Origin of the sequence: Pseudomonas rhodesiae, from assembly GCF_013285305.1 — a bacterium.
In the GTDB taxonomy this organism is placed as follows: domain Bacteria; phylum Pseudomonadota; class Gammaproteobacteria; order Pseudomonadales; family Pseudomonadaceae; genus Aquipseudomonas; species Aquipseudomonas rhodesiae.
In genome coordinates, this window is record NZ_CP054205.1 from 2,972,760 (window position 1) to 3,088,102 (window position 115,343).

Sequence of the window (115,343 nt, forward strand, 5' to 3'; positions counted from 1 at the left end):
GGCAACCGGTGGTCCGCGAGTTCTACGCCGACCGCGAATACGACCTCAGCGGCTCCATCGTCTTCACCCGCAACGTGCGAGCTTACGACCCGGCCTTCGTCGCCGAGCGAGTGCTGCGTGCTTGCCAACAAGGCGTGGTGCGTACCGTCGAGGGCGAGGACCTGGCGATTGAGTTCGACTCCATCTGTTTGCACAGCGACACGCCGGGTGCCCTGGCGTTGGTCGAAGCCACGCGTCGTGCACTTGATGGCGCGGGCATAAAGGTCCGAGCACCGCGCTGAGACCGAACGAAAACACCTGGCACACAGACGCCAGGGTTGACTCACCGATTTACTTTTTGCCTGCCTTTCTACAACTATTCCAAGAGGAACAGACATGGCCGAACACACTGTAATCACCCCGTTGCCGGGGACCTTCTACCGCAAAGCTACCCCGGAATCGGCGAACTTCGTCGAGGTCGGCGCGCAGGTCAGCGCCGACACGGTGATTGGCCTGATCGAGGTCATGAAGCAGTTCTCCGAACTGACCGCCGGGACGGCCGGTCGCCTCAATGCCTTTTTGGTAGAAGACGGTGATCCGGTGGAACCGGGTCAAGTCGTCGCAACACTCGATGGCGAGTGAGGGCACGATCATGACTCACGCCATTCATAAATTGCTGATTGCCAACCGTGGCGAGATCGCCGTGCGGATCATCCGCGCGGCCAAGGAACTGGGCATTCCTACCGTTGCCGCGTGCAGCGAGGCGGACGTCGACTCCCAGGCTGCGCGCATGGCCGATGAGGTGCATATTCTCGGCCCGGCCCGTGCCGACAAAAGTTACCTGAATGTCAAGGCCTTGCTCGGCGCCTTGAAAGCCACGGGCGCCAACGCGGTGCATCCCGGTTACGGCTTCCTATCGGAGAACGCCGATTTCGCCGAAGCAGTGGTGGCTGCCGGCGCCATTTTTGTCGGCCCGAGCGCGGAGACGATCCGGCGCATGGGCGATAAAGCCGAGGCGCGGCGCACGGCGCAAGCCGCCAGCGTGCCGGTAGTGCCGGGTTCGCCGGATGAACTGTTCGACGTTGAATCGGCGCTCAAGGCTGCCGAATCCGTTGGCTTCCCGCTGTTGATCAAAGCTTCGGCCGGTGGCGGCGGGCGCGGTATTCGGCTGGCGGAAAACGCCGAGCAGCTGAGCGAAGAATTCCCTCGTTCCCAGCGCGAAGCCCAAGCGGCGTTTGGCAATGGTGCGGTGTACTTGGAGCGGTTTATCAGCCGGGCCCGGCATATTGAAGTGCAAGTGCTGGGCGACGGTCAGCACGCCGTGCATTTGTTTGAGCGCGAGTGTTCGCTGCAACGGCGGCGGCAGAAAATCTTCGAAGAAGCGCCATCGCCAGTCCTCAGCCAGCAGCAACGGGAAACGCTGTGCGCCAGCGCGGTACGCCTGACTGAATCCCTGGGTTACAAGGGCGCCGGCACCCTGGAATACCTGTATGACGATACTACCGGTGAGTTTTTCTTTATCGAGATGAACACGCGGATTCAGGTGGAGCACCCGGTCAGCGAACTGATCACGGGCATCGACTTGGTCCAGGCCATGTTGCGCATCGCTGGCGGCGAGCCGCTGGGCTTCAAGCAAAGCGACATTCGACTCAACGGCGCGGCCCTGCAAATGCGCCTGAATGCTGAAGACCCGGCACGGAACTTCTTCCCGAGTCCAGGCCTGGTCGAGCAACTGATCTGGCCACAAGGGGAGGGCGTTCGTGTCGATACGCATCTGTTTCAATGCTACCGGGTGCCGCCGTACTATGACTCGCTGCTGGCCAAACTGATTATTCACGGTGCGGATCGCGCCGAAGCTCTGGCCCGAGCGCGAATGGCGGTGGCGAACACCACGCTCACCGGTATGGCCAACACCTTGGCGTTGCACGGTGAATTGTTGGAACAACCGTGGTTGCACAGCGCCGACTTTCACACCGGCACCCTGGAAACCTGGCTCGCCGAGCGCCGCAGCGGAGGTGAAGCATGAGTACGCCCATCCGCTACAGCTTTGGCGCCGATGAGCATTTATTTGCCGAAGTCAGCGACAGCATGTCCCTGGACGCGTTTTTCAAAGGACTGGCCGTCACCCGCGCCGTGGAACGGCTGGCGCTGGATGGCGTGCTCGATATCTGCCTGGCCAACGCGTCGTTCCAGATTCGTTTCGACCCGGATCGCATCGCCCCGCACACCTTGCTTGAAGCGGTAAAAACCGCCGAGGCCGGAGCCGTCGCCGAGCGCACCTTACAGACGCGAATTATCGAGATTCCAGTGCTCTACAACGATCCCTGGACTCACGAAACCCTGATGCGTTTTCGCGACCGCCACCAAGACCCGAGCGCCACGGACTTGGAATACGCCGCACGCATCAATGGTTTGGCCGACGTCGATGCGTTCATCGCGGCCCACAGTGGCGCGCCGTGGTTTGTCTCGATGGTCGGCTTCGTTGCGGGGTTGCCGTTCATGTTCCAGATGGTTGAGCGCGAGCGTCAGTTGCAGGTGCCCAAGTACCTGCGCCCACGCACCGACACGCCGAAATTGACCTTGGGCCATGGCGGTTGCTTTGGTTGCATTTACTCGGTGCGCGGCGCCGGCGGTTATCAGATGTTTGGCGTGACCCCCGCGCCGATCTACGACCCGCAACAGAACCTCGCGTACCTGAAAGAACACATGGTGTTTTTCCGTCCAGGCGACATCGTGCAGTTCAAACCGATGGACCGTGAGGCTTACGACCACGCGGTGGCCGAAGTGGACGCCGGTTGCTTTGATCTGCGGATTCGGCCGGTGGAGTTTTCGCTGGACGCGTTCCTCGCCGATCCCGTTGGCTATCCCAAGTCGCTGCAGGAGGTGTTGGCATGATTAAAGTCCTCAAACCCGGCCTCGCCACTTCGGTACAAGACCTGGGCCGCGAAGGCTATTACCACTTGGGCATTCCACCGTCCGGCGCACTCGATCAATACGCCTTGAGCGCGGCCAATCAATTGGTCGGCAACCCGGCAGGTTTGGCGGGGTTGGAATGCACGCTGCTCGGGCCTGAGTTGGAGTTTCAGCAGGATGCATTGGTGGCGGTCAGCGGCGCGCACATGACGCCTCGGGTCGATGGCGTGGAAATGCACCACGACACCGCGTTCACCGTGAAGGCCGGGCAAGTGTTGCGCTTTGATTTTCCCAAGGCTGGTGCCCGCGCTTATGTGGCGGTGGCCGGCGGCATTGATGTGCCGGTGGTGCTCAACAGTCGTTCCACCTATGCGCTCGGCGCGCTCGGCGGTTTTCAGGGGCGACGCCTGATTGCAGGCGACGAGTTGCCGGTGGGCATCGCCAGTGGCAAGAGCCGCGCCGGAGCCAGTTTGCCCATGACGTTACGGCAATCATTGGGTGGCGAAATCACCCTGCGAGTGGTGCCCGGTTTGTACTACCACCGCCTGACCGAATCGGCGGCGAAAAGCTTTTTCGCCGAGCCGTGGACGGTCGGTTCGGAAGCCGATCGCATCGGCTATCGCTTCAAGGGCGGCAGCGCGCTGAGCTTTCAGCCCCGAGAGCAGCCGTTCGGCGCCGGTTCCGATCCGTCGAATATCGTCGACAGTTGCTACCCGATCGGCTCGATCCAGGTGCCCGCCGGGCTCGAACCCATCGTGCTGCACCGAGATGCGGTGTCCGGTGGCGGCTACGCGATGATTGGCACGGTGATCAGCGCCGACCTCGATTTGATCGGCCAGATGCAACCCAACCAGAAGGCCCGCTTTGTTGCGGTAACCCTCGAAGAGGCGCTGGAAGCGCGACGTACCTATAAGAAAAAACTTAGCTGCCTGAGCAAGCTGTTCCCTTCCTGATTCTGCCCGCCGTTTAGCGCGGGCCATGCCAAACGGTACGCCAACGCCGCACTTCGGTGCGGTGACGGCTGCCCGCGCTTCAACCATTGACTGGTTTTGGAGTTCACGCATATGGCTGCTTTATCGCAATCGAGTCAAACCGGGCAAGACCCGGCGCATTATCCTGTTCCCACCGAAGCGCGCATGGGGCGACTGTCTCTGACCATGGCGTGGTGGGCGGTGTGCAGTGCGATGTTTTACATCGTAGTGGGTGCTTCATTGGCATTGTCGTTCGGTGCGCGCAATGCGCTGATCGGCATGGTCCTGTCGGTGATCAGTTATGGACTGGTCAACAGCGTTCTCAGCCGCTTTGCGATTCGCAGCGGTTTGTCGGTGGCGTTGTTTTCACGACTGTTGTTCGGCAGCACTGGGGCCTGCCTGGCGACGCTGATTTTCTTCTCGACCGCGATCTATTACGCGGTGTTCGAAGGTTCGGTGATCGCCGTCGCGCTCAATCACCTGTACCCGGAACTGGTCTATCCGCTGGCGGCATTGGCGGTGGTGCTCTACAGCGTGCCGATGATCCTGGGCAGCGTGCAGCACTGGCTGGACAAGCTCAACGGTGTGTTGTTGCCGGTGTATCTCGGTGGTTTGCTGGTGGCCGTGGGACTATCGATCAGCCGTTATGGCTACCAGCCGCAATGGCTGGATTTCGGCCCGGCAACGCCTAGCGCATTCGGCTGGTGGGATTGTTTTGTCGCCTACATGGGCGTCTGGGTATTGATGCTGTTCACCTTCGACTATGCGCGTTTCGGCAAGCCTGAAGACGCCGAGTACCACGGTCGCTGGAACTTCGGCATGCCGTTCTACGCAGTGACGTTTCTACTCAACGGCGCGGCGGGCATTTACCTGGTCAGCAGCATTCCCCACGAAGGTGCCCTGAACGAAGTCTCGGTAGTGATGGCGATTTTGCAGTTGATGGGCCTGTGGGGATTGCTGTTTGTCTGGGCCACGCAAACCCGGATCAACACCGCCAACTATTACTTGGCGACCCTGAACATGCAGGCGTTTTTTGCACGGTTTGGCCTGCGTGGTTCGTACCTGGTATGGGCATTGGTGGTCGGGGTGATCGTATATGGCCTGATGCTCGCCGATGTGTTCGCGTATCTACTCAAAGCCTTGGCTTACCAGGGGATTTTCGTGGTGGCCTGGGTGGGTGTGGCGTTGGCGCAGATTGTCTACGGACGCAGCGACATGGCACAGCTCGAACGGGTGGTCGCATTTAACCCTGTGGGCTTGACGGCCTGGTTTGGCGCCACCGCATTGGGCCTTGCGTTGATGTTCTCCCGCGGCGGCCTGAGCAGCTTTTCCGCGCCATCTACCGTGATAGTTGCATTTGCCTTGCAAGCAGGCTTATCCCATCGAAGCTGGTTGCGGTTACGGATGGCGGAGTAGAGTTTTGCGGTCACTGATCCCGTACCAGCCTGCTCTAAAGGAGCCGGCTATGGGAAGCTCATTACACATTCGCTGATGGGCTTTCAGTGACCGCTTCTGGCCGATGCCGTTGAAAAAGCCTGCTCGCCCAAACGCGCGAATAGTGAAGGTGAAAACATCTTGTTTGCACGCTACTACGTGAAAGACACCTGAACCTTCTGCGCAAAATCCAGACTTCAATCTCAGGCGCGTACTTTTTTGCTGTGCAAGTCGAAGCCGACTTTCCAACATAATCGGCCAGAAGCGGATGTGGGCAAGCGGCAACTACCTGCCAAAAAAGCGGACGCTATCACTTTGCCAGGGAGGGATCACCAAACCAAGGGACATCAATCTAAGGCGCCCTGCTTTACTGAGCATAGGAGGGCGTCATCCCTGCTAACAGGCGCTGGCTGCCGGATTACGTGCCGTGACGATCCACGCCGCGCCGTCGATCATCACCGACCGCTCGCCGGGGAGGCCGGCGAAAGCGGCGCGAACCGCCGCTGAAGCTTGGGTGCGGATGTCATCGTTTTGCTGCGCGAGCACAAGCGACAGCGGGCCGCCCTCGAATGCCATCCTTACCGCGTCGTCGATAGCCGCATCCCGAGTCTCGCCTTCACCGAACGGGATGGAAACACCGAACGGCGCAAAAGTGACATCGGTAAAGCCAGCGGCCGTCAGGATACGTGTCACCCGTCCCCGGTCAGCGAACGAGAATGGTCCGGGTGCTTCAGGATCAGGCGGTGCGGTCAGCGGAACGATGCCCTGGATCGCGCCCATCGGAAGGCGCACCCAATCGTTCTCGGCCACGCCGCGCCAGCAGATGAAAACGACCCGACCGCCCGGCCGGAGCGCGCGTCGCATATGGGTGAACGCCCCTGCCGGATCGTCGAAGAACATCACCCCGAAACGCGAGAAAAGCATGTCAAACGCGCCCTCGGGCAGCTCGGCGTGACTGGCGTCGGCCACCTGGAACAGCACCGGCGTATCCTGCGGCGCAAGCTCGCGCGCTCGTCCAATCAGCGGTTCGGATATGTCCACACCCAGCACATGTCCGCCCGCGCCGACGCGGGCAGCCAAAGCCAGACTGGACGCGCCTGCGCCGCAACCGACGTCAAGCACGCGCTCACCCGTGGCGGGCGCTGCGGCTTCTATCGCGGCCTGGCCAAATACCGCAAACATGGCGTCAAGCCGGGCCTGGTTGGCGACCCAGTACTCTCCGCTTTGGCCATTCCAGTCGGCGCCCTGATAGGTTTTTTGCTCTGTCATGACATCTTCTCGTTTTGATTAGTGTTTAACCAGCTAGCCTTTGATCGAGGCAAGGAGGGGAGGGCGTTACTTGGCCCACGCCGTGATCCGTTCCGCGATCGCCCCAGGGGCCTCAATGTGCAGGAAATGACCCACACCGGGGATGACCTCCATCGCGTGCGGGGCGGCGAACCGATGTCGGTCGTCGACCTGCGCGGGGAGGAGGATGCAGCGGTCGATCAGCGCGAGCACATCGCTGGTATATTTCCGGAATCAGGCGGTGCAGAAGCCGGGGACGGCGACCTTCTGGAACAGGTGCGGGGTGGCAACGACGGATGACGGATAGGCCGATACCTTCGCGACGAATTCGGGGCGGGCGAAGGCATCGCGGAGCGTCTCGGTGGACTCCCACACCACATAGTTCAGGAAGGTCGGGCTATCACCGATCGCTCGGTGCAGTTGGGTGGAGATGAAGCCCGGCTGCTTCTTCAGGGTTTCGCCTGCAGCCTTGAAGGCGTCCAGGAAGCCCGCTTCGTCGGTGGAACCGACCGTAAGATTGGCGCAGTCGAGATGCCGAGTTGGCGCTCAAACGGGAATTTATCGTCTAGCGGCTTGAATTTTTTTAGGACTTCCATGGTGGCGCTCGCGTCTATTGAAATTGAAGTTAGTGTGCTCGGGGCTGCTTGATCTCAAACCAGCATCGACTGCTGGGCGAAGATGCCCGCCATCACGCCTTGCCATGAAGCCGTGCTGACAGACGCCATGAGAGGGTTGGCAAGGTCGCCGGCAGCGTAGACGCCGGGCACAGTGGTTTCGCGGCGCTCGTCGACCTTGAGCGCGGTACCCAGGGGCGTATCGACGGTGGCGAGGCCCAGTGATTCATGCAGACGTGCGGAGGGCTTGTTGCGCGGATGCGCGAATAGGATGTCGACCGCAACAGAGGGGCCGGCGTCGAGCCTGACGGTGGTGTTGTGGCTCTCGTTATGCTCGATTTCGGCGATTCGGCTATCAACGACAGGGTTGCCGCGGCGCGCCAGATCGGCGCGGATGTCGGGTGGAATGTCGTGACCATTGGCAAAGACCGTCAATGTGTCGGTCCAGTCATGGTATAGCTTGACGTAGTTGTGCGACGGCGGACCGGACCAGACGAGGCCCCAATGCCGGCCCGCAACTTCAAAGCCGTCGCAATAGGGGCAGGGTACGATGGAGGTTCCCCAGCCTTCGGCAAAGCCGGGAAGTTCAGGCATCTGGTCGACGACGCCATAACTCAGGATCAGCCGGCGCGCCCTGTGACTTTCGCCATCGCCAGTGAGGATGGAGAAATCGTCAATGGTTCCAGAGATATTCTCGGCCCGGGCAGTGACAAGACTGACCGAAGGGTAGCGCGCAAGCTGTTGCCGCGCTTCGGCCAGAATCTCTTGCGGTGGCTTGTGATCGTGGCCAAGCAAACCATGCGAGTGCTTGGCGAAGCGATTACGCGGAAGGCCCGTATCGAGAACGGTGACTTTTCGGCGCGCACGACCAAGCTGTAGAGCGGCGGCAAGACCCGCAAAACTGCCGCCGATAATGATGACGTCATTCATGGTGATAGGCTCCGCGTTGTGGCTGAAGGGACTTGAATTTTACTTTTCTGGTACTTGCGAGTACCATAATTCCATAGTTAAGATACTGTCAAGTACTGGAATTCTCATGACCGAAATTTGCCAGACACGGCGCGGCCGGCCAGCCAACGAGGCGCTCAGCCAAACGATTGTCGACGCCGCCGGCGAACTTTTTATGGAGTTGGGGTTTCAAGCGACAACGATGGACAAGGTCGCCCAGCGGGCAAAAATATCCAAGCTAAGCATCTACCGGCACTTCGAGAACAAGGAGGCGCTGTTCAGCGCGGCCATCGCGGCCCACTGCCATCAGTTTGCACCGCAGGCCATTGTCGAAGGTGTCGACGGCTCGGCTGCAGATCAGCTCATGGCGGTGGGGACATTCCTGCTGCGCACACTGTTGAGTCCGGAAGTGCGCAATGTTGAGGCCATGATCATGGTCGACAAGGCGAAGCAAAAGTCGTTGAGCAAGCTCCATTACGAAGCCGGTCCCGCCTATGTCATTGCCCAGATCGAGGCCCTGTTGCGGCACTTACACGCGGAGGCGATGCTAAATGTGCCCGACCCTTTGGAGTCTGCCCGTTTGTTTGCCGCGCTTATCAAAGGGTCCGATCTTCTGATGATCGCCCGCTTCGATGAGGCGAAGGCAAAGGACGACAATGAAGTCGAATCCTATTGCCGGTCGGCCGTCGCCATGTTCATCGCAGCGCACGGTGTTTAGCGGTTGATTTGAACGCCTGATGTCGGTCGTTAACTGGACACCACTGGTCTCTGTTCCATGAAGCGCCAGGGCGGGGGGCACTTATCGGCTTCATCCTGGGAGCCTTGGGCATGCTTTCCACTGCATTGCTTTAACTCACCCTCCTGGCCCAGCATTTAATTGCTGGGCCAATTCGCGGGATCTTAAGCTTAAGTCTGCGCACTCTGTTCGGCGAACGGCTTTATCGTCTGGCCCTGCCGCCAAGACCATCTCGGCTACGTAGGCGAAGGTGCGCTGTTCATTGAGCCGCGGAACCTCTTGGAATTGGACGGGCGTCCATGGAGTCAAGATGCTGTAAGCTGATGTTTTATAAGCTTTTATGGAGCATAGTAGAACTCTGTTACAAACTCTCGGGGTCGCCTAGCAACAGCGGGACTCCCCAACCGCAAGGGTGGGTGTCCCTTGGGATGACGGAAGGTTAAGGTAGGAAGCGGCCAATGCGCCGTTGGCGCACCGCAGTCTTGAAGGCTTTGACCGCCTGGGACGTTGTCGGCGACGCCAGCGAACATGGGGGCAGCGTGATCGGGCGAGGGGCAGTTGGCGTCAGTTAAACCGCATCAGGAACGTGCCGGTTTTGTGGCTGTCAGTACTCATCCAGCAGGAACACCGCAGTAAGGCCCCGGTCTGCTTCGGTGAAGATGCAGAGGTCCAGTCCATCACAGATGGTGTAGGACGACAGCAGGTAGCCGCCGAGTTCCATAGCCGCGTCGTTGTAGCGTCGATGCTCTGCGCGCACATCGCCCCAGTCGCCGCAGATGTGCCGGCGCACATAGGGTAGAGGATCGAGCAGATCCTGTCGGATCAGGGCGTCCACACGGCTGGAAAAGGTCAGGCCGCCGAAGGGGAATCGTGGCTGGAGGGTGACGAAGGCGGGCATGGGGCTACGCAGATCCTCCATCGTGAAAGGACTTCGTACTCTAGCAGGGCAAAATATTTCGGCGACGAGGTCGCGGTCACAATCACGCTCGCAATGGAGATGCTTGTGGGGGCGGCAGACATGCCTCGGCTGGGTAGGAAAACTCCATCGGCCAGGCGGTGTCGGCGGGTTCCCGGCAACGTGTCCAAACCTCGCAGGTACTTCATCGTTCGCTGACAGGTGACTGCGTCACTTTTCATTGGCGAGGGCGTTCGGGCCGGCTGGTTTCCTTGACCGCAAACATCAGACAGCGCACCGCTTCACGGTCTTGTTCTGACAATAAGCGGTAGTAGCGGATCAGTTGCTCTTCCTTTCGATTGAGTTGGCGGGGCCGTAGGGATGTACCGACGTCGGTACCCAGTGAGGAGATAAACGAAGTATTTAGCATGATTCTAGCCTTTCATGAGGTGAATGGAGGCATGGGCTGCTTGCCCAGAACATCTAAATAAATAACGTTTATCGGAGAGATGGGCTCGTCATTTTTCGTGACTGTTAGGTTTTTCGGAATGGGCCGTCGGAAGTGCTTGGTAGAGGTGTAGGAGTGGTCTTTCAAGGTCGACTGAATCGAGGCACGATTGAGTGGGGAGCCCGCCCACAGGCATCAACCGTCGGGTTGCCGGTGGGAGGGCGTAAGCCTGTCAAAAACGGGACACATCCTTGAAGGCGCAGGTCAAATAGCACATGGCCACGCGGTCGGTTTCTGACAGCGTGCGGAAGTGTTCAATCAAACGTGCCTCTTCATCCGTGAGGGCGCGCAGCCGCCGTTTCGGCCAGAACACAAATATAAGCTGTGAAACACCCTTGGTTGATGGCATGACCCTTGTCCTCTCTTGCGGGAAAAGCAACTGACTTGGGGTGTGGTGCGATCCTGCCTGAGCATTCTGAGGAAGCAATCAAGGCATTTATGGTGAGTGTAGAAAGTTGTTTTGGACCGTGTGAAATATTTTTTTACAGGTGGAATTTGCTGTCAAAAAGCACGTTTGCGCATGCGAATACGTATTTGCTGGGTCAGACGCTCGATGATCAGGTTGTCGCTGGCGTCGTACTGGTAGTCCTTCTGCAGCAGCGGCAATACTTCGCGGGCAACCTGCTGGTAGTGCAGGGCTTTCTGGCTGAGACGGCCATTGCGGTCGTAGCGGGTGCGGGTGTGCAGGGCGCCCTGGGTGCGCAGTACTTCGTCGTGCAGTGCGTCGCGCTCGAAATCGCTGATCACACGGCCATTGAGGTTGAGCTGATGCAGGTGGCCGCTGCCGTAGTACAGGTGGTTGAGTTCGCGCTGATCGGGCAGCGTCAGGGTTTCCAGGTTGCCCAGCTCGTCGTAACGGTAGGTCAACTCCCCGGCGCTGTTGGTCTCGCTGAGCAGTTGGCCGAGGGCGTCGTAGCTGTAATCGAGCCGCTGCTGGTCACCCTGGTTGTCGGTGAAACTGATCGCCAGCAGGTTATCGGCGTTGTCGTAGGCATACTCGGTGACGCCATCGTCGGTGCGCTTGCGGACCAGCCGCCCGAGGGCGTCGCGCTCGAAATGATGCTCTAGCGGCGTGTGGGGCTCGGCCGTGTCCTTGCCGTCCAGATCAGGCTCGGCCAGCGGCGCCGGAACATGGCAGATGCCAGTGACATCGCCCAGCGGGTCGTACTGGTAAATACGCCCGCTGCCATCCAGATCCTGCTGGGCCAACAGGCGATCCAGCGCATCCCACTCGAAGCGGTAGTGTTCGTGGTTTTCATTGCTCAGGTGCAGCAGGCGGCCATAGGCGTCGTAGCTAAACGCGACGCTGTGGCCGAGGGCATCGACACGCTGGATCAGCCGGCCACTGCGGTCATAACGCAGGCGGGTGATGCGCTGGGCCGGGTCGGTGTAGGCGGTCAGCTGGCCGGCGGCGTCGATGTCGTAGCGGTCGATTCGGCCGTCCGGGCGTTCGCTTTCGATCAGATAGCCGCGGGCGTCATACCGATAATGAGTGTGCTCGCCACGGGCGTTGACGGTTTCGCTGAGCAGTCCGCGCCGATCATAGCGGCAGTGGGTCTCGGCGTTGGAGCAGTCGCGGTAGCTGAGCAATTGCCCGTGAGCGTTCCAACGCAGGTATTTGTGCTTGTCCAACGGGTCGGTGATGCAATCGACCTGGCCCTGGGCGTTATACCGGTAGTGGGTCTTTCGACCGAGGGGGTCTTGCTCCCAAAGTAGATTGCCCTGGCGGTCGTAGCCGAAGCGTTGGGTACGTCCAGCGCCATCGGTGATGCTCAGTGGCAACGCCCAGTGTCGGGTGTAGCGGATTCGTTCGCAGCGGCCCAGTGGGTCGCGGGTCTCGATCAGGCGGCCGAGTTCGTCGTAGCCGTATTGCCATTCGCCGCCTTGCGGGTCGATGCTCTTGAGCAGTTGGCCACTGAGTACATCTTCCTGCCAGCAGTGACCCATGGGGTCGATGTGTTTGTAGATCTCATAGAAGGGCCCCCAGTAGTAATGGTCTTGGCGACCGAGGCTGTCGGTGACTCGGGTTTCGCCTTTTTCCAGGTCGTACTCTGACGGATAGTCAATCTTCCTCCCGGATAGTCATATCCAGAATGTCCGTGGTGTGGCTCTAATCACTGCTCAAGCTGTGCGAGAAACTCTTCGAAAGAACTAGATAAAAGAACTAGATCTCTTTCATCTGCCAGCCATAGATAGATAAGCCCAAAATCTCTATTTCTGGCGGATAGAACGAAAATGTTGCCGCAATCGTCATAGGCGAATGGGACTAGGTTTATTAACTCGGGCTCTCCTTTGATTAGTTGCTTGTATGTATCTTCAATTGTGGTTTCACCATTTTTTATGGAGAGAAAGCTGTTTAGTAAAAACGCATTGCTTTCTGCGGTTGAATCATCAAGTGTTCCGCCATTATTCGTTATATAGAAATTTCTAAAATATTCTGATGGCGCGCGGCCAATAGTTTTAGTGAACTCATCGTATTCAAGAGTGCTAATTGGGGCTTCGCAATTCTGTAGGGTTATGGGCATCTGGTGGGTCCTTTGGTCTTGGTTGGTCTCGCAGGATGAGTATATTTTCTCCCGGTTGCTACTGAGTACTGGCTGACGCCTCCGGCATGTTTTATTCCCAAGTGTGCTTTTTGTTTTACGAGCTGCATCGTTCCGGTGTTTGACTTTGGGTCGTAATCATTCACATGGTGCCAAACGTAGCCCTTCGGTGCGGACTTTTGATTTAGTCCGGCTTCCCTGTTTGCAGCTTGTGTGTCTAGGGCGTAGTCGCCAGTGTATTTTATCGGTACGACTGGATTAATATTTGGTTTGTTATACAGGGCGTTGCTGTTTCTGTAATCAAGACCCCCGCCTGGAGTTTGCCTTACCCCTTCAAAACCTAGCTCATTTAATGCGGCAATTGGATCATAGGTTAAACCAAGAGGATCAATAAAAGTGATCGGGTTCGAAGCATACTGATAAAGGTTCAGCCCTCCCGCCAGCCCAATCGGATCCGGCTGGGTAAACCGTCCCACATCCGGATCATAAAGCCTGAAGGTGTTGTAGTGCAGCCCCGTTTCGCGGTCAAGGTACTGCCCCTGAAAACGCAGGTTCTGCTCATTTCCAACCTGCTGATCATGCCACTCGTCCCGCGCCTTACCCCAGGCCAGGTACTCGCTGTGCCACACCGTCTTGCCGCCAGCGTCGGTGAGCTGTTCCGGTAGCCCGGCCAGGTTGGTGTGGAAGTAGAAGATCGCCTCGCTACCCGGCTTGCCATCGATGCGCGCCAAGGGGTCGTAGCTGCCCGGATCGGCATACACGTACAGGCTGGGCCTGCCGTCCTGCACTTCTTCCAGCAGTCGCAAACCTTGCCAATGAAACAGCGTGCGATGGCTCGGTTCGTTGGCGTCGTCGTGATACACCTGCTTGCTGATGCGCCGGCCCAGCGGGTCGTAGCCGAACACGATGCGCTGGGCCATTGATCCCTGCTGCTGGCGGATACAGACCAGCCGGTGCTCGGCGTCGTACTCGAAACGCTGGATGCGGTTGCTGCCAATGCGTTTTTCGCTCAGTCGCCCAAATCGGTCATAGCGATAACGCTTGTCCTGATACACATGCACGCGGTTGTGCTTGATCAGGCCGTTGACCCGGTAGCCGTCGAACAGGTTGCCGGCCGCGTCGTAGTTGAGGCTCTCGATAGACGGACCCCGATGCACGCTTTGGATCTGCTCGACCGGGTTGTAGCCATATTGGGCACTGCCTTGATAGGACTTGCCGGTAGATGCTTGGTTGTGAAATCGCCCGATCAGACTGTCGTCATTGGCCGCCATGCTTGGGCGGTTAGCGCCTGGACGCTGGGTCTGGGTGAGTATCTCGGCCACCAGATTGTCGCTGGCGTCATACTGATAGTCCTTCTGCAACAACGGCAGCACCTCGCGGGCAACCTGCTGGTAGTGCAGCGCCTTCTGGCTGAGCCGGCCATTGCGGTCGTAGCGGGTGCGGGTGTGCAGGGCGCCCTGGGTGCGCAGCACTTCCTCGTGCAGTGCGTCGCGCTCGAAATCGCTGATCACCCGGCCACCCAGGTTGAGCTGATGCAGGTGGCCGCTGCCGTAGTACAGGTGGTTCAGTTGACGCTGGTCGGGCAGGGTCAGGGTTTCCAGGTTACCCAGCGCGTTATAAACGTATTTCAGTTCTCCGGCGCTGTTGGTCTCGCTGAGCAGTTGGCCGAGGGCGTCGTAACTGTAGTCGAGCCGCTGCTGGTCACCTTGGTTATCGGTAAAACTGATCGCCAGCAGGTTGTCGGCCTTGCCGTAGGCATACTCGGTGACGCCATCGTCGGTGCGTTTACGGACCAAGCGGCCGACGGCGTCTCGCTCGAAATGATGCTCCAGCGGCGTGTGCGGTTCGGCGCTGTCCTTGCCTTCCAGATCAGGCTCGGCGAGCGGCGCGGGGATATGGCGGATGCCGGTGACATCACCCAGCGGGTTGTACTGGTAGATGCGCCCGCTGCCGTCCAGATCCTGCTGGGCCAGCAGGCGGTCCAGCGCATCCCACTCGAAGCGGTAGCGTTCGTGGTTTTCATTGCTCAGGTGCAGCAGGCGGCCATAGGCGTCGTAGCCAAACTCGACGCTGTGGCCGAGGGCGTCTTCCAGTTGAAAGAACGCCAACCCATCGAGCACTCGCGATCGAGGTTGTCGACGACGCGGGTTTCGCCATTGGCTAGGTCGTATGCGAAGTGATACTCCTCGCCTTCGTTGGCCCGGTGGCAGGTGATCCGCTATTCGTGGTCGGGCTGTGGTCGTTGTTCGGGGGCGACAAAGGACGGCCAGGCTTCGTGTCGAGCAGATGCAGTAAGTGCCCCCGGTGACGGTATTACGGTTACGGTCGCCCAGGTGCACTAGCCGCGAATGCTGCGAGTTGCGAGATCAGTTTGTCGCAGTTCTTCCGGCGTTAGTGCGGACGGTTAGTGAATCATGACAAAAGCTCTTGCCAGAACTCACCGTTCTCTGCATTTACGGCAGATACTACTTCTGAAGGGTCGCCTTGTTTCAGAAAAATAGTTCCGACCCCTCTTGCAAACATCTCAAAATTACAAGCGATAGTCTTCCAGTCAGACATGTTTGATTCGCTGGTAATAGCAAAAATTTTTCCATTTTCTGTATTTAACAATATGGTGTAAGGGTCGGAGGTAGCTATGGCGATAGTATTGGCCGGCCTTGATTTTCCTGTCCACCAGCGACAAAATTCGTTGTCTGTATTAATTTCTATAAGTTGCTCAATGTAGTCTTCGCTTGTGCCGAATGATATTGGTCCAAGAGTAAAGTTGTTCATGTTGTACTTTTCGATGAAGAGCCTAAATTCGTTCGGGATTTTTGTATTGATCGATTTTTCCAACATGTTTATATTTATAGGGGGCGATGTGCGACGTTTAAGAATGAGATCATTCATGTCGCTGCCGAATGGCTTGAATTTTGTTTTGAGTTGAGACTCAATTTGTTCTATGGTGAGTAGCATTTTTAATCCTCACTTTGCATGCCAAGGGCCGCCGCTGCCAACATGGGTTTTTGATGGTACAGGTATAGCGTATTGTCCAAAGTTAACATGGTGGTGGACTAGATTGTCCCCTTTATATTTTGCATGTTCAGGAAAAGTCTTTATCCAGGTGTTATCTATTTTAGGGGCGATGCCAAGCTCATTTATTCGGTATTGATTGCTTTTGCTTAAAGATTCTGGTTGGAGGCTTTTCCATTGCTGCCAAAACTCCCTGTTATTTCTGATGCCGCCATTTGAAGTTTTCGTCCCGCTAGTGAATGTTCGCGTGTCTATTGAGAATTTTGGATCCGGTCGTCCCGGTGTCCTAGGGTCAAACCTAGTCTGATATGGGTTATCGCCTCTTGATGGCTTTTTGTTTGCCCCGGGGCACCCGCTTAGTCCTAGAGGGTCAAGCCAGCTAGTAGGGTTGGGGGAATATTGATAGAGATTCAGCCCGCCCGCCAACCCAATCGGATCCGGCTGGGTAAACCGCCCCACATCCGGGTCAAAAAACCTGAAGGTGTTGTAGTGCAGCCCGGTTTCGCGGTCAAGGTACTGCCCTTGAAAACGCAGGTTCTGCTCACTTCCTGCCTGCCGATCATGCCACTCGTCCCGCGTCCTGCCCCACGCCTGATACTCGCTGTGCCACACCGTGTGGCCGGCGGTGTCGGTCAGCTGTTCCGGCAGCCCAGCCAGGTTGGTGTGGAAGTAGAAGATCACCTCGCTCCCCGGCTTACCATCAAGGCGGGCGAGCGGTTCATAGCTGCCCGGATCGGCATACACGTACAGGCTGGGCCTACCGTCCTGCACCTCTTCCAACAGCCGCAAGCCTTGCCAATGAAACAGGGTACGGTTGTTCGGTTCGCTGGCGTCGCCGTTGTACACCTGCTTGCTGATGCGCCGCCCCAGCGGGTCGTAGTTGAACACGATGCGCTGAGCCATTGATCCCTGCTGCTGGCGGATACAGATCAGCCTGTGCTCGGCGTCGTATTCGAAGTGCTGGATGCGGCTGCTGCCAATGCGTTTTTCGCTCAGTCGCCCAAAGCGGTCATAGCGATAGCGCTTGTCCTGATACACATGCACGCGGTTGTGCTTGATCAGGCCGTTGACCCGGTAGCCGTCGAACAGGTTGCCGGCCGCGTCGTAGTTGAGGCTTTCCACATGCTGGCCCTGCATCATGGGGCTGCTGCGGTGCATGCTCTGGATTTGCTCGACGGGGTTGTAGCCGTAGCTGGCACTGCCTTGATAGGACTTGCCGGTCGAGGAGTGGCCGTGGAATCGCCCGATCAGGCTGTCGTCATTGGCCGCTGCGGTCGGGCGACTAGCGCTTGGACGCTGGGTCTGGGTCAGCATTTCAGCCACTAAATTGTCGCTGGCATCGTACTGATAGTCCTTCTGCAGCAGCGGCAGCACCTCGCGGGCAACCTGCTGGTAGTGCAGCGCCTTCTGGCAGAGGCGGCCATTGCGGTCGTAGCGGGTGCGGGTCAGCAGGCTGCCTTGGGTGCGCAGCACTTCCTCGTGCAGTGCGTCGCGCTCGAAATCGCTGATCACCCGGCCACCCAGGTTGAGCTGATGCAGGTGGCCGCTGCCGTAATACAGGTGGTTGAGCTGGCGCTGGTCGGGCAGGGTCAGGGTTTCCAGGTTGCCCAGCTCGTCGTAACGGTAGGTCAACTCCCCTGCGCTGTTGGTCTCGCTGAGCAGTTGGCCGAGGGCGTCGTAGCTGTAATCGAGCCGCTGCTGGTCGCCCTGATTGTCGGTGAAACTGATCGCCAGCAGGTTGTCGGCCTTGTCGTAGGTGTACTCGGTGACGCCATCGTCGGTGCGTTTGCGGATCAGGCGCCCGAGGGCGTCGCGCTCGAAATGATGCTCCAGCGGCGTGTGGGGCTCGGCCGTGTCCTTGCCGTCCAGATCAGGCTCGGCTAGCGGCGCAGGAATATGGCGAATGCCACTGACATCACCCAGCGGGTTGTACTGGTAAATACGCCCGCTGCCATCCAGATCCTGCTGGGCCAACAGGCGATCCAGCGCATCCCACTCGAAGCGGTAGTGTTCGTGGTTTTCATTGCTCAGGTGCAGCAGGCGGCCATAGGCGTCGTAGCTAAACGCGACGCTGTGGCCGAGGGCATCGACACGCTGGATCAGCCGGCCACTGCGGTCATAACGCAGGCGAGTGATGCGTTGGGCCGGGTCGGTGTAGGCGGTCAGCTGGCCGGCGGCGTCGATGTCGTAGCGGTCGATTCGGCCGTCCGGGCGTTCGCTTTCGATCAGATAGCCGCGGGCGTCATACCGATAATGAGTGTGCTCGCCACGGGCGTTGACGGTTTCGCTGAGCAGTCCGCGCCGATCATAGCGGCAGTGGGTCTCGGCGTTGGAGCAGTCGCGGTAGCTGAGCAATTGCCCGTGAGCGTTCCAACGCAGGTATTTGTGCTTGTCCAACGGGTCGGTGATGCAATCGACCTGGCCCTGGGCGTTATACCGGTAGTGGGTCTTTCGGCCGAGGGGGTCTTGTTCCCAAAGCAGATTGCCCTGGCGGTCGTAACCGAAGCGTTCGGTACGCCCGGCGCCATCGGTGATGCTCAATGGCAACGCCCAGTGACGGGTGTAGCGGATTCGTTCGCAGCGGCCAAGCGGGTCGCGGGTTTCGATCAAGCGCCCGAGTTCGTCGTAGCCGTATTGCCATTCGCCGCCTTGCGGGTTGATGCTCCTGAGCAACTGGCCGCTGAGTACGTCTTCCTGCCAGCAGTGGCCCATCGGGTCTATGTGTTTGTAGATCTCATAGAAGGGCCCCCAGTAGTAATGGTCTTGGCGACCGAGGCTGTCGGTGACTCGGGTTTCGCCTTTTTCCAGGTCGTACTCGAAGCGATAGTCCTCGCCATCGCTGCCCCAATGGCGGATGACGCGCCACTCATGATCGGGTTGAGGTTCGAGCAGGGGCGGAAATTTGCAGAGGCTGCCGTCTGCGCGCACCGATTGCGGGCGTTGTGCGGGAACTTCGAAGCGTTGCCATTGATACTGCCGAGTCGCCCCGCTGGGGAGGGTTTGGCTGTCGAGGTAGCCTTGCGCCGTATAGGTGAAGCTACGCAGGACCTGGCCGGTGGCATTGAGCACGTCTTGCAGCTGGCCGCTTAGGGTGTAGCGATAGCTGGCAAGGACTTCGGTGTGTTCGATCTGCGGATTATCGCCAAGCTTGATGTAGAGCCGTTCCACTTGGCTGACCCGCTTCGGGTGCTGGGTGTCATAACTCAGCCGAACGGTGGTTTGGCTCAAATCGTCGCACACGTAGTGCAGCCGGCCTGTTTGATCGTAGAGAAGCCCCAGTGTATTCAGGTTGCGATCACCGAGCCTGGTCAGGCGTGAGCGTTTCGCATTGTGCGGGTCGGTCTGGAAGACCTGGTAGAGACCGGTGTAGATGTCCTCGACCACGGTCTGCCCGTCTTCCAACTGAAAGAACGCCAGCCCGTCCAGCACGCTGACGAAGGCATCACCTGCCTTTAGCCGACCCAGTTCCAGACGGGTGCCTTCTTCGTCGACATAGATCCACAATTCGCCACCCTCGGGATGAGGCACGCGCAGGATCTCCACTTCATAGGGCACACTCCAGCCCATGCCGAACAGGCCGTCGCGGCGCAGGTCGTTGCTGTCGTAACCCCTGGCCCATTCGATGGGAAGCAGGCCCGGCAAGGTGAAGTCGAGGTCTTCGGGGCCTCCAAGAATTTTGCCGCCGGTTGAGACAAACACAGGGTTGCCCTTGCATCCCCCAATGCGCCACCACGGTTTGGGGCTACCTTTCGGTCGCGGCCGAAGCTTGATTTTGCGCGAGATCAACATACCGGCCACCATGCCGGTGAACTGCGCAATCTTGCTTTTGCCATTGCGGATATCCCGCACGGTCAGTGGCTCGCCACCTATGCGAACGTTGGGGGAAACATTGGCATCGTTGTCGATGGCAGCATCGCACGTGGTCTTGTCGCCGGCTCGGGCGGCAGGCTGCCCGTTGATGAAAACCTTGCTGGATCCTTGCGCGATGTAGGCATCGGGCATGGGAGGATGGCGTTCGCAGGTGACCTTATCCTGTTCCGCCGGCTCCGTTCCTGGGGCTGCTGGTGTTGTGACCGGCGGATTGAAGATGTCGTAGATCGCCATGCCCAGGCCGAGCACAGGAAGGAGCATGGGCGCGGCGGCCATCGCCATTGCGCCGATATTCTCCAGAAATGACGGTTCTGCCTCCTCTTCGGAAGCGTCCGCGTCGCCACCTCCTGAGCTGCGCCCTGCGGCCCGGGCAGCGGCCTTTCCGTTGATGTGGGTATTTTGCGAGCCGCTTTCAATCTTGCCAAAAGGCTCTGCCGGGAACACGCTGTTGGCGAGAGAATCACACCCGTCGGTGATGGCTTCACCGATGCTCTTTTCGCCTACGGGAATCATGCTGGCACCACCTACCAGGGCTCCGGCAATCACAGGGACAAGCACTGCCGCCGCACCGCCCGTGCCCACAACCGCGACAACGGTGCCGGCGATAGCCGCCGCAACCAGAGCGGTAGCGGCGGCGTAGACAACCGCTTCGGCCAATGCACTCATCAGCTCGGCAGCCAGTGGTGGATGAAGGATCGCGTCTCCTTCCCTGGCGGCATGTACGTTCTGCGCCATTGCTGTGTGCTCCTTGCTGAACTGGCGTGTATGCAGATGGGTTGGGTGACCTGATCAGGCAAAGTGCAGGCTGTCTTTGATCGCGCGCCAATGGCTGATATCTGCCTCGGTAAGCGCGCTGTGTTTGCTGTAGTTCAGGACCAGCAGGCGTTGTTGCCCAGGCAGTTGGCAGGCCAACTGAAGCTGGTACATGGGCTGATTTGCGTGCGTGAACTGGAGGGCTGCTTCACGGCCTTCGACTTGTTTGTCTTTTCCAATAAAAACGGTCACGGCATCAGTGCAGGTCAACGCATTAAGCCGTTTGTGCAGCAGGTCCAGTTGAAACGCGTAGGCCTCATCTAACGTCTGCTGGGCAGGCAATGCGCTGCGGGCAATAACCAAGGTGGTTTGCCGCTCGCGAAATTGCAGCATGTTCAATGTCGTGTCTTCAGGCATTTCCTCGCCGAGGTCGACGGTGAGGTCCTGGGTCAGGTATTCGGCCATTCAGGTGTTCCTTGTTTGGAGAAATACAGGTCAGTTATCAACGGTCTCATTCCTGCTGAAAGTGGCTATTGGCTTCGTCCAGGAGCGCACTGGCATCTCGCCCGTCAGCGGCAACGGCAGCGGTGCCGCCTTCCACGTTGAGATCCAACATGCCGTCGGGGGTGTTGATTTGGCCGGACTTCAACCCGGTGATATTGAAGTTCTCGCAGGTGATGTTCAGCGTGCCGTTGGCCTGCAACTCGATCACCGTCTTGCCGCATTTCAGGCGTAAAGCGTTGCCCACTTCGACGGTGTATTCGTTAGCGACGGCGTCACTTTTGTTGCCACCTACTTTCAGCGTGTCATTGGCCTTCACCACCCGCATGCGGGTGCGGCCAACGGTGATGGTCTCGTCCTGACCCACCTGGCTGCTTCGGTCTGCACCAATCGATTGGGTCTGGTTGTTCTTGACCACCGTGTTCTGATCTTTCTGGGCATGGATAAACACTTCCTCCTGGCCCAGCTCATCCTCAAAACGCAGCTCATTGAAACCTTCACCCTTATGGGTTCGGCTCTTGATGGTCATCCGCGTCTTGTGTTTTGGAAGTTGATACGGCGGCAAATTGGTCTGTCTGTACGCGGTCCCCGTGGCGATCGGCTGGTCGGGATCACCGTCTAAATAGCTGATCACCAGCTCTTGACCCACACGCGGGATGGCCATGGAGCCCCAGGTCGCCCCGGCCCAGCCCTGGGTGACGCGGATCCAGCACGAGCTGTGGTCGTTGTTCTTGTCCGAGCGATCCCACGGGAACTGCACCTTGACCCGCCCCCATTCGTCGCAATAGATCTCCTCACCGGGAGGGCCGACTACCGTGGCGATCTGCGGGCCGTCGATGCAGGGTTTGTCGCGCAATGGGGCTTTCCACTCGGAGGTCCAGCGGATGGCACTGGCTTTCAACCTGTAAGACGTGCCCAGGCCGCTACCAAACGATTCCTCTTGCAAGCTGGTGTGTTGTTTACCCTCGTGCTTGATGGCGATGGTGCGCCAGCGGTCATTGAAGTCTTCACGGGGATGATCGTTGAGGTCGAAGGCCAACCCCGGTTGCAGGCGTTCATCATCGCCTTCCAGATGGGCCAGTTTGGCGTCATTGCGCAGGGCGGCCAGACGCGTCTTGGTGAAGGGCTTACCGGCGATATCACGCTTGTAACGACCGGGGTAGTCGTAGCGTTCGTAATCCTTGTGCTGGTTGTTCAGGTCCTGGTCGCCATTGGCGGTGTGCTGCTGGTTGTAGCGTGGGTGGGTGAAGGTGTAGTCGCGCTGCACCTGGCGCGCAGTACGCACTTGTTCGGTGTAGTGGAAGCGGTTCAATGCCGGTTCCGTGGAATCACCGCCACTCATGGGTTGATAGATCACCGGGCAATTGGTGTGGGTGCCGATGGTACCCAGGCCGCCAACGCGGTCGGTGAGGACCAGGGTGTGTCCGTCGGCGCGGTGTTCGAAGGTGTAGAGCAGGCCTTCTTCGGCGGCGAGGCGAGCGATAAAGTCGAGGTCGGTTTCGCCGGCCTGCACGCAGTATTCGCGGGGTTGGTGGTCGAAGCAGATTTCGCTGCGGATGTCGGTCAGTTTCTGCTCGGCCAGCACGCTGGTGATGATGTCGGGCACGGTTTGGCCCTGGAATATGCGCCAGTTGGAACGCAGGTTGAAACGCGCCAGGGTCGGTTCGACCACGGCGGTGTAGCGGGTGCGGCGAAAGCCGGTGTCGCCCTGTTGGAACAGGCTGACCAGGCCGTGGACGTAGCGCACCGGGGTGTCGTCGCGCCAAATGGTGAACACCGCGGCCAGGTCGAGCATGCGGTAGAAGTCGATGGCCGGGTGGTGACTGACCAGTTCCAGTTCAAGTTTGAACGGCTGGGACAGGCCTTCTTCAAGGGTGAACGAAACCACTTCGAAGGGATCGCCCCGTAGCGGTTCGAAGGTGTAGCGCAAGTCGCTTTGGCGGGGCATGAAACCTCCTTGTGGTGAGTCCGGATCAGTTGATCAACCAACTGGCATCGCCGTTTTCCAGGATGCCTTCGTGGTCGGTGCTATCACCGACACGGGCTACGGCTTTGCCGTTGATGACCATTGAGGGCGAGCCGCTGATGATCACGGCACCGCAGCCCAGGGTGTCGCCGACACGGGCGATGGCGCGGCCGTTGACGGTGACGTTGCGCGTACCGCTTTTGACGGTGGTGGGGCCACACATAGGGCAATCATGGTCGTGACCGACCAGAACGACAGCAGGCATAGAGCCTCCTGATAAATGTCGCGTCAGTGAGTATTCCGCCGCCTGTGCGGCGGAACGTGCCGGTGGTGGTTAAGCCGGTTTACGCCAGTCATCCGAAGCTTCGGTACCCGCTACCACATGGCTCCAGCTGACCTTGCGATAGGCCAGGCTGGTCTTGATCAGTTGGGTGTAGTTTTCGTTATCGCTGTTTTGCGCGTGGGGCAGTACGGTATGAATGTCGACGACGGTGGCGTCCTCCAGCTTGGTGGTAAAGAAGTGCTCCTGCTTGCCGTCGCCCGAGGTGCGGAACCACTTGACCTCGACCGTGGGCAGCATTTCGCCGGTGGCCAGGGCCTGGTAGAGCATGGGCGAGGCTTTGCTCAGGGCGCTGGTAAAGATCAGCGGTTTATGCACGCGCTGGCCGACGGGCTGACCGCTTTGCGGGTCAGTCGGCGCGGAGATCTGGTGGTCGATTTCCTGAGCAAGGATTTCATCCTCGTGGCCTTCCACATAACCGTTGCCCACCGAATCGGCGGTGAAGGCGCCTTTGGTGATATGGCCCTGGTTTTTGCCGTGGATACTGATGTACGCAGGTGTTGGCATGACAAGCTCCTTGTCGCGATCAAATGAACGACCCGATGAGGTCGCAGGTTCTGGCCCAAAGGCCATGGCTTTGCAGGCGCTCGGATGAGCACGCTGAAAATCGGTTACAGGTTGAGAATCTGTTCCAGGGAGGCGAGCACTTCCTGGGTGATGCTGTTCAAGCGCATCGAGTAGATTGTGTAGGCGACCGTCAGCACGACGGCTGCCAGCGCCCACGGCGTCCACAACGGCCAGGCACGTTTGATCCGGTAGTTGCGCGGCGCGACGTTTTTCAGCGGGTCGGTCAGACGTTTGGGCGTCTCGCCGCGCAGGGGACGCAACAGGCCGTGCAGTTGGTCGATGATCTTTTGAATTTCGTCATCGCCCTTGATGTGAGCGCCGTATTTGCCTTTGAGGCCGGAGATCAGGCACTGGTACATGAACTCCAGCACATGTTGGTACCGGGCCGCTTCGGGGATCATGTTGTTCATGACGGTGAAGAACCTTTCACCACCTCGGGTTTCTTCATGAAACTGGCTGAGCAGGGAGCGGGCGCTCCAACTGGAGAGCCTGCCCCAGGTGGTGCTCATGACCACCTCGTCCAGCAGCAGGCACAGGCTGTAGGAGTAGGCTTTGAGCGTGCCGGCGTCGTAGTCGAGCCGGCTGACTTCTTCCATGATCGTGGTGATCTGGTTGCTGACGCTCTGGTACAGCGCGGGCACGTCATCGTGCTGGTCCAAACGACGCAGGCGGATGACCAACCCGATCAGGGGCGTGGCGGCATCGCACAGCGGGTTCCAGGCCAGGCCGCGCATGTCGAACTCGGGGTCTGCGAGCAGCGGTTCGGGTTTGGGCTTGGCCGGTTCCTCTGCGGCGCCGGATTCCGTACTGCTGGTGGCCTGTTGCAAATAGCTGAAAATCCGGTTGCTGTCGTCCGTTGGCGGGTTGGTTTCGGTGGGCATGGTCTCACTCATCTTTCTCACTCCTGATCGCCCAGAACTGCAACTCCAGCTCCGGGAATTCGCCGGCGATGTGGAAACCGAACCCGCTGCCGTTGCTCAGGCTCTCCCAGGTGGGGTGATGGCGCTCGAGTTCGAAGTAACTGAAGCCGGCATGGAACGGCAGATGACGTGGCGCCACGGGCAGTGGGATCAACGGAATGCCCGGCAGTTGCAGACTGACCAGTTGTTCCAAACCTTCGGCAGAGCTGATCTTGATCTGCCGGGGCAGTTGCTGGCGCAGAGCCTCCGCGGGTAAGTCGGCGCGCACGGCGAGGATGAATTCGGCGTTGTCCAGCAGGCGCTTGTCATTCAAGGCAGCGGTGCGTACGCCGTATTGCTGCACCACGATCGGCAGCGACACTGCACGCGGTTGCAGCACGGTGCCCAGGGCACGGCGCAGGGTGTGTTCCAAAAGCTGGAAAGACTCGCGCAGGTTGTCGTGCTGGTAGGCCGGGTATTCCTGGGGCAGGTGGCCTTCATCGGTAAAGGTCACCAGTTCGCCGCAGGCCTGGGCCAGTGCGAGGTACAGCCGTTCCGGATGGACCTGGCGTTGACGAGTTAAATGCTGGAACAGCGGAAACAAGCGGTTGAGGGTTTGCAGCAGGTTGAAGTCGGTCACATCGGCCACCCCCGACTGCCCCGGCGAGCCGATGCGCTGGGCCAGGTTCTTGGCCCGCTCGCGCATCAAACCGGCCACTTCACCCAGGTAGCGGTGCAAGGCCGGCACGGCCTGCAAGGACAGGCTGGTGGGGTAGAAGTGCTCGTCCATCACCAGGCTGCCGTCCGGGCGCTTGTCCTTGATCCTGCCCAGGGCGATGCCGGTAAAGGCGCTGCGGTCGCTGCGTTCGAGCATCAGTTGCAGGTTGGGCACGGCCAGGTCCATGCCCACCTGGTCGCCGTCATCGCTGTGGGTATCGCGGATCTCTTCGCGGCGGGCGATATAGCGGCTATTGCCGTATTGGTCGGGCCAACGCACTTCGAGGGCGCCGTTGGAACGCAGCGGCAGCACCAGGTAGACGATCTGGTTGACGGCACTGCTGTCGGCGATTTCCAAAGGTGCGGGCGGTGCCAAATCATGGGGAATGTCGAAGACACTGCCGTCGGGCATGATCCCGCGGGCCTGGGTAATGGCGACCTTGCCGAAGCTCAAATACTCGGTGTTCAACACCAGTTCGCTGAAGCCGTAGAGGGCGTCATTCAGGCTGTGTACGCGCTGATGCACGGCGGCTTCGGCGGCGCGGGCCTGTTGCTGGAAGTGCTGGGGTTTGACGAATAAACCTTCATGCCAGATGACGGGGTTGCGTGAACTCATCGGTAATTACTCTGGGCAAAAGCGGCTGAAAAGGGCGTCATCGGGTTTCCCCTTTGAGGCTGACCTGGGTGGCGTCCAACTGCACCAGCACGGCGTATTGCCGGCCCTTGGGCTCGACGCGCAGATGCTGTTTCCACTGGCCGACATCGGCGCTGTGGTAGTTGGCGATCACTGCGATAAAACGGGTGTCCTCATCCAGGGGGCGCAGCTCGACAAACTTGAATTGGCCCGGCTGGAGCAGGTAGTCATCGGCGCGGATGTAGGTGCTGCCCAGGGTTTTTTTCAGATCCTCGGCCAAGGCCTGCGGGCTGGCGTTGACCAGCAGCGAATCATCGGTCAACTGCAACACCTTGAAGGCGATCGGCGTGGCGACGTGCTGCAGCGCCGGGTTGCCCCAGGGCGTGCTCAGGCTGACGCCTTGGGCGTCGTAGTCGCCCAGCAGCGTGTCTTCGAGGGGCGACATCGGCACCACAGGTTCGGGTTCCAAGATCAGCGGCGACTGGGCCGGTACGCTCTCGTAAAGGTGGTTGAGCAGGGTTTGCACTTTGTCGGTCAGTGCCTGCGGGCTGCTCGCCTGAACGTTGAGGGTGTAGGGCGAGCGGTTCGCGTCGTCATCGGGTGCGGTACCGGTGCTGATCAGGCGCGGATTGACGTGGTCGCTGGCGTGCAGGCTCAGGGAGTAACGGCTGGGCTGATCGTCGGGGCCGCCGACCGGAATCGACGGGGTCCAGATCACTTGGCCGACTTTGCCGAGCAGGGTGCAGCCGCCGAGGGTGAGGCAGGCCAGCAACAAGGTGCCCAAGCGCAGGTTGCTGAGCAGGCTGACGGGCTTCTTGGGTGCAGCCGCGCAAATGTCGGCCGGCGGTTTTGGTGGCTCCGCCGCATTCATCGCTCGCAGCGGATCCCCTTGTTCCACCCAATCAACGGGCTGGCAAAGGCGTTCGAACTCCGGGCAAGCAGCAGGTCGCGGATCGGGCAGGGGCAGTCCCGGTAAATCCTCCACGTGCCAGGCTTGCATACCTTCCGGCTGGCCCGAGAACAGCTCATCGAGCGAACGCTGACCTGGGCCGTGCTCACCGAGCTGTACCGCGACCCGGTACGCACCAATCTGCAACAGGTCGCCATCGTTCAGGCTCACCGCAACGTTGCGCCCTAGCGGCAAATCATGGCCATTGGCATAGGTGCTGCCACTGCGGTCGATCACGCAGAAGCGCCCTTCGACAACCCGGATTTCGCAGTGGTTGGGCTGTACGCTGTTGTGGCGATCCTCCAGGCACCAGTCCGCCGCGGCACTGCCGATGCTGCCGCCCTGTGGACCAAAGCGATGCGTGGGCAGATAGCCGTGCAGCAACTGCGCAGGATTACGGATAACCAAGGTCAGTTTCATGCGCGCCCCCGAATCCGCACCACGGCGGGATGACGTTGGTGCAGATGTTCGATAAAGCTGGTCCAGCCCAGGTGGGTGCCGTTGGCGCGTTGCAGGTTGAACGGCGGTACGTCCTCTTCGCGCAGCCCCAGTTCCAGGTCGTAGGCGGTGACGTCGCGCAGCAAAAAATCCATCAACTGGCGCAACCGCCCGAACTGTTCACCACTGGGCAAGAACTGCCGAAAACGTGCCTGGGTCAGGTTGGGAATCACCAAGGTGAACTTACTGGCGCGGGTCTTGCTGCGGTCACCCACCACAAAGTCGCTGCCCAGGGTGCCGTTGGCTTTGCCCAACACCGTGCGCTGACGCTGCGGCAAGGTCACCGAACGCGCCTCGAATTCACGGATGTACACGCCGTGCAGGTCGAAGCAGTGTTCAACGATGCCGGACACCACCGAAGGCGAGCGGCTGCGGCTGGCGATCAGGCCGGCAAAGCTCAACAACCGGCCCCAGGGCAGCGGCGTCGCGCCACGCAGATCGTTGTCGTTCAACCCGATCAGGGAAAACACATAACGCGAAAAGCGGTCGCTGGCCTCGGCCTGAAAGCGGATGTAGTAGCGGTACTTGCGCCAACTGTGGTGCAGCAGGGTCAGCAGGCGATGATTGAAAAAGTCCATGAACGCCGGGCGAATCCCACGTTCCTGGGCCTGCTCGTAGGCCAGGCGATCCAGGTAGTAGCCGGGCAGGGGCGAGTCGGTGCCGTGCAGGCCAAAGAAACTGGTCTGCAAGCGATAGCGCACTTCGTCGTGGCCGTCTTCCAGGCGTGCGGCCACGACCACGTCGGAGGCCGGAAAGCCCAATCCCGCATGGCTTTGCAGGCGCACACGGCGGCGCGCCGCCGCACTCAAGGGCTGCGCTTCCAGGTCATCGTCATGCAGGGCGTGCAGATGCTCCAGCAGACGGTGAAACGAGTAGTTCCGCGCATCGGCCAGCAGCACGTCGGCTAGATCACGGGTTGTCTGCCGGTCAACAGGGGCCATTCGTAGCACTCGTTGTTGGTGGTATTGATCACTTCCAGGCGATGGAAGGAGTTGATGCTTGCGTACAGGGCGAAGAAGTGCGAAAGCACGCTGCCGAACAGGTACAGCTCGCCCTCGCAGAGGAAGGCGTTCTGGTCCAGTTGCAAACGGGTCTGCAAGCCGCGCACCGGCTGGCCCTTCATTAACCAGTCGATGGGGGTGGTCACGGCCTCGCGGACGCCATTGAGGCGCTTGCGGGTGGCGCGGGCCTGTTGCAGGTCGTGCAAGGCGGCGAAGTCATAGGCGCGGATCACCGCCTTGAGCGGCTCGGCCGACAGCAACGACAGGTAGTTCAGCGACAGGTTGGAAATCAGCGTCCAGTGCAGGCTGCTGTCCAGCACCGGTCGGTAGCTGCGCGTCGGAGCAATCAGGTTGGTGTAGGTGGCAAACGACGGCGTGACTTCGGTGGACAGCGACACATCCCCTGCGCCCAGCATCTGCGGCAGGTCGCGATTGCTGCAGGTCAACTCGATGGACGCTGCTTCATGTTCGCCGATGTACAGGCTTTCATCGCCGCGCACGAAGGCGATGCGATGGCGCAAGCCCTCACGCCCGTGGGATTCCTCGATATGCGTGCGGAAATACAGCGCCGTGCGGCCCCGCGCGTGTTCGATCTCATGCTGGAACGACTCAAACGGAGTAAAGCGCCGCAACGGATCGCCCTTGCGCTCCTTGTCGGCGGCATCCCAACCGGCCACCTGGTCGACACTGAAAATCTCGTAAGCCTCAGGCTGACTGCCACTGGGGCTGATACGCCGTTCCAGGCTGCGCCCGTCCAGTGCGATAGGGTTGGCATCGTGGCGGAACAGGTTGACCGCCGGCGCGCAGTACAGGTGCAGGTCGCTGGTACGCAGGCGAATATCAGGCGGCATGGGCCGGCTGAACTGAAACTCGAAACGCAGGGTGCTGGCGCTGACATCGGGCCAAACATGAGCCAGCCGGGTCAGGCTGAAAAAGTGGAACCGCTGCGGGAATACAAAGTACTCCTGCAGGATGCGGTAGCCATCGAACACATTGCGCGGGTAGGGCAGCAACGCCTCTTCGGGGGTGAAGCCGGGAAAACCGATGTCCTTGGCCGACAGGCGATAGCGTTGCTTATTGATGTGCAGCGTCACGCTGTCCAGGTAATGGGCAAGCCACAGGTACAAGGTCAGCGCGGTGGCGTTATCGCCACCTAGATGAAAATCCAGCTGGTCGCAGGCCATGCTGGTCAGCGGTTGCTCCGTCAGCACCTTGAGGTCGATGCGCATCACCGAGGCCTCACGACTGTGGGCGTCGCTGACTTCCTGCAAGGCCAGCGGGTACAGGTTGACGTCGGTGCAGGTGCGAAACTGGCAGGAGATACCGTTCACCGGTTTGGCGAACAACGGCGTGCCCTTGGGAATCACCTGGCGCTGGCTGATCGCATTGGGCAGTGGTGTAAAGCGAATGATGGTCGCGCTGGGCAGAGGGCGCAGGTAGTTGGGCCAGAGCATCTGCAACAGCGGATGGGTCAGCTCTGGCAAGTCGTCGTCGATCTTCATCCCCAGCTTGGCGGTGAGGAAGGCAAAACCCTCCAGCAGCCGTTCCACGTCCGGGTCGCCGGCCTGATCGCCGAGAAATTGCGCCAGTTGCGGGTTGTCCTCGGCAAACTCGCGGCCGAGTTCACGCAGGTAGCGCAACTCCTCGGCAAAGCGTTGTTTCAAGTCCATCGCGTCCTCATCTCACGCGGGTGTAGCCGTCGCGGCCATGCATGGCCACCTCGATCTGCACCTGTTCTTCCTTGTGGTTGACCCGCACCTGACAATCCAGGCGAAAGTTCAGCTCCAGCGGCAGGTCCGGGTCGGGCTGATAGCGCACGCCCGTCACCGTGATACGCGGTTCAAACGCCTCCACCGAACGCCGGATATCGGCGCTGATGGCGACCACCAAATCACTGCTGGCCTGGGTGACGCCGTTGAAGTCGCGCAGGCCCAGTTCAGGGCTGCTTTGTGAGCAGCCCTGGCGTGAGTTGAGCACCTGTTCCAGGTGGCGTTTGATCGCCTCGACGCGCTGGCGCGCCTGCTCATCCGCGCTGCCTGGGCGGTAGCGCGGTGCGTCGGGTTCCAGGCGCTCGAACAGGCTGCCGCCCACTTATTGGGTGTCCAGCCGACCGACCAGCGAGATCTCGAAGTTGGCGCCCATGTACTTGAAGTGCGGGCGCACCGACAGCGACACCTGATACCAACCCGGATTGCCGGCCACGTCCTGAACCTCGATCTTTGCCGCGCGCAGGGGGCGTCGGCTGCGCACGTCGGTCGACGGGTTTTCCTGGTCGGCGATGTACTGCTTGAGCCAGGTGTTCAGTTCGCGCTCCAGGTCCTGGCGTTCCTTCCAACTGCCGATCTGTTCGCGCTGCAGCACCTTGATGTAGTGAGCCAGGCGATTGACGATAAACAGGTACGGCAACTGGGTGCCGAGCTTGTAGTTGGTCTGGGCTTCCTGGCCTTCGCGGGTCTTGGGGAAGTTCTTGGGTTTTTGCACCGAGTTGGCCGAGAAGAACGCCGCGTTGTCGCTGTCCTTACGCATGGTCAGCGGGATGAAACCGGCCTCGGCCAGCTCGAATTCCTTGCGGTCGGAGATCAGCACCTCGGTGGGGATCTTCGCCTGCAATTGGCCGAGGGATTCGTACAGGTGCACCGGCAGATCGTCCACCGCGCCGCCGGATTGCGGGCCGATGATATTCGGGCACCAGCGGTAGCGGGCGAAGCTGTCGGTGATGCGCGAGGCCATCAGGAACGCGGTGTTGCCCCACAGGTAGTTGTCGTGGTTGCCGTCGACGGTTTCGTTGTAGCCGAAGCTGCGGATCGGGTTTTCCAGCCCATCGTAAGGCGAGCGCAGCAGAAAGCGCGGCAGCGTCGCGGCAATGTATTTGGAGTCTTCCATTTCACGTAGGCTGCGCCACTTGGTATGGCTTGGCCCTTCAAAAATGTCGCTGACTTCCTTGACCGACGGCAGGTCCTGATAGCTCTTGAGGTTGAAGAACTCAGGACCGGCAGCCATCACGAAAGGGGCATGGGCCATGGCGCCCACGGAGGCGACGTAGCTCAGCAGCTTCATGTCCGGGGACGACGGGCCGAAGGTGTAGTTGCCGATCATCGCCGCGATCGGCTCGCCACCGAACTGACCGTAGCCGGACGTGTAGGCGTGCTTGTACAGGCCGCTGCGGGTGATGTCGCCAGCGTTGTCGAAGTCGTCCAGCAGTTCCTCTTTGGTGACATGCAGCACTTCCAGCTTGATGTTCTCGCGAAAATCCGTGCGATCCACCAGCAGCTTCAGCCCACGCCACGACGACTCCAGTTGCTGGAATTGCGGCTGATGTAGGATCACATCCATCTGCTTGCTCAATGCGCGGTCGATTTCGGCAATCATCTGGTCGACCCGGTGCTTGTTCACCGGCTGCTGGTGATCGCCGCTTTGCAGGATCTCGCTGATGAACGCAGCCACGCCTTGACGGGCAACGGCATAGCCCTCCTGGGACGGGCGGATGGTGGTGTTGGCCAGCAGTTGGTCGAGCAACGACGGCGGTTCGTCAGCCACCAATACTTGGGCGGCGGCGCTTTCCATAGGCATGCGGAGTACTCCGTTGAGAAGGGCGTTCAATTCAGTTGTTTGGCGTGTCGAGCACCAGGTTCAGTTCACTGGCCAGGCGTTGGCGGGCGGTTTCATCGGTCAGCAGGCTTTGCAGGTGTTTGCGAAAGGCCGGGACATTACCCATAGGGCCTTTGAGCGCAACTAAGGCTTCGCGCAGTTCCAGCAACTTATTCAACTCAGGTACTTGGCGGGCGACTGCGTCCGGGCTGAAGTCATTGATGCTTTTGAATTGAAGCTGAACGCTCAAGTCAGTGTCGAAGTCGTTGTTAAGAACGGACGGAACAGTCATGCATAGAGCAACTTCTGCTTTGCTCAGTACTTCATTGAATGTGTCTTTATCTATTCGAATGGATTGCCTGTCTTCAAGGGCGCTTAGTTCACCATGGCCTTTGAAATCGCCCGTAATCAAAAGCTTCAGGGGCAGCTCAACTTCAGCTTGTTGATCACCGGTGGCCGGGACGTACTTGATGTTGACGCGTTCTTTGGGCGCGACGGAACCGTGAGTTTTCGACATGAGAAAAATCCATTTCGTAAGGTCGGCATATTAAAAACAGCTGTTTAAAGATTTGTCATGTAGGACGGTGCGGATGCGATTTGTGGGCGGTGGATGTAAGAAAAAAACGTTGAGACTATTGCTGTAAGTTTTCTTACGCATTTGGCAGGTGTATCTGAGAGATGCTTCTTTTTGTTCGCGTTTAGCAGAAAGTAATGGGTCTTTTAGTTGCCTGTTTAATCGAACTTGGGCGACGCTTTTAAAGTTAATCAAAAGAACTTTGAGGGGAGGCGCTCATGTGCAACGGATGGCGAGGATGGAAGTGGGGGCTTTGCCTGACGGTCGTGGCCGTAATGGACGTGCAAGCAGCGACTCAAGATTGCCCTTCCATCGTCTCGCCCTTGAAGCGTCTGGAGTGTTTTGATCTGGCCGCTGGTACGCCCATCCATCACGCACCAGCGGCGCCACGTGCCCTTGGCCGGGTACTGCCGATTGTTGACCTAGTCCAGCGCAATGAGGCCAAGCGTCCGCCCGAGGATCAGCGTTTTCTATTGTCGTCATTCCCAGAGCCGGACAACGACCAGCAACACCGTCTGGTGATTTCAGCCCCAGCCTTGGGCGCGTTGCCGCCTCGGCCTTACTTGGCCATCAGCTGCGAATCGAAAATTTCCCGCCTGCAACTGGTGTTGGATGAACCGGCCAAGCCCAACAAGATACGCATACAGCTGTTCAAGGATGAGCGCCCGGTGTCCGAGGCCTACCAGTGGCAGGTCTTGGACGACGCTGGTCTGGTGGTGGATGCCGGGCGCGGGCTGCAGGCCATTGCCTTGTTGCGCAATATGGGCGGCGGCCAGCGCCTGCAACTGGAGAGTGACTATCCCCGGTTGCACGGCTTGGTATTCGACGCTGAAGGGCTGGGCGAACTGATCGAGCAGGAGCGCCAGGTATGTCGCTGGTGATCGACGTGCCGGTAGACACCGTCAAGCTGTTGCTGACTCCCATCGACCCGGAGCAACCCGCCGGGCATTTCGATATCGAGGACGAAACCTACCAGGCCATCGACCAGGAAATGGTCAAGCTCGGCGGCCTGCGCGAAGGCGACATCGACTGGCCGTATATCGACGAGGCGTCCCGTGAATACCTGGCGACCCAGTGCAAGCACTGGCGCATCCTCGGCCATCTGCAAGTGGCATGGCTGCGCACCCGACAGTGGGCGCGCTGGGCCGACTCCCTGGGCTTGATAGCCGGCATGGTCGAGCTGTATTGGGACAGTGCCTACCCCAAGCCTGGCCCGACCGGCTACCTCAACAAACGCAAGCAGGTGCAGCGCCTGTTGGGCGACTTGGGGCAGGTGTTGCCGACCCTGGAGCGCAGCAGTTTTGAGCCGGCCTATCAGGCGGCGGCCCAATTGGCCCTGGCCAACCTGCAACGGTGTGCCGAAAGCGCCAAGCTCGACCCGGCCCCGCTGGACGCGTTGCAACGCCAACTGGACAAATACAGCGAGCCGGTCGCTGCCACCGAGCCCGCCCGTGCGGCCACCTCCGGCGGTTTGCTGGAGTCAGCCTTTTTCAACAGCCCCAAACCGCAGGCGCCGAGCAATGAGCGTGAACAACGCCGCGCTGTGTTGAATATGGCCGAGCAGATCAATCAGCAAGACCCCTACGACCCCACCGGCTACCAATTGCGACGCTTCGGCCTGTGGTCGCATTTGCGCACCGCGCCGCTCATCACCCGTGACCGTCGTACCGAATTGACCGCTGTGCCCAAGGACATTGTCGATGGCTATCAGGACGCGCTGAACCACAACGCCCTGGACCCGAACCTGCTGCTGCGTATCGAAAAAAGCGTCTGCGCCTCGCCGTACTGGTTGCGCGGCAGCTACCTGGCCGCCCAGGTCGCCTCGCGCCTGGCGATGGATGAAGTAGCCGCAGGCATCCGTCAGACCTGCGAGCGGTTTGTCTGCCGCCTGCCAGCCCTGTTGGAACTGTGTTTCAGCGACGGCACACCGTTCGTTGATGCACAAACCCAGGCTTGGATCACCGGCGCCGATCAGGTGCAAACCACCGGTAGCCCGGTGCAGGAATACGCCGGCCTGCGCGACGAACTGACCACCCAGCTCAACAGTGAAGGCGTCGAAGTGGTGCTGCTGCGCCTGCAGGACCTGCACGCCAGCCATGACGCCCCGCGCCAGCGCAGCTACGCCACGGTGATTGCCGCCGACCTGCTGGCCTCGCGTGGCCTGTCATGGCTGGCGGATGATCTGTACGCCAGCGTTGCGCGACTGATGCGCGATACCACGGCGCAGGGCTGGGAGCCGGAGCTGTACCGGAAAGTGGCGCAACCCATCGACGACAGTCATTTGATTAAAGCGGTTAAGGAGTAGGAGCGATTTATGGGGATGGTCTGGGGTTACCTCAAACGCTGGGGCCTGCCGGTACTGCGCCAATTCAACCAGGCGGTGCCCGTACTGGTGCTGCTGGGCGTGGTGTTTTTATTGATTGCCATTTGGTGGCTGGGCCCACAGTGGACTTGGCGCGAGCACCAGCCGCTGAGTGAATTGGCGATGCGCGTCTCGGCCAGCGTTGTGGTGTTGGTGGTGCCGTTGTTGATCTGGGCATGGCGGGTGCGTAATCGCTACCACCGGCTGCAGCTTGAACGCCAACATGAGGCCGCCGTACAGGCCGACCCCTGCCTGCCTTATATCGAGGCGCAGGAACGGGCGCTGGACCGCAGCCTGGGCAATCTGCTGAACAACATGGAGCGCCGCCGTTCGCTCTATCAACTGCCGTGGTACCTGGTGCTGGGCGAGGAAAATGCCGGCAAGACCAGCCTGATTACCCGCTCCAACCAGAGCTTTGCCTTGTCCCATGTCACCAAGGCTGGAGTTCGGGTGCACCAGGAAGAGCAACTGGCTTATCCCGTGGACTGGTGGATCGGTGACGAGGCGGTATTGATCGACCCGCCGGGTGAGTTTCTCAGCCACCCGGAGCCAACGGCTGACAGCGTTGCGTCGCAGGGCAAAGTCAAACCGGTATTGCCGGCCGGCACCCACCCGCGCCTGTGGCGGCACCTGCTCGACTGGTTGGCGCGCAACCGCAGCCGACGGGCACTCAACGGGGTGGTGTTGGTAATAGATGTGCAGGCCTTGTTGGCGCAACGTCCCGAACAACGCAAGGCCCACGCCAACCTGCTGCGTACCCGGCTGTTTGAGCTGACCCGGCAACTGGGCACGCGCTTGCCGGTGTACGTGACGCTGAGCAAGTTCGACCTGCTGGAAGGCTTCGAAGAGTTCTTCGCCCGGTTGTCGCGCAGTGGGCGTGAAGACCTGCTGGGCTTCACCTTCAGCCTCGACGCGGTGGATGATTTCGATGCCTGGCTGGCGGAGCTGACGCGCCAATACCAAGCCTTTGTCGCCTGCCTGAGCGAACAGATTTTCGACGGCGTCAGGACCTCATCTGGGCTCACCGAACGCGATCGTTTACAGGCGCTGGTGCATCAGATGGCGGGCCTACGCCCGGCGCTGTTTGGCTTCCTGAGCGAAATGCTCGGCAGTGATCGTTTCACCACTCCGGCGTTGGTGCGCGGGCTGTATTTTTCCTCGGTCTTGCAGCAAGGCACCCTGAGCAACGTCTTCGTCAAAGAAGCCGGGCAGGCGTATCAACTGCCGCCCCCGCCCCCCGAGGTCAAACCGGCCGGTGGCACGGCGATCTACTTTGCCCAGCAACTGTTCCAGCGGGTGATCTACCCCGAAGCGGGCCTGGCCGGCGACAACATCAAGGTGGCTCGCAACAAGCGGCGGCTGCTGATCGCCGGGTTCAGTGTCGCGTCTTTGGGCGTTCTGGTGGTCATCGGAACCTGGCAGTTTTACTTCAATATCAACCGCGACAAGGCGGCCAGGGTATTGGCCAAAAGCCAGGAATTCAGCGGTCGCGATATCGATGCCAAAGTCGATAGCACCGGTCGCAACCTGTTGGCACCGCTGGACCAGATCCGCGACGCGGTGCTGGTGTACGGCGATTACCGCGAGGCCTGGCCGTTGCTGTCGGATATGGGCCTGTATCAGGGCCGGGCGATAGGCCCGACGGTGGATGAGGCTTATCTGAATCTGCTGTCCAAGCGCTTCCTGCCGGCGATTGCCAGCGGTGTGCTGGACGCCATCAATGCCGCGCCCGCCGGCAGCAATCAGCAACTGGCGGCCCTGCGTGTGTACCGCATGCTCGAAGAACGCCAAAATCGCCGCCCGGCCATCGTCGAAGAATGGGTCGCCAAGCAGTGGCAGCGCGCCTATCCGGGCCAAGGCCAACTGCAGGCCGACTTGATGGGGCACCTGGGCTACGCATTGAAATACGCCGACGCCGATCTGCCGCACTACCGGGAACGCATTGCCCAGGTGCAACAGCAATTGCGCCAGTTGCCCATGGCCGAACGGGTCTACATGAGCCTGAAACAGGACGCCCTGGAGCGATTGCACCGTCCGCTGGACCTGCGCAACGAAGTCGGCCCGGCGTTCGATATCGTCTACCGCCCGCTGAACACCGATCAAGAGGGCAGCGGCCTGCAGTTGCCGCCGCTACTCACCGCCAAGGGCTTCAAGGACTACTTCGAGCCCGGCACCGAGGGCATCATCGAACTGGCCATGATCGACCAGTGGGTGCTCGGCGAACGACAACGCCTGGACTACTCCGACGAAGACCGCAAAGTGCTGACCCAGCGGATTCGTGCGCTGTACAGCGCCGACTACGTGGACAGCTGGCGACGCGCACTGAATCAGTTTGCGGTCACCGACTTCGACGACCTCAGCCATGGCGTGGCGGTGCTGGAACAAGTCACCGGCCCGGCCACCCCCCTGCGGCGTCTGCTGGAAACCCTGCGCGACAACAGCGTGATCTACCCGGCGGTGCCCGTGGCCGAAGGCCAGGTGCCGCTCACGCTGGACAAGGTATCGGACGGCCAGCAACAAGCCGCCGGCATCCGCCGCGCGTTCTCCAACCTGGCTGAGCTGATCACCGCGCGAGGCGAGCAGCCGTCCTATTACGAAGAAACCCTGCGCTCGGTCAGTGCTGTCTACGACTACGCCAAAGCCGTGCACGACAATCCCGACCCCGGCAAGGCGGCGCTGAAAACCGTGCTCAACCGCTTCTCCCTGGGTGGTGCCGACCCGATTGCCAACCTGCAACGTGTCGCCGTGGGCCTGCCCGAGCCACTGAACCAACAGGTCAAAAAACTCGCCGATCAGACCTCACAGGTACTGGTGATTGCCGCCTTGCGCGAACTGGAAAAACGCTGGGACAGTGAAATCTACAGCTTCTACCGCGACCGCCTGGCAGGCCGCTATCCGTTCAAGGCCAGCGGCGAGGACGCCTCGCTGGAAGACTTCGAAGCCTTCTTCGGCCCGCAAGGTCGCCTACAGCAGTTCCACGATCAATACCTGAACGTGTTCCTCAAAGACAACCTCGACGCCCTGTACTCCGACAGCCTCGGCGGCTACCTGGTGCGCAGCGACGTACTGGAACAGCTCAAGAAGGTCGAGCGCATCCGCGACACCTTCTTCAACCACCGCGGCCACTTGGCCGTGCAACTCACCATCGAACCCCTGGCCCTGAGCGCCACCCGCCTGAGCAGCATGCTCAGCGTCGACGGCCAATTGATCCCCTACCAGCACGGCGCGCCGCAACGCACCGGGTTGGTGTGGCCCAACAGCCTGGGCAATAGCCAGGGCAGTCAATTGACGCTGGTGCACAGCACCGGCAACACGGCGAGCCTGAGCTATCGCGGGCCATGGTCGCTGTTTCGGCTGCTTAGCCGCGGGCACCTCAATGGGCGTACCGATACCCGCGTGGACCTGACCTTCGCCGTCGCCGAGGGGTTGATGCGTTATCGGATTTGGGCGGAGAAGGCCAATAACCCGATCACTCAGCGCAGTTTTGAAGGGTTTGTGTTGCCCAGGACGTTGTTGGAGGTGCGTCGATCAAAGAACACCATCAACAAGGTCGGGGATGTCGCTGCAACAGCGTTCAGCGAAGAGGGCAACTAAATAAGCGAATGCTGCATACAAGTAATCACAAGTGAAACAGGACGATTAGATGGCAATCAAGCTACAAATATTGACTGACGATCCAAAAGAAATTGAATTGATTAAGCGTTACTGGGCAGTCGATGAGTCAGGGCAATATCTCGAAAAGGTGAGTGCTCTAGGGGGCATTATTGAAATGGCTCAGGGTGTCACACTTGCCAGCTTCATACGGCAACGTTGCAATGCGTTCGATGAAAATCAGGTCTGTACTAGTTGCGCAAAATTGATCGAAATCAAAAATCGCTCCGAGGCCAAAAAGGTCCCTGCGCGATCCACTAAACTTTGTACCCCCTGTCAGAACGACCAGGACGCGATTGCGTTTGAAGCTGAAAAGGCGAAAGCCGCAGAGCTTGAACGGCAGTTGATCGAATATGCCCGTAAGCAGTCAAGCCGTACGGTGGACTATTCAGAGATACCGGATAATCAGGTGCTCCTTCTGTTGGCGTTAAACAGGGCCATTACGCCGAGATTGACTAACGGCGGCTTCACACTAGGTGACTGCCGCGGACTGGCACCTAGGTATGTCGGCGACTTTGTTATGCAATTGCGTGAGGCTGGACTGATTCTTGATGATCCCAGTAAAGCCAGGCCGGGCACTTATTATTGGGAGGGCGATGAGATTTGGATGTTGAGGGACCAGGTGGTCTACCGTTTGGTTCCAGATGCCGCATCAAGGAGTGCGGATGAGGTCATTCGTAGCCTGTTGGATAGGGTGTACACAAATGCTGAAGGGCTTTTTAACCTGTGGCTTGATTACTCAGTCGCTGATGTCATGCGCTATCTGGCTAACCAGTGCGACCTTTACCATCATGATCTGTCGGGACAAGAGCTGGAGGAAATAAAAAGTACGATGCGCTCAGCATTGGAAACCTACAGCGTTTCACAACTTTGGTCGGTGGTCTGGAAGGTCGTCAGAGACGCCGCAAGTTTAGCCAATCGCGAGTACTACAACCGTCCCAAAGCGGCTGCGACCATTCCTGGAAAGATTCGGCGTAACTTGGAGAAGGTGCAGCGCGAGTCTATTGAACTCAAGGCATGGAGTCGCCCGGACCAGCATCCCGTAGGCACATTGGGGATGGTGCTGGGTGAAATTCTGGGTGTTGACGAAAATAGCTCAGGGCACATGGTCTCTTCCCTTGTTAACTGGCTCACCGGGCAAGGGTGTTCACCTAGTGCCGGAGCAGAGCTTGACGAACCGATACGGGAATTGATGACCATAGCGTTGGCCCTCGATGTCAGCTCCTCAGTGATGCTGCGGTTTGCGGAGTTGATTCGTGCCGGCCATGACGTTGGTTCTGCCATTGAGGAAATTGGTGAGACGCTTCGGTCGTAAAGGCAGCGGGGAAATTTCAGAGGAAGAAGATGCGGGTAGCAAGCCTGTCCATCACGGCGTCTGGGTGGGGTGGGAGAGACGCTGCTGCTGAAGGCTGTCGCTATCATTTTGTGCGTTCTATGATCCGCAATGTTATCGTGCTATCACGTATGACTGCTTCGTCAGGGACTGAAAGGGGACAAGATGACCGATTTTGAGCAGCAACCTTTTGCGGACGCCGAGTTTGCAGAGAATCCGGAGCAACGATGCCCCTGCATACTGCTGTTGGACACGTCGTCGTCCATGAATGGCGCGCCAATCCGCCAATTGAACGATGCGCTGCAATTCTTCAAAGAAGAGTTGTATGCCGATGCAATGGCAGCGAAGCGGGTAGAGTTGGCAGTGGTGACCTTTGGACCGGTTAACGTTCAAACCGAGTTCACGACCGTTGATGGTTATTTCCCTGAAATGTTAGAAGCCAGTGGTGTTACGCCAATGGGAGAAGCCGTTGAGCGTGCGTTGGATCTGTTGCGTGAACGCAAAGAGCGTTACCGAGCCAACGGCGTCAAGTATTACCGGCCTTGGGTTTTCCTGATTACAGACGGTGCACCTACGGATAATTGGCAGGAAGCGCGCCGACGTGTTCATGAGGGCGAAGAGCGAAAGGAGTTCATGTTCTACTCCGTCGGTGTTGAGGGGGCGGAGATGTCGACTCTCACTCAGTTGGGAACACGTCAACCTCTCAAGCTGAAAGGTCTGGCGTTTCGAGAGCTCTTCGCTTGGTTATCGAGCTCGCTGAGCGCCGTATCGCAATCGAGTCCGGGGGATGCGGTTCCTCTCGCCAATCCGACAGGGCCAACGGGGTGGGCAGTTGCAGAATAGACTGCATTGGCGCTGGGCTGCGGCATCGTGTATTGGCACGTCGCATCTACGAATGGGTACGCGCAAGCAGGATGCGTTTAGCGTCATGCGCGTCCACCCAGATGCAATGTGTGCAATCGTTTCTGATGGTGCGGGCAGCGCCAGCCACGGTAGGCAGGGGGCAGCGTTAGTCTGTCGCACTCTGCTGGTCGATTTTCGTAACTGGTTTAAACAGCATGAGGTTTTACCAGGCGACGAAACGATCATGTGCTGGATTGACCACCTCCGCGATCATCTTTCTATGGTCGCGCAGAAGCGAGGCGTAACTCGGCGACAATTTGCTGCCACACTGGTCATGCTCGTGGTGTTCAAAGATCAGGTTTTGGCCTTACAGATCGGCGATAGTGCACTCGTGGCGCGCAAGGCGGGTGTGTGGGAGGCCATTTGCTGGCCGGAGAATGGTGAGTTTGCTTCGACGACCTATTTCGTTACCGATGATCCTGAAGTTCGTCTGCACACCTATCGCTTCGATCGGGAGCACGACGCGTTCGCGCTTTTTTCAGATGGGCTTGAGTCCGTTGCGCTGGAGCAGGCTACGCGACAACCTTTTGCTCGCTTCTTCGACCCGATGATCAAACCGGTGGATCAAGCACGGGCGGATGGGCGCCTTGCTGAGTTATCAGACGCACTCGCGCGTTATTTGCAAAGCCCTTCGCTATGTGAACGCACGGATGATGACAAGACGCTCATTTTGGTGTCGTATCGATGAGTTATACGCAGGTCAAGATCGGCGGTAAAACCGAGCGACTCGACAAGCAACTGGGCAAAGGCGGCGAAGGCGATGTGTACGCGCTGGTAGGGCGCGGAGATTGCGCGGTCAAGATCTACAAGTCCGAGTTGCGAGGTTCCCGCGAGAACAAAGTTCGAGCGATGATTGACGGGCGATTGGCTGGTGCAACAACCCTCGTGGCTTTTCCGGCCGAAGTGGTGACTGATGGCTCTGGCAACTTTCTCGGTTTTACCATGCGGCTGGTGGCGGGATACCGAGCGCTGCATGAGCTATACAGTCCAAAATCCCGCAAGATGCACTTTCCAAAGGCTGATTATCGCTTTCTGGTCCGCGTGGCTCAGAATGTCGCACGTGCTGTCGCCACAGTGCATCAGGCCGGGTGTATCATCGGTGACCTCAATCACTCTGGGGTTCTGGTAGGTCCCGATGCGACGGTCGCATTGATTGATGCCGACAGTTTTCAGTTTAGTTTGAAAGGCCACGCTTATCCTTGTGTGGTGGGCACCGAAGACTTCACACCACCGGAGCTTCATGGAGGTAGTCTTGCAAATGTCGTCCGCACTCAGGCTCACGACAATTTCGGCCTTGCGGTTGCTATTTTCCAGTTGATTGCGATGGGTAAGCACCCCTATGCCGGCCGTTATAGCGGCCCGGATCTATCTTTAGGCCAATCGATCGCACAGAATCGCTTTGCATTTTCAATGGTTCGACGGAACGATACACGTACCACGCCGCCGCCCGGCTCTGTGCTGCTCGCGGATTATCCTGGATCAATAGCGACGGCAATGGAAAGCGCGTTTGGTCTCTCACCATCGTCACGTCCGGACCCCGCTACTTGGGTCAGTTTGCTCCAAGGACTCGAGAGGGGATTGCGCCGCTGCGCAGACGTATCAACCCACTATTTTCCAGGCTCGGCAACTTCTTGTTTGTGGTGTCGGCTGGCGAGTCAGTCTGGGGTCGAAATGTTTCCCCAAGGTCTGGCTGTTGGTACTGTGCCGTTGGCAGGGCCTTTCGATTTAGAACGCGTGTGGGCGGCTATTCGAGCAATGCATCTCCCTGTTCCAGAGGAGGTTCTGCCGGTTTGGAATGGCACCATCGCTGCCCCCAGCGTTGCTGTGACGCAAGCAAAGGGTAAGCGTCATGATCCAGCGATCATGGGAGGCGTCGCTTTACTAATTGCAATTATTGGTTGTGTTTTCGCTCCAAGAGCAGCCTTGCTGTGGGGCGGTCTCGGCCTTTTCAGTTTAATTCGGGTCTTTGCTACCAATAAAGTGGACTCAACGCCTTTCCGCAAAGCCTATCAAGATGCTGACAGTAATGTGCGCTTGGCGTCTCAAGCTTATCTTCAAAAAATTGGTCTGCGAGAGATGCATATCTTGCATGCTGATTTGGAAGATACAGTCATTCGATATCGGCAGGTCGAAACGGGTCTTGCTCAGGCGCTCAGCCAACTGAAGTTGACACGCGAGGAGCGCCAGCGCGTAGTTTTCCTGGATCGATTTTTGATCCGACGGGCGTCCATACCTGGCATCGGAGCGGGGAAGACTGCCACGCTTGCTTCTTTTGGTATTGAGACGGCTGCGGACATCACAGCTTCAGCAGTTCGAGCGGTGCCAGGTTTCGGAGAGGCGCTGACAGCAAAGATGTTGGCTTGGCGTCAGGGACATGAGAGCAAATTCCGCTATAACGCCACACCCGATCCGTCCGATCTACAAGCAGAGCAGTCCACTCGTGCGGCGTTCGCAACTAAACAAATAGAGTTCCAAAGAAAAATTCAGTCGGGATTGGCTGCTTTGCAAGCTGCTATACCACGCTGCCTTTCTGCCAAAAACGCACCAGATCAGGCGCTCTCGCATGCACTCCAAGCGCGTGCAATCGCCCAACATGATTGTGCTGCGTTGGGGATTAGTGTGCCTGCGCCAGCTGCAATCTCCATCGATGTTCCCAAAAGAACGCAGATACAGCCGAGCAGAGCCCAGCCAGCGCCGGTGACCTCTCGTTCGTCGGTGTCGACTACCACGCGTTCATCTGCAACAAACGCTTGCCCGAGTTGCGGCGCTTCCATGGTTCGTCGTACGGCACGTAAGGGGAAGCATGCGGGGCGTCAGTTCTGGGGGTGTTCCAAGTTTCCCGCATGTAAAGGCACGAGAAGCTAAGGCTTCACTAGCCGGTCAACTGCGCTTTGCCGCGTCTCCCGAAGGTCAGAACGGCCAATGCAGTAAGCCGCGCGATTCACAGGCTTGCCATGCCCAAAGAAGTAGTCAATAATCCGGTCCATAGAAAGCGTTGTGATCTTAAAACTTCAACGATTTCATAGGGATAGATGGCTAGTAAGCGTCTCGTTTCCCGCTCCACTATCTGATTTTTATTCTCATCGTCAATCTGTTGTCACTCGCGCGGCGTTCTGTCTTTACAGGTCCAAATAGTCAGCCCATTGTTGAGCCGCTTCCCGGCGCTGCGCTAGCAGTTGCGCGCGTGCATACACAGCCCCCAGCGCACGTGGCATCCGGTGGGACAGCGACAATTCAAGCACGATGGGATCAATTCCCAGGTGCTCGTGGGCAATAGTCCTGTAGGTGGCACGAAAGCCGTGGGCAGTGATGCCGTACTCCGGCCAGATATGCTGAAACGACTTGAGCATTGAAGTGGGGTTGATCGGGCGGCCTGGATAGACCGGCGAGACGAACACCCAACCTTGACCTTTGTCGTCCACCACGCGCGTTTGTCTGAGCTTACGCAACAGGATGAGTGCTTGTTCAGGTAAGGGCACGATGTGTTTGCTTTTGTCCAGATGTCTGGTCTTGCTCACTACGTAGCGCCAATCGGCGCCGACCAGGTCGACATCTTCCCAGCGCATCCGCACGAGTTCGCCAGGGCGTACGGGCAACATGACCAACAGGCGCATCGCGTTGGCCACACTGCCGTCATCGCACTCATCCAGGCGTAAAAGGAACCTGCCCAGATCGGCTGGCCTTTCAATCGCCGGATTGCTGGTAACGACGTGGCGAATCCTCAACTCCTCGACATTGCTGAGCGCCACGTTGCGCTCCACCCAGCCGCGGCCTTCAGCGAAGCCGAGGATGGAACGGATGATTGTGCGTACACGGCGGGCCATAGCCATGAGACGTTGCTGGCGCAGTGCCGTGATGATGGCGGTGACGTGTTCAAGCTTGATCTCGCTGACCGGTTTACTGCCGACTGCGGGCAAAATGTGGTTTCTCAAGGCTCCGCGAAAACCCGCGATGGATTTGCTCACCAGATGGGCAGACTTGAAAGTCATCCACTGCTCAGCTACGAAGGCGAAGGTGCGCTGTTCACTGAGCCGCTGTGCCTCGATCTTGGCGGTTTTAGCCTTGAGCGGCGCGATGCCGTTCGCCACGTCGCGGCGTGCTCTGCGGGCAATCTCTCGCGCCTCCTTCAGGCCGATATCCGGGTACGAACCAATCGAAAACCGGTTTTCCTTGCCATGCAGGCGATATTTCAAGCGCCAGAACTTGGAAGGAGGGTTTCCGATTTTGCGTGACGCGCTCACCTCCAAGTAAAGACCGGGGACTTCGCCATCGGCATGTTTGCCAGGGGTAGTCAGTGCGCGTACGAAAGCGTCGGTCAGTTTACGCTTGAACAGAGCGCCTTCTCGGGCGTGCATAAGTGGGGGCATCATTTTTTAAAAAATGAAAATATGCCCCCAATTATGCCCCCAAAAGCGTCAGAACCCCTTGGTATTGGACGGACGTCCATGGATTACAGATGCTGTAAGCAGATGTTTTATAAGCCTTTATAGAACATAGTAGAACTCTGTTACAAACTCTCGGGGTCGCCAAAGAACATCTGAATACGCGACCGCAACCAGCGCTCTCCCGGATCGTTATCCTGTGAACCGCGCCACGCCATGTGCAGTTCAAAACTGCGCACCGGCAGCGGCGGGTCTTCTGCGCGCAAGCCGCCGGCCGAGGTCAGGGCTTCGGCCGCGTAGTCCGGTACGGTGGCGAGGATGTCGGTGCCGGCCAGCAAGGTGCCCAGGCCATTGAATTGCGGCACGGCGAGTACGACGTGGCGCTTGCGCCCGAGTTTTTCCAGCTCTTCATCGATAAAACCGCTCAGGTCGCCGGCGAACGACACCAGGGCATGGGGGCGGGCGCAGAAGTCGTCCAGGCTCAGGGAGCCGGGCACGCTGTCGGCGCGCAGCAGTTTAGGCAGGCTGCGGCGCAGCACTTTGCGCTTGGCGTTGGCCGGCAGGTCGGCGGTGTAGCTGACGCCGATGGAGATTTCGCCGGAGGCTAGCAGGCTCGGCATCAGGATGTAGTTGACGCGGCGCACCACCAGCACGATGCCGGGGGCTTCGGCGCGCAGGCGCTTGAGCAACTGGGGTAGCAGGGCGAATTCAACATCGTCGGACAGGCCGATGCGGAATACCGCATTGCTGGTCGCCGGGTCGAATTCGGCGGCGCGGCTGACCGCAGTGGAGATCGAGTCCAGGGCCGGCGAGAGCAGGGCAAAGATTTCTACTGCGCGGGCCGAAGGTTCCATGCTGCGCCCGGTGCGCACGAACAGCGGGTCGTCGAACAAACCGCGCAGGCGCGACAACGCGGCGCTGATGGCCGGCTGGCCGAGGAACAATTTCTCGGCGGCGCGGGTCACACTGCGCTCGTGCATCAAGGTTTCGAATACGATCAAGAGGTTCAGGTCGACACGACGCAGGTCGTTACGGTTCATCTTGTGTCCTGGAAGAGTCAGCAAACTTGACGAGAGCAGTCACAGGGAGCCGTTGGGTTCCCTCTTGCAGCATGACCGGCATGAATCTTACGGGGAAAGACTGGTACTCTGCACCGGCTAATTGAGTTTTCCTACGATACTTAAGGTCTATTCATCAGACGCGGAATCAATGACAGGCATGTCGACTATTAATGGTGACCGATGGTCTTGCCAGGAAAGCCCAGATAAAGTTCATGGCATTAGAGGTTAATTTGGCGAGGTTTGCGATGTCCCGCACGATCCGTTTTCACAAGTTTGGTCCGGCCGAGGTGCTCAAATGCGAAGAGCATGCAGCCGCGCTGCCCGCACCGGGCGAAGTGCAGGTGCGTGTCGAAGCGATTGGCATCAGTTGGTATGACATTTTGTGGCGCCAGAACTTGGCGTCTTCCCACGCACGTCTTCCTTCGGGCCTGGGCCATGAGATGGCAGGGGTGGTCGTCGCCTTGGGCGATGGCGTGGAGGATTTGGCCGTGGGCGATAAAGTGGCCAGTTTTCCGGCCGAAAGCCCCAATGACTATCCGGTGTATGGCGAGCAGATCGTCCTGCCCCGTTCGGCCCTGACGCGCTATCCGGACGTGTTGACCCCCATCGAAGCGAGCGTGCATTACACGCCGCTGTTGATTGCCTATTTTGCTTACGTGGATCTGGCACGGGTCAAACCGGGGCAGTTTGCATTGGTCACGGATGCCAGCCACTGTGCGGGCCCGTCTTTTGTGCAGTTGGGCAAGGCCTTGGGTGTACGGGTGATCGCCGCGACCAAGGACAGCGCAGAGCGCGAGTATCTGCTGTCGCTTGGGGCCGAGAAGGTAATCGTCACCGAAGAGCAGGACCTGCTTATGCAGATCAACAAGTTCACCGACAATCGCGGCGTAGACGTGGTATTCGATGGCCTGGGTGGTCCGCAGATGTCATTGCTTGGCGATGTACTGGCGCCGCGCGGCAGCCTGGTTCTGTACGGGCTGCAGGGCGGCAACCAAACGCCGTTCCCCGCGTGTGCGGCGTTTCAGAAGAATATTCAGTTCTATGTGCATTGCATCGGCAATTTCACCGGCAAGCCGGAACTGGGCATTGTCCAGGATCAGGTCGCTTTGCAACGGGCCTTGCGTGACATCAACCAGTTGACTGCTGACCGCGTGCTGGTGCCGCTGAAAACCACGGTGTTCCCGTTCAATCAGTTCGTGGAAGCACACCGCTATATGGACGAATGCCCGTGCCGAGAGCGTGTGGCGTTGCAGGTTGAAGCTGTTTAGCGCGTAGGAAGATTCGTAATCGGCTGTTTCGGCCAGCTGGCGCATGGGGCAAATGCGCCATTTGACAGGGCTTAAGCCTCGCCCTTCGTGAAGTGCCGATCAGGCTCTTCAGTCCCTGAATCCTGCTCTTGTCCCCCGACGCCGCACTGAATCCCAGGGCGGCGTTGTTGTGTATGCCCATTCGACATGCCTTCGGCTGTTCATCTGCACTGGTTTTCGACCAAGTTCTGTATCTATTAATCATTAATCCATCACTGATAATTGCGACTTCACATTCATCTCAAGGATTGAGCAATGATTGAATTCATGATGCCGCTACCGACCATCACTCGAACTACGAGTGCATCACTCATTTGGACTTTTGAAAAAAAGTGGGTTGATAACAACTCACTGATCGAAAGCCTGGAAAGTTGCTTGAGTGTATTTGTCGGACGCTTCTTTAAATAATTGGTTAAAGCTGTGTAGGAAAATGTCAGAGCCTTCCTAGGAATGACAAAAATATGAAGTTTATCCACTGATATCAGTGGGTTGCGCAGATCATGCTGGCAACGTTTCTCGGTGATCAAAGCGAGTCATTTCGTTGCGCGGTGCTAGTGTCTAGTTATCGGCGCACGGTGCGAAGGGCGAATTTCCTACATGCGCAATGGGTCAAGCGGAAACTGTCAGCAGTAGCTTGAAACTGATATTTCAACTCAGGTAGTACAACTATGAGCACTATTCACGAACAGGCTATGAATCATGTTTATCAGCAAGTTCTGCAGCGTTTGATCGGGCACTTTACTCGTTCGGGCAGGACGGCACTCCAGTTGTTGGTCCAACGCATTGTGGTGGCCGCAGGGGGCATGGAGCAGGTCGGGGATTACAAAGTGCTGGTGGCCCATGGGGGAGGCGAGGTCAGCAGTTACACGTTGGCGCTGTTACGCGCCGCGCAGTTGACGATCGCTGGTCGCGCTCCCCGAACGTTTCAGTTACGCGTGGCGACGTTACGCCACGCCGGCATGACCGAAGGGCAACTCGATACGCTCAATCGGGGTTACAACCGCCTGTTTCTGCACGATGACTCACGCGTCGAATTACTCATGGTGGAAAACCAGGAGGTCCATCCCTTCAATCACCTGCGTCCCGCGTCTGCGGTCGGGCGCGCGAACAGCCAGCGCAATATGCTGATGGTGGGGCACCTGAGTTCCGGGGACTGTCGCGCGGCATTGTGCAATGAAACCTACCTGGCTCTCGGCGATTTCTACCAGCGCGTCACGACTTGGAACGGCGGAGTTCACGCCTTGGTCAGCGGTGACTCCCCACGTAAGCAAAGCCAGTTTCTCGCCTGGCTGAAAAGAACCGCCGAAGGCGCTGGCATCCCCCCAGCCAAGGGGCGGGCGCGGTCGCTTACCGAATTGTTCGCACGCATGGACGAGTGGAGCACCGGCTACTACCGCGATGTCTATGGCGAACACTACGTTGCGCATGAGAACCCCAGCCCTTCAGGACACCGCCATCTGGCTTACATCGGCATTGACGATCTGCTCAAGGACGTCGACCTGCAATCCGCGACGCTATTGTCCGATTTCATGGCGTATACCCCCGATCCGCTGGGCTTTCATTTCAGCCACCCAAGCTATTCCAATCCGTTGCTGATGGCGCATTTGCGGGGCCTGCAAGCCGAATGCCTGCGCGATCTCGATTATGAAGACGGTGTAGACGGCTTCGTCCAGCAGGCCGCTCACTACATGCGACGCCTGCGCATGCCCGAGGAATTGTTCGCCGAGGCCAGCTCCCGCGAAGGGCGTTTGTTGTCGAGCACCTTTGCCCAGCAATTCTTCGGCCTGGATGAAACCCAATTGGTCTGCCTGCTGTCTTCACCGTTCATTCATCACGGTCAGCGGCTGGAAGGTTATCTGCGCCAGTGCCATCCCGGCATGCTTGTGGCACTGCCCGAACTGCACAAAGCGTTGCAGGGCAAGCCGTCGGCCGAGATGCTGCAACAATGGTTTACCGACACCAGCGGCCTACCCCTGCCGTTGTTGCAGCACCTGTATCGCAAACGTCCCTTGACCTGCGCCAACGGTCAGCGGCGCAGTGACCGTGCCGTGGCGCATGGCGCGATCCCGGCCTTTCAATTGTCCGGGCGATGACCCAGCGCGGCGAGCGCCAGGCGGATTTCGCTTATCAGGCGGTCTATCGCTACATGATCAACCTGATCAACGAGGTCAGCACGGACACCCGGGTAAAATTGCCGTCGCTGCGCCAGTTGGCCGCTCGCATGAACGTGTCGATATCGACGATCCAATACGCCTACTCTTTGCTGGAGAAAGAAGGCCGGGTCTATTCGGTGGCCAAGTCCGGTTATTACGCTTGGCCGATGTCGGCCAATCCTACTGCGTGGTTGGGCGGGGACTTGCTCGACCGGCTTTACGCTGCGGCCCGGCGCCCCGCAATGGTGGTGCTCAGCGGCGATGAGCCTGCGCTACAAGCTTCATTGGATGCCACCTTGCTGCGCCTGGAGCGTGAGTTGGTGCGCCAGTATCCCGGCCATTTGCAGCCGTGGGTCCAGCCGTGCGGGGTGTGGGAGCTGCGGGCAGCGCTGGCCGCGCGTTATACCTCGTCACCCACGCGGTGCTGGCACGCCGACGATGTTTACATCGGTGCCGATTTGCGTGGCGTGTTGGATATTTTGGTCGAAGTGCTGGGGCTCAAAGGCACCACGGTGATCGTCGAATCGCCTTGCGACTGGCTGATTCTGCGGCTGTTGCAGGATGCCGGCGTGCGCGTGATCGAGCTGCCCTGGACTGTCCAGGGGCGCTTGGACAGTGAAACCCTGGAGCGGCTGTTGCGCGATGAACCTGTGCATCTGGTGTTGCTCTCATCGGCGGTCAGCTTGCCTTCAGGCGTGGCGATGTCGGCCGAGGATCGTCTGACCGTGGCGCAGCGCTTGGATCACTACGGCTGCTGGCTGCTGGAAAACGACAGCCTCGGCGAGCTGAGCCGGGAGGTGCCACACACGCCTTTGCGCGACCTGGTCAACCCTGATCGGCTGATCGTGTTTTCGTCGTTCGAGAAAATCCTCGGCTCGGAAGCGCCCTACGGCTACTTATTAAGTCGGCGCATGAGTGCCGAGTTGCAACGCCAGTTTCTTTTGCGTTCTTTCCGCTTATCGTCAATACGGCAGCGCGCCATCGCCCGTTTGTACCAGAGCGGTCGTATCGAGCAGCACCTGTGCGCGTTGCGTCAGCAACTGCGCGAGCAAGCCGCGCACATGGGCTTGCGCCTGGCCCACCACCTGGGCGATCAAGTGACGTATCGCGTACCGGCGGCTGGCGCTACGTTCTGGCTGGGCTCGAACCGTGCGGTGGATATGCGCCAGGTATTCCAGTATCTGCTGGCGCGGCAGGTCGTGATCGCGCCTGGGGAACTGTTCAGCGTCAGCGGGTTGCATCATCAGTATTTGCGTGTAAGTCATGCCTTTAATGGGCAGCCGAGCCTGGAGAGTGCGCTGATGGCTTTGAGCGACGCGTTGCGCCAGGCGCAAACGGGTTGAAAATTCTGTTGTGTGTGTAGGATCGATACCGTCGCGCAGTAGTCCAACTCTCAGTAAACTGGCATTTTTTCCGAATTCTTCCTTTCCGAGGTTTATGCATGACAATCAGTCCTTTTGCGGGCAAACCGGCACCGGCCCAATTGCTGGTGGATATCCCGCGACTGGTCACGGCTTACTACACCGGCCAGCCTGATGCAGCGATCTCCACCCAGCGCGTGGCGTTTGGGACCTCCGGGCACCGTGGCAATTCGTTCGAGCTGAGCTTCAACGAATGGCATGTTCTGGCTATCAGCCAGGCCATCTGCCTGTACCGCGAAGCGCAGGGCATCAACGGCCCGCTGTTCGTCGGCCTGGACACCCACGCATTATCCACTCCCGCCGGTGCCAGCGCGCTGGAAGTCCTGGCCGCCAACGGCGTCCATGTCATGCTGGCCGAAGGCGACGAATACACACCGACCCCGGCCATTTCCCACGCGATCATTTGCTATAACCGCGGGCGGACCAGCGGCTTGGCTGACGGCATTGTGATCACGCCCTCCCATAACCCGCCGCAAAGTGGCGGCTACAAGTACAACCCGCCTAACGGTGGTCCGGCGGACACCCACGTCACCAAGTGGATCGAAGCCAAGGCCAATGAGCTATTGGCCAACCGGCTCGTTGGGGTCAAACGTATCACCCACGCCCAGGCGCTCAAAGCCGACACCACCCATCGCCATGACTACCTCAACAGCTACGTGGCCGACCTGATTAACGTGATCGATATGGACGCCATCCGCAGCGCCGACCTGCGCCTGGGCGTCGATCCGCTGGGCGGAGCAGGGGTGCGCTATTGGTCGGCGATTGCCGAGCACTACCGTCTGAACCTGGAGGTGGTGAACACCGAAGTCGACGCCACCTTCCGCTTCATGAGCGTCGACTGGGATGGCCAGATCCGCATGGACCCGTCCTCCAGCTACGCCATGCAAGGCTTGATCGGCCTCAAGGAGCGTTTCGACGTGGCCTTCGCGTGCGATCCGGACCACGATCGCCACGGCATCGTCACCCCGTCCGGCGGCCTCTTGGCGCCGAACAACTACCTGGCCGTGTCCATCGATTACCTGTTCCAGAACCGTCCTGACTGGCGCGCCGACGCTGCCGTAGGCAAGACCGTGGTCAGCAGTGGCCTGATCGATCGCGTGGCCACGCGCATCGGCCGCCGCCTGTACGAAGTGCCGGTGGGCTTTAAGTGGTTTGCCGACGGCCTGTTCGAAGGCTCCCTGGGCTTCGGCGGTGAAGAAAGCGCCGGCGCATCGTTCCTGCGCAAGGACGGCACGGTGTGGAGCACCGACAAAGACGGCCTGATCCCGGCGTTGCTGGCGGCGGAAATGACCTCGCGCAAAGGCCAGGACCCCAGCCAGCTGTACCGTGGCCTGACCGATGCCCTGGGCGAACCGTTCGCCATTCGTGTCGACGCCAAGGCCACCCCAGCGCAAAAAGCCCTGCTGGGCAAACTGTCGCCGGAACAGGTGACCTCCACCGAACTGGCCGGCGAGCGCATCCAGCAGATCCTCAGCCACGCGCCGGGTAACAACCAGGCCATCGGCGGCCTGAAAGTGATGACCGAAAACGGCTGGTTCGCCGCACGCCCATCGGGCACCGAGGACATCTACAAGATCTACGCCGAGAGCTTTGTGGGTGAAGAACACCTAAAGCGATTGGTGCAAGAGGCGCAGGTGTTGGTGGACGGCGCCATCGCCGAATAACACCGCAACGCTTTGTAAGAGGGGGCTTGCCCCCGATGGCGGTATTTCAGTCCACTGGTCCAGGGACTGAAATACCGCCATCGGGGCAGGCGTCGCCGCCGATTTTGGCTGTAAGGCGTCAGGTCAAGCCAGATCGACCAGCACGATCTCACTGTCCTCAATGGCCGTAACCCGTAACAGCTGTTCATCCTCGATCGCTACGCCATCACGGGCTTGCGCCCGTACACCATTAACCTCAATCACCCCGGTGGCTGGCACCAGATACGCTCGGCGCCGGCCCTCCAGGCGGTACTCAGCGACTTCACCGGCTTTCAGGTTCGCCGCCACCAGGCGCGCATCCGCACGAATGCGCAGGCTTTCGCTATCGCCGGCCTTGCCACTGGCCAAGGTGACGAAGCCTTCGCGCTCACCCTGTGGAAACGGCTTGGCACCCCAGGATGGGGGCAGGCCTGCTTCATTGGGGATAATCCAGATCTGGAAAATCTTGGTCGGCGTGGCTTCCAGGTTGTATTCGCTGTGGGCAATCCCCGTGCCAGCGCTCATGACCTGCACATCGCCTGCCTCGGTGCGGCCTTTATTGCCCAGGTTATCGGCGTGGCTGATGGCGCCTTCGCGTACATAAGTGATGATTTCCATATCGCGGTGCGAGTGCTGGGGAAAGCCCGTGCCCGGGGCAATGATGTCGTCGTTCCATACCCGCAGGTTGCCCCAGTGCATGCGCTTGGGGTCGTAGTAGTCGGCGAAGGAAAAGTGGTGATGGGCATCGAGCCAACCGTGGTGGGCGCCGCCCAGGGCGCTGAAAGGTCGCAGTTCAAGCATGATCGTCTCCTATGGATGGTGCCTATCATCCAGCAGCGCTTGATCGAGAAAAAGCGTAAAAAACGCTCCATTCTTATCGACTGATTCGATTGGATTGCCGCGTTTCAACTTTCACTTCATCGCCTAACTGCCTGATGGCACAGCAATTGGCTGGTACTGCGCGGCGTTTCCGGCGACCATGGGGCACTGCTCACAGCCCAGCCCATTGCAGGAGTCCGCGTGTCGCAACAAAAGCCTGATCTGCCCCCAGAACTGCTACCCCTGGCTCAGATGCCGTTGTTCAAACGCCTGGCGGCGCGCCTGTTTGGTCATGGCCTGACCCGCCTGCGCGCCCAGCACCGGTTTTCCTGGCTGCATGGGCAAGCCGATGGTTTTCGCAGTGGGCATGAAGCGGGCGTGGAATACGGTTATCGCGAGGGCAAGGCCGATGGCATCGAGGAGGGGCGGCAAGTATTGCTGATCCGCGATTTCCGCCCGGACGCGCACACAGCTCCCGGGATAGACGACAGCCTGTTCGATGACTGGCGCCTGCCGCTGACCGCCGACATCAAGAAGCGCATCAAGGCCGACGTCGCCCGTCTCTTACCGCCCCACGCTCAACCGAGTACGGCCCAGTGGAAGATGATCTTCAGCGAGACACCCTCAACCTCGGTGATCGCCGGGGCCGGCGCGGGCAAATCCACGTCATTGGTGTTGCGTATCCTGCTGCTGACCCATTACCTGGGCTTCGAGCTCAGCTCGATGACCGTGGTGACGTTTACCCGCGAGTCACGCCAGGATTTCATTCGCAAGCTTATGGAGATTATGAGCCTGTGGGGCCAACCCCTTGATGCCAAAGAGGCACAGGCGGTGGTGCGCACGTTTCACTCGCGCATCCTGCCGATGGTGCGTAGCCTGCCGGGCTTCGAGCGTTTGCAGGCGTTCGAAAACCTCAAGGCGGGCTTCGACGATGCCGACAGCAACCCGTTCGATCTGCGTATCAATGATGCCCAGCGCCAGCACCTGAACGCCTGCTACCAGCGTCTGCATCGCCAGCATCCGCGTTTTCGCGAGTTGATCGTGCCGCTGGCGCGCCACGGGTTACAACTCAAAGAACTGGAGCGCGACCATCCGGACGTGCAAAAACGCATGGCGGTGACTGAGCTGGCCGCCCAGCGTGACGAAGAATTGTGCGATTTCATCGAGGACCTGTGGTTTCGCGCCGGGGCCTGGCCGATCAAGGGCATTGAGCCGAATCGCCAAACTGTTGAAATCAATGGCGCGCATTTCCACTGCCATGGCTACATTGCCGAATTGGACGCGTGGGTAGTACTGGGCTTCGACCCACGGGAAAACCCCCAGGTCAGCCGCCCCAATGCCAAGCTGTCAGTGCGCGCAGAGTGGGCGGTAAAACGCACCCTGTTTCAAGCTTTCTGTCGTAAGCCGTTGATATGGCTAGATAGTTATGAGTCATCCAAGCGCATGCTCAGCTGCCTGGCCGATGATGCCAGTGCCGGGCCAGGGTTTGATTACAAGGTCAAAGGTGAGCTGACATCGGCGCCGCTGCTGGACTGTTTTGTCACGGCCGCAGGCTTTATCGAGAACCTCGGACTGGACGTGCCCAGCGCCGTAGGTCGCATGAGTTTCGCCAAGGATGATCCGGACCGCTTGTTCTTCGAAGCGTTGAGTATTTTCTGGAAGGCGTTGGAAGACCATTTGCTCGACCAGAAGCCACCGATCATGACCTACAACCGCATGTTCTCGCTGTTCGGCGAAAACACCCCAGAAAACCTCAAGCTGCTCAGCGACCCGCTGTTAAGACCGTTGTCCCACTTGATGATCGACGAATTTCAAGACGTATCACCGCAAATCGTTGGATGGATTCGCGCCAGCCTGCGGGAGATCCGCAGTCGCGGCCCGGCCATGCACGTGGGGCGCGGCGCGCAATACTCGTCGTTGCTGTGTGTGGGTGATGACTGGCAATCGATCTACGGCTGGCGGGGCAGTTCGCCCAAGTACTTTATGGCCTTCGACCAGGAATTCCCGTCACCGAGCACCATCCGGGTGATGCTGAGCGAGAATTATCGCAGCCACCAGCACATCATCGACGCAGCCGAGCACATCGTGCGTGCCGCGCCGTCGATCCCGGGTAAGAAGGCTAAGGCCAGCGGTGCGCCCAAGGCTCTGGTGCCGGTCAGTGTGCTCGAGCGTGACGATGCAGCATTGGGGCGACGCTTGCTGGAGCATTATCAGCGTGGCGAATCAGTGTTGATGCTGTATCGAAAAAGTAGCGATAAGTTATTGATTCAGGAGCATATTCAGTCTGTAGTTAATCTGGATTCTAGCTTGCCCGCTCACTCGCGTCGGCTCAAGCAACTGACCTTTCACAGTGCCAAGGGCCTGCAAGCGGACGCGGTTTTCCTGTTGGGGGATTGTCAGCACGTCACCCGCTCGCCGTATAAAAACCAGGTGTATCGCATGGCCGGCTTGGGTAAGGACGGCGACAACGAGCCCTATGACACCGCGCAAAAGGACGAGGTGCTGCGCTTGGCGTACGTCGGCATCACGCGGGCGGTCAGCCATTGCTATTGGTACGTGGAGAAGCCCGAAGGCCAGGCGGCGAATATGCCCAGGGCCTCGGAGCGGGTGGATGGCAAAAAGGCGTTTTTCGACGATCACCGTCACTGAAGTCCCTGCGGGATGGAGCATGCCCTCCCGGTGCTGTGAATCGGTTCAGGCCTGCAACGAGAGCGGTGGCACAAAGGATTCCAACTCATCCTCCACTGCCTCGATAATCCGCTCGACATCGGCGGCGTTCATCACCGTGGCGCAGGGGATACCGGCGATGGCGATCAGGGTTTCGCCGCTGGCGCGGTCGAACAGGCGGGCGACCATGCTGCCCGGCGCATCCATGCTGCCTTCAAAACCCATCGGATGAAAATGCCAGCGCATCAGCTGGCAGGCGTTGGGGAACGTCACTTTGTTCATGTTGCCCACCTTGTTCATTGAGCGCTTCCTTTAGCTCGCGGCAGGGGGCCAGGACCGTCACTGGTCGAGGCGTGTAGGACTTAAAAATAGCATTCGTTCACAACGCCAATGTGACTTTTTTCGCCCCGTTCAGCGGTTGTTTGCCTTTCCCTTGACATGGATCATGCCCTGTCCAAAAGTTGGCTAAAGGCCATTATTCGGCTGCAGTGCCTGCACATTGAAGGCAGGGCGGAATTTCGGCAATCTCCACGCTTTATCCGCCCCCAGAGCCCTTTATGCCCGACATCGCCCCCGACGCCGACAGCCAGCTCACCCACGCCACGGGCGAACTGGTGCTGCGTCATCACCTTTGCTGGCGTCATCGCGACCTGGACGGAGTAATGGCTTACTACCATCCGGATATCCAATACCACGACTTTTTCCAGAACCGTGTGATCGGTTACGCAGAGCTACGTGAATACCTGCAGGCGAGCATGCCGCGTGCGGCGGACGAGGCGATCGAGCACACCGACCGCATCCGTGCCGACGGCGACACGGCGTTTATTCAGTACCGCATTACGCTGCGTGGTGGTCAGGGGCTGGTGTCCTTCCGCACCAGCGAGGCGATTACCGTGCGTGATGGGCTGATCTGGCGCGTCAATGAATACGCTTCGCTGGTGCATGAGCAACCGGCCCAAGCCCTGCGGCCCACGGTCAGCCGCCTTGGGCTGTCGCCCCAGCAACTGGGGCATATGGCCAACGACTTGCAGCAGTATTTCGACAGCAAGCAACCCTATCTCGACCCGGAACTGGACTTGCAGCGGGTGGCCAAGGAATGTGGCTACAGCCGCAATCAGATTTCCTACTTGCTCAATCAGGTGCTGGGGCAGAGCTTCTACCGCTACGTCAACCAGGCGCGACTCCAGCATTTGCTGGCCGCGCTGAACACCGCCCAGGCGCCGATCAAGGTCGACGAACTGGCCTTTGCCGCGGGCTTCAATTCCCTCTCGGCGTTCTACAGTGCCTTTCGGCAGCACACCGGCCAGTCGCCCAAGGCCTACGTCAAACAAATTTCTCTGCGTGCACGCGCGCAAGACAGCCCCTGACGCCGCCCTCTAGGATCCCGTCTATCGAAACGCGGTAGAGGGAATGGGCATGTCGGTATGGCGCAACATCAGTTTATGGATGGATCAGGTGGACGAGCCGCTGGTGGCGCGGCCATCCCTGACGCACGACCTGGATGTCGACGTGGCCATTATCGGCGCCGGTTACACCGGGTTGTGGACGGCCTATTACCTCAAGCGCCAGGCGCCGCAGTTGAACATCGCAATCATCGAGGCGCAAACCGCCGGCTTCGGCGCATCGGGCCGTAATGGTGGCTGGTTGATGGGCAACCTGTTGGGCGAAGACCGTCTGCTGGCCGGGTTTTCTGCTGAGCAGCGCCGTGCTTCCTTTGATTTGTTGCACGGCATCCCCGACGAGGTGGCCCAGGTACTGGCCCGCGAAGGCATCGACTGCGACTACCGCAAGGGCGGCGCGCTGTATTGCGCCGCGCGTTACCCCGAGCAGGAAACCAGCCTGCGCCGCTATCTGGACAAACTCTACGCCCAGGGCCTGACCGAAGCCGACTATCGCTGGCTGAGCCCGCAGCAACTGGCCGAGCAACTTCGCATCGCCAAACCTTATGGCGCGATCTACGCCCCCCATGTGGCGACCATCCAACCGGCCAGGCTAGTGCGCGGCCTGGCGCGGGTGGTCGAAGGCATGGGGGTCACCCTTTATGAAAACAGCCCCGTCACCCATTGGCAGTCCGGCAGCCTGCGCACTGATAAGGCCAGCGTACGCGCCACCTGGGTGGTGCCGGCTGTGGAGGGCTATGCCAACACCTTGCCACCTCTGGGCCGTTACCAACTGCCGGTGCAAAGTTTGATCGTCGCCACCGAGCCGCTGCCGAACAGCACTTGGGATGAGATCGGCCTCAGCCAAGGCCAAGCGTTCGGTGAGAGCAGCCGCCAAGTCACCTACGGCCAGCGCTCGGCCGATAACCGTTTGGTGTTCGGTGCGCGGGGCGGCTACCAGTTCGCCGGGAAGCTGCGCCATGACTTCGATTTGACCGACAGCGAAGTGCAACTGCGTCGCTACCTGTTTGGCGAACTCTTCCCACAGCTCAAGACCGTACGGATTACCCATTCCTGGGGCGGCAACCTGGGCATGTCGCGACATTTCCGACCGCACATGCTGTGTGATCAGCGCACCGGTGTCGCGTTGTCCGGCGGCTACGGCGGGGAGGGCGTCGGTGCCACCAACCTGGGCGGGCGCACCTTGGCCGACCTGATTCTGGGCCGTGACACACCGCTGATACACCAACCCTGGGTGATCCGCGAGGGTGGTCTGGACGCCCTCAAGGCGTGGGAGCCCGAGCCGTGTCGCTGGCTGGGTTACAACGCGATCATCCGCAGTTTTGTCCATGAAGACCAGGTGTTGGCCAACCCCAACACCGCGCCCTGGCGGCGCAAGCTCGCCACGGGCGTGGCGGGGTTGATGGAAGGTTTTATGCACTAAGTCGTTTCATACACACGGGAGCCCCCATGAGCATCACTCAGTTCAAAGACGCGCTGAATGCGCATTTGCCGGATTCGTCCCCGGTCGCCGTGCCCTTGGGCGAGCCGATCGCGGTGGCGTCCACCTTGAGCGTCGAGCGCAACGACGGCGTCGAGACAGGCATCTGGCAATGCACCCCAGGCCGCTGGCGGCGCCAGATCCGCGCCCAGGAGTTTTGCCACTTTATACAGGGCCGCTGCACCTTCACCCCCGACAACGGTGAAACCCTGCACATCCAAGCCGGCGATGCACTGATGTTGCCGGCCAACAGCACCGGAATCTGGGACATCCAGGAAACGGTGCGCAAGACCTACGTCTTGATGCTGTAACGCTTTGATCCTTGATCGCCTGCCATAACAACAGCCCTAAAACCGCCAGGAAATCGAACCATGAAAGCCATTGCCCTGTTGCCCTTGATGTGGGTGGCCTGCGTCAGCCAGGCCGCCGAAACGGTGAAAATCTACAACTGGTCGGACTACATCGCGCCGGACACCACCAAAAACTTCCAGAAAGAGACCGGCATCGGTTTTACCTACGACGTCTACGACAGCAACGAAACCCTGGATGGCAAGCTGATGACCGGTAAATCCGGGTATGACGTGGTGTTCCCATCCAACCACTTTATGGCCCGGCAGATCCAGGGCGGTGCGCTGAAAAAGCTGGATAAGAGCCAGTTGCCCAACTGGAAAAACCTCAACCCGGTGCTGCTCAAGGCCCTGGAAAACAACGACCCCGGCAATGCTCATGGCTTCCCGTACCTGTGGGGCAGTACCGGTATCGGTTACAACATCGACAAGGTCAAAGCCGTGCTGGGAGACAATGCCCCGGTGGATTCCTGGGACTTGATCTTCAAACCCGAAAACATGGCCAAATTGCAGAAATGCGGGGTGGCGATCCTCGACAACGGCCCGGAACTGCTGCCGGCGGCGCTCAACTACCTGGGCTTGCCGCACCACAGTAAAAAGCCTGAGGACTACAAAAAGGCCGAAGCCCTCCTGATGAAAGTGCGCCCTTACGTGGCCTACTTTCACTCCTCGAAATACACCGCCGACCTGGCCAATGGCGATATCTGCGTGGCCGTCGGTTTCTCCGGCGACATCCTGCAGGCCGAAAGCCGCGCCAAAGAAGCCAAGAACGGGGTGAATATCGGCTACAACATCCCCAAGGAAGGCGCCGCGATCTGGTTCGACATGGTCGCCATGCCCGCCGACGCCCCCAACGAAACGGCCGGCTACGCGTTTATGAACTACCTGCTGCGCCCGGAGGTGATGGCCAGCATCACCAACTACGTGCACTACGCCAACGGCAATCAGGCGGCGGATAGCCTAGTGGACCCGGCCATCAAGGCCGATACCAAGGTTTACCCAAGCCCGGACATGATGGGCAAGTTGTTCGCCCTTGAAGCGATGCCGCTGAATATCGACCGTGTTCGTACGCGGGTGTGGAACACCATTCGCACCGGGCGCTGAGCCACTGTGGAGCGGGAAATCCCGCTCACCACAAGTACTCTTCTGCTTATGTCCCGGTATTGGGGGACAAGCGGGTTAATACATTTAAGTAGTGGCGGTTTAATGTTGCCAATGACACCGTGACAATATAATCGCCAGCCTCTTGTGTGACGCTGTTCAAATTGAGCAGCGTTAAGGTTATTTAATATTTAAATAGGAGCGCTGTGTTTTTTGTCGGACGACAACCACCACGCCCAATGAATACGGCCTGAGACTTCCAAGTGTTGTTTGCGTTGCACTTATTCAGCCGGCAAATAGATGTAGACGGAAGATTTCAAGTTGTGTCAGTTTTCTTACGCCTTCAAAAGAGGCGAGTGATAGGACGATCTCGCCAGCGGGGTTCCTATCGACCAAAGACTGATGCACTTGCAAACAAGGAAGTACGTTTATGTCAAAAGTAAAAGACAAAGCTATCGTGTCACTGGCGCAAGCCAGCACCGCTTACTCGCAAATCGATAGCTTCAGCCATCTGTATGACCGTGGCGGCAACCTCACGGTCAATGGCAAACCGTCCTACACCGTCGATCAGGCAGCCACCCAGCTGCTGCGCGACGGTGCCGCGTATCGGGACTTCGACGGTAACGGCAAGATCGATCTGACCTACACCTTCCTGACCTCGGCCTCTTCGAGCACCATGAACAAACATGGCATCTCGGGGTTCAGCCAGTTCAACGCGCAGCAGAAAGCACAGGCCGTACTGGCCATGCAATCCTGGGCGGATGTGGCCAATGTCACCTTCACCGAAAAAGCCAGCGGCGGTGATGCCCACATGACCTTCGGCAACTACAGCGGTGGCCAGGACGGCGCGGCGGCCTTCGCCTATCTGCCCGGCACCGGCGCAGGTTACGACGGCACCTCGTGGTACCTGACCAACAGCAGCTACACGCCGAACAAAACCCCGGACCTGAACAACTATGGCCGGCAGACCCTGACCCACGAAATCGGCCACACCCTGGGCCTGGCTCACCCTGGCGACTACAACGCCGGGAATGGCAACCCGACCTACAACGACGCGTCCTATGGACAGGACACGCGTGGCTACAGCGTCATGAGTTACTGGAGCGAAAGCAACACCAACCAGAACTTCAGCAAAGGCGGCGTGGAAGCCTACGCCTCCGGCCCGCTGATCGACGACATCGCCGCGATCCAGAAGCTCTACGGTGCCAACTACAACACCCGTGCCGGCGACACCACCTACGGGTTCAACTCCAACACCGGGCGTGATTTCCTCAGCGCCACCTCCAACGCCGACAAACTGGTGTTCTCGGTATGGGACGGTGGCGGCAACGACACCCTGGACTTCTCCGGTTTTACCCAGAACCAGAAAATCAACCTCAATGAAACCTCGTTCTCCGACGTGGGCGGCCTGGTGGGCAACGTGTCCATTGCCAAGGGCGTGACCGTGGAAAACGCGTTCGGTGGCGCGGGTAACGACCTAATCATCGGCAATAACGCGGCCAATATCATCAAAGGCGGGGCCGGCAACGACCTGATCTACGGTGGTGGCGGGGCGGATCAGCTATGGGGCGGTGCGGGCAGCGACACCTTTGTGTTCGGTGCCAGTTCCGATTCCAAGCCCGGTGCGGCGGACAAAATCTTTGACTTCACCTCCGGTGCGGACAAGATCGACCTCAGCGGCATCACCAAAGGCGCGGGCCTGACCTTCGTCAATGCGTTCACCGGGCATGCCGGCGACGCCGTGTTGAGCTACGCCTCAGGCACCAACCTGGGTACTCTGGCGGTCGACTTCTCCGGGCACGGCGTGGCGGATTTCCTCGTCACCACCGTTGGCCAGGCAGCGGTCAGCGACATCGTGGCGTGATGCACGGGCGCGGCGTTCCGGCGCCGCGCCTCCAGGATGGAGCATAAAGATGCAGCGTTTTTCCCTATTTTTAGTCGCCTGCGTGGTGCAGGCGACGTGCGTATCGGCAGGAGCCCACGCCATGGCGAGCAGTCTTGTTTTACCTTCCAGCGCCCAGCTGGCCGGGCATTGGCAGATGCGGCAACAGGATCAGGTATGCGCCCTGGACTTGATCGAACAGGCCAACGCCTTGAGCGGCGATGTTGACTGTGTGGCGCAATGGTTGGGCGATAAGCCCTTGAGCTGGTCGCCGACCCCGGACGGGATCTGGCTGATGAACGCCGAAGGCACGGGCATCACCCACCTGAACCGGCAGAAAGAAGGCGAGTATCAGGCTAAAACAGCAACTGGCGCGGTAGTGAGACTGCACCGTAAACCTTAGTTGCAGTTATAACGCTATAACCCGTACTTATTAGTTGGCCGCTCCTTATATAAGGGGTTGGGGCAACTATTGCGTGTCGTTTGGTTCAAGGAAGAGCAGAAGATATGGCAAAGCCCCATGCCGTCGCGCCGTTATTCAAAGCGCTGGGTGAATACAAGAGCATTCTGATCAGCATCGGCTGTTTTACCGCGTTGATTAATCTGCTGATGCTGGTGCCGTCGATTTATATGCTGCAAGTGTATGACCGGGTGCTGTCCTCCCAGAATGAAACCACTCTGGTGATGTTGACGCTGATGGTCGTCGGCTTCTTCGCGTTTATTGGCACCCTGGAAGTCATCCGCAGTTTTATCGTGATCCGCATCGGCAGCCAGTTAGAGCGGCGTTTCAACTTACGCGTGTATAAAGCTGCGTTCGAACGCAACCTGCAACGTGGCCAGGGGCATGCCGGGCAATCCCTGGGGGATTTGACCCATATCCGCCAGTTCATCACCGGGCCGGCGCTGTTCGCGTTTTTCGATGCGCCGTGGTTTCCCATCTACCTGTTTGTGATTTTCCTGTTCAACGTGTGGCTGGGCGTGCTGGCCAGTGCCGGCGCGTTGCTGCTGATCGGCCTGGCGTGCCTGAACGAATACCTCACCAAAAAGCCTTTGGGTGAGGCCAGCGGTTACTCGCAGCAGTCGACCCAACTGGCGACCAGCCATTTGCACAACGCCGAAACCATCCAGGCCATGGGCATGCTCGGCGCGCTACGCCAACGCTGGTTTGCCGTGCACTCGCAATTCCTGGGCCTGCAAAACAGCGCCAGCGACACCGGTTCGGTAATCACCTCCCTGAGTAAATCCCTGCGTCTGTGCCTGCAATCCTTGGTGCTGGGCTTGGGGGCGTTACTGGTAATCCGTGGCGACATGACCGCCGGCATGATGATTGCCGGTTCCATCCTCATGGGCCGGGTGCTCAGCCCCATCGACCAGTTGATTGCGGTATGGAAGCAATGGAGTTCGGCCAAGCTGGCGTATCAGCGCCTGGACGCATTGCTGCGCGAATTCCCCCCTGAGGTCGAGCAGATGGCCTTGCCGGCGCCCCAGGGCCAGGTGAGTTTCGAGCAGGTCAGCGCCGGCCCGCCGGGTCAGCGCAATGCAATCTTGCATCACGTCGGTTTCACCCTCGGTGCCGGCGAAGTGCTGGGGGTGCTGGGTGCTTCGGGTTCCGGCAAATCGACCCTGGCCCGCGTGCTGGTGGGCGTGTGGCCGACCCTGGCCGGCACGGTGCGCCTGGACGGTGCGGATATCCACCGCTGGGACCGCGACGACCTCGGCCCGTATATCGGCTACTTGCCCCAGGATATCGAATTGTTCAGCGGCAGCATCGCCGACAACATCGCGCGCTTTCGCGAGGCCGACCCCGAGCAAGTGGTGCACGCCGCGCAGCAGGCCGGTGTGCATGAATTGATCCTGCGCTTGCCCCAGGGCTACGACACGGTACTGGGGGACAACGGTGGCGGCCTGTCCGGTGGGCAAAAGCAACGTGTGGCCCTGGCCCGCGCCTTGTACGGCGCACCGCGCTTGATCGTGCTGGACGAGCCCAACTCCAACCTCGACACCGTCGGCGAAGCGGCACTGGCCAGTGCCATCGTGCAGATGAAGGCCCAGGGCAGCAGCGTGGTGCTGGTCACCCATCGCTCATCGGTGCTGGCCCAGGCCGACAAATTGCTGGTGCTTAACGAAGGTCGCTTGCAAGCCTTTGGGCCGAGCCAGGACGTGCTGCGCGCATTGTCCGGCCAACAGGAAGCGCCGAAGGAAAAAACCGGCGTGAGTTTCAGTCGTCAGTACCAGGCCGGAAGGAATCCAGGCGCATGAGCAGTATCACTCTTGAACAACGCGACGCCGGTTTCTTTGTGCGTATGGGCTGGCTGCTGACGGTGGTCGGCGCGGGCGGTTTCTTCCTGTGGGCCAGCCTGGCGCCGCTGGATCAGGGCATTCCGGTGCAGGGTACGGTAGTGGTGTCCGGCAAGCGCAAAGCTGTGCAAACCCTCAGCCCTGGTGTGGTCAGCCGCATCCTGGTGCGCGAAGGCGAGGTGGTCAAACAAGGCCAGCCGCTGTTCCGCCTCGACCAAACCCAAAGCCAGGCCGATGTGCACTCGCTGCAAGCCCAATACCGCATGGCCTGGGCCAGTGTGGCGCGTTGGCAGAGCGAGCGGGATAACCAGAGCAGCGTGACATTCCCCGCCGAACTGAGCGCCAACCCCGACCCGGCCCTGGCGCTGGTGCTGGAAGGTCAGCGCCAACTGTTCAGCAGCCGTCGCGAGGCGTTTGCCCGTGAACAGGCCGGCATCCGCGCCAATATCGACGGTGCCGTGGCGCAACTGGGAGGCATGCGCCGCGCGCGCAGCGACCTGACCGCCCAGGCTCAGTCCCTGCGCGAACAACTGAGCAACCTGCAACCCCTGGCCGACAACGGCTACATCCCGCGCAATCGCTTGATGGAGTACCAGCGTCAGCTGTCCCAAGTGCAACAGGATCTGGCGCAGAACAGCGGCGAAAGCGGCCGGGTGGAGCAGGGCATTGTCGAGTCGCGCCTCAAGCTGCAACAGCACCGCGAGGAATATCAGAAGGAAGTGCGTAGCCAACTGGCCGATGCGCAGTTGCGCAGCCTCACCCTGGAACAGCAACTGACCTCCGCCGGTTTCGACCTGCAACACAGCGAAATCACCGCGCCGGCCGATGGCATCGCGGTCAATCTGGGCGTGCATACCGAAGGCGCCGTGGTGCGCGCCGGCGAAACCCTGCTGGAAATCGTGCCCCAGGGCACGCGCCTGGAAGTGGAAGGGCATCTGCCGGTGCACCTGGTGGATAAGGTCGGCACCCATTTACCGGTCGATATTCTGTTCACCGCCTTCAATCAGAGCCGTACACCCCGGGTGCCGGGGGAGGTCAGCCTGATCTCCGCCGACCAGATGCTCGATGAAAAAACCGGCGCACCTTATTACGTGCTGCGCACGCGTGTGAGCGACGCGGCGCTGGAAAAACTCCACGGTCTGGTGATCAAACCGGGCATGCCCGCGGAAATGTTTGTGCGCACCGGCGAGCGCTCATTGCTCAATTACCTGTTCAAGCCCTTGCTGGATCGTGCCGGCTCGGCGTTGACCGAGGAATGAGCATGAGAACCCTGTTCTTCGCCTTGCTGCTCACCTGCGCCAACGCCCAGGCGGCCATGGGCCCGTTCGATGTGTACGAGCAGGCCCTGCGCAACGACCCGGTGTTCCTCGGCGCCATCAAGGAGCGCGACGCCGGCCTGGAAAACCGCACCATTGGCCGCGCCGGGCTGCTGCCACGGCTGTCCTACAACTACAACAAGGGGCGCAACAACTCCCAGGCCACCTTGCCTGACGGCCGTGGCGGCAATTATCACGACGACCGCAACTACAACAGCTACGGCTCCACTTTTAGCCTGCAACAGCCGTTGTTCGACTACGAGGCTTACGCCAACTACCGCAAAGGCGTGGCTCAGGCGCTGTTCGCCGATGAAAGCTTTCGCGACAAGAGCCAGGCCTTGCTGGTGCGGGTGCTGACCTATTACACCCAGGCGCTGTTCGCCCAGGACCAGATCGACATCGCGCGGGCCAAGAAAAAAGCCTTTGAGCAGCAATTCCAGCAGAACCGGCACCTGTTCCAGCAAGGCGAGGGCACCCGCACCGATATCCTGGAAGCCGAATCGCGCTATGAGCTGGCTACCGCCGAGGAGATCCAGGCCCTGGATGAGCAGGACGCCTCACTGCGCGAACTGGGCGCGTTGATCGGCGTGCCGAGCGTCGACATCCATGACCTGGCGCCGCTGAATCAAGGGTTCACCGCCTTCACCCTGACCCCGGCCAATTACGACACCTGGCATGAGCTGGCGATCAGCAATAACCCGGTGTTGGCGTCCCAGCGCCAGGCCCTGGAAGTGGCGCGTTACGAAGTGGAGCGCAACCGCGCCGGGCACTTGCCCAAGATCACGGCCTATGCCAGTTCGCGCCAGCAAGAGTCCGACAGCGGCAACACCTACAACCAGCGCTACGACACCAACACCATCGGCGTGGAAGTCAGCGTGCCGCTGTATGCCGGCGGCGGCGTGTCGGCGTCCACGCGCCAGGCCAGCCGCGCCATGGAACAGGCCGAATACGAGCTGGAAGGCAAGACCCGCGAAACCCTGATCGAACTGCGGCGCCAGTTCAGCGCGTGCCTGTCAGGGGTGAGCAAGCTGCGCGCCTACCAGAAGGCCCTGGCGTCGGCCGAAGCCCTGGTGGTGTCGACCCAGCAAAGCATCCTCGGTGGCGAGCGGGTCAACCTCGACGCGCTGAACGCCGAGCAGCAGCTCTACAGCACCCGCCGCGACCTGGCCCAGGCGCGCTACGACTACCTCATGGCCTGGACCAAATTGCATTACTACGCGGGCAACTTGCGTGATACCGACCTGGCCAAAGTCGACGAGGCCTTCGGCCCGGTGAACCCACGCCCATAACAATAAGGACACCGTTTGATGAGCTCTGACTCCTTGCGTTTCAAACCCTTCACCGCCGGTTCGCTGTTGCTATTGTCCATGACGGCCCAGGCGCAGTACCTGGAGGCCGGCCAGCCCGGTAACCCGGCCAGTTGGCGCTCGGCCGAGTACCTGAGCGACTGGGGCCTGGACCGCCTGCACGCCAACGAAGCCTACGCCGCCGGTATCGATGGCACAGGGGTCCGGATCGGCGCGCTGGACTCGGGCTTCGATGCCAACCACCCGGAAGCTGACAAAGCCCGATTCCATCCGGTCACCGCCACCGGCACTTACGTGGATGGCACTCCGTTTAACACCACTGGCGCGCTGAACCCCAACAACGACTCCCATGGCACCCACGTCACTGGCACTCTGGGCGCGGCGCGCGATGGCGTGGGCATGCACGGTGTGGCCTACAACGCCCAGATTTATGTGGGCAACACCAACGCCAACGACAGTTTCCTGTTCGGCCCGACCCCTGACCCCAAGTACTTCAAGGCGGTGTACAGCGCTCTGGTGGATTCCGGCGTGCGCGCGATCAACAACAGCTGGGGCAGCCAGCCCAAGGATGTCAGCTACCAGACCCTCGGCGACCTTCACGCCGCCTACGCCCAGCACTACAACCGCAGCACTTGGCTGGATGCAGCCGCAGACGTAGCCAAGGCCGGCGTGATCAATGTGTTCAGCGCCGGCAACAGTGGTTATGCGAACGCCAGCGTGCGCTCGGCGCTGCCGTATTTTCAGCCGGAGTTGGAGGGGCATTGGTTGGCCGTCTCGGGGCTGGATAAAGCCAATAACCAGAAATACAACAAGTGCGGAATCGCCAAGTACTGGTGTATTTCCACGCCGGGTGCGCTGATCAACAGCACCATTCCCGACGGTGGCTACGGGGTCAAATCCGGTACATCGATGTCGGCGCCCCATGCCACCGGCGCCCTGGCGCTGGTGATGCAACGCTACCCCTACATGACCAATGAACAGGCGTTGCAGGTGCTATTGACCACCGCCACCCAGCTCGACGGCTCGATCACCCAGGCGCCCAACACCACGGTTGGCTGGGGCGTCCCCGACCTCGGCCGGGCGATGCACGGGCCGGGGCAATTGCTGGGGGCGATGAACGTCAACCTGGCGGCCGGGCAGGCCGATGTGTGGAGCAATGACATCAGCGACCAGGCGCTGCTCCAGCGCCAGGCCGAGGACCGCGCCGAACACGCCGCCTGGCAGCAGACCCTGATCGATAAAGGCTGGCAGAACGGCGTCAGCGCCAATGCCAGCCAGCAGGACCAGACCGACTATGGGGTCGGCAACGCCCGCGACCAGGCTGCCGCGACGCGTGTCTATGAAGGCAGCCTGATCAAATCCGGCGCCGGCAGCCTGGTGCTCAACGGCGACAGCACCTATCGCGGCGCGACCACCGTCAACGGCGGCCTGCTGGCGGTAAACGGCACATTGACCTCGGCCGTGAGCGTCAACGACAGCGGTACCCTTGGCGGCTCGGGGCGTATTGGCGCGCTGACGGTTAATCGCGGAGGCCGGGTGGCGCCGGGCAACTCCGTGGGGACCCTGCAAGTGGCCGGCGATGTGACGCTGGGCGCAGGCTCCACCTATGCCGTGGAGCTGACCCCCAGCAGCAGCGACCGCATCGTGGCGGGCGGCAAGGCGCTGCTCGACGGCGGCACGCTGACCCTGGCCCTGGAAAATAGTCCGACCTTGCTCAGCGGCGCACAGGCGCAGAGTCTGGTCGGTCGCCAGTACAGCATCCTCCAGGCCGCTGGCGGTATTGAAGGCCAGTTCGGTCAGGTGCTGCCCAACTACCTGTTCCTCGGTGGCAGCCTCGATTACGCCGCCGGCGGTGTGCAGTTGCAAGTGGTGCGCAACGACGCCCGTTTCGCCAGCGTCGGCGCCACGCGTAACCAACGCAACGTGGCCACCGCCGCCGAGCAACTGGGCGCGGGTAACCCGGTGTACGAAAGCATGGTGCGCAGCGAGTCTCTGGCCGCCGCGCAACAGGGGCTACAGCAGTTGTCGGGGGAGATCTACCCGGGGATCGGCGCGATGCTGATCAACGACAGCCTGCAATTGCGCGATGCGGTGGGCGAACGGCTGCGCCATGTACCCACCAGCGGCGAGCGCAACCTGTGGCTGAAGGCGCTGGGTGCCTGGGGCAAGACCGATGCGCGCAGCGAAACGGCGGGTGCCACTACCTCCCTTGGTGGCGTGCTGGCCGGTGTGGACGGCGCACTGGACGAGCAGACCCGTGTCGGCTTGGTCGCCGGCTACAGCGACAGTTCCCTGAGCCTGGGTAGCGGCACGCACTCATCGGCTTCCATCGACAGCTACCACGTTGGCGCCTATATCGGGCGGGAGTGGGGCAACTGGCGCATGACCGGCGGCGCTGCCTACAGCTGGCATCGCGGCGATGTGAAGCGCGACCTGCAATACGGCGACGTCAGCGGCAAACAGAAAGCCAAGCTGGAGGCGCGCACGGCCCAGCTGTTCACCGAAGCGGCGTATCGCATTCAACTGCAACCGCTGGCGCTGGAACCGTTCGCCAACCTGGCCTATGTGCACCTGGACAGCGATGGCTGGCACGAAAAAGGCGACGCCGCCGCCCTGCACCGCGGCAGCGACCGTCGCGACGCGGTACTCAGCACCCTGGGCGCACGCGTGTTGAAAACCGTCGCGCTCAATGACCACCAGCAGTTGGAACTCTCCGGTTCGCTGGGCTGGCAGCACAGCCTTACCGCCGTCGAATCCGAAGAGCACCTGGGGTTTGTCGCCGGCGGGCCTTCGTTCGCCGTGCGCAGTTCGCCGCTGTTGCGCGATGCCGCACTGGTAGGTGTGCAGGCCAGCCTGGCGCTGAGTGCATCGACGCGGGTCAACCTGGATTACCACGGCCAACTGGCTGGGCGTGAAAACACCCAAGGCGTGGGCCTGAGTTTGAACTGGCAGTTCTGAAGCGATCTACACACCTGCAATAAGAAAACTAAGGAAGGTCACCGTGAATATACGCAAATCAGGGGTCATCACCGCCGTACTGGCCAGCCTGGGGACGGCCCAGGCCGCGCCTTATGTGGAAACCGGCAAGCTGGGCGACGCGGCGAGTTGGCGCAGCAACGAATTCAAGGCCGACTGGGGCCTGGGCGCCGTCAACGCCGACAGCGCTTATGCCGCCGGCTACACCGGCAAGGGCGTCAAACTGGGGATCTTCGACCAGCCGGTGTACGCCCAGCACCCGGAGTTCGCCAGCCCCGGCAAGGTGGTGACGATTGTCACCGAGGGCATTCGTCAATACACCGACCCGTATATCCCGGTCAAAGCCGGCGACGCGTTTCGCTATGACGGCACACCGTCCCTGGGCTCCAACGGCAAACTGGGCAACCACGGCACCCACGTCGGCGGTATTGCCGCCGGCAACCGCGATGGCGGGCCGATGCACGGCGTGGCGTTCAATGCGCAAATCATCAGTGCCGAGAACGGCGATCCTGGGCCGGAAGACGGGATCATCCTGGGCAACGACGGCGCGGTCTACAAAGCCGGCTGGGACGCTCTGGTGGCCAGCGGCGCGCGCATTATCAACAACAGTTGGGGTATCGGAATCGGTGACCAATACGCCCAGGGAGGCCGCGACCCGGCGTACCCGAATTTCACCGTCAACGAAGCCCAGGCGCAGTTCGACAATATCCGGCCGATCCTCGGCACCCTGGGCGGCGGTGCCTATGACGGTGCGATCAATGCCGCGCGCAGCGGGGTGCTGACCATCTTCGCCGCCGGCAACGATTACAACCGCAACAACCCGGACGCGATCTCGGGCCTGGCGTACTTTGTGCCGGACATCGCGCCGAACTGGCTGTCCGTGGCCGCATTGCAGCAAAACCCGGATACCAGCAGCGCCAATCCGTACGTGATCAGCACCTTCTCGTCGCGCTGCGGTTACGCGGCGAGTTTTTGCGTGTCGGCACCGGGCACCAAGATCTACAGCTCGGTGATCAACGGCACCAGCCTGGACAACCTCACCACCGACTACGCCAACTTCAACGGCACGTCCATGGCTGCGCCTCATGTGGCCGGTAGCGCGGCGGTGTTGATGGAACGCTTCCCGTATATGAATGGCGAGCAGATCTCCACGCTGCTGAAAACCACCGCCACAGATCTGGGCGCGCCGGGCATCGACTCGTTGTATGGCTGGGGCATGATCAACCTGGGCAAGGCGGTCAACGGCCCGGGGATGTTCGTTACCGCAGAGGATATTCCTGCCGAATTCCGTATCGACGGCGCGTATGGCAGCGGCCAGTTCGTTGCGGACTTGCCGGGCATCGGCGCGGTAGTAGATGCCGGCAAACCGACCCAGCGCGTCTGCAACGACGTGCACTGTGGGCTGGATGTATGGAGCAATAACATCAGCGGGCATGGCGGCCTGACCAAACAGGGCATCGGCGCCTTGGTGCTCACCGGCACCAACACCTACAGCGGCCCGACCCTGGTGAACCAGGGGCTGCTGGCGATCAACGGTTCGGTGACATCGGCTGTGACCGTCGGGCAGAGCGGTGTGCTGGGCGGCTCCGGTCGCGTCGGCTCGCTGCTGGCAACCCGCGGCGGCACGGTGGCGCCGGGTAACTCCATCGGTACGCTGAATGTGGCCGGTGACGTAACCTTCGAGCCCGGCTCGACCTATGCGGTGGAACTGTCTCCTACCAGCAGTGATCGCATCGTGGCCGGTGGTACCGCCACCCTCAACGGCGGCACTGTGACCCTGGCTCTGGAAAACAGCCCGACTCTGCTCAGCGGCGCCCAGGCGCAGAGCCTGATCGGTCGCCAATACAACATCCTGCAAGCCGCTGGGGGTATCAACGGCAGCTTTGGCGCGGTTCTGCCGGATTATCTGTTTATCGGCGGCACCCTGGACTACGCCGCCTCGGGCGTTCAACTGGATGTAGTGCGCAATGCCAACAGCTTCGCCAGTGCCGCGGTTACCGATAACCAACGCGCCGTTGCGGCTGCCGCTGAGCAATTAGGGGCGGGCAATGCGGTGTATGAGAGCCTGCTGACCGCGCCGAATGCCGCTTCGGCGCAGGATGCGTTCCAGCAATTGTCCGGTGAAATCTACCCGGCGCTGCAGACGGCACTGCTCAATGACAGCCGCTACCTGCGCGAAGCCGTGGGCGAGCGCTTGCAGAACGGCGAGATGGGCGCCACCAGCCAGACTGTCGACAGCCGTGGCAACGTGTGGGTCAAGGCACTGGGCGCGTGGGGCAAGACCGACAGCCGCAGCGACACCGCAGGCTATACCACCTCCATCGGCGGCATGCTCGCCGGGGTCGACGGCGCGCTGGATGACGACACCCGCCTGGGTTTGGTCGCCGGTTACAGCGACACCTCGCTGAATATGGGCAGTGGCACCCACTCGCGGGCAGCGGTGGACAGCTACCACTTCGGTGCGTACGCCGGGCATGAGATCGGCGCCTGGCGCCTGAGCGGCGGCGCTACCTACAGCTGGCATCGCGCCGATGTGAAACGCGACCTGCAATACGGTGAAGTGGCTGGCAAGCAGAAAGCCAAAGTCGATGCGCGCAGCACCCAGGTGTTCGGCGAAGCGGCGTACCGCGTCAACCTGCAACCGCTGGCGCTAGAGCCGTTTGCCAACTTGGCCTATGTGCATCTGGACACCGATGGCGTCAACGAAAAAGGCGACGCCGCCGCACTGAAAACCCGTGACGACCGCCGCGACCTGGTGCTCAGCACCCTCGGTATGCGCGCTCTGAAAACCTTCAACGTCAATGACCACCAGACACTTGAGGTGTCCGGCACCTTGGGCTGGCAGCACAACCTGAGCAGCGTGGACGCCGAACAGCACCTGGCATTTGCCTCGGGCGGTCCGTCGTTCGCCGTGGAAAGTGCGCCGATGGCCCGTGATGCGGCCTTGGTGGGCGCTCGCATAAGCCTGGCGTTGAGCAAGGACGCGCGGGTGAATTTTGACTACAACGGCCTGTTGGCGAGCAAAGACAAGGTGCATGGCGTGGGCTTGAGCCTCGACTGGGCATTCTGAGCCGAGAGCGGGTTTGCTGTGGCAAGCCCGCTCACTACCAGGGCAAGCGTTTAGAGGGTGATGGACGTTCTCGATAAATTTAACAACAAGAGAGGCAATATCATGGGCGTGTTTGACTATAAAAACCTTGGGGCCGAGGGCTCCAAAGCGTTGTTTGCCGATGCCATGGCGATCACGTTGTATACCTACCACAACCTGGATAACGGCTTTGCCGTGGGCTACCAGCACAATGGCCTGGGCGTCGGCTTGCCGGCTACTCTGGTCGGCGCATTGCTCGGCAGTACGGACTCCCAGGGTGTGATCCCAGGCATTCCCTGGAACCCGGATTCGGAGAAGGCCGCGCTCGAAGCGGTGCAGAAGGCCGGCTGGACGCCCATCAGCGCCAGCACCCTCGGGTATACCGGCAAGGTCGACGCCCGGGGCACGTTCTTCGGCGAAAAGGCCGGCTATACCACGGCCCAGGTCGAGGTGCTGGGCAAGTACGATGACGCGGGCCAGTTGCAGGAAATCGGCATCGGTTTTCGCGGCACGTCTGGCCCAAGGGAGACGCTGATCACCGACTCCATCGGCGATCTGGTCAGCGACCTGCTTGCGGCGCTGGGTCCCAAGGATTACGCGAAGAACTACGCCGGCGAAGCATTCGGCGGCTTGCTCAAGAACGTCGCCGAGTATGCGGCGGCCCACGGTCTGAGCGGCCAGGATGTGCTGGTCAGCGGCCATAGCCTTGGCGGCCTGGCGGTCAACAGCATGGCCGATTTGAGCGAGGCCAAGTGGTCCGGGTTCTATAAGGACGCCAACTACTTGGCCTACGCCTCACCGACCCAGAGTGCCAGCGACAAGGTGCTTAATATCGGCTACGAAAACGACCCGGTGTTCCGCGCTTTGGACGGCTCATCCGCCAACCTGTCGACGCTCGGTATTCACGACAAACCCCACGAGTCCACCACTGACAACATTGTCAGCTTCAACGATCACTACGCCTCGACCCTGTGGAATGTGCTGCCGTTTTCCATCGCCAATCTGCCGACCTGGATCTCGCACTTGCCGACCGGCTACGGCGACGGCATGGGGCGCATTCTGGAGTCCGGGTTCTATGAACAGATGAACCGGGACTCGACGATTATCGTGGCCAATCTATCCGACCCGGCACGGGCCACCACTTGGGTGCAGGACCTGAACCGCAACGCCGAACCGCACACAGGCGACACTTTTATCATTGGCAGCGATGGCGATGATCTGATCCAGGGCGGCAAGGGCGCGGACTTTATCGAAGGCGGCAAGGGCAATGACACGATCCGCGACAGCAGCGGGCATAACACCTTTTTGTTCAGCGGCCAGTTTGGGCAGGATCGAATTATCGGTTATCAGCCGACGGATAAACTCGTGTTCGAGGGTGTGGCGGGCAGCGGGGATTACCGTGATCACGCCAAGGTGGTGGGTGGGGATACGGTGATCAGTTTCGGGGCGGATTCGGTGACGTTGGTGGGCGTTAGCGGGGTGTTGGGGGAGGGGGTTGTGATCGGCTGAAGGGGCAGGGAGGGGGCTGGTTGGGTGTTACCGGGGGCTAGCCCCCTCCCACCTTGGTCCCCCTTCCACAGTGTGCTTTCCTTCAGACTGGCGCTTTTGCGCGTTGGGATCAGTCTTCTTTGCGGACGGTGGCCACGTCATCGGCTTTGACGCGGATGCGCTTGCCGGCGATATCGGTGAATTCGTAGAACCCGTCTGCGGTTTTGGTTTTAGGTGAGTCTTTGGTCAGGTATTGCGTGCCGTTTTGCAGCGTGACGACGGTTTGCGTGGCGCAACCGGCCAGTGCCAGAAAAGTGAGCGCAACCAGTGGCAGACCCAGATTCTTCATGTTCATAACCCTTACCTTTAACCTTGAAAAGTCCCGCGCCAGACGCAGCGGGGTATAAATGTTACGCCATCGGCTTCCCCATCAGATCACTTTTATACAAAAAGTTGCGTGCGCCATTTATCTATTACCGATTGCAACACAGCCACGGCAACGGCACTCTGTATGCATAACCAGTATTTGATCACCGCGCGCCATGGCCAACCCCCTCGACGATCCGCTCTACTACCTGCATAACTTCCGCCAGGTCCTGCGTTGGCTGGGGCAGCGCTATGCCGATTTGCTCGATACTGACGAACAGCATTTCATTCAGCAATTCGACAGGTTGCCGCAGCCTTCCCAGGCTCTGTTGGTGCGTATGGTGATGCGCAAAGGCGTGCACTTTCGTGCGGGCAAACTCAACTATGTCGAGATAGGTTGCCCCCATGCGGCCGCCGCGCCGTTATTGGCGCTGGGCTGGGTGGACGGCCACTGTCTGCTGGCCATTGAGGAGCTGTTCGCGCTGTTGCAAAAAAGTGAATTGCTCAGTGCGTTCAAACCCTGGATCGAACAACCCAAAGGCAAGAAAGCCGACTGGCTGGAAGGGTTGGCTGCGCGATTCAACGAGCCGCGCAGTTTTGCGCAGTGGTGCCCGGACCTGGTCGACACGCTCTACAGCCTCACGGTGATGGAATTGTGCGACCGCCTGCGCCTGATGTTCTTTGGCAATTTGCATCAGGACTGGTCCGAATTCGTATTGGCGGACCTGGGCATCTACACCTATGAAAAAGTCGAGTTCTGCGCCGAGTCCCGTGGCCTGCGCAGCCGTGACGACGTGCACGGCTATCTGTTTCTGCACCAGTGTCAGCACGCCTTTGAAAGCGGCGAGGCCGTGGACGAGGTCCTGGCTCGGATCGCCAGCCTGCGTACCGACAACCCGTGGCTGGAAAAGCGTCGGGCCAAACTGTTGTTCCAGGTGGGCCAATCCTGTGAACGCAGCGCCGAATTGGGGTTGGCGCAGCAGATCTACCGCGCCTGCACCTACCCCGGTGCCCGCGCGCGCTTGATCCGCGTACTGGAACGCCAGGAGGATTACGTCCAAGCCTTGGCCCTGGCCAGCGCCGCGCAGCAGGCACCGGAAAGCGCCGCCGAACAGCAGCACTTGCTGCGTGTGGTGCCGCGCCTGCGGCGCAAACTGGGTGAACCGGCGCTGCCCAAACCCAAGCCGCGTCCGGTCACGCGCCTGGACCTGGACCTGGCGTTGCCCGAGCCGCAGATGTCCGTTGAATACTGCGTACAGGCCCATCTCAGCGCGCCGGACGCGCCGGTGCATTACGTGGAAAACGGCCTGATCAATTCGCTGTTCGGCCTGCTGTGCTGGGAGGTGATTTTCGCGCCGTTGCCCGGTGCGTTTTTCCACCCGTTCCAGCGTGGCCCGGTGGACCTGCACAGTGAAGACTTCCACCAACGCCGCGCACCGCTGTTCGCCGCCTGTTTCGAGCAACTGCAGGACGAGCGCTACAAAACCACCATTCGCCAGCGTTACCGCGATAAATGGGGCATCCAGTCGCCGTTCGTGTTCTGGAACCTGCTCAGCGAAGAGCTGCTGGAGCAAGCCCTCGCATGCCTGCCCGCCGCCCACCTGCGCTACTGGTTCGAGCGCTTGCTGTTGGACATCCGCGCCAATCGCTCCGGCATGCCGGACCTGATCCAGTTCTGGCCGGCGCAAAAAACCTACCGCATGATCGAGGTCAAAGGCCCCGGCGACCGCCTGCAAGACAACCAACTGCGCTGGCTGGAGTTCTGTGGCGAATACCAGATGCCGGTCACGGTCTGCTACGTGCGCTGGGCGGAGCAACCGGCTTGAGTTACAGCGTGGCGGTACGTGCCTTGTGTGAGTTCACCGCCAAGGTCGGTGACCTGGACCTGCGTTTCACCCCGTCGCCCAGCGCCCAGGAAGGGATCGTCGGCCACCGCACCGTGGCGTCGCGCCGCAGCCCGCATTATCAAAACGAAGTGGCCCTGGAAGGCGAGTACCAGCAGCTCAAGGTGCGGGGCAGGGCGGACGGCTACGACCCGGACAGCCAGCGCCTGGAAGAGGTCAAAACCTACCGCGGCGACCTCGACGCCCAACCCGCCAACCACCGCCAACTGCACTGGGCTCAAGTCAAGGTGTATGGCTGGCTGATGTGCCAGAAACTGGGGCTGACAGAGATCGATCTGGCGCTGGTCTACTTCGATATCGTCGGCGAGTGCGAGACCCTGCTCAATCAGCGCTTCCAGGCCCACGCCCTGGAAGCGTTCTTCAATCAGCAATGTGCGCTGTTTCTGGATTGGGCTCGGCGCGAGATGGATCACCGAGAGGCGCGCGACCGCGCGGCGCAGAACCTTGGCTTCCCCCATGCCGACTTTCGCCCCGGCCAGCGGGTTCTGGCCGAGTCGGTGTACAAAGCCGTCAGCACCGGCCGGTGCCTGATGGCCCAGGCGCCCACCGGCATTGGCAAGACCATCGGCACGATTTTTCCGCTGCTCAAGGCGTTGGCGCCGCAGCAGTTGGACAAGGTGTTCTTTCTCACGGCCAAAACCCCTGGGCGCAAGCTTGCTCTGGATGCCGCCCAGGTGCTGTTCACCCGCAACCCGGACTTGCATGTGCGTGTGCTGGAACTGGTGGCACGGGACAAAGCCTGCGAGCACTTGGACAAAGCCTGTCACGGCGAATCCTGCCCCTTGGCCAAAGGTTTTTACGACCGCTTGCCCGCCGCACGTAGCGCTGCGGCCAAGCTACGGCTGCTCGACCAGCGCAATCTGCGTGAGGTCGCCCTGGCCCACAACGTTTGCCCGTATTACCTGAGCCAGGAAATGGCGCGCTGGGCTGACCTGGTCGTAGCCGACTACAACTATTATTTCGACTTCGGCGCCATGCTGTTCGGCCTCGCCCAGCTCAACCAATGGCGCGCCGCGGTGCTGGTGGACGAAGCTCATAACCTGGTGGAGCGCGCGCGCGGGATGTACAGCGCCAGCCTTGATCAGTACCGCCTCAAGACGTTGCGCGACGAGGCGCCCGAGGCCCTGAAAAAGCCTTTGCAGCGCCTCAATCGCGAGTGGAACGCGTTGCACAAGGCGCAAGTGGCGCCGTACCAGGCTTATGACGCCAGGCCCGATAAAATGCTCAGTGCCTTGAACCTGTGCGCGAGTGCCATGGGCGATTACTTCAACGATCACCCCGAAGCCCTGGCCGGCGACCTGCAAGCTTTTTACTTTGACGCGCTGCAATTTGCCAAAGTGGCCGAGTTATTCAACGAACACTTCATCTTCGACATCACTAAACGCTCCTTGGGCGGCAAGCGCAGCAGCTCGACCCTGTGCCTGCGCAATGTGGTGCCCGCCGAGTTCATCCGCCCACGACTGACCGCTGCCCGCAGCAGCGTGTTGTTTTCCGCCACGTTAAGCCCGCGCCATTACTACGCCGACTTGCTGGGCTTGCCTGCGGACACGGCGTGGGTGGACGTGGCGTCGCCGTTCAAGGCCGAGCAATTGCGGGTGCGCATTGTCGATGAGATCTCGACCCGATTCGTGCATCGCGAGGCGTCGGTGGGCCCCATCGTTGAGTTGATCGCCCAGCAATTCGCGCAACAACCCGGTAACTACCTGGCGTTTTTTTCCAGCTTCGATTACCTCCAACAAGTGGCGCAGCGCCTGGCCGAACAGCACCCGCACATCCCGCTGTGGCAGCAGTCACGGGGCATGGCCGAGGCTGAGCGCCAGGGCTTTCTCGACCAGTTCACCGAACATAGCCAAGGGGTGGGGTTCGCCGTGCTCGGCGGCGCGTTTGGCGAGGGTATCGACTTGCCCGGCGCGCGCTTGATCGGCGCATTTATCGCCACCCTGGGCCTGCCGCAGCTGAACCCGGTCAATGAACAGATGAAGCGGCGCATGGCCGCGATTTTCGGTTCAGGCTACGACTACACCTATCTGTATCCAGGCCTGCAAAAAGTCGTGCAGGCAGCCGGCAGGGTTATCCGCAGCCAGCAGGACCAAGGCGTGGTGATGTTGATCGACGATCGTTTCGGTGAGGCGCGGGTACGGCCGTTGTTGCCGAGCTGGTGGGCAATTTCGTCCTGACCTCATGCACCCCGGTTCTTGGCCATCAGCCCCCGAGCGGCGCTGATGACCGAGCATTTGGCGCAAATGATGCTGGTGCAAATCCCGCACCTCCCTCACTCTTTCCTCGCATTCTGGGCCACTACAAGGAAGCCAACCATGAACCATAGCCAGCGGAGCACCCTCAAGGTCAACGGTATTGAACTGTGCGTGCATATCGCCGGGCCGGAAAATGGCGCGCCCATCTGGTTGCTTCATGGCTTTCCCGAATGTTGGCACTCCTGGCGCGAACAGATCCCGGCCCTGGCTGCGGCAGGCTATCGGGTGTTCGTGCCACAGATGCGCGGTTACGGGCCATCCAGCTCGCCGGCCGATATCGCTGCCTATGACCTGTTGACCTTGTGCGCCGATATCCAACAGGCCATGGATCATTTCGGGCATACCCAGGTGGTGATGGTCGGGCATGACTGGGGCGCAGTGGTGGCCTGGCATTTGGCATTGCTTGAGCCTGAGCGCATCACCCGCTTGATCACAATGTCGGTACCGTTTGCCGGGCGTGCGCGCCGGCCGGTGATCGAGATCATGCGCGAGCTGTATGCCGATCGCTTCAATTACATTCTGTATTTCCAGGCGCCAGGAGTAGCCGAGCGCGAACTGAACGCCGACATCGAGCGCACGTTGCGGCTGTTTATGCAGGATCAGGATGTGTTCCTCCAGCAAAAACCTGCCGACGCCACCTTGCTTGAAGGCGTGCCTGTGCCGGGGCCGCTGCCCGGTTGGTGTTCCCAAGAAGATTTGGATGTGTACGTGCAGACCTTCACCGAACATGGCTTTCGCGGCCCGTTGAACTGGTACCGCAATTTCGAGCGCAATTGGCAGCGCACCGAGTTTTTGGCCGGGCGGCAGGTGATGCAGCCGACGTTGTTCCTGATCGGCGACCGCGATCCGGTAGGTGTCTTCGAAGCCCACACACTCAAACGCATGCCCGACTGCGTGCCGCAGTTGGAGCAGCATGTGTTGCCCCACTGCGGTCACTGGATCCAGAACGAGCAGGCCACGCAGGTGAATGCGCTGCTGCTCGATTTCCTGGGCCGCCCCTGAGGCCTCAGACCACTTCGAGATAGGAGCTGTGAATCGCCCGCGCCAATTCGCGCACGGTGTCGATAAACTCCGTAAGCCGGCTGTGCAGGCCGTCTTCGAGAATTTCATCGATCCCGGTGTAGCGCAGCCGCGCTTCAAACTCCGCCGCCAGGCGTTGCGCCGTGCGCCCGTAGCTGCCGGGCAGGTCGGCGAGGATGTGGTTCAGTTCCTCGACACAGGCATGCAGTGAACGCGGCACGTCGCTGCGCAATAACAGCAACTCCGAGACCGAGCGGGCATTCAGCGCGTTCGGGTACAGCTGCGTATAGGCTTCGAACGACGACAACGCACGCAGCAGAGCGCTCCACTGGTAATACCCGCGCGCCGAGAGGTCGCTGACTTCTTCCGATTCTTCGCCAAACATCTCATAGCGCGCATCCAGCAGGCGCAACGTGTTGTCAGCGCGCTCGACAAACGTGCCCAGGCGGATAAAGCGATAGGCATCGTTGCGCATGATGGTGCCCGAGGTTGCCCCGCGAAACAGATGCGACCGCTGCTTGACCCAGTCACAGAAGTGGCTGATGCCGTGTCGGCCCAGGCCGCCGGCGGCGATGCTGCGCATTTCCAGCCAGGTGGCGTTGAGGTTCTCCCACATATCGGCGGTGATACGTCCGCGTACCGCATGGGCGTTGCCCCGCGCGGCGCGCAGGCAGTTATAGATGCTGGCGGGGTTTTCTTCGTCAAGGGCGAAGAAGTGCAGCATGCGCTCGGCGTCCAGTTGGGTATGACGTTCCAGATAGCTGTCCAAAGTGCCGCTGCTGAGCAACGACATGGCCAGTTCGTCCAAGCCATCGCTGCGCCCGGCCTGGGGCATCAGCGACAGCGAATAACTGACTTCGAGCATGCGCGCCAGGTTCTCGGCGCGCTCCAGGTAGCGGGACATCCAATACAGGTCTGCGGCGGTTCTACTCAGCATGATTCAGTCCTCCACCACCCAGGTGTCCTTGGTTCCGCCGCCTTGCGACGAGTTGACGATCAGCGAGCCTTCCTTGAGGGCCACCCGCGTGAGCCCGCCCGGTACCAGGCGGGTCTCCTTGCCCGACAGCACGAACGGGCGCAGGTCGATATGCCGCGGCGCGATGCCGTTTTCCACAAAGGTCGGGCAGGTCGACAGGCTCAGGGTCGGTTGAGCGATGTAGGCGTGAGGGCGGGCCTTGATGCGCTGGCGGAAGTCCTCGATTTCGGCGGCGGTGGATGCCGGGCCGACCAGCATGCCGTAGCCGCCTGAGCCCTGGGTTTCCTTGACCACCAGCTGCTCAAGGTTGGCCAGCACGTGAGACAGTTCCGCCGGTTTGCGGCACTGAAAGGTCGGCACGTTCTGTAGCACCGGTTCTTCATTCAGGTAGAAACGGATCATGTCCGGCACATAGGGGTAGATCGATTTGTCGTCGGCCACCCCGGTGCCGATGGCGTTGGCGAGTACCACGTTGCCGGCGCAATAGGCGGCCACCAGGCCAGGCACGCCGAGCATGGATTCGGGGTTGAACGCCTGCGGATCGAGGAACGCATCGTCGATACGGCGGTAGATCACATCCACCGCCTTGGGCCCGTCGGTGGTGCGCATGAATACTTTCAGGTCCTGCACGAACAGGTCGGCGCCTTCCACCAGTTCCACGCCCATTTCCCGGGCCAGGAAGGCATGCTCGAAGAATGCACTGTTGAAGCGGCCTGGGGTCAGCACCACCACGTTGGGGTTGTCGAGGCGGCTGGAACTCTTGAGGGTCTTGAGCAGCAGGTTGGGGTAGTGATCCACCGGCGCGATGCGCTGCCGGGCGAACACCACTGGGAACAGGCGCATCATCATTTTGCGGTCTTCGAGCATGTAGCTCACGCCGCTGGGGGTACGCAGGTTGTCTTCAAGCACGTAATAAGTGCCGTCGCCATCGCGCACCAGGTCGACACCGGAGATATGCGAGTAGATATCGCGGTGCAGGTCCAGCCCGACCATCGCTTTCTGGTAACCCTCGTTGCCCAGCACTTGATCCGCCGGAATGATCCCGGCCTTGATGATGCGTTGATCGTGATAGATGTCGGCGAGGAACAGGTTCAGCGCATTGACCCGCTGGATACACCCGCGCTCGATCACGCGCCATTCACTGGCAGGGATGCTGCGGGGGATGATGTCGAAGGGGATCAGGCGCTCGGTGTCCTGTTCGTCGCCGTACAGGGTGAAGGTGATTCCGGCGCGGTGAAACAGCAGATCGGCTTCACGACGACGCTGGGCCAGCAGTTCCGGCGGCGTATTGGCCAGCCAGCGGGAGAAATCCTGATAATGCGCACGGCACACGCCGTTTGCGTCATTCATCTCATCAAAGAAAGATCGAGCCATTCCGGTACCTTGTCAGTGCCTTGGGTTGCGCGAGCGGCACTGCCGTTTTGAACAACGCATGTTTTTATGAGCCCGTGGCGCGGGGTGCCAGCGGGCCTGGTCCTTACTTTCTCAGGATGTCGGCTCTGGGTGGGGGGGTAACGAATGCTCCTGTTTCCAAACAGATGAATCCATAAAGCAATGCCTGTGCCGAAACCCCACCTTCCAACACATCCGCCCGCGTAGTGAGCGAGCCTGCTCGCGCCAGGCTGTGCAGCGGCGCGCCGCCAGCCACCCAGAAAGGTGCACCCCACCTTCAACAAACACGCCGCGCACCAACCCGGTGCACAACAAACTTGAACTCCCCACACGGCCTGTTCCTCTAACGGGGTCTATACACCCCGTGGACCATCCCCGTGCCCAGAATCATCTCCCCCCACACTCCGGAAGCGGCGCTGAACGACCACAGCGAACACAACGCCAAGATCTTCGGTTCGCCCAAGGACCGCCTGGACTTCTATCGCCGCGAGATCCAGTACGAAACCTCCATCCTGGCCAACCGCACCGACGCTTACCTCACCGCCCAATCGTTCCTGGTGATCGCCTTCGTGTCAGGCATGGGCAACCTCAACCCAGAGTGGGGCAAGCTGTTTACCCTGATCGTGCCGCTGTTCCTGGCACTGCTGGGCATTCTCAGCTCGCTCAACGCCTGGCCGGGCATCCGCGCGGCGTACGACATCATCGATCACTGGCACTTTAAGCAGAGCCAACTGCTGCACAGCGAACCGGTGATGGGCCTGGCCTATGACGAGTCGCCGCTGTTTTCCGAGCGCGAGTCGTCCCACAAGGGCTATCGCAAGTCCCTGCTGTTTTCCGTGCGCACGCCGTGGATTTTCATGGTGTTCTGGATTCTGCTGGGGGCTTATGCGTTCTATATCCAGGTCGACAACCCAGGCGGTTGAGCAATCCGGCGGAACTTCGGGGCAGGGCGCGGCACCTTATGTCTATGCAGGCTGTAGTTACCCAATCACTGCGCAGAGGTGAAACATGAGCACTAGCAACGATCCCCAAGTCAGCGACCGTAACGATCCCGCCATCGACGGTGGCGAGCCGGCACCCGGCACCGCCGCCGATGCCCCTAAGGACCCCAAGCCTGCCCCCGACCCCAAGGCCAAGGACAACGACTACAGCCCCGACTTCAAGCCCGAGCGCGAGCCCAAGCCTGAAACCGACGCCGACATCGACACCCAGGGCGGCTAGTTAGAGGATACGATCATGGCTCATCAACCGGATGAAGAACTCAACGACCCAGGTAACGAAGACCCGGGTTCATTGATGGATGACGCCGAGGTGCCGCTGATCGAAGCGGATGAAGAGGGCGCTGCTGGCGACATCGGGCATCTCTGACTTCTCATTCACTTCAAACGCCTCCTTAACAGGGGCTCCAGCGTGTCCACCGGCAACGGCCGGCTGAACAGATACCCCTGGATCTGATCGCAACCGGCCTCTTTCAAAAACGCCCATTGCGCCTGGGTTTCGACGCCTTCGGCCACCGCCAGCAAGCCCAGGCTGTGGGCCAGTTGGATGACGATCCGAACAATCGCGGCGTCCTGGGGGTTACTGGTGACTTCGCGGATAAAGGCAATGTCGATTTTCAGCGTGTCGATGGGAAAGCGGCGTAGGTAGGCCAGGCTGGAATAGCCGGTTCCGAAGTCGTCGATGGCGATTTTCACGCCCATGGCACGCAAGCGTTGCAGGCTGACGATGCTGTGCGCGGTGTTCTCCATCAGTGTGCCTTCGGTGATTTCCAACTCCAGCCAATGGGCGGCAACCCCGGTGCCGGCCAGTATGTCGGCTATCTCTGCGATCAGATCGCCCTCGATCAATTGATGGCCGGAGACGTTCACCGACACCTCCACCGCGCCGATATCGCAACGCTGCCAGGCCGCTATCTGTCGGCAGACAGTCTCGATCACCCAATGCCCGACTTGGCCAATCAGGCCGAGACTTTCCAGGACCGGCACGAACACCGCCGGGGACACCGGCCCATAGTCGGGCCGATCCCAACGCAGCAGCGCCTCCAGGGCACAGATTTCACCGCTGGCCACGTGCACTTTGGGTTGGTAATGCAAGGCGAACGCCTGGCGCTGCACCGCTTGGCGCAAGGCGTTTTCCAGGTCCTGGCGCACCGGGTCGTAGACGTTCGAGCGTGCGGTTTGATCGTGGTGCCGTTGCAGGCGCTGTTCGAGCATCGCGCTGTGCTGTTTCAACTGGTCGCCATGGGCTTTGAGCCGCAGCAGGTTGCGCACCCGCAGCCACAGCTCGACACGATCCACCGGTTTGCTGATGAACTCCTCTGCGCCGGTCTCCAGACCGCTGAGGCGCGCACTCGATTCACTCAAGGCCGAGAGCATGATGATCGGTATGGTCGCGGTGGCTGGGTTGCCCTTGAGCTGGTTAGCCACTTCGTAACCGTCCATGCCGGGCATCATGATGTCCAGCAGGATCAGGTCCGGCGGCTGCTCGGCCACCCTAAGCAGGGCTTCCTCGCCGGTGCCCGCGCTCAGGGTCTGGTAGCCCTCGTGCTGCAGCAGGGTTTCCAGCAACTTGCGAACCTGGGGTTCGTCGTCAACGATCAACAGCGTGGCGGGTGAGCTGGCCATGGAGAGGACTCATACGAATGGTGTGGGGGGCGGGTGGAGCAGCGTTTCAATGACCTGGTACAGCGCCTTATAGCGCAGAGGCTTGATCACATAGGCGTCGCACCCGGCCAGGCGGGTTTTTTCGCGGTCTTCCTTCATGGCCATGGCGGTGAGCGCGATGACCGGGATATGCGCGGTCAGGGCGTCCTGCTTGAGCACGCGGGTGGCGGCCAGGCCGTCCATGCCCGGTAACTGAATGTCCATCAGGATCAGCGCCGGCTGTTGCGCGCGGGCCAGGGTCAGGCCGGACTCGGCGTCGGCGGCCCATACCACGCTGTGGCCGGCACTGACCAACAGCAAACGGGCCAGGCGCATATTGGCTTCGTTGTCTTCGATGATCAGGATATGGGCCATGGTGCCTCCGTCGTCCGATGCAGCGGTAACCACACCACGAAGCGCGTACCCAAGCCTTCGCGACTGGCCACCGCGACACTGCCGCCATGCAGCTCAGTCAGTTGCTTGACCATGGCCAGGCCCAGCCCGGTGCCTTCGAATTTGCGCGCCAGGCTACTGTCGATCTGGCTGAAGGCCTTGAACAATTTGCCCATGTCCTCTTCCGCGATGCCGATACCGGTGTCGCTGACGCTCAGCTCCAGGAAGGTGCGGTGCGCGCCGGTCTGCAAGGTATCAGCGTGGCTGGGCCAGTCGCCGGGAATCAGACCGACCTGTTCGCGAGGGGCTTCACGAACCGCCAGGGTCACGCAACTGCCGTGCTCGCTGAACTTCACCGCGTTGGCCAGCAGGTTGTAGACGATCTGTTTGGTCTTGCGCAGATCCAGCACCAGTGTGCCGAGGTCCACCGGGCTATCGAGCTTGAGCTGGATGCGTTGCAACGCGGCCTTTTCGCGCACGATCAGCAAGCTATTGGCCAATACATCGGCCAGCGCCACGGGCTCCAGCTCCAGGTCCATCATCCCGGCTTCGACCTTGGACAGGTCGAGGATGTCGTTGATCAGCGACAACAGGTGCTGGCCGCTGGTGAAAATGTCGCCGATGTATTCGCGCTGGGTGTCGCTCATTTCGCCGACCAGCCCATCCTTGAGCGCCTCGGAAAAGCCGATCACCGCGTTTAATGGGGTGCGCAGTTCGTGGGACATGGTCGCCAGGAACTCGGATTTCATGTGGCTGGCGTGCTCCAGCTCCAGGTTTTTGTCTGCCAGGGCGCGTTCGAAGTCTTTGCGTTCGGCCTCAACCTGCTTGCGCGCAGTGTTGTCGGTGCCGATAAGCAGGTAGCCGATGAGCGTGTCGCTGCGGTTGCGCAGTGCGGTTACCGAGACCATCGCAGACAAGCGGCTACCGTCCTGGCGGATATAAGTCAGCTCGTAAATGTCCTCAATGCCGCGCGAGGCTTTAAACACCAAGGCTTCGAAACCCGGCGTGATCGGCGTGTCGAGTTCCAGGCTGAGGGCGGCGGCGCGGGTGATCAGTTCGGCGGGATCGGAAATGTCGGCGGGGGTGACGCGGTTGACCACATCGGCGGCGGCGTAGCCCAGCATGCGTTCGGCGCCGACGTTGAAGATCTGGATCACACCTTTTTCGTCAGTGGCGATGCTGGAGAAGTGCGCGCTATTGAAAATGGCGTCTTGCAGCGCGCCGGTCTTGATCAGGCTTTTCTGGCGTTTGAATTCGTCGATCTTGGCCGCGCGTGACTGCAGGTCGGGCGGGCTGTGGGTGGTTTTTTTATCCATCGCAAGGGCGGTTCCATGACGTTCAGGCCCGACACCGTTCATGACCGTGTCGCAGAGCATGCTCACAGAAAATCGCGCACAGGCGATGAGGAGGAGATGAGGTCTTAGGACAATAGCAGCCTATTGCCATAGACCTGCAAATAAAACAGTGGGCGTTTGCCTACGCTAAAGCGCAGTGGCCGCGCTTGCTCGACCTGCAACGCAGCAAACGCCCCATGACGGCCATGTGGATGGGTTTAAAGCTGCACGCTGCTGATCACCTGAGTACCGTCATCCGGATCGGTGACACTCTCGAAACCTAGATCATGGGTCAATTGACGCATATGCGCATTGGTGGCCGCGTCCACCGTATACATGCGCGTGTAGCCATTTTTTTTCGCCGCAGCCATCAAGTGCTGCATCAGCACGCGCGCCAGGCCCAGGTGCTGCCAGGCATCGGCCACCACCACCGCGCATTCGCACGCCTGGTCCTTGGCGGCGGCGTAGCGCGCCACGCCGATTTCCACCAGTTGGCCGTTATCGTGCACCAAGGCGATATACGCCAGGCGTTCCTGGTTATCGACGTCCATCAATTGATCGAGCAATGTCTTGCCCGGCTCGCAGACCTCGCCCAGAAAACGCTGATGCCTGGACTCGCGGGACAAGCCCTTGATGAAGTTGTATTCGCGCTCGCGGTCTTCGGCGGTCAATGGACGCACCAGCACGTGGCGGCCATCGTCGAGCCGGTCGATCCAGTGTTCGTGGGGCACCGCCGCATAAACAGGCGCGGCTTGCCGGTTGAGTGCTTCAGTATTAGACATGACGGAACCTCCATGGGGTGAAATGGCCGGGTTATTCCAGCATCTCGGGTGACACCACCCACACACTGCAGGGCATGCGGTACAGCAGCGTTTCAGTGGTACTGCCCAGCAGCCGCGACAGACCGTGATGACCGACCCGGCCCATGACGATCACGTCGATGTTGTAGGCGTCGGCGAAGCTGGACAACACCTTCGCCGGGTTGCCCAGAATCATGTGGCGCTGTTCCGGCGGGATGCCGTTACGCGCCGCCAGGTCGTTGAAGGCTTCGCCCTGGGCGGCGAACAGCTGCTTGGCCGCCTGCGACGAGAAGAACGCCGCGCCACTGCCGAACTCATATTCCTGGGTGGCCAGGTCGGACAAGTCATGGGCGTAAACCATCTGCACATCGGCCTCGCAGGCCGTCGCCAATTTGCTCGCTTCATGCAGGATGCGGTCGTTGAGGCCCTGGTAGCGACCGTCGCGGTGGAATGGATCGACCGCCGCCACGATCCTGCGTGGCAGAGCGTGATGCACGCCGTGCACAAAGTGCAGCGGTACGGGGCATTCGCGCAGCAGGTGCACATCCATCGGCGTGAACATCAAGCGCGAGAGTCGCGACTCATGGGCCAGTGCCTTGATCACCAGGGCCATGGGTTCTTCCTTGAGGCGAATCAACAGCTCCTTGAGCGGATCATCGACCCAGGCCACCTCGGTAGTCACCGTCAGCCCCAGTTTGCGCAACGGCCGCGCCTGGTCTTCAAGCCATTGGTGATGGCGCTCCACATAGCCCAGACGCATCTGCTCCAGGGCCTGTTCGTTGACCAATCCAGCGGTGGCCAGACCTTCCAGGTAGTCGAACGCCAGAATATGCAAGGCGGCGCCTTCGGCCTTGGCCAACGCGGCGGCGCGCTCGAAAGCGGGGCTGTGTTCCATCAACGGTGAAACCAGCAGCAAGAAACGGGCTTGAGCAGACATGTGCGATCTCCCTTGGATTACCAGTGGCATCTAGGGTCGATCATGGCCCCGACCGTTGGGCGGCGTTTGATCTGCATCAAGTCGCCGCCACGCCGGGCGGAGCGAGCGACGTGCGGTCAACGAGGGGATCGTTGATGATAATCAACGCGGCGTGCGGCATCCTGGCGCAGACTGCGAAGAGCGATGCCGGTCCGGGCGTCCATCGAAGCCGAGAGGTTGTTTATGTCCATCACGCCAGGGGTGCTGTTATGAGCCAGACCTTGGGCCTGGCCGGCGCCGCTGCGGCGTTGGGTATTGGCATGCTGGTGGGGCTTGAGCGCGAACGCCACAAGGGCGAAGGCGAGCATCGCGATTTTGCCGGGTTGCGCACCTATTCGATCACCGCATTGCTCGGTTATGTGACCCAGCAGGTCGGCGGCGCCTTGCTGTTGGGCCTGATCGCGCTGTGCCTGGCGCTGCTGGTCAGTACCGCGTACTGGAAAAGCCAGGCCAAAGACCCGGGCATCACCAGCGAAGTGGCGTTGTTCACCGTGCTGGTACTGGGCGCCCTGTGCGGCGCGGCGCCCGAGTTGGCCACGGCGATTGGGGTGGTGATGGCTGGATTGCTGGTCTATCGACAGAAACTGCACGAATTCGCCCGCAGCCAACTGAGCGACGCTGAAATGCGCGACGGCCTGTTGCTGCTGGTGGTAGCGCTGGTGGTCTTGCCGCTGGTGCCGGACCGCTTTATCGGCCCTTATGCAGCGATCAATCCGCGCACCATCTGCACCTTGACCGTACTGCTGATGGCGGTCGGCGCCCTGGGGCATGTGGCGGTGCGGGCGTTGGGCCCGCGGTATGGCTACGCGGTCGGTGCCATTGCGTCCGGGTTCGCCTCCAGCACCGTGACCATCGCCGCCATGGGCCATATCGCCGCCAGGGAACCGCAGCAGTTGCGCACGCTGGCGGCTGCGGCGGTTTTCTCCAACCTGGCCACGGTGGCGCAGGTGGCCTTGATTCTGGGCACGGTAGAGCCGGCGTTGCTGGCGCAAATGGCCTGGCCGTTGCTGGCCGGTTTTGTCGCCATCGCGGCTTACGGCATTTGCCTGATGCTGCGCACCCCCACGTCGGCCGCCAGCGAGGCTATCAAGGTGGGCGGTGCATTCGATCTCAAACTGGCGTTAATCATGGTGCTGATGATGACCGGCATTACGTTTGTCTCATCGGCGATGCTGTATTACTTCGGCGAATGGGGCGTAATGGTCACCGCCACCCTCAGCGGCTTCGCTGACGCGCATGCGTCTACAGCTTCGATTGCCGCCCTGACCGCCAGCGGCCAATTGGCCGTGCAGGCGGCGCCGATTCCGGTGTTGTTGGCGGTCAGTTGCAATTCCCTGAGCAAGTGCCTGGTGGCCTGGGTCAGCGACGGCCGCCGCTTTGCCGGCTATGTGATTGGCGGCCAAGCATTGCTGACCGCCGCGACATGGCTGGGCCTACTGATCGGTTGAAACGGCTCAAAGAGGGATGTGCAACGTGGCCCGCAGCCCGCCGCCGGCACGGTTGTCCAGACGGATCTGACCGCCCAGGCGCTGGGCGATGGTGTGGACGATGGTCAAGCCCAGGCCTGCACCGTGGGCATTGCCACGGCTGTAGAAGCGCTCGAACAAGCGCTCGCGGTCCTGTTCGTCGATCCCGGGGCCCTGATCGTCCACCGTCAGCTCGAATGCCGTGTCGGTTTTGTGCAACCCGACGGTAATTACACCCTGTTCCGGAGAGAAATTCGCCGCGTTGGTCACCAGGTTGGTCAGGGCGATCGCGATGGCCGCGCCGTCGGTGGTCACGGTGCAAGGGGCATCGTCCGCGTCGAACGCCAGTTCCAGGCCCTTGCTCAACAGCCAGGGCGTGAGTTGGATCAGGCTGTCGCGCACGGCGGCGGTAAGGTCCAGGGGCTGTAAGGGCGGTTGCCCCGCGCTCGGCTCCAGGCGCGCCATGGTCAGCAACTGGTTGACCAGGCGGCTGGTACGGTCCACGCCAGTGATCAGGAAGGCCAGGGATTCGCGGCGTTCAGCCTCGGTGCCGGCCTCCAGCAGGTTTTGCGCATGCACCCGCAGCACCGCCAGCGGGGTTCGCATTTCGTGGGCCGCATCGGCGATAAAGCGTCGTTCGCGACCCAGCAGGTCCTGGAGCTGCGCGAGCATACGGTTCAGCGCGGCCTGCATGGGTTCCAGTTCGGTGGGCAAGGGCGTCAGTTGCATCGGCTCCAGGGAGCCGGAGTGCCGGGCGCGTAACGTCGCGGCCATATCAGCCAGGGGCTTGAGCCCCCAACCGATGGCCAGCCAGACCATCATCGCCAGGATCAGGCTGCCCAGCACGTTCGGCCACAAGGTGTGGCGCACGATACGACCGACCAGGTCGGCGCGCACGTCGTCGCGTTCGCCGACCCAGATGCGCAGGCCGCTGTTCTTGTCCTTGAGCAAAAAACCGCGCCATTGCCGGCCATTGAGGTCGTCCACATTGCTGTAGCCGGGCTGTTCGGGCGGAGTGGCGAACGTGGGAGCGCTGGAGGTGAACACCAGGCGTTCGCCCTGGGGGCTCCAGACCTGGAAAGCCACCTTGCTTTCGTATGGATGCCCGTCGACTTTGGGGTTGGCCTCGGCCAGCGCCTTGTTGAAGGCGCGGTACAGGTCGGCTTGCTGCTCGTTCGCCAGCGGCAGGCTCATCAGGCCTTGTAGCAACCGGGCGTTTTGCGCCAGTTGCGCATCGTAGACTTCGGCAATTTCGTGGTTGCTGTCATGCAGGTTCAATGCGCTGATCAGCAAAAAACCGCCGAGCAGCAGGCCGATAATCAAGGTCAGGGTGCGGCGGCGAATCGAGGTCACACGCGATCCTCCACCAGATAACCCACGCCGCGCACAGTGCGGATCAATTCGCTGGAGAACTTTTTGCGCAAGTGGTGGATATGCACCTCCAGGGTGTTGCTTTCGGCTTCTTCGTTCCAGCCATACAGCAACTGGATCAACTGGTCGCGGGTCATGACCCGCCCCGGGGGCGAAAGCAGTTCATGCAGCAGTTGGTATTCCTTGGGGGTCAGCGACACCGGTTGATTGTGATAACTGACTTGCTGGGTGCTGGGGTCCAGGCAAATGCCCGCATGTTCGATCAGCACCCGCGCCCGGCCGGCGCTGCGCCGCAGCAGGGCGCGCAAGCGGGCCTTGAGTTCGGCCAGGTCGAAGGGCTTGATCAGGTAATCGTCGGCACCGGCGTCGAGCCCGGCGATGCGGTCTTCGGTGGCATCCCGCGCGGTCAGGATCAGCACCGGTACGGTGGCACCGCTGTCGCGCAGGCGGCGCAGCACCTCCAGCCCGCCCATGCGCGGCAGGCCGAGGTCGAGCACCACCACGTCGAAGGTTTCGCTGAGCAGGGCATGCAGGGCGCTGCTGCCGTCCTTCAACCAGTCGACGGTGTACCCCTCGCGCGCCAAAGCCTGGTGAATCCCTCCGCCCAGGGCTTCGTCATCCTCGATCAGTAATAGACGCACGCGCGCTCCTGTCAGTTGAGTTGCTTGGCGATCTCGGCCAACAGGCTCTCGATCTCTTTGCGCCGCCCGGCGTCGGCGCGTTCCCGACCTGGGCGGGGAGCCGCCAGTAGGGCCTTTTGCAGGGCGTCGCGGGCTTGGTCATAACGTTTTTGCCGGTACAGGTGATCGCCCCAGAAGTACAGACTATCAATGCCTGTCGGGTTGACTTGCAAGGCCTGTTTAAGCAACTGCTCGGCCTTGTCGGCGTCACCGAAACCAATCGGCCAGCCCGGAACGCGATCGTACAGCGCCGCCAGGCTGGTATAGGCCGAGCCTTGCAGGGCGGTGGGGTCGAGGCCGAGCGCGCGCTCCAGGTCGGCCTTGGCGGTCTTGGCCTTGCTCAACGCCCCGAGTCCGCCCTGGGCACCGGCCCAACTGCTGGTGACGATACCCGACCAGATCCAGGCTTCGGCGGCCTGCGGACGGGCCTGGGTGAAGGCATTCGCCTGGCCGGCCAGTTGCTCGAAGGCCTGGGTGCGTTGTGCCTCAGGCAGGCCGTATTGGATCTCGGCCCAGCGTTGTTGGATCGTGGTCAGCCGTTGCTGGTCGGCGGCGTCCAACGCCCAGGTGAGGGGGCTCAGGGCACTGAGCACAAGGGCGGCAATCAGTGTTCTCATGGGGTTAGTCCTTGTTAACAGGGTTATCGCTCAAGCGGCGCACCAGCGGCAGTTGTTTACGCAGGCCACGGTCGACCAGCTTCGGCAGCAGGCTGTTGAGGCGCACGAAGAAACGCTCCGGCCAGCCCAGGTACAGGTCGCGACGGTCGTCCACAATCGCCTTGATCACTGCCGACGCCACGGTGTGCGGGTCGTCGACGTTGGACTTGAGCGCCTCGTTCAGGGCCTCGGCCGCCGCGCTGTTCATTGAGGTGCGGGTGGCGCGCGGCGCTACGTACAGCACGCCGACGTGGGTGTCGGCCAGTTCGCGGCGCAGGGCTTCGGAAAACCCGCGCAAGGCAAACTTGGTCGCGCAGTAGGTGGCATAACCGGGGTAGCCGATGGAGCCATAGGTGGAACCGACATTGACCACCCTGGCGCCCGCCGCTTGTTTGAGCATCGGCAACAGCAGCCGAGTCAGACAGATCGGCGCGCCGATATTCAACGCGAGCATCTGGTTGATCTCGGCGTCGTCCAGTTGCTCAAGCATGGCGAAGTGGTTGATCCCGGCGGTATTGATCAGCAGGTTGATACCGCCGATGGCTTCGGCCGCCGCCAGTACCTTGCGCCGGTCGGCCAGGAATGTCAGGTCGGCGCTGACCCAGCACAACTGCTGCGGGTATTGCGCAAGCAGCACATCCAGCGGCGCACGGTGGCGCGCCACCGCCAGTACCTGCGCGCCACTGGCGCACAGCATCGCCGCTATCGCCAGGCCGATGCCGCCGCTGGCGCCGGTCAGCACCACTCGGGCCTCAGACAGGCGCATGGGTGGTCTCCCCGAGGCGTGGCAGGTTGCGGAACATATCGGTATAGAGCGCGTAGACCACCTTGGACGCACGGATCACCGCGGCTTGATCCTCCGGGTCGTCGAGACGGTTCATCAGGCCGCGATAGGTCTGCATATGGCCGATATCCAACGCCCCGTGGGAGTTCAGATAACTGAACGCCTCGGGCGGCAGCTGCAGGCGCTCGCGGATGCTGCCAGCGGCGTGGGTGGCCAGGGCGATACTGGTGCCTTCCAGTACGTTGACCATGCCGAACAGGCCGACCGGGTTATCGCGGGCGATCAGGTCGTAGAGGTAGCTGACCATCAGCTCAATGGGCAAGCCAGGGCGACCATCGCGCACGGCGAGCCTGTCACCGCCGCAGGCCTCGATATCATCCAGTACCCAATGTTCATGGCCGTATTCGTCTTCGATGTACTCGCACACCGCCTTGCGCAGCCATTCCAGGCGTGACGGCAAGCGTGCGCCGCAGGCCATCATCAACGGCACTGTGTGGCGGACGTGGTAATAGGCCTGGGCCAGAAAGGCGCGGTAGCTGTCGAGGCTGACCTTGCCTTCCAGGGCGTCGCGAATGATCGGCAGGCTGAACAATGCCTGGCGTTCGTGCTGGGTGGCGTCTTGCAGGGTGTCGAAGAAATTCACGATGGCGTGTCCTCATTCAAAGGTTGAGTAAAGTGGGCGTGGTAACGGGCGACGATGGCGTCGCGCCGAGGCCGGCCATTGGCGGTGAGCAGGCCGTTGGCGGCGGTGAAGGGGGCGTCCAGGCGCGTCCATTGGTGGACCTGGGCATAGTCCGGCAGGCCGGCATTGGCCTCGGCCACAGCGGCGGCCAGTTGGGCGTCGCTGCAGTCGGCGCGATGGGGCCAGAGCAGGGCGTGGTTGTGGGGCAGGGCTTCGCCGTAGACGAATGCTTGGGCAATGTCGCCGCCCTGGGTCAGTTCGGCCTCGACCCAATCCGGGTTGACGTTGCGCCCGTAACTGGTGACGAACTGGTGTTTCTTGCGCCCCTTGAGGTACAGAAAACCATCTTCGTCGAAGGCCCCCAGATCACCACTGGGCCACCAGGTGTCGGGCTGTTCGGTCTGGCCGAGGTAACCGAGCAGGGTCGAGCCTTTGATCAGCACTTCACCATCCTCGGCCAGGCGGATATCCACATGGGGCAGGGGCCTTCCGACGCTGCCCGGGCGCTGCGCCTGCGGCACGTTGAGGCTGACCACCGAGGCGCACTCCGACAGCCCGTAGCCTTCGAAAACCGGCATGCCCAACTGCTGGGCACGCTGCAACAAGGCCTTGGACACACGGGCGCCGCCCACGGCGGCAAAGCGCAAGCCCCGGGGGCTGAAAGCCTTTTGCTCGGCGGCGATGACCAGCATCAGCAGCAGTTGCGGCACCAGGATCAGGCTGTGGGGTTGGCGCGCGGCCAGGCAACCGAGCAATTGCGCCGCATCCACCGCACTGGCGCCCTGAATACCCAGGCTTTTTTGGCTCGGCACACTCAAGGTGGCGCCGGCATACAACGCGGCGTAGCAGCCCAGGTTCTCCAGCAGAATCGCCAGGGGCAGCAGCGCCAGGTGATGGCGCGGTTCATTGACGTGACTGGCCTGGTACAGCTCGCGGGCTACCCGCAGCAGGCTCTCGCCACTCAGGCATACGCCTTTGGGCGCGCCGGTGGTGCCGGAGGTGAAGGTGACTTTGGCGGTGCCCAGGGGCATTGAGGGTCGCCCGTCGAAATGCCGGCACCAGAAATCGCCGACCTTGTGGTAGCCCAGACCCTCCAGCTCCTGGCTCAGATAGGGTTCGGCGATGACCCGCTCGGCGTGGCTTTGCTCCAGGCAGTGGGCACGCTGAGCCGCGCTGAAGAACGGTGGCAACGTCAGGCAGGTCAGGCCCTCGAACAGCACCGCCAGGTCCCAGAGCATGGCATCGACGCCATTGTCCAAGGCCAGCGCCACGACCTGTACGCCCTCATCGCGCAGACGTTCGCGCCGATAGGCCACCTCGGCGAACAACGTGGCGTAGTCCATTTTCAGTGAGTCGCCCCACAAAGCGATGGCACCGTCGTTACGTTCGGCATGGCCACGCAGCACGGCGTGGAATCGCAGGGTTTCAGGCGACATGGCAAGTGTCCTCAAGGGTGGTAGGCAGGCCCAAGCGCGAAAACAGGCCCATGTTGCGCAAATGCGTGAAGCCGGCGCGGATATTGCCCACATGCACCCACGGCTGGCTTTCGTAATAACGGCCCCAGTTAAGGCGCTCATCGCCCAAGCGTTGCGGGTCGGCGGCACACAGGGTCACGGGCTTGAGCCCAAGGCGATGGAAGCTGTTGACCAGCCCCGCGTTGCCGGTAAAGGCCACCCACTCCAGCCCCCCCATGGCCAATAACCAAGTGATGGCAATGATGCTCAGGCGTGCACTGCCGTTATCACTGGCGGCCAGGTTGCCGACCTCGGCGATGGCGCGCCGCTCCACTGGCTGGCCGGCAGCGGCGCAGACCAAGGCCTCGATCGGATGATCCAGGTAGTGCTCCAAAAACAGCGCTTCGCTGCGGGCCAGGCGTACCCCGGCGACGGCGCACAACTCGCCGTCGGCCTGGCTGACGCCAAACAATTGCGGCATGAAGTGGCGGATGTCTGCGCCATGGGCCAGGCGAAAGCGCTGCTGGATGAACGCTTCGAAGACCGGGCGCCGAGGGTCGTCGGGCAGGGCGCGGCTCAGGTGCAGCGGGGCGCTGTCGGCGTGGCCGAACAGCAGGGGCAACGGGATGTTCCAGTTGAAATCGGGCATTTGGCGGTTCGCCTCCCACGTCAAGTTGGGAGGAGTATCAGCAGCCTTTCTTAACGAAGTCTGAAGGTGGGCGTAAACATCGTCGTTCGGTCTTCAGACTGGCTTAAGACTGCCAGGGCAGGGTGGCGCGGACTTTCCAGGCCGGCCTCGGCCAACACTTCCTCAAAGGCGACTTTTCCATGAACCAATATTGGGTAACGCAGCGCTACGCCCGGTTATCGATGACCCTGCACTGGCTGATGCTGGCGCTGTTTGTCGGTGTCTATGCCTGCATCGAAATCAAAGGCCTGCTGCCTCGCGGCAGTGTGGCGAGGAGCTTCATGGCGGGCACTCATGGGCTGCTGGGGATGGGTATTTTCCTGTTGGTGTGGGTGCGCTTGCTCGGGCGTCTGGCTCCTCGTCCGGCCATCGTGCCGCGGCCTCCCATCTGGCAAACGGCGTTGGCGCACCTGATGCACCTGGCCCTGTATGGCTTGATGATCGTGACGCCGCTGCTGGCCTGGCTGATGCTTAGCGCCGGGGGCAAAACCCTGCCGTACTTCGAGTGGTCCTTGCCCGCCCTGGTGGCGATGGACCCGGACCAAGCCAAGGTGTTCAAGCACTGGCATGAGTGGCTGGGCAATGCCGGTTATTGGCTGATCGGCCTGCATGCGGCCGCCGGGCTGTTCCATCACTACTGGGTGCGCGACAACACGCTGATACGCATGCTGCCTAAATCGCGTAATCGCTGAAGTTGCGACAAATCAGCTTGATGAAACGTTTCTTCTAGCGACAAATGGCGCACGCAAGCGCTTGCGTAAGTAAATGTATCTGATTAGAGTCGGTGCCAATCGGCTCTGATCCAAAGGGGGCCGAACGACAAAAATAATAAAACCAGGAGCTCAGACATGAGCCTTGAACCCTTGCTGGAGATGCAGGGCATCAGCAAAACCTTCAACGGTTTGCGCGTGCTCAAAAATGTCGGCCTGAAGGTTTACCCCGGCGAAATCCACGCCTTGATGGGGGAGAACGGCGCCGGCAAATCCACTTTGATGAAAATCCTCTCCGGCGCTTATCAGGCCGATCCCGGCGGTGAAATCCGCATCGGCGGCGAGCCCATCGCCACGTTCAATCCCGCCACCGCCAAAGCCCTCGGCATCGCCGTGATCTACCAGGAACTGAGCCTGTGCCCGAACCTGAGCGTGGCTGAGAACATTTACCTGGGCCGTGAACTACGGCGTGGTTGGACCATTGACCGCGCCGGCATGCAGGACGGCTGCGTCGAGGTGCTGCAACGCCTGGGCGCCGAATTCACCCCGGCCACGCGGGTCAGCAGCCTGTCGATTGCCGAGCGCCAACTGGTGGAGATCGCCCGCGCTTTGCATGCCCACGCCAAGATCCTGGTGATGGACGAGCCCACCACGCCGCTGTCGTCCCGCGAAACGGATCGCCTGTTCGCGTTGATCAAACAGCTGCGCAGCCAAGGCCTGGCGATCATCTATATCAGCCACCGCATGGCCGAGATCTACGAGCTGTCGGACCGTGTATCGGTGCTGCGCGACGGCCAGTACATCGGCGAACTGACCCGCGAGGCGCTGTCGGCCGAGGTGCTGGTGAAAATGATGGTGGGCCGCGACTTGTCAGGGTTCTATAAAAAGGACCACGCGGCGTACGACCCCGGCGCCGTGGTGATGCGCGTGCGCGACATGGCCGACGGCAAACGCGTGCGCCAGTGCAGTTTCGACCTGCATGCCGGTGAGGTGCTGGGCATTGCCGGGCTGGTGGGGGCAGGGCGCACCGAGCTGGCGCGCCTGATCTTCGCCGCCGACCCGCGCACCAGCGGCACCCTGGAAGTGGTGGGCAAGACCGTCACCCAACTGCGCACCCCGGCGGACGCGATTCGTGCCGGCGTGGTGTACCTCACCGAAGACCGCAAGGCCCAGGGCCTGTTCCTCGACATGAGCGTGGCCGACAACATCAACGTCTGCGCCTGTGTGCCGGATGCCCGCGCCGGTGGTGTGCTCGACCGGGCGCACGCCGCGCAACGCTCGAATGACGCGATCAAGTCGCTGTCGATCCGCGTGGCGTCGGGCAAGGTCAACGTCGGCGCGTTATCCGGTGGCAACCAGCAGAAAGTCCTGCTGGCGCGCTTGCTGGAGGTCAAGCCCCATGTGCTGATCCTCGACGAACCCACCCGTGGCGTGGACATCGGCTCCAAATCCGAGATCTACCGCATCATCAATCAGCTGGCGCTGGCCGGGGTGGGCATTGTGGTGATTTCCAGCGAGCTGCCGGAAATCATCGGCACCTGCGACCGCGTGCTGATCATGCGCGAAGGCCAATTGGTGGCCGAAGTCGGCGGGGCTTCCGGCCACGCTATTTCCCAGGAACGTATTATCGACCTCGCCACCGGTGGCGATCAGGTGGCTGCCCATGGCTGACTCAAACAACACAATGACCCTCACACCCATAGGCAAAGCCGAACGCGCCCGCGAGCTGATGCGCACGGTCGGCATGTTGCCGGTGCTGGTGTTGCTGCTGGTGGGCTTTGCCCTGGCCAGTGAAAACTTCCTGACCTTGCAGAACCTGTCGATCATCACCCAGCAAGCCTCGGTGAACGTGGTGTTGGCGGCGGGCATGACCTTTGTGATTCTCACTGCCGGCATCGACCTGTCGGTGGGCGCGATCCTGGCGGCGTCGGCGGTGGTGGCGTTGCAGGCGTCGATGTCGCCGCAATTCGGTATGTTCGGGATCGCCGCCGGTATCGGCTTCGGGCTGTTACTCGGGCTGGTCAACGGTGGGCTGATCGCCTTTATGCGCCTGCCGCCGTTTATCGTCACCCTCGGCGCGCTCACTGCCATGCGTGGGCTGGCGCGGCTATTGGCCGACGACAAGACGGTGTTCAACCCGGATCTGCCGTTTGCGTTTATCGGTAACGACTCGATCCTTGGCGTGCCATGGCTGGTGGTGATTGCCGTGGCGGTGGTGGCGCTGTCGTGGTTTATCCTGCGCCGCACGGTGATGGGCGTGCAGATCTATTCGGTGGGCGGCAACCCAGAAGCGGCGCGGCTGTCGGGGATCAAGGTGTGGAAGGTGCTGTTGTTCGTCTACGCCATGTCCGGTGCGCTGGCCGGGCTGGGCGCGGTGATGAGCGCTTCGCGCCTGTTTGCCGCCAACGGCCTGCAACTCGGGCAATCCTACGAGCTGGATGCGATTGCCGCGGTGATCCTTGGCGGCACCAGCTTTACCGGCGGCGTCGGCACCATCGGTGGCACGCTGATCGGCGCGCTGATCATTGCCGTGCTCACCAATGGCCTGGTGCTGCTGGGGGTGTCGGATATCTGGCAATACATCATCAAAGGCATCGTGATCATTGGCGCGGTGGCACTGGACCGTTATCGCCAGTCCGGCGCGCGCACCTGATTTATCTCCTACAACAATCACAAGAGAGAAGCGCATGAACCTTAAACGCATCGTTCCCGTCATCGCCCTGGCCGCCCTGATGTCCCAGGCAGTACAGGCCCGTGAACTCAAAGCGCTGGGCATCAGCATGGGCTCGCTGGGCAACCCGTATTTCGTAACCCTGGCCGACGGTGCCACGGCGCGCGCCAAGGCGTTGAACCCCGACGTCAAGGTGACCTCGGTGTCCGCCGACTATGACCTGAGCAAACAGTTTTCCCAGATCGACAACTTCATCTCGTCCAAGGTCGACTTGATACTGCTCAACGCCGTCGACCCCTCGGCCATGGCCTCGGCGATCAAGAAAGCCCGCGACGCCGGCATCGTCGTAGTCGCCGTGGATGTGGACGCCAAGGGCGTGAACGCCACCGTACAGACCGACAACGTCGAAGCCGGCAAGCTGGCCTGCCAATACCTGGTGGACAAGCTCTCGGGCAAAGGCAATGTGATTATCCAGAATGGCCCGCAGGTCACCGCCGTGACCGACCGCGTCAAGGGCTGCAAAGCCGCATTGGCCGGCGCGCCGGACATCAAGGTGCTGTCCGACGATCAGGACGGTAAAGGTTCGCGCGAAGGCGGGCTGAACGTGATGCAGGGCTATCTCACCCGTTTCCCGAAAATCGACGGCCTGTTCGCGATCAACGACCCCCAAGCCATCGGTAGCGACCTGGCAGCCAAGCAGCTCAAGCGCAGCGGCATCATCATCACCTCGGTGGATGGCGCGCCGGACATCGAAAATGCACTGAAGAGCGATACGCAGATCCAGGCCTCCGCCAGCCAGGACCCGTGGGCCATGGCCCAGACCGCCGTGGATGTAGGCAATGACATTCTCAACGACAAAGCCCCGGCCGACGCGGTGACGTTGCTCACGCCGAAACTGATCACCCGCGACAATGTCGGCAGCTACAGCGGCTGGTCGAGCAAACACTGAGTCCGTCAGAGGAACCGTGCCATGGTCACCATGGACGATGTGGCAAGCCGCGCCGGGGTGTCGACTTCAACCGTTTCCCATGTGGTGAACGGCACCCGTAAAGTCAGCGCGGCGACGGTGCTGGCGGTGCAGCGTGCGATCCAGGATCTGGGTTATATCCCCAACACCCTGGCGCGCTCGCTGGCCCGTTCCAGCACCAGCACCATTGGCGTGGCGATTTCGGCGCTGTCCAATCACTACTTCAGCGAGACCGTGCACGCGATTGAAACCGAGTGCGCCAAGCACGGCTACATGATGCTGTTTGTCGACACCCATGATGACCCGCAGCAAGAGTTGCGGGTAGTGACGGCGCTGCATCATCGGCGTGTCGACGGTATTGTGCTGGCGCCGTCGAATGGGTCCCTGGCCCTGGAGTACCTGCGTGCCAACCAGATTCCGGCGGTGCTGGTGGATCGGATGATGAGCGCGCAATTTGATCAGGTCGGGGTGGAAAACGCGCGGTCCACGCAAACCTTGATCGAACACCTGATAAGCCACGGACACAGCCGTATCGGCTTTATCGCCGGGCGTGCGGGGTTCAGTACCACGGATGAGCGGGTGGCCGGCTACACGGCGGCGTTGCAGGCGGCGGGGTTGGCCGTTGATCCGCAGCTGTTGGTCAACGGCGGTTCCAGTACCGAGCCGGCTCGTCAGGCCACGGTGCAATTGTTGGGCCTGGAGTCGCCACCGACGGCGATTATGGCCGGTAATAACTTGATGACCCTGGGCGCGATGCACGCTCTGCGTGATGCGTACCTGGAGGTCCCGGCGCAGATGGCGTTGGTGGGGTTTGATGATTTTGATTGGGCAGACTTTTTCGTGCCGCGACTGACCCTGATCGCCCAGCCTGTGCAGGCGTTGGGTGCCCAGGCGGTCAATCTACTGCTGCAACGCATGGCGTCGCCCGCTGCGCCCACCCAGTGTGTGCGCCTGGCACCAACCCTGCGAATACGCAATTCCTGTGGCTGCCACTGATTGGAATCACATACGTATGAACAGTCCGGTTTCCTTGGGCATCGATCTCGGCACCTCTGAACTCAAAGCCATCCTGATGGACCTCGACGGCAACGTCCTGGCCCATGCCGGCGTGCGCCTGAGCGTTTCACGACGCCACAGCGGCTGGTCAGAACAGGCGCCGCAGGATTGGTGGCAAGCCTGTGTGCAGGCGCTGGGCCAGCTGCGCAGCCATCCGGCCTATACCGATGTGGCCTGTATCGGCCTGTCCGGGCAGATGCACGGCGCGGTGCTGTTGGGTGCGGACGACCGGGTGCTGTATCCGGCCATCCTGTGGGATGACTCCCGCGCCGTGGCCGAGGCAGAACGCCTGGGCGTAGATTTCGCCGATGTCACCGGCAGCCTGCCGATGGCCGGGCTTACCGCGCCGAAGTTGCTGTGGCTGCAGGAGCATGAACCAGAGGTGTTCAAGGCCATCGACTGCGTGTTGTCGCCCAAGGATTACCTGCGGTTGTGTCTGACTGGCGAGCGCATCAGCGAGATGTCCGACGCCGCCGGTACGCTGTGGCTGGATGTGGCCCGGCGCGAGTGGTTCATGCCGATGCTGCGCGCCACCGGCCTGGCGCCGTGGCAGATGCCTCGACTGGTTGAAGGCGGCGCGCCAAGCGCGCGGTTGACCGCGACGCAGCTGGGACTGTCGCCCGAGGTGGTGATTGCCGGCGGTGGCGGCGATAACCCGGTGGCAGCGGTGGGCATCGGTGCGGTCCATGCCGGGGACGGTTTCATCACCTTGGGCACCAGCGCGGCGATTGTGGCGATCACTGACCACGCCGCCGGCAACCCGGCCAGCGCGGTACATAGCTTCTGCCATGCGCTACCGGATCGCTGGTACACCATGGGCGCCATGCTCGCCGGTGCCAGTTGCTTACGTTGGGTCACGCGGTTGACCGGGATGGCGGATGAGCAAACCTTGCTAGCGCAGGTCCAGGCGCAATTACCGATCGAACAGGCCGTGCCGCTGCACACGCCGTTGTTCCTGCCGTACCTGGCCGGCGAACGCACGCCGCACAACGACCCCTTGTTGCGCGGCGGCTTTATGGGGCTGGGCCATGACTGCACACCGGCGATGCTCGGCTATGCGGTGATGGAGGGCGTCGGCTTCGGCCTGCTGGATGCGCTGCACGCGGTGCAATCGGCCGGTGCACAGGTCGGCGCCTGCGCTTTGGTAGGCGGCGGCGCGCGCAGCGAGTATTGGGCGCAGTTGCTGGCCAACATCCTGCAACGGGAGATCTACACGTTGCACGGCAGTGAACTGAGCGCCTGCATCGGCGCGGCGAAACTCGGGTTCATGGCAGTGGGCGAGGGCGCAGACTTGCTGGGGGCAGGTATGCCAATCAAGGCGCGCTACTTGCCGGATGCGACACAGCGGGATGTGTTGCAAGCACGCTATCGCCAGTTTCAAGGGCTCCTGAGCGCTGCCAAAACGTTGAGCGCCTGACTTTTTGCGGTGAGGGGGCTTGCCCCCCGATAGCGATGCGTCAGTGACAGTTGGGCTGACTGACCACTGAAGCGAGGGCAAGCCCCCCTCCCGCATTGTGGTCTTAAGTGATTTATTGATCCGCCAATGGCGGCAGTCGACGTTTGACCGGGGTTTTCTTGACGATGGCGGTGTTGGTTTCAGCGTAGGCATTGATACGGTCGAGGAGGGTGTCCAGGTGATCCATGGTGCGCACGTGCAGGCGCGCGATAAAGCAATCTTCGCCCGTCACTTTGTCGCACTCGGTGAATTCGGGAATCGCCTGGATCTGACGTTCTACCTCCTGCAATTTGCCCGGCAACGGGCGGATGCGCACGATGGCTTGCAGCAAATAGCCGAAATGTTTAGGGTCGATGGCGACGGTGTAATGAGTGAGCACACCGCGTTCCTCCAGGCGGCGCAAGCGCTCGCCCACGCTGGGGGAGGACAGCCCGGTGATGCCGGCCAAGGCTTTGAGGGACAGGCGTGAATCGTCCATCAAGGCGGTGATCAGCTGCTGGTCGATGGTATCGAGCATAGGTTTTGCCTAATAAATAAAGGTGAACACAGTGTTTTGCCTTTTTCAGGCGCTGGAGCGGCGAATAAGCAGATTGCCATAATTGAGCCTCACTTGAGGAGCTTCAATCATGGAACCATCCATTCGTCGCGGATCGTGGGAAATGATCGCCGCCATGCTTATCTCGGGCACTATTGGCTGGTTTGTGCTGGTGTCGGGCGTGTCGGTGATCGAAGTGGTGTTCTGGCGTTGTTTGTTCGGCGCATTCGCGCTGTTGCTGGTGTGCGCGCTGCTGGGGTACCTGCGCTCGGATCTGCTAAACGGCGCAGCACTCGGCTTAGCCATCATCAGTGGTGTGGCCATTGTCGGAAACTGGTTGCTGCTGTTCGCCTCTTATTCCCGCGCATCGCCATCAGCACGGCGGTGTACAACGTGCAGCCGTTCTTGCTAGTGCTGCTGGCAGCGGTGTTTTTGCGAGAAAGTATCACGCTGCAGAAACTGGTATGGCTGAGCATAGCCTTTGCCGGCATGCTGGCGATTGTCGCCGCCCATGGTGAGCAAACGGACGGTGGTGATTACCTTGCCGGAATTGCCCTGGCCCTGGGGGCAGCGGTTTTGTATGCACTGGCCGCGTTGATCATCAAACACTTGAAAGCGGTGCCGCCACATTTGCTGGCCTTGATCCAGGTGACTACCGGCGCGGTGCTGCTCGCCCCCTTGGTGCCATGGAATAGCATGCCGGTGACGACCACTGCGTGGGCGGCATTGCTCGCCCTTGGCGTGGTGCATACCGGGTTGATGTATGTGTTGTTGTACGGAGCGATTCAAAAGCTGCCGACGGCGCTGACCGGCGCGCTGTCGTTTATCTACCCGATCGCGGCGATCTTCGTCGATTGGATCGCCTTCGGGTATCGTCTGGGCTGGCTGCAATGGCTAGGGGTGGCGGCGATTCTGCTGGCGGCGGCGGGGTTGCAGCGGGGCTGGTGGTGGCCCGGCTCCCGTAGCGTCAGTGCGTGCCCTGATAGATAAGTTTGTCCGGGTTGAAGTGTTCGACCACGCTGCCGGGTTGCGGCAAGCCCAGGATGTGGCCCTTGATCTTGCCCACCACATGCATTTCACACGGCTTGCAGTCGAATTTCAGGGTCAGCACTTCGTCGCCGTGGATCAATTGCATCGGCGCCACCTTGGTCTTCACGCCCGTGACGCCCTTGGCCTGTTTAGGGCACAGGTTGAACGAGAAGCGCAGGCAGTGCTTGGTGATCATCACCGGCACTTCGCCGGTTTCTTCATGGGCTTCGAAGGCCGCGTCGATCAACTTCACCCCGTGGCGGTGGTAGAAGTCGCGGGCTTTCTGATTGTAGACGTTGGCCAAAAACGACAGATGCGCTTCCGGGTACACCGGCGGCGGTGTGGTTTCGGCCTTGCGCCCACCACGGGGGTGCGCCGCGATACGGGCGGCGGTCAGCGCTTCGATGACTTCGCGGCGCAGTGCCTTGAGTTGCGAGTTGGGGATGAAGAACGCCTGCGGCGCATCCAGCTCGATGGCAGTGGCGTGGTATTCGGTGGTGCCCAGTTGGCCGAGCAGGTCGCGCAAGGTATCCAGCGCCTGTTCCGGTTTGTTGGCCACGCCGAACGGGCCGGGCAGGGTGACGCTGGCGCTGATGCCTTCCTCGCTGGTCGCGGTGACGTGCAACTGCTCTTCACGCAAACGCGCGACCCAAGCAAGGCCGATACGGCGCTCGGCCGAGGTCTTGAGCAGCGCCTGCTGCCAGTTATGGTCGAGGTTGCGGTTCAGCGGATGGTTGGGGCGCAGTTGGTGCAGGCCGGCCGGCATTTCATTCGGCTCGACGCGATAGCGGTAGCGCTTCTGGCCGTCTTCCTCGAACTCGCCCTTGGGCTCGGCGATGTTGGCGCGGAACCCCACCACTTCACGCTTGACCAGCACGTTCAGGCCATCGCCATTGGACAGTGGCTCATGGGTAACCACTTGCAGGTCGCGCTTGCCGGCTTTTTCCACCAGACCCACCGGCAGCCCGGTGAAAGTCGGGGTGTCGAAGGCGCCGATGTCGATCTTGCGCTCGCTGACAAAGTAGTCGGTGCTGCCACGGTGGAAGGTTTTTTCCGGGTCGGGCAGGAAGAAATGCGCGGTGCGGCCGCTGGAGGCACGGGCCAGGTCCGGGCGGTCTTCGAGGATGTCGTCCAGGCGCTGACGGTAGTAGGCGGTGATGTTCTTCACATAGCCCATGTCCTTGTAGCGACCTTCGATCTTGAACGAACGCACACCGGCCTCCACCAGCGCGCGCAGGTTGGCGCTCTGGTTGTTGTCTTTCATCGACAGCAGGTGTTTTTCAAAGGCCACGACGCGGCCTTGGTCGTCCTTCAAGGTGTACGGCAGGCGGCACGCCTGGGAGCAATCGCCGCGGTTGGCACTGCGGCCGTTCTGCGCGTGGGAGATATTGCACTGCCCGGAGAACGCCACGCACAGTGCGCCATGAATGAAGAACTCGATGGCGGCATCGGTCTCGTCGGCGATGGTGCGGATTTCCTGCAGGTTCAGCTCACGGGCCAATACCAGTTGGGAGAACCCGGCCTGATCGAGAAACTTGGCGCGGGCCAGGGTGCGGATATCGGTCTGGGTACTGGCATGCAGCTCGATGGGCGGGATATCCAGCTCCATCACCCCCAGGTCCTGCACGATCAGCGCGTCGACACCGGCGTCGTAGAGCTGATGGATCAGCTTGCGCGCCGGCTCCAGCTCGTTGTCATGCAGGATGGTATTGATGGTGGTGAACACCCGGGCGTGGTAGCGGCGGGCGAACTCGACCAGTTGAGCGATATCGCTCACTTCGTTGCACGCGTTGTGGCGCGCGCCGAAGCTGGGGCCGCCAATATAAATGGCGTCGGCGCCGTGCAGGATGGCCTCGCGGGCGATGGCCACATCGCGGGCAGGGCTGAGCAATTCCAGGTGGTGCTTGGGCAAGGACATAGTTTTTTTAGTCAGGCTTGTCACGGTTGAGGCGCGCATTGTAGCCGTGAAATGCCTGACCGGCATCACTTCAAGCCTTGGCCGCCATCGCGGTGACTTCCACGCGCATGCCCTCTACCGCCAGCGCCGCGACGCCAACCGCCGCACGCACGGGCCAGGGCTTGGCGAAAAATCGTTTGTAGACCTCATTGAAGGCCGCGCGATCGGCCATATCCGTCAGATAAATGGTCAGGTGCATCACCCGATCCATGGAACTGCCGGCTTTTTCCAGGGCGACTTTCAGCGCTTGCAGCGTGCATTCGCTTTGCAGGGTGATATCCCCCAGTTCCAGGCTGCCGTCGGCGCGAGTCGGGATCTGGGTCGACACCAGGATACCGTTGAAGCCGACAACGTCGGAAGAAATGGACTCGGCATCCGGGTCCGGAGTGTAAGACAGATCGTGGTTGGCCATGGGCACCTCTGGTGGGCAAAAACACAAAGGCGCCATGGTCCTCGAAATCATTGGCCAGGGCAAACCGAGGGCTATGGCAATACGCTTTTTTGACGCCAGAAAATAAAAATTAAAGCCGCGTAAAGTCGCTAAATCCGGGGCCGATAGCTACTTTAAGAAGCAGGTTCTCCGTACGGCAGAGGGTTCGTCATGTTCAATAACGCATTAAAAACAGAACTGGCGGCCAGGAAGGCCGAAGTCAACGAATACAAAGGGCTGAACGCTGCGTTGGAGCGCTCCATGGCGGTGGTCGAATTCGACCTGAATGGCAAGGTGCTGCGGGCTAACGACAACTTCATGAAAACCATGGGTTATAGCGCCGATCAACTGGCCAACAAATCCCATCGCGACTTCTGCTTGCCCGCACTGACCAACAGCCCAGCCTACAGCGAGTTCTGGGCGGATCTGCGTGCCGGCAAATTTGTCTCGGGGACCTTCAAACGGGTGGGTGCCAACGGCAAAACCGTCTGGTTGGAGGCCAGCTACAACCCGGTGCTGGATGAACGTGGCCAAGTGCTGAAAGTGGTCAAGTATGCCCTGGACGTCACCAGCAAGGTCGAGCAGGAAGCCGCAACCCGCAGCAAACTCGCGGCGCTGGACCGTGCCATGGCAGTGATCGAGTTCGATCTGAGTGGCCATGTACTGGACGCCAATCCCAATTTCCTCAATGTCATGGGTTACTCCCTGGCCGAGCTCAAGGGCAAGCACCACCGCATGTTTTGCGAGCCGAGCCTGGTCAACAGTGGCGAATACGCCGACTTCTGGCGCCGCTTGAACAACGGCGAATTCTTCACCGGGCAATTCAAGCGCATCGGCAAACATGGCCGCACGGTGTGGCTGGAAGCCAGTTACAACCCGGTGTATGACCTGGACGGCACGCTGCTGAAAATCGTCAAGTTCGCCAGCGATATCACCGAGCGCGTGGAAAAATTCGAGGAAGACTCGCGCGGCGCCTCGCGTGCCTACCATATCTCTTCGGAAACCGAGCGGTTTGCCGAACACGGCACTCAGGTTATCCACGACACCGCCACGGAAATGCGCCGGATTGCCGAAAACATCGGCGCCTCTGCGCGATTGGTGGGGCAGTTGGGTGACCGTTCGGAGCAGATTACCGCCATCGTCAATACCATCCGCGGCATTGCCGACCAGACCAACCTATTGGCCCTCAACGCGGCCATCGAAGCGGCCCGCGCCGGTGACCAGGGGCGCGGCTTTGCGGTGGTGGCCGACGAGGTTCGCCAGTTGGCCGGTCGCACCAGCCGTTCCACGGCGGAAATCGCCGAGATGATCGGCATGATCCTGTCGGAAACCCGCGACGCGGTGAGCAGCATGAATGCCACCCAGGAAGGCGCGCAGCGTGGCGTCAACCTGGCGGATCAGGCGGGTTCGGTGATTCTGCAGATACGCACCAGCACCAGCGATGCCGTGAAGGCGGTGAGCATGTTTGCGTCGAAGCTGGATGAATCGGAAGTGATTCCGAAAACTGCGGTGGGCTGGGTTGGCTGACCGAGGGGCAGACCCGCGTGGGAGGAGGGGGCAGCCCCCTCGATCCACGGGGGTAGTTACTCTTTTACGTCCATGAATTCTTTGGCCCAGGCTACGTAGCTCTCGGGCAACGTATAGGTGTGGGTCAACTCGGTGGCACTGAGGTTCGAAGTGCTGTGGGTCAGTTGGCGTTGGGCGCGCAGGCTGTCGTAGGTCGCCTTGATCGCCGCGAAGTACGCGCCATGGCCGGCCACAATGACCCGCACACCCAGGCTGGCCAGGCGTTGCGCGTCGTTGAGTTTGGGATTGCCGTAGGTCACCAGCATCAACGGCACCGTGAGGTCTTCCGCAATTTTCTCCAAGTGCTCGAAGTCGCTGACGCCCACCATGCAGATGCCATCGGCACCGGCTTTCTGATAGGCCAGGGTGCGTTCGATCACCGCTTCGGTCGGTAATACGCCGGCGTTGGTGCGGGCAATGATCGACAGCTCTGGGTCAACCCGCGCTTCCAGCGCCGCGCGAACTTTACCGATACCTTCGTCTATGGAAATTAAATCCGTGGACTTGCGCCCGAATTGCGCCGGCAGCAGCGTGTCTTCGATGGTCAGTGCTGCAACGCCGGCACGTTCCAGTTCTTCAACGGTGCGCATCACATTCAGCGCATTGCCGTAACCGTGATCGGCATCGGCAATAAAGGGCAACTGCGCGACACGACCGATGCGGGTGGCTTGCTCAACGAACTCACTCAGCGTGATCAACGCAAAATCGGGGGCCGCCAGAACCTGCAACGAAGCCACGGAGCCGCCCAGGATACCGACCTCGAAACCCAGGTCGGCGGCAATCCTTGCCGACATCGGATCAAACACGGAAGCGGTTTCAACGCACGCAGGCGTTGCCAACAATTCACGAAAATTAACGCGCAAGGCTGAGTGGGACTTTTTTGGCATGATCTTTCCTGGTTGGGGCCATTGACGACATACGATCAATGCCTATTGGTAGACGTGTGAGACTACCACGTAGGAAAACGCGGGATTATGACGTTTGAGAATGGGGTATGCGGGAAGCACATAGGGCGGGGTTGATGATTTACATCCAAGACCCTGACACATAATTTAACATAATATACATTATGCGTAATTCGACGTTACATAATCATAGGCGATGCCCGTCACATTTCAACGGGCAAAACCCCTCGCGGTGTCAAACCTGAGCGAACCCGCCATCCACGAACATTTCGCTGCCGGTCATAAAACTGCTTTCGTCCGACGCCAGGAACAATGCGGCCGCTGCCACCTCTTCGGCTTGACCAATACGGCCCAAAGGAATTTGCCCAGTCATGTCGTCAATGATTGCGTCTTTCTGACCGGTGCCGTTCAATGCCAGGTCTAACCCCGGTGTCGAGATCGGTCCAGGAGAAATAACGTTGACGCGAATGCCTGTGCCTTTAAGGTCCAGCGCCCAGCTTCTGGCGAAATTGCGCAGTGCCGCCTTGGTTGCGCTGTAAACGCTGAATGCTGGTGTGCCCATGGTGCCAGTCGTAGAACCGGTGAGCATGATCGAGCCGCCAGCGCTCATCAGTGGCAGCGCGTTTTGCACGGTGAACAGTGTACCTTTGACGTTGATGCCGAATGTGCGGTCGAACGATGCTTCGGTAATTGAACCGATAGGCTCGAAATCACCTAGGCCCGCGTTGGCGAATAGCACATCAATCCGACCCTTAGTCGCCTTGATCTGCGCGAAGATGCGTTCCAGATCATCCAGTTTGGCAATATCACCCTGGATGGCGATGGCGTGCGGGCCGATCAGGTCGAGCGCCTTGTCGAGTTCTTCTTGCCTGCGGCCGACGATAACGACCTGCGCGCCTTCCTGTGCAAAGCGAATCGCGCTCGCCAAGCCTATGCCGCTGTTGCCACCGGTGATCACTGCAATCTTGCCGTTGAGCCTGCTCATGTTGGACTCCAAGTATGTGGAGGCACAACTGTAGATCCAGACTATTCTTTTGAATAGTATGCACCTTTTGGTAAGTACCCTATGGAGTGCCCGAATCATGGCTAATACGTCATTCAACTGCGGCCTTGAAGCTGCGCTCGCCGTGATCGGCGGCAAATGGAAACCGCTGGTGCTCTACAACCTGGCGAAGGATGTCCATCGCTACGGCGAATTGCGCCGCGCCATCGGTGGCGTGACCGATAAAGTGTTGATTCAGCAACTCAAGGAATTGGAGCGCGACGAGATCATCGTGCGAATCGATTTTCAGGAGATCCCGCCGAAGGTGGAGTACTCGCTGACACCGTTTGGCGAATCCTTGGCCACTGCATTGGGCACCTTATGTGCCTGGGGCACCGAACATATGCAGACGGTGGAACGTATCAGCCAGCGCCGTGCGGCCGCCCTCGCCCAGTCTTGAGCCCCCTCTTCTGGCATCCAACTCAACTAAATGACTATTTAGTTGAGTTAAATCAATAGCTTACGAAATCAAAGCTGAAACCGATCCACCGACTGCGACAGCTTGCCAGCCAGGTTCGACAGCTCGTCCGTGGTCGACGCTGTTTGGCCTATCACACGACTGTTGTTCTCCGACATCCCGGCAATCATCTCCACCTGATGGGAGATTTCATTGCTGGCCAGGCTCTGTTCACTGATGGTGCGCGAAATGTCGTGCACCAGTTCGGTAGTGTTGAGGGTTGCCTGCAGGATCTCGCGAATGGCGCGTTCCACATCGGCGGTGACAGCCATGCCTTTGTCCACTTGAGCGACGCCCTCCTCCATGCTGGTTACCGCTTCCCGGGTGCTTTGCTGGATGCGCCCAACCATGCTGGCAATTTCCTGGGTCGAGGCACTGGTACGCCCCGCGAGGCTGCGCACTTCATCGGCCACCACTGCAAAGCCGCGCCCCTGCTCCCCGGCCCGCGCCGCTTCAATGGCTGCGTTGAGGGCCAGCAGGTTGGTTTGGTCAGCGATGCCTTTGATCACTTGGATGATGCTGTAGATCGCCTCGGATTCCTTGTCCAGGGTGCGGATCACCTGGGCCGATTGCTGGGAGGAACGGGCGATACCGTCCATGTCGCTGACCACCTGGTGTATGACTCGCCCACCGTCCTTGGCCAGGGCTTCGGCCTGGTTGGCCATTTCCAGTGCGTGCCCGGCGTGGCGGGTGATTTCTTCGATACTGGCAGTCATTTCACTGGCGGCAGCGGCCATGGTGCTGGCGGCTGAACTTTGCTGCTGGCTGCTGTTGGCGACTTCATGACAGCCATGACTCAGTTGTTCGGTAACGCCGGTGATGCCGTGTGCGTTGCTGCGCACTACGTCGATCATGCCGCGCAAATCACGCTGCATGGTCGCCAGGCTGCGGATCAGCGAACTGGCTTCGTCTTTGCGATGCGGCTCGACAATGGTTTCGCTCAAGTTGCCCCGGGCGATGCTGGCGGCAATCCGGCTGGCGGTTTGCAGTGGGCCCATGATGCTGAGTATGACCCAACGACCTTGCGCCAGAAGCAGCAGCAAACTGGCAATGAGCACTGCGCCGAGGGTGAAGTTGGCATTGCTGATTGCCTGCTGGGTGCCTGTACCCGTCTGTTGCGTATGACTTTCGATGAGTTCGCTCAGGGACGCCATCTTATCTTCCAACTGACTGAACGCCTTATTGAACGACTCCAACTGCCCGCGTGCGGCTTCGGGATCATCCAGCGCCAGTGTGACAATACTCTCGGCGGCACTGATGTAGGTATCCAAGCTGGGCTTGATATTTTGTAGTTGGGTTTTCAGTGCCTCATCCAAGGGCAACTGGAGATTGTCCGCCAGTACCTTGCGAAAGTTCTCAGCATGCTCTTTCAACGAGCTGTTGACCTCGTCCTTGCTACTGGTGCTCTTACCCAGCCCCACCAACATGGCAGACAACACATCGGCACGCAGAGCGTCGTGCATCATGTCGGCTTCCATATGGTTGCGCAGCACCGTCATGCTGACCTCGTTTTCGCGCACGGCGTCGCTCATCCGAGCGTTCCCCAGATAACTGACCAAGCTCATCAGCATGGCAGTCAACAATCCAGTCGCAATCAGCAGCATCAAGCGTAATTTGATCGTCATGCGGGTATCCCTGTGCCTGGAACGCCGGTTGAAAAGCCAACCGCCTGAGCGTCGTTAGTACCGTTATCGGCATCTTGTCCCTGTTATTGAAGCCTAAGTTTGCGGATCTGCGCGGATCCCTTAAGCTGAGCGGCCTTTGCTTGGCCCGGAATTGCTCCATGTCTCGACGTATTGCCCATCTCGCCCTGCTGCTGGGGTTGATCACCGCCATCGGCCCCTTCGCCATCGACAGTTACCTCCCTGCCTTGCCCACCCTGGGCGCGAGCCTGCACGCATCACCGGCGGCGGTGCAGATGAGCCTGACGGTGTTCTTTATCGTGATCGGCGTGTGCCAGCTGTTTTACGGGCCGATCAGCGATGTATTCGGGCGCAAGCCGCCGATTTATGCCGGGTTGGTGATTTTCGCGGTGGGCAGCATCGGTTGCGCATTGGCGCCGACCATTGAAGTGCTGATTGCCTTTCGCGCAATGCAGGCGTTCGGGGCCTGCGCCGGCATGGTGGTGCCCCGCGCCATTGTGCGCGACCTGTACACCGGCCATGAAGCCGCGCGGCTGATGTCCCTGCTGATGCTGGTGATGAGTGTTTCGCCGATTCTCGCGCCGTTGGCCGGCAGCCTGGTAATTTCCCTGTGGAGCTGGCGCGAAGTGTTTGCCGTGCTGGCGGTGGTGGCTGTGCTGTGCCTGGTGATGACTGTCGTGCAATTGCCCGAGACTCACCCGGCGGAGCGCCGCCTGGGTAAAACCCTGGGCGGCGCCTTCAGCAGCTACGGCGGTTTGCTGCGTGACCCGGTGTTCATGGGGTTGTCGTTGGTGTGCGGCTTCGGGCTGGCCACGTTTTTCGTGTTTATCGGCAGCGCGCCGTTCGTGTACATCGAGCACTTCGGCCTGACGCCGACCCAATTCAGCCTGGCATTCGCCCTCAACGCCGCGTCGTTTTTCGCCATGAGCCAACTGACTGCGCGCCTCAGCGCGCGTTTTGGCCTGGCGCCGCTGATTCGCGGTTCGGTGATCGGTGTGGCGGTGGTGATGAGCCTGCTGGCAATCACCACGCTGTGGTCCGGCAACCTGGCCTTGATGATGTCGCTGCTGTTTATCGGCTTTGGTTTTCTCGGCCTGCTATTGCCGGCGGCCGGCGTGCTGTCCATGGAGGACCACGGTGCCGTAGCGGGTTCTGCCTCGGCATTGCTCGGCGCGATTCAAATGATCACCGGCGCGGTGTGCATGAGCCTGGTCGGTGTGTTCGCCGACCACACGCCAGCGCCGATGCTGGTGGGGATTGCACTGTGCGCCGTCGCGGCACTCCTCACGGTGCTGTGGACCTTACGCCGCTTGCCAGCGCATTTGGCGAGCGCCCCGCCCTCCTCCTGACAGGCACCATTCGTCGGGCTTGACCGGCATCCATTACAACTATCGGTGGGCCGAAAAACACTAACTCCATAGCTGTTTCACACACCTATGGAGACCGACAATGACTGATTACCCACGCCCGCCGTTCGCCCCGCAAGCCCAAAGCGTTCCGGGTACCCAGAAAAAAATGGATCCGTACCCGGACTGTGGCGAACAGAGCTACAAGGGCTCCGGCCGCCTGGCCAACAAAATTGCCCTGATCACCGGCGCCGACAGCGGCATCGGCCGCGCAGTCGCCATCGCGTTTGCCCGTGAAGGCGCCGACGTGGCCATCGCCTATCTGGATGAGCACGAAGACGCTCAGGAGACCGCGCGTTGGGTCGAAGAAGCCGGCCGTCAGTGCCTGCTGCTGCCCGGCGATATTGCGCAAAAAGCCACCTGCCAGGCGCTGGTGGACAAGACCGTTGAACAGTTCGGCCGTATCGACGTGCTGGTCAATAACGCCGCGTTCCAGATGAGCCATGAAACCCTCGAAGAAATCGAGGATGAAGAATGGGTCAAGACCTTCGATATCAACATCACCGCCATGTTTCGCATCTGCAAGGCGGCTTTGCCGCACATGAAGGCCGGC

Annotated in this window: 96 protein-coding genes and 3 pseudogenes (2 of these 99 cut by a window edge); 50 read left to right on the forward strand and 49 right to left on the reverse strand. The window is 60.6% G+C overall.

Annotation, left to right across the window (positions count from 1 at the left end; genetic code table 11):
• The 6 genes from HRH33_RS13500 to HRH33_RS13525 form a co-directional block, all read left to right on the forward strand.
• Positions 1 to 281, forward strand: the 3' end of a protein-coding gene (locus HRH33_RS13500) for a 5-oxoprolinase subunit PxpA (RefSeq protein ID WP_034138737.1). 478 nt of this gene lie to the left of the window's left edge; the window shows 281 of its 759 coding nt (coding positions 479-759); its start codon lies off the left edge, out of view; the stop codon is at positions 279 to 281.
• 94 nt (positions 282 to 375) lie between these two features.
• On the forward strand, positions 376 to 621 hold the full coding sequence (locus HRH33_RS13505; RefSeq protein WP_034113616.1) for an acetyl-CoA carboxylase: 246 nt from the start codon (positions 376 to 378) through the stop codon (positions 619 to 621).
• Positions 622 to 631: 10 nt separating this feature from the next.
• Positions 632 to 2,005, forward strand: coding sequence for an acetyl-CoA carboxylase biotin carboxylase subunit (locus HRH33_RS13510; protein WP_167418274.1), 1,374 nt, complete (start codon positions 632 to 634; stop codon positions 2,003 to 2,005).
• Positions 2,002 to 2,874: a 5-oxoprolinase subunit B family protein gene (locus tag HRH33_RS13515; protein WP_167418273.1), complete on the forward strand. Its 873-nt coding sequence runs from the start codon at positions 2,002 to 2,004 to the stop codon at positions 2,872 to 2,874. The genes HRH33_RS13510 and HRH33_RS13515 overlap by 4 nt, the downstream gene beginning before the upstream one ends.
• A complete protein-coding gene (locus tag HRH33_RS13520) occupies positions 2,871 to 3,845 on the forward strand; it encodes a 5-oxoprolinase subunit C family protein (RefSeq protein WP_047882401.1) in 975 nt (324 codons plus the stop codon). Before HRH33_RS13515 ends, HRH33_RS13520 begins: the two co-directional genes overlap by 4 nt.
• Before the next feature lie 111 nt (positions 3,846 to 3,956).
• Positions 3,957 to 5,279: a purine-cytosine permease family protein gene (locus HRH33_RS13525; RefSeq protein ID WP_167418272.1), complete on the forward strand. Its 1,323-nt coding sequence runs from the start codon at positions 3,957 to 3,959 to the stop codon at positions 5,277 to 5,279.
• Positions 5,280 to 5,693: 414 nt separating this feature from the next.
• Here HRH33_RS13525 and HRH33_RS13530 read toward each other — a convergent pair whose 3' ends face one another.
• Positions 5,694 to 6,566, reverse strand: a complete 873-nt coding sequence (locus HRH33_RS13530) for a class I SAM-dependent methyltransferase (protein WP_167418271.1) — start codon at positions 6,564 to 6,566, stop codon at positions 5,694 to 5,696.
• Between the two features lie 117 nt (positions 6,567 to 6,683).
• Between HRH33_RS13530 and HRH33_RS13535 the strand changes: the two genes are divergently transcribed.
• Positions 6,684 to 6,884: a hypothetical protein gene (locus tag HRH33_RS13535; protein ID WP_167418265.1), complete on the forward strand. Its 201-nt coding sequence runs from the start codon at positions 6,684 to 6,686 to the stop codon at positions 6,882 to 6,884.
• Here the strand turns inward: HRH33_RS13535 and HRH33_RS26415 are convergent.
• A complete protein-coding gene (locus HRH33_RS26415) occupies positions 6,819 to 7,067 on the reverse strand; it encodes an antibiotic biosynthesis monooxygenase family protein (protein WP_342356334.1) in 249 nt (82 codons plus the stop codon). The genes HRH33_RS13535 and HRH33_RS26415 overlap by 66 nt on opposite strands.
• A gap of 167 nt (positions 7,068 to 7,234) precedes the next feature.
• Positions 7,235 to 8,128, reverse strand: a complete 894-nt coding sequence (locus HRH33_RS13545; protein WP_167418270.1) for an NAD(P)/FAD-dependent oxidoreductase — start codon at positions 8,126 to 8,128, stop codon at positions 7,235 to 7,237.
• 106 nt (positions 8,129 to 8,234) lie between these two features.
• On the opposite strand from HRH33_RS13545, the gene HRH33_RS13550 reads away from it, so the two are divergent.
• Complete coding sequence (locus HRH33_RS13550; protein WP_034138750.1) at positions 8,235 to 8,864, forward strand: TetR/AcrR family transcriptional regulator; 630 nt, start codon at positions 8,235 to 8,237, stop codon at positions 8,862 to 8,864.
• A gap of 622 nt (positions 8,865 to 9,486) precedes the next feature.
• Here HRH33_RS13550 and HRH33_RS13555 read toward each other — a convergent pair.
• The 20 genes from HRH33_RS13555 to tssB all read right to left on the reverse strand — a co-directional run bounded on the left by HRH33_RS13555 (position 9,487) and on the right by tssB (position 32,640).
• Complete coding sequence (locus HRH33_RS13555) at positions 9,487 to 9,780, reverse strand: hypothetical protein (protein ID WP_167418306.1); 294 nt, start codon at positions 9,778 to 9,780, stop codon at positions 9,487 to 9,489.
• Positions 9,781 to 10,015: 235 nt separating this feature from the next.
• On the reverse strand, positions 10,016 to 10,207 hold the full coding sequence (locus HRH33_RS13560) for a hypothetical protein (protein ID WP_167418269.1): 192 nt from the start codon (positions 10,205 to 10,207) through the stop codon (positions 10,016 to 10,018).
• 250 nt (positions 10,208 to 10,457) lie between these two features.
• Positions 10,458 to 10,634, reverse strand: a complete 177-nt coding sequence (locus tag HRH33_RS13565) for a hypothetical protein (RefSeq protein ID WP_167418268.1) — start codon at positions 10,632 to 10,634, stop codon at positions 10,458 to 10,460.
• A gap of 152 nt (positions 10,635 to 10,786) precedes the next feature.
• Positions 10,787 to 12,232 carry an RHS repeat domain-containing protein gene (locus HRH33_RS13570; protein ID WP_244962424.1) on the reverse strand — a complete coding sequence of 482 codons (1,446 nt, stop codon included), beginning with the start codon at positions 12,230 to 12,232 and terminating at the stop codon, positions 10,787 to 10,789.
• A gap of 167 nt (positions 12,233 to 12,399) precedes the next feature.
• Positions 12,400 to 12,810: an SMI1/KNR4 family protein gene (locus HRH33_RS13575; protein WP_167418676.1), complete on the reverse strand. Its 411-nt coding sequence runs from the start codon at positions 12,808 to 12,810 to the stop codon at positions 12,400 to 12,402.
• Entirely contained in the window at positions 12,801 to 14,948 is a 2,148-nt protein-coding gene (locus HRH33_RS13580) for an RHS repeat-associated core domain-containing protein (RefSeq protein WP_243269861.1), read from the reverse strand. The genes HRH33_RS13575 and HRH33_RS13580 overlap by 10 nt, the downstream gene beginning before the upstream one ends.
• Before the next feature lie 292 nt (positions 14,949 to 15,240).
• Positions 15,241 to 15,783, reverse strand: a complete 543-nt coding sequence (locus HRH33_RS13585) for an SMI1/KNR4 family protein (RefSeq protein WP_167418678.1) — start codon at positions 15,781 to 15,783, stop codon at positions 15,241 to 15,243.
• Between the two features lie 9 nt (positions 15,784 to 15,792).
• Complete coding sequence (locus tag HRH33_RS13590; protein ID WP_173603513.1) at positions 15,793 to 20,445, reverse strand: RHS repeat-associated core domain-containing protein; 4,653 nt, start codon at positions 20,443 to 20,445, stop codon at positions 15,793 to 15,795.
• 54 nt (positions 20,446 to 20,499) lie between these two features.
• Positions 20,500 to 20,928, reverse strand: coding sequence for a DcrB-related protein (locus tag HRH33_RS13595; RefSeq protein WP_167417217.1), 429 nt, complete (start codon positions 20,926 to 20,928; stop codon positions 20,500 to 20,502).
• Between the two features lie 46 nt (positions 20,929 to 20,974).
• Positions 20,975 to 22,912, reverse strand: coding sequence for a type VI secretion system Vgr family protein (locus tag HRH33_RS13600; RefSeq protein ID WP_167417216.1), 1,938 nt, complete (start codon positions 22,910 to 22,912; stop codon positions 20,975 to 20,977).
• Positions 22,913 to 22,937: 25 nt separating this feature from the next.
• A complete protein-coding gene (locus HRH33_RS13605; RefSeq protein WP_167417215.1) occupies positions 22,938 to 23,195 on the reverse strand; it encodes a PAAR domain-containing protein in 258 nt (85 codons plus the stop codon).
• A gap of 69 nt (positions 23,196 to 23,264) precedes the next feature.
• Positions 23,265 to 23,777, reverse strand: coding sequence for an Hcp family type VI secretion system effector (locus tag HRH33_RS13610; protein WP_167417214.1), 513 nt, complete (start codon positions 23,775 to 23,777; stop codon positions 23,265 to 23,267).
• 104 nt (positions 23,778 to 23,881) lie between these two features.
• Positions 23,882 to 24,730: a type IVB secretion system protein IcmH/DotU gene (gene icmH, locus HRH33_RS13615; protein ID WP_167417213.1), complete on the reverse strand. Its 849-nt coding sequence runs from the start codon at positions 24,728 to 24,730 to the stop codon at positions 23,882 to 23,884.
• Positions 24,723 to 26,069: a type VI secretion system baseplate subunit TssK gene (gene tssK / locus HRH33_RS13620; RefSeq protein WP_167417212.1), complete on the reverse strand. Its 1,347-nt coding sequence runs from the start codon at positions 26,067 to 26,069 to the stop codon at positions 24,723 to 24,725. Before tssK ends, icmH begins: the two co-directional genes overlap by 8 nt.
• A gap of 37 nt (positions 26,070 to 26,106) precedes the next feature.
• Positions 26,107 to 27,456, reverse strand: coding sequence for a type VI secretion system lipoprotein TssJ (gene tssJ / locus HRH33_RS13625; RefSeq protein ID WP_167417211.1), 1,350 nt, complete (start codon positions 27,454 to 27,456; stop codon positions 26,107 to 26,109).
• Entirely contained in the window at positions 27,453 to 28,475 is a 1,023-nt protein-coding gene (gene tssG, locus HRH33_RS13630) for a type VI secretion system baseplate subunit TssG (protein WP_167417210.1), read from the reverse strand. Before tssG ends, tssJ begins: the two co-directional genes overlap by 4 nt.
• Positions 28,439 to 30,205 carry a type VI secretion system baseplate subunit TssF gene (gene tssF, locus HRH33_RS13635; protein ID WP_167417209.1) on the reverse strand — a complete coding sequence of 589 codons (1,767 nt, stop codon included), beginning with the start codon at positions 30,203 to 30,205 and terminating at the stop codon, positions 28,439 to 28,441. Before tssF ends, tssG begins: the two co-directional genes overlap by 37 nt.
• A gap of 7 nt (positions 30,206 to 30,212) precedes the next feature.
• Positions 30,213 to 30,626 (reverse strand): type VI secretion system baseplate subunit TssE, encoded by a 414-nt coding sequence (gene tssE, locus HRH33_RS13640; protein WP_167417208.1) that lies wholly within the window; start codon positions 30,624 to 30,626, stop codon positions 30,213 to 30,215.
• Entirely contained in the window at positions 30,627 to 32,099 is a 1,473-nt protein-coding gene (tssC, locus tag HRH33_RS13645) for a type VI secretion system contractile sheath large subunit (protein WP_167417226.1), read from the reverse strand.
• A 37-nt stretch (positions 32,100 to 32,136) separates the two neighbouring features.
• Positions 32,137 to 32,640 (reverse strand): type VI secretion system contractile sheath small subunit, encoded by a 504-nt coding sequence (gene tssB, locus HRH33_RS13650; protein WP_167417207.1) that lies wholly within the window; start codon positions 32,638 to 32,640, stop codon positions 32,137 to 32,139.
• Between the two features lie 332 nt (positions 32,641 to 32,972).
• Here tssB and vasI point away from each other — a divergent pair, with 332 nt between their 5' ends.
• From vasI to HRH33_RS26420, 7 genes are all read left to right on the forward strand, one after another.
• Positions 32,973 to 33,578, forward strand: coding sequence for a type VI secretion system-associated protein VasI (gene vasI / locus HRH33_RS13655; protein WP_167417206.1), 606 nt, complete (start codon positions 32,973 to 32,975; stop codon positions 33,576 to 33,578).
• Positions 33,566 to 35,002, forward strand: a complete 1,437-nt coding sequence (tssA, locus tag HRH33_RS13660; protein ID WP_167417205.1) for a type VI secretion system protein TssA — start codon at positions 33,566 to 33,568, stop codon at positions 35,000 to 35,002. The genes vasI and tssA overlap by 13 nt, the downstream gene beginning before the upstream one ends.
• A gap of 9 nt (positions 35,003 to 35,011) precedes the next feature.
• Positions 35,012 to 38,653: a type VI secretion system membrane subunit TssM gene (gene tssM / locus HRH33_RS13665; RefSeq protein ID WP_167417204.1), complete on the forward strand. Its 3,642-nt coding sequence runs from the start codon at positions 35,012 to 35,014 to the stop codon at positions 38,651 to 38,653.
• 49 nt (positions 38,654 to 38,702) lie between these two features.
• On the forward strand, positions 38,703 to 40,025 hold the full coding sequence (locus HRH33_RS13670) for a hypothetical protein (protein WP_167417203.1): 1,323 nt from the start codon (positions 38,703 to 38,705) through the stop codon (positions 40,023 to 40,025).
• 183 nt (positions 40,026 to 40,208) lie between these two features.
• The gene (locus tag HRH33_RS13675) at positions 40,209 to 40,886 is read left to right on the forward strand and encodes a vWA domain-containing protein (RefSeq protein WP_094065647.1); all 678 of its coding nucleotides are present in this window, start codon (positions 40,209 to 40,211) and stop codon (positions 40,884 to 40,886) included.
• Positions 40,876 to 41,634 carry a PP2C family serine/threonine-protein phosphatase gene (locus HRH33_RS13680; protein ID WP_425326808.1) on the forward strand — a complete coding sequence of 253 codons (759 nt, stop codon included), beginning with the start codon at positions 40,876 to 40,878 and terminating at the stop codon, positions 41,632 to 41,634. The genes HRH33_RS13675 and HRH33_RS13680 overlap by 11 nt, the downstream gene beginning before the upstream one ends.
• Entirely contained in the window at positions 41,631 to 43,811 is a 2,181-nt protein-coding gene (locus HRH33_RS26420; protein WP_178125583.1) for a topoisomerase DNA-binding C4 zinc finger domain-containing protein, read from the forward strand. Before HRH33_RS13680 ends, HRH33_RS26420 begins: the two co-directional genes overlap by 4 nt.
• Before the next feature lie 254 nt (positions 43,812 to 44,065).
• Here the strand turns inward: HRH33_RS26420 and HRH33_RS13690 are convergent, their stop codons facing one another.
• Together HRH33_RS13690 and HRH33_RS13695 are read right to left on the reverse strand one after the other, a co-directional pair.
• Positions 44,066 to 45,301, reverse strand: coding sequence for a tyrosine-type recombinase/integrase (locus HRH33_RS13690; RefSeq protein WP_167417201.1), 1,236 nt, complete (start codon positions 45,299 to 45,301; stop codon positions 44,066 to 44,068).
• Between the two features lie 152 nt (positions 45,302 to 45,453).
• The gene (locus HRH33_RS13695; RefSeq protein ID WP_034113643.1) at positions 45,454 to 46,368 is read right to left on the reverse strand and encodes a LysR family transcriptional regulator; all 915 of its coding nucleotides are present in this window, start codon (positions 46,366 to 46,368) and stop codon (positions 45,454 to 45,456) included.
• Between the two features lie 266 nt (positions 46,369 to 46,634).
• Here HRH33_RS13695 and HRH33_RS13700 point away from each other — a divergent pair, with 266 nt between their 5' ends.
• The 4 genes from HRH33_RS13700 (at position 46,635) to pgm (ending at position 52,934) form a co-directional block, all read left to right on the forward strand.
• A complete protein-coding gene (locus HRH33_RS13700) occupies positions 46,635 to 47,657 on the forward strand; it encodes a zinc-dependent alcohol dehydrogenase family protein (protein WP_034138133.1) in 1,023 nt (340 codons plus the stop codon).
• Positions 47,658 to 48,364: 707 nt separating this feature from the next.
• A complete protein-coding gene (locus tag HRH33_RS13705; RefSeq protein ID WP_167417200.1) occupies positions 48,365 to 49,789 on the forward strand; it encodes a hypothetical protein in 1,425 nt (474 codons plus the stop codon).
• Positions 49,786 to 51,192 carry an aminotransferase-like domain-containing protein gene (locus HRH33_RS13710; protein WP_123479761.1) on the forward strand — a complete coding sequence of 469 codons (1,407 nt, stop codon included), beginning with the start codon at positions 49,786 to 49,788 and terminating at the stop codon, positions 51,190 to 51,192. Before HRH33_RS13705 ends, HRH33_RS13710 begins: the two co-directional genes overlap by 4 nt.
• Before the next feature lie 98 nt (positions 51,193 to 51,290).
• Positions 51,291 to 52,934 carry a phosphoglucomutase (alpha-D-glucose-1,6-bisphosphate-dependent) gene (gene pgm, locus HRH33_RS13715; protein WP_094065663.1) on the forward strand — a complete coding sequence of 548 codons (1,644 nt, stop codon included), beginning with the start codon at positions 51,291 to 51,293 and terminating at the stop codon, positions 52,932 to 52,934.
• A 123-nt stretch (positions 52,935 to 53,057) separates the two neighbouring features.
• On the opposite strand, the gene HRH33_RS13720 is transcribed toward pgm, so the two are convergent.
• On the reverse strand, positions 53,058 to 53,753 hold the full coding sequence (locus tag HRH33_RS13720; RefSeq protein ID WP_167417199.1) for a pirin family protein: 696 nt from the start codon (positions 53,751 to 53,753) through the stop codon (positions 53,058 to 53,060).
• A gap of 219 nt (positions 53,754 to 53,972) precedes the next feature.
• Between HRH33_RS13720 and HRH33_RS13725 the strand changes: the two genes are divergently transcribed.
• Positions 53,973 to 56,420: a UvrD-helicase domain-containing protein gene (locus HRH33_RS13725; protein ID WP_167417198.1), complete on the forward strand. Its 2,448-nt coding sequence runs from the start codon at positions 53,973 to 53,975 to the stop codon at positions 56,418 to 56,420.
• A 45-nt stretch (positions 56,421 to 56,465) separates the two neighbouring features.
• Here HRH33_RS13725 and HRH33_RS13730 read toward each other — a convergent pair whose 3' ends face one another.
• Positions 56,466 to 56,738, reverse strand: a complete 273-nt coding sequence (locus HRH33_RS13730; protein ID WP_034097780.1) for a DUF1652 domain-containing protein — start codon at positions 56,736 to 56,738, stop codon at positions 56,466 to 56,468.
• 257 nt (positions 56,739 to 56,995) lie between these two features.
• On the opposite strand from HRH33_RS13730, the gene HRH33_RS13735 reads away from it, so the two are divergent.
• From HRH33_RS13735 to HRH33_RS13790, 12 genes are all read left to right on the forward strand, one after another.
• Positions 56,996 to 57,805: a helix-turn-helix transcriptional regulator gene (locus HRH33_RS13735; RefSeq protein WP_094065666.1), complete on the forward strand. Its 810-nt coding sequence runs from the start codon at positions 56,996 to 56,998 to the stop codon at positions 57,803 to 57,805.
• Positions 57,806 to 57,854: 49 nt separating this feature from the next.
• On the forward strand, positions 57,855 to 59,261 hold the full coding sequence (locus HRH33_RS13740) for an NAD(P)/FAD-dependent oxidoreductase (protein WP_167417197.1): 1,407 nt from the start codon (positions 57,855 to 57,857) through the stop codon (positions 59,259 to 59,261).
• Between the two features lie 26 nt (positions 59,262 to 59,287).
• Positions 59,288 to 59,629: a cupin domain-containing protein gene (locus tag HRH33_RS13745; protein WP_040268299.1), complete on the forward strand. Its 342-nt coding sequence runs from the start codon at positions 59,288 to 59,290 to the stop codon at positions 59,627 to 59,629.
• 60 nt (positions 59,630 to 59,689) lie between these two features.
• Complete coding sequence (locus HRH33_RS13750) at positions 59,690 to 60,769, forward strand: polyamine ABC transporter substrate-binding protein (protein WP_094065668.1); 1,080 nt, start codon at positions 59,690 to 59,692, stop codon at positions 60,767 to 60,769.
• Between the two features lie 427 nt (positions 60,770 to 61,196).
• Positions 61,197 to 62,630: a serralysin family metalloprotease gene (locus HRH33_RS13755; protein ID WP_034138123.1), complete on the forward strand. Its 1,434-nt coding sequence runs from the start codon at positions 61,197 to 61,199 to the stop codon at positions 62,628 to 62,630.
• 49 nt (positions 62,631 to 62,679) lie between these two features.
• Complete coding sequence (locus HRH33_RS13760) at positions 62,680 to 63,051, forward strand: AprI/Inh family metalloprotease inhibitor (RefSeq protein WP_167417196.1); 372 nt, start codon at positions 62,680 to 62,682, stop codon at positions 63,049 to 63,051.
• 104 nt (positions 63,052 to 63,155) lie between these two features.
• On the forward strand, positions 63,156 to 64,907 hold the full coding sequence (locus HRH33_RS13765) for a type I secretion system permease/ATPase (protein ID WP_167417195.1): 1,752 nt from the start codon (positions 63,156 to 63,158) through the stop codon (positions 64,905 to 64,907).
• Positions 64,904 to 66,205, forward strand: a complete 1,302-nt coding sequence (locus HRH33_RS13770; RefSeq protein ID WP_034138121.1) for an HlyD family type I secretion periplasmic adaptor subunit — start codon at positions 64,904 to 64,906, stop codon at positions 66,203 to 66,205. Before HRH33_RS13765 ends, HRH33_RS13770 begins: the two co-directional genes overlap by 4 nt.
• A gap of 2 nt (positions 66,206 to 66,207) precedes the next feature.
• Positions 66,208 to 67,551 carry a TolC family outer membrane protein gene (locus tag HRH33_RS13775; RefSeq protein ID WP_167417194.1) on the forward strand — a complete coding sequence of 448 codons (1,344 nt, stop codon included), beginning with the start codon at positions 66,208 to 66,210 and terminating at the stop codon, positions 67,549 to 67,551.
• 18 nt (positions 67,552 to 67,569) lie between these two features.
• The gene (gene eprS / locus HRH33_RS13780; RefSeq protein ID WP_167417193.1) at positions 67,570 to 70,527 is read left to right on the forward strand and encodes an autotransporter serine peptidase EprS; all 2,958 of its coding nucleotides are present in this window, start codon (positions 67,570 to 67,572) and stop codon (positions 70,525 to 70,527) included.
• Positions 70,528 to 70,570: 43 nt separating this feature from the next.
• Complete coding sequence (locus HRH33_RS13785) at positions 70,571 to 73,615, forward strand: autotransporter serine protease (RefSeq protein ID WP_167417192.1); 3,045 nt, start codon at positions 70,571 to 70,573, stop codon at positions 73,613 to 73,615.
• Between the two features lie 102 nt (positions 73,616 to 73,717).
• Positions 73,718 to 75,142, forward strand: a complete 1,425-nt coding sequence (locus tag HRH33_RS13790; protein WP_167417191.1) for a polyurethane esterase — start codon at positions 73,718 to 73,720, stop codon at positions 75,140 to 75,142.
• 109 nt (positions 75,143 to 75,251) lie between these two features.
• Here the strand turns inward: HRH33_RS13790 and HRH33_RS13795 are convergent, their stop codons facing one another.
• Complete coding sequence (locus HRH33_RS13795; protein WP_034097805.1) at positions 75,252 to 75,476, reverse strand: YgdI/YgdR family lipoprotein; 225 nt, start codon at positions 75,474 to 75,476, stop codon at positions 75,252 to 75,254.
• 187 nt (positions 75,477 to 75,663) lie between these two features.
• Here HRH33_RS13795 and HRH33_RS13800 point away from each other — a divergent pair, with 187 nt between their 5' ends.
• The 3 genes from HRH33_RS13800 to HRH33_RS13810 all read left to right on the forward strand — a co-directional run bounded on the left by HRH33_RS13800 (position 75,664) and on the right by HRH33_RS13810 (position 80,648).
• Positions 75,664 to 77,313, forward strand: a complete 1,650-nt coding sequence (locus HRH33_RS13800) for a VRR-NUC domain-containing protein (protein ID WP_167417190.1) — start codon at positions 75,664 to 75,666, stop codon at positions 77,311 to 77,313.
• Positions 77,310 to 79,568 (forward strand): ATP-dependent DNA helicase, encoded by a 2,259-nt coding sequence (locus HRH33_RS13805; RefSeq protein WP_167417189.1) that lies wholly within the window; start codon positions 77,310 to 77,312, stop codon positions 79,566 to 79,568. The genes HRH33_RS13800 and HRH33_RS13805 overlap by 4 nt, the downstream gene beginning before the upstream one ends.
• A gap of 138 nt (positions 79,569 to 79,706) precedes the next feature.
• Complete coding sequence (locus tag HRH33_RS13810; RefSeq protein WP_167417188.1) at positions 79,707 to 80,648, forward strand: alpha/beta fold hydrolase; 942 nt, start codon at positions 79,707 to 79,709, stop codon at positions 80,646 to 80,648.
• A 4-nt stretch (positions 80,649 to 80,652) separates the two neighbouring features.
• On the opposite strand, the gene HRH33_RS13815 is transcribed toward HRH33_RS13810, so the two are convergent.
• Together HRH33_RS13815 and HRH33_RS13820 are read right to left on the reverse strand one after the other, a co-directional pair.
• Complete coding sequence (locus HRH33_RS13815; RefSeq protein WP_034097812.1) at positions 80,653 to 81,603, reverse strand: alpha-E domain-containing protein; 951 nt, start codon at positions 81,601 to 81,603, stop codon at positions 80,653 to 80,655.
• A 3-nt stretch (positions 81,604 to 81,606) separates the two neighbouring features.
• A complete protein-coding gene (locus HRH33_RS13820; RefSeq protein WP_167417187.1) occupies positions 81,607 to 83,016 on the reverse strand; it encodes a circularly permuted type 2 ATP-grasp protein in 1,410 nt (469 codons plus the stop codon).
• A 395-nt stretch (positions 83,017 to 83,411) separates the two neighbouring features.
• Between HRH33_RS13820 and HRH33_RS13825 the strand changes: the two genes are divergently transcribed.
• The 3 genes from HRH33_RS13825 to HRH33_RS26515 all read left to right on the forward strand — a co-directional run bounded on the left by HRH33_RS13825 (position 83,412) and on the right by HRH33_RS26515 (position 84,402).
• Positions 83,412 to 83,957: a hypothetical protein gene (locus HRH33_RS13825; RefSeq protein ID WP_034097814.1), complete on the forward strand. Its 546-nt coding sequence runs from the start codon at positions 83,412 to 83,414 to the stop codon at positions 83,955 to 83,957.
• Positions 83,958 to 84,042: 85 nt separating this feature from the next.
• Positions 84,043 to 84,255: a hypothetical protein gene (locus tag HRH33_RS13830; RefSeq protein ID WP_167417186.1), complete on the forward strand. Its 213-nt coding sequence runs from the start codon at positions 84,043 to 84,045 to the stop codon at positions 84,253 to 84,255.
• A 15-nt stretch (positions 84,256 to 84,270) separates the two neighbouring features.
• Positions 84,271 to 84,402, forward strand: coding sequence for a hypothetical protein (locus HRH33_RS26515; RefSeq protein ID WP_259444982.1), 132 nt, complete (start codon positions 84,271 to 84,273; stop codon positions 84,400 to 84,402).
• 8 nt (positions 84,403 to 84,410) lie between these two features.
• On the opposite strand, the gene HRH33_RS13835 is transcribed toward HRH33_RS26515, so the two are convergent.
• The 5 genes from HRH33_RS13835 to HRH33_RS13855 form a co-directional block, all read right to left on the reverse strand.
• On the reverse strand, positions 84,411 to 85,658 hold the full coding sequence (locus tag HRH33_RS13835; RefSeq protein ID WP_167417185.1) for an EAL domain-containing response regulator: 1,248 nt from the start codon (positions 85,656 to 85,658) through the stop codon (positions 84,411 to 84,413).
• A 9-nt stretch (positions 85,659 to 85,667) separates the two neighbouring features.
• On the reverse strand, positions 85,668 to 86,051 hold the full coding sequence (locus HRH33_RS13840) for a response regulator (RefSeq protein ID WP_167417184.1): 384 nt from the start codon (positions 86,049 to 86,051) through the stop codon (positions 85,668 to 85,670).
• Positions 86,036 to 87,385, reverse strand: coding sequence for a sensor histidine kinase (locus tag HRH33_RS13845; protein WP_034097819.1), 1,350 nt, complete (start codon positions 87,383 to 87,385; stop codon positions 86,036 to 86,038). Before HRH33_RS13845 ends, HRH33_RS13840 begins: the two co-directional genes overlap by 16 nt.
• Positions 87,386 to 87,621: 236 nt before the next feature.
• Positions 87,622 to 88,185, reverse strand: a complete 564-nt coding sequence (locus HRH33_RS13850) for a GNAT family N-acetyltransferase (protein ID WP_034138109.1) — start codon at positions 88,183 to 88,185, stop codon at positions 87,622 to 87,624.
• 31 nt (positions 88,186 to 88,216) lie between these two features.
• Positions 88,217 to 89,140 (reverse strand): universal stress protein, encoded by a 924-nt coding sequence (locus HRH33_RS13855; RefSeq protein WP_167417183.1) that lies wholly within the window; start codon positions 89,138 to 89,140, stop codon positions 88,217 to 88,219.
• A 248-nt stretch (positions 89,141 to 89,388) separates the two neighbouring features.
• On the opposite strand from HRH33_RS13855, the gene HRH33_RS13860 reads away from it, so the two are divergent.
• Entirely contained in the window at positions 89,389 to 90,627 is a 1,239-nt protein-coding gene (locus HRH33_RS13860) for an MgtC/SapB family protein (protein WP_167417182.1), read from the forward strand.
• 6 nt (positions 90,628 to 90,633) lie between these two features.
• Here HRH33_RS13860 and HRH33_RS13865 read toward each other — a convergent pair whose 3' ends face one another.
• Genes HRH33_RS13865 through HRH33_RS13895 form a run of 7 tightly spaced genes read right to left on the reverse strand, consistent with a single transcriptional unit; the run spans position 90,634 to position 96,921 of the window.
• Positions 90,634 to 91,998, reverse strand: a complete 1,365-nt coding sequence (locus HRH33_RS13865) for a sensor histidine kinase (RefSeq protein WP_167417181.1) — start codon at positions 91,996 to 91,998, stop codon at positions 90,634 to 90,636.
• Entirely contained in the window at positions 91,995 to 92,657 is a 663-nt protein-coding gene (locus HRH33_RS13870) for a response regulator (protein WP_167417180.1), read from the reverse strand. The genes HRH33_RS13865 and HRH33_RS13870 overlap by 4 nt, the downstream gene beginning before the upstream one ends.
• A gap of 11 nt (positions 92,658 to 92,668) precedes the next feature.
• Entirely contained in the window at positions 92,669 to 93,313 is a 645-nt protein-coding gene (locus HRH33_RS13875; RefSeq protein WP_167417179.1) for a tetratricopeptide repeat protein, read from the reverse strand.
• 4 nt (positions 93,314 to 93,317) lie between these two features.
• Positions 93,318 to 94,118 (reverse strand): SDR family oxidoreductase, encoded by an 801-nt coding sequence (locus tag HRH33_RS13880; RefSeq protein WP_167417178.1) that lies wholly within the window; start codon positions 94,116 to 94,118, stop codon positions 93,318 to 93,320.
• Positions 94,105 to 94,779: an iron-containing redox enzyme family protein gene (locus HRH33_RS13885; RefSeq protein ID WP_040268316.1), complete on the reverse strand. Its 675-nt coding sequence runs from the start codon at positions 94,777 to 94,779 to the stop codon at positions 94,105 to 94,107. The genes HRH33_RS13880 and HRH33_RS13885 overlap by 14 nt, the downstream gene beginning before the upstream one ends.
• A complete protein-coding gene (locus tag HRH33_RS13890) occupies positions 94,776 to 96,254 on the reverse strand; it encodes an AMP-binding protein (protein ID WP_040268317.1) in 1,479 nt (492 codons plus the stop codon). Before HRH33_RS13890 ends, HRH33_RS13885 begins: the two co-directional genes overlap by 4 nt.
• Complete coding sequence (locus tag HRH33_RS13895; RefSeq protein ID WP_167417177.1) at positions 96,244 to 96,921, reverse strand: thermostable hemolysin; 678 nt, start codon at positions 96,919 to 96,921, stop codon at positions 96,244 to 96,246. Before HRH33_RS13895 ends, HRH33_RS13890 begins: the two co-directional genes overlap by 11 nt.
• 179 nt (positions 96,922 to 97,100) lie before the next feature.
• Between HRH33_RS13895 and HRH33_RS13900 the strand changes: the two genes are divergently transcribed.
• The 6 genes and pseudogenes from HRH33_RS13900 (at position 97,101) to xylB (ending at position 103,781) form a co-directional block, all read left to right on the forward strand.
• On the forward strand, positions 97,101 to 97,652 hold the full coding sequence (locus HRH33_RS13900) for a cytochrome b (RefSeq protein ID WP_167417176.1): 552 nt from the start codon (positions 97,101 to 97,103) through the stop codon (positions 97,650 to 97,652).
• A gap of 156 nt (positions 97,653 to 97,808) precedes the next feature.
• A complete protein-coding gene (locus tag HRH33_RS13905) occupies positions 97,809 to 99,341 on the forward strand; it encodes a sugar ABC transporter ATP-binding protein (protein WP_034113700.1) in 1,533 nt (510 codons plus the stop codon).
• A gap of 13 nt (positions 99,342 to 99,354) precedes the next feature.
• A complete protein-coding gene (locus HRH33_RS13910; protein ID WP_094065826.1) occupies positions 99,355 to 100,323 on the forward strand; it encodes an ABC transporter permease subunit in 969 nt (322 codons plus the stop codon).
• A 34-nt stretch (positions 100,324 to 100,357) separates the two neighbouring features.
• Complete coding sequence (locus HRH33_RS13915; RefSeq protein WP_167417175.1) at positions 100,358 to 101,290, forward strand: ABC transporter substrate-binding protein; 933 nt, start codon at positions 100,358 to 100,360, stop codon at positions 101,288 to 101,290.
• A gap of 18 nt (positions 101,291 to 101,308) precedes the next feature.
• Positions 101,309 to 102,304, forward strand: a pseudogene (locus tag HRH33_RS13920) (LacI family DNA-binding transcriptional regulator); the annotation flags it as partial.
• A 16-nt stretch (positions 102,305 to 102,320) separates the two neighbouring features.
• Positions 102,321 to 103,781, forward strand: coding sequence for a xylulokinase (gene xylB, locus HRH33_RS13925; RefSeq protein ID WP_167417173.1), 1,461 nt, complete (start codon positions 102,321 to 102,323; stop codon positions 103,779 to 103,781).
• 112 nt (positions 103,782 to 103,893) lie between these two features.
• Here xylB and HRH33_RS13930 read toward each other — a convergent pair whose 3' ends face one another.
• On the reverse strand, positions 103,894 to 104,337 hold the full coding sequence (locus HRH33_RS13930; RefSeq protein WP_094065686.1) for an Lrp/AsnC family transcriptional regulator: 444 nt from the start codon (positions 104,335 to 104,337) through the stop codon (positions 103,894 to 103,896).
• 109 nt (positions 104,338 to 104,446) lie between these two features.
• Between HRH33_RS13930 and HRH33_RS13935 the strand changes: the two are divergent.
• A pseudogene (locus tag HRH33_RS13935) lies at positions 104,447 to 105,345 on the forward strand (DMT family transporter).
• Here HRH33_RS13935 and HRH33_RS13940 read toward each other — a convergent pair.
• Positions 105,323 to 107,302 (reverse strand): peptidase U32 family protein, encoded by a 1,980-nt coding sequence (locus HRH33_RS13940; RefSeq protein WP_167417171.1) that lies wholly within the window; start codon positions 107,300 to 107,302, stop codon positions 105,323 to 105,325. The pseudogene HRH33_RS13935 and the gene HRH33_RS13940 overlap by 23 nt on opposite strands.
• Before the next feature lie 70 nt (positions 107,303 to 107,372).
• Positions 107,373 to 107,753 carry a RidA family protein gene (locus HRH33_RS13945; RefSeq protein ID WP_034097850.1) on the reverse strand — a complete coding sequence of 127 codons (381 nt, stop codon included), beginning with the start codon at positions 107,751 to 107,753 and terminating at the stop codon, positions 107,373 to 107,375.
• 189 nt (positions 107,754 to 107,942) lie between these two features.
• On the opposite strand from HRH33_RS13945, the gene HRH33_RS13950 reads away from it, so the two are divergent.
• The gene (locus tag HRH33_RS13950) at positions 107,943 to 109,298 is read left to right on the forward strand and encodes a methyl-accepting chemotaxis protein (protein ID WP_167417170.1); all 1,356 of its coding nucleotides are present in this window, start codon (positions 107,943 to 107,945) and stop codon (positions 109,296 to 109,298) included.
• 56 nt (positions 109,299 to 109,354) lie between these two features.
• Here HRH33_RS13950 and HRH33_RS13955 read toward each other — a convergent pair whose 3' ends face one another.
• Both HRH33_RS13955 and HRH33_RS13960 read right to left on the reverse strand, forming a co-directional pair.
• Entirely contained in the window at positions 109,355 to 110,224 is an 870-nt protein-coding gene (locus HRH33_RS13955; RefSeq protein ID WP_167417169.1) for an isocitrate lyase/PEP mutase family protein, read from the reverse strand.
• 253 nt (positions 110,225 to 110,477) lie between these two features.
• Positions 110,478 to 111,227 (reverse strand): SDR family NAD(P)-dependent oxidoreductase, encoded by a 750-nt coding sequence (locus HRH33_RS13960; RefSeq protein WP_167417168.1) that lies wholly within the window; start codon positions 111,225 to 111,227, stop codon positions 110,478 to 110,480.
• 97 nt (positions 111,228 to 111,324) lie between these two features.
• On the opposite strand from HRH33_RS13960, the gene HRH33_RS13965 reads away from it, so the two are divergent.
• Positions 111,325 to 111,684 carry a winged helix-turn-helix transcriptional regulator gene (locus HRH33_RS13965; protein ID WP_167417167.1) on the forward strand — a complete coding sequence of 120 codons (360 nt, stop codon included), beginning with the start codon at positions 111,325 to 111,327 and terminating at the stop codon, positions 111,682 to 111,684.
• Positions 111,685 to 111,752: 68 nt separating this feature from the next.
• On the opposite strand, the gene HRH33_RS26765 is transcribed toward HRH33_RS13965, so the two are convergent.
• Together HRH33_RS26765 and HRH33_RS26770 are read right to left on the reverse strand one after the other, a co-directional pair.
• Positions 111,753 to 112,616, reverse strand: coding sequence for a methyl-accepting chemotaxis protein (locus HRH33_RS26765; protein ID WP_371919190.1), 864 nt, complete (start codon positions 112,614 to 112,616; stop codon positions 111,753 to 111,755).
• Positions 112,611 to 113,366, reverse strand: a pseudogene (locus HRH33_RS26770) (MCP four helix bundle domain-containing protein); the annotation flags it as partial. The gene HRH33_RS26765 and the pseudogene HRH33_RS26770, both read right to left, overlap by 6 nt.
• Positions 113,367 to 113,524: 158 nt before the next feature.
• On the opposite strand from HRH33_RS26770, the gene HRH33_RS13975 reads away from it, so the two are divergent.
• Both HRH33_RS13975 and HRH33_RS13980 read left to right on the forward strand, forming a co-directional pair.
• Complete coding sequence (locus HRH33_RS13975) at positions 113,525 to 114,733, forward strand: multidrug effflux MFS transporter (protein WP_167417166.1); 1,209 nt, start codon at positions 113,525 to 113,527, stop codon at positions 114,731 to 114,733.
• A 100-nt stretch (positions 114,734 to 114,833) separates the two neighbouring features.
• A protein-coding gene (locus tag HRH33_RS13980; RefSeq protein WP_034138086.1) for an SDR family oxidoreductase crosses the window boundary here: on the forward strand, positions 114,834 to 115,343 show its 5' portion. 348 nt of this gene lie beyond the right edge of the window; the window shows 510 of its 858 coding nt (coding positions 1-510); it begins with the start codon at positions 114,834 to 114,836; its stop codon lies beyond the right edge, outside the window.

Excerpts from the sequence above, each read along its gene's own strand:
- HRH33_RS13945 (WP_034097850.1), bottom strand. The coding sequence starts at position 107,753 with ATGGCCAACCACGATCTGTCTTACACTCCGGACCCGGATGCCGAGTCC.
- HRH33_RS13700 (WP_034138133.1), top strand. The coding sequence starts at position 46,635 with ATGTCCCGCACGATCCGTTTTCACAAGTTTGGTCCGGCCGAGGTGCTC.
- HRH33_RS13750 (WP_094065668.1), top strand. The coding sequence starts at position 59,690 with ATGAAAGCCATTGCCCTGTTGCCCTTGATGTGGGTGGCCTGCGTCAGC.
- HRH33_RS13590 (WP_173603513.1), bottom strand. The coding sequence starts at position 20,445 with ATGGCGCAGAACGTACATGCCGCCAGGGAAGGAGACGCGATCCTTCAT.
- icmH (WP_167417213.1), bottom strand. The coding sequence starts at position 24,730 with ATGAGTGAGACCATGCCCACCGAAACCAACCCGCCAACGGACGACAGC.
- HRH33_RS13810 (WP_167417188.1), top strand. The coding sequence starts at position 79,707 with ATGAACCATAGCCAGCGGAGCACCCTCAAGGTCAACGGTATTGAACTG.
- HRH33_RS13695 (WP_034113643.1), bottom strand. The coding sequence starts at position 46,368 with ATGAACCGTAACGACCTGCGTCGTGTCGACCTGAACCTCTTGATCGTA.
- HRH33_RS13570 (WP_244962424.1), bottom strand. The coding sequence starts at position 12,232 with ATGGGTCACTGCTGGCAGGAAGATGTACTCAGTGGCCAACTGCTCAAG.
- HRH33_RS13875 (WP_167417179.1), bottom strand. The coding sequence starts at position 93,313 with ATGAGAACACTGATTGCCGCCCTTGTGCTCAGTGCCCTGAGCCCCCTC.
- HRH33_RS13930 (WP_094065686.1), bottom strand. The coding sequence starts at position 104,337 with ATGCTCGATACCATCGACCAGCAGCTGATCACCGCCTTGATGGACGAT.
- HRH33_RS13895 (WP_167417177.1), bottom strand. The coding sequence starts at position 96,921 with ATGCCCGATTTCAACTGGAACATCCCGTTGCCCCTGCTGTTCGGCCAC.
- HRH33_RS13940 (WP_167417171.1), bottom strand. The coding sequence starts at position 107,302 with ATGTCCTTGCCCAAGCACCACCTGGAATTGCTCAGCCCTGCCCGCGAT.
- HRH33_RS13510 (WP_167418274.1), top strand. The coding sequence starts at position 632 with ATGACTCACGCCATTCATAAATTGCTGATTGCCAACCGTGGCGAGATC.
- tssK (WP_167417212.1), bottom strand. The coding sequence starts at position 26,069 with ATGAGTTCACGCAACCCCGTCATCTGGCATGAAGGTTTATTCGTCAAA.
- HRH33_RS13610 (WP_167417214.1), bottom strand. The coding sequence starts at position 23,777 with ATGCCAACACCTGCGTACATCAGTATCCACGGCAAAAACCAGGGCCAT.
- HRH33_RS13855 (WP_167417183.1), bottom strand. The coding sequence starts at position 89,140 with ATGTCTGCTCAAGCCCGTTTCTTGCTGCTGGTTTCACCGTTGATGGAA.
- HRH33_RS13545 (WP_167418270.1), bottom strand. The coding sequence starts at position 8,128 with ATGAATGACGTCATCATTATCGGCGGCAGTTTTGCGGGTCTTGCCGCC.
- HRH33_RS26420 (WP_178125583.1), top strand. The coding sequence starts at position 41,631 with ATGAGTTATACGCAGGTCAAGATCGGCGGTAAAACCGAGCGACTCGAC.
- HRH33_RS13505 (WP_034113616.1), top strand. The coding sequence starts at position 376 with ATGGCCGAACACACTGTAATCACCCCGTTGCCGGGGACCTTCTACCGC.
- HRH33_RS13740 (WP_167417197.1), top strand. The coding sequence starts at position 57,855 with ATGTCGGTATGGCGCAACATCAGTTTATGGATGGATCAGGTGGACGAG.
- HRH33_RS13880 (WP_167417178.1), bottom strand. The coding sequence starts at position 94,118 with ATGCGCCTGTCTGAGGCCCGAGTGGTGCTGACCGGCGCCAGCGGCGGC.
- HRH33_RS13520 (WP_047882401.1), top strand. The coding sequence starts at position 2,871 with ATGATTAAAGTCCTCAAACCCGGCCTCGCCACTTCGGTACAAGACCTG.
- HRH33_RS13770 (WP_034138121.1), top strand. The coding sequence starts at position 64,904 with ATGAGCAGTATCACTCTTGAACAACGCGACGCCGGTTTCTTTGTGCGT.
- HRH33_RS13850 (WP_034138109.1), bottom strand. The coding sequence starts at position 88,185 with ATGTCTAATACTGAAGCACTCAACCGGCAAGCCGCGCCTGTTTATGCG.
- HRH33_RS13555 (WP_167418306.1), bottom strand. The coding sequence starts at position 9,780 with ATGCCCGCCTTCGTCACCCTCCAGCCACGATTCCCCTTCGGCGGCCTG.
- HRH33_RS26765 (WP_371919190.1), bottom strand. The coding sequence starts at position 112,616 with ATGCAGCGTGATTTGCGCGGCATGATCGACGTAGTGCGCAGCAACGCA.
- tssB (WP_167417207.1), bottom strand. The coding sequence starts at position 32,640 with ATGTCGAAAACTCACGGTTCCGTCGCGCCCAAAGAACGCGTCAACATC.
- HRH33_RS13550 (WP_034138750.1), top strand. The coding sequence starts at position 8,235 with ATGACCGAAATTTGCCAGACACGGCGCGGCCGGCCAGCCAACGAGGCG.
- xylB (WP_167417173.1), top strand. The coding sequence starts at position 102,321 with ATGAACAGTCCGGTTTCCTTGGGCATCGATCTCGGCACCTCTGAACTC.
- tssM (WP_167417204.1), top strand. The coding sequence starts at position 35,012 with ATGGGGATGGTCTGGGGTTACCTCAAACGCTGGGGCCTGCCGGTACTG.
- HRH33_RS13905 (WP_034113700.1), top strand. The coding sequence starts at position 97,809 with ATGAGCCTTGAACCCTTGCTGGAGATGCAGGGCATCAGCAAAACCTTC.
- HRH33_RS13710 (WP_123479761.1), top strand. The coding sequence starts at position 49,786 with ATGACCCAGCGCGGCGAGCGCCAGGCGGATTTCGCTTATCAGGCGGTC.
- HRH33_RS13950 (WP_167417170.1), top strand. The coding sequence starts at position 107,943 with ATGTTCAATAACGCATTAAAAACAGAACTGGCGGCCAGGAAGGCCGAA.
- HRH33_RS13815 (WP_034097812.1), bottom strand. The coding sequence starts at position 81,603 with ATGCTGAGTAGAACCGCCGCAGACCTGTATTGGATGTCCCGCTACCTG.
- HRH33_RS13790 (WP_167417191.1), top strand. The coding sequence starts at position 73,718 with ATGGGCGTGTTTGACTATAAAAACCTTGGGGCCGAGGGCTCCAAAGCG.
- tssF (WP_167417209.1), bottom strand. The coding sequence starts at position 30,205 with ATGGACTTGAAACAACGCTTTGCCGAGGAGTTGCGCTACCTGCGTGAA.
- HRH33_RS13585 (WP_167418678.1), bottom strand. The coding sequence starts at position 15,783 with ATGCTACTCACCATAGAACAAATTGAGTCTCAACTCAAAACAAAATTC.
- HRH33_RS13820 (WP_167417187.1), bottom strand. The coding sequence starts at position 83,016 with ATGGCTCGATCTTTCTTTGATGAGATGAATGACGCAAACGGCGTGTGC.
- HRH33_RS13775 (WP_167417194.1), top strand. The coding sequence starts at position 66,208 with ATGAGAACCCTGTTCTTCGCCTTGCTGCTCACCTGCGCCAACGCCCAG.
- HRH33_RS13760 (WP_167417196.1), top strand. The coding sequence starts at position 62,680 with ATGCAGCGTTTTTCCCTATTTTTAGTCGCCTGCGTGGTGCAGGCGACG.
- eprS (WP_167417193.1), top strand. The coding sequence starts at position 67,570 with ATGAGCTCTGACTCCTTGCGTTTCAAACCCTTCACCGCCGGTTCGCTG.
- HRH33_RS13675 (WP_094065647.1), top strand. The coding sequence starts at position 40,209 with ATGACCGATTTTGAGCAGCAACCTTTTGCGGACGCCGAGTTTGCAGAG.
- HRH33_RS13965 (WP_167417167.1), top strand. The coding sequence starts at position 111,325 with ATGGCTAATACGTCATTCAACTGCGGCCTTGAAGCTGCGCTCGCCGTG.
- HRH33_RS13600 (WP_167417216.1), bottom strand. The coding sequence starts at position 22,912 with ATGCCCCGCCAAAGCGACTTGCGCTACACCTTCGAACCGCTACGGGGC.
- HRH33_RS13960 (WP_167417168.1), bottom strand. The coding sequence starts at position 111,227 with ATGAGCAGGCTCAACGGCAAGATTGCAGTGATCACCGGTGGCAACAGC.
- tssA (WP_167417205.1), top strand. The coding sequence starts at position 33,566 with ATGTCGCTGGTGATCGACGTGCCGGTAGACACCGTCAAGCTGTTGCTG.
- HRH33_RS13915 (WP_167417175.1), top strand. The coding sequence starts at position 100,358 with ATGAACCTTAAACGCATCGTTCCCGTCATCGCCCTGGCCGCCCTGATG.
- HRH33_RS13900 (WP_167417176.1), top strand. The coding sequence starts at position 97,101 with ATGAACCAATATTGGGTAACGCAGCGCTACGCCCGGTTATCGATGACC.
- HRH33_RS13690 (WP_167417201.1), bottom strand. The coding sequence starts at position 45,301 with ATGCACGCCCGAGAAGGCGCTCTGTTCAAGCGTAAACTGACCGACGCT.
- HRH33_RS13730 (WP_034097780.1), bottom strand. The coding sequence starts at position 56,738 with ATGAACAAGGTGGGCAACATGAACAAAGTGACGTTCCCCAACGCCTGC.
- HRH33_RS13515 (WP_167418273.1), top strand. The coding sequence starts at position 2,002 with ATGAGTACGCCCATCCGCTACAGCTTTGGCGCCGATGAGCATTTATTT.
- HRH33_RS13845 (WP_034097819.1), bottom strand. The coding sequence starts at position 87,385 with ATGGATAAAAAAACCACCCACAGCCCGCCCGACCTGCAGTCACGCGCG.
- HRH33_RS13840 (WP_167417184.1), bottom strand. The coding sequence starts at position 86,051 with ATGGCCCATATCCTGATCATCGAAGACAACGAAGCCAATATGCGCCTG.
- HRH33_RS13575 (WP_167418676.1), bottom strand. The coding sequence starts at position 12,810 with ATGCCCATAACCCTACAGAATTGCGAAGCCCCAATTAGCACTCTTGAA.
- HRH33_RS13860 (WP_167417182.1), top strand. The coding sequence starts at position 89,389 with ATGAGCCAGACCTTGGGCCTGGCCGGCGCCGCTGCGGCGTTGGGTATT.
- tssC (WP_167417226.1), bottom strand. The coding sequence starts at position 32,099 with ATGGAAAGCGCCGCCGCCCAAGTATTGGTGGCTGACGAACCGCCGTCG.
- HRH33_RS26515 (WP_259444982.1), top strand. The coding sequence starts at position 84,271 with ATGGCTCATCAACCGGATGAAGAACTCAACGACCCAGGTAACGAAGAC.
- HRH33_RS13525 (WP_167418272.1), top strand. The coding sequence starts at position 3,957 with ATGGCTGCTTTATCGCAATCGAGTCAAACCGGGCAAGACCCGGCGCAT.
- HRH33_RS13910 (WP_094065826.1), top strand. The coding sequence starts at position 99,355 with ATGACCCTCACACCCATAGGCAAAGCCGAACGCGCCCGCGAGCTGATG.
- HRH33_RS13795 (WP_034097805.1), bottom strand. The coding sequence starts at position 75,476 with ATGAACATGAAGAATCTGGGTCTGCCACTGGTTGCGCTCACTTTTCTG.
- HRH33_RS13890 (WP_040268317.1), bottom strand. The coding sequence starts at position 96,254 with ATGTCGCCTGAAACCCTGCGATTCCACGCCGTGCTGCGTGGCCATGCC.
- tssJ (WP_167417211.1), bottom strand. The coding sequence starts at position 27,456 with ATGAAACTGACCTTGGTTATCCGTAATCCTGCGCAGTTGCTGCACGGC.
- pgm (WP_094065663.1), top strand. The coding sequence starts at position 51,291 with ATGACAATCAGTCCTTTTGCGGGCAAACCGGCACCGGCCCAATTGCTG.
- HRH33_RS13565 (WP_167418268.1), bottom strand. The coding sequence starts at position 10,634 with ATGCCATCAACCAAGGGTGTTTCACAGCTTATATTTGTGTTCTGGCCG.
- HRH33_RS13720 (WP_167417199.1), bottom strand. The coding sequence starts at position 53,753 with ATGCTTGAACTGCGACCTTTCAGCGCCCTGGGCGGCGCCCACCACGGT.
- HRH33_RS13735 (WP_094065666.1), top strand. The coding sequence starts at position 56,996 with ATGCCCGACATCGCCCCCGACGCCGACAGCCAGCTCACCCACGCCACG.
- HRH33_RS13765 (WP_167417195.1), top strand. The coding sequence starts at position 63,156 with ATGGCAAAGCCCCATGCCGTCGCGCCGTTATTCAAAGCGCTGGGTGAA.
- HRH33_RS13595 (WP_167417217.1), bottom strand. The coding sequence starts at position 20,928 with ATGGCCGAATACCTGACCCAGGACCTCACCGTCGACCTCGGCGAGGAA.
- HRH33_RS13605 (WP_167417215.1), bottom strand. The coding sequence starts at position 23,195 with ATGCCTGCTGTCGTTCTGGTCGGTCACGACCATGATTGCCCTATGTGT.
- HRH33_RS13560 (WP_167418269.1), bottom strand. The coding sequence starts at position 10,207 with ATGCTAAATACTTCGTTTATCTCCTCACTGGGTACCGACGTCGGTACA.
- HRH33_RS13835 (WP_167417185.1), bottom strand. The coding sequence starts at position 85,658 with ATGGCCAGCTCACCCGCCACGCTGTTGATCGTTGACGACGAACCCCAG.
- HRH33_RS13975 (WP_167417166.1), top strand. The coding sequence starts at position 113,525 with ATGTCTCGACGTATTGCCCATCTCGCCCTGCTGCTGGGGTTGATCACC.
- HRH33_RS13800 (WP_167417190.1), top strand. The coding sequence starts at position 75,664 with ATGGCCAACCCCCTCGACGATCCGCTCTACTACCTGCATAACTTCCGC.
- HRH33_RS13755 (WP_034138123.1), top strand. The coding sequence starts at position 61,197 with ATGTCAAAAGTAAAAGACAAAGCTATCGTGTCACTGGCGCAAGCCAGC.
- HRH33_RS13745 (WP_040268299.1), top strand. The coding sequence starts at position 59,288 with ATGAGCATCACTCAGTTCAAAGACGCGCTGAATGCGCATTTGCCGGAT.
- HRH33_RS13530 (WP_167418271.1), bottom strand. The coding sequence starts at position 6,566 with ATGACAGAGCAAAAAACCTATCAGGGCGCCGACTGGAATGGCCAAAGC.
- vasI (WP_167417206.1), top strand. The coding sequence starts at position 32,973 with ATGGACGTGCAAGCAGCGACTCAAGATTGCCCTTCCATCGTCTCGCCC.
- tssG (WP_167417210.1), bottom strand. The coding sequence starts at position 28,475 with ATGGCCCCTGTTGACCGGCAGACAACCCGTGATCTAGCCGACGTGCTG.
- HRH33_RS13670 (WP_167417203.1), top strand. The coding sequence starts at position 38,703 with ATGGCAATCAAGCTACAAATATTGACTGACGATCCAAAAGAAATTGAA.
- HRH33_RS13830 (WP_167417186.1), top strand. The coding sequence starts at position 84,043 with ATGAGCACTAGCAACGATCCCCAAGTCAGCGACCGTAACGATCCCGCC.
- HRH33_RS13705 (WP_167417200.1), top strand. The coding sequence starts at position 48,365 with ATGAGCACTATTCACGAACAGGCTATGAATCATGTTTATCAGCAAGTT.
- HRH33_RS13955 (WP_167417169.1), bottom strand. The coding sequence starts at position 110,224 with ATGCCAAAAAAGTCCCACTCAGCCTTGCGCGTTAATTTTCGTGAATTG.